The organism is Burkholderia theae, assembly GCF_048565265.1.
In the GTDB taxonomy this organism is placed as follows: Bacteria; Pseudomonadota; Gammaproteobacteria; order Burkholderiales; family Burkholderiaceae; genus Burkholderia; species Burkholderia theae.
Genome location: NZ_CP183461.1, coordinates 2,486,162 through 2,601,504 on the forward strand (window position 1 = coordinate 2,486,162; position 115,343 = coordinate 2,601,504).

The following is a 115,343-nucleotide window of genomic DNA, read 5'->3' on the forward strand; positions in this document are numbered from 1 at the left end:
TGCCGTCGCCGAGCAGGCGGTCGAACACGTCGGACGTCGATTCGGCGTGGCCGTTCTCGACGAGAAAGCGCGCGAAGTGCGTGCGCGAGATCAGATCGGGATTCGATACGTACTTGAGCGCGCCGTCGTACGCGCCGGGAATGCCGAGCGTCGCGAGCTGCGCGCCGATCGCCACCGCGCGGGCCGCACGGCCGTGACGCGTGCGGTACAGGCCGTCGACGAGCGCCGGGTTCGCGGGATCGATGTTCAGGCCGACGATGTGCACGGTACGCGACGCCCACGTGACCGAAATCTCGACGCCGCTCAGGTAGCGCATGCCGAGCGCTTCCGCCTCGCTGCGCGCCACCGCCTGACCGCCGATCTCGTCGTGGTCGGTCAGCGCCCACAGGGTCACGCCGCCGGCATGGGCGCGGCGCGCGACGTCGGCAGGCGACAGCAACCCGTCGGAAACATTCGAATGGCAGTGGAGATCAGCGTTCATTGTTGGCATGGCAGGTAAGGCTTCATTCTACTGCAACGCGGCAATTGCGCCGCTCGCCTGCCCCGCCGCTGCCGTCGCGCGCTTACGCGCAGAACGCCTCGATCAGCGCCGCGATCTGCTCGGGCTGGTCGTGATGCACCATGTGGCCGGCATCCTCGACGAGCTTCTCGCGCCAGTCGGGAAACGCGTTGAAACGCGCCTTGAATTCGTGCAGCGGGATGTCGCCGGCGATGTGCGCGAGCGTCGGCGAATTGACGGCCTCGACGTGCAGCACCTTCGCGCGCACCTGCGTCCAGGTGGCCATCACTTCGTCCAGCCGGTAAAGCAGCGGGCCCGGCATCTTGTGCGCGGGGTCGGCCAGCAGGTGATAAAGGCCATCATTGCCGCGCTTCGACCAGTGCGCGGCGAGGAACGCGGCGCGGCGCGGATCGAGCCGCGGATTGGTCTTGGTCAGGCGCGCCGCCACTTCGTCGAGGGACGCATAAGGGCGCAGCACGGGCGGCTCGCGCAGCTCGTCCAGCCAGCCGCGCAGCCGGCGCGGCGCCTGCTCGGCCCGCGCGGGCGCGAGCCCGAAACCCTCGAGGTCGACCACGCGCCGCACGCGCTCCGGCCGCGCGCCGGCATACAGGCACACGACGTTCGCGCCCATGCTGTGCCCGACCAGGTTGACTTCGCCGGTCGGCGCATAGTGGTCGACGAGCGCATCGAGGTCGCTCAGGTATTCGTGGAACCAGTAGTGGCCGCCGCCCTGCCGCGCGACCGGCCAGTCGGACAGCCCGAAGCCGCGCGCATCGGGTGCGATCACCTGCCAGTCGCCCGCCAGCGCATCGACGACGAACTGGAACGACGCCGCGACGTCCATCCAGCCGTGCAGCATGAACAGCGTCGGCGCATCGGGGCGGCCCCAGCGCCGCACATGCAGCCGGACGCCGCGCACCAGGACGAAATCGGAAACGGAACTCGAGGCACTCATTGCAGCCGCCAGAAAAAAGAATGGTCGTTCGATTATAGCGGCGGCGCCTCCGTTCCGGCGGCCGGCAATCGAGGCACCGCTCTAGCGGCGCGGTCGCTCAACGGCCCGCCGGGCGGGCCGGCTGGCCGGCCGGGAAGCGCCGCCAGCCACGCGCGCGCGTCGGCCGGCGGCAAACGAAACGCGGCCGAACGCGAGCCGGCTAACGCACCGCTTTTCCGTCAACGCCGTCTGCCCCGTCCTGCGCGGCCAGCTCGTCGAGTTCGGCCTGCTCGAATCCGGCATCGCGACGCGCATCGAAATTGAACGGACCGCGCAGCCGCGGCGCATGATATTGCTCGGCGAGCTGCCGGTAGGCCGGCACCGGATCGCGGCCGGCTTCGTCGCACAAATGCCGGAACCAGCGGTTGCCGATCGCGACATGGCCAATCTCGTCGCGCAGGATCACGTCGAGGATCGCGGCCGACGCGTCGTCGCCCGCCTGCACGAGCCGCGCGCGGATCGGCGGCGACGCATCCAGCCCGCGGGCCTCGAGCGTGCGCGGCACGAGCGCCATGCGCGCGAGCACGTCGCCCTTGGTCCGCTCGCACATCTCCCACAGCCCGTTGTGCGCGGGAAAATCGCCGTACGCATGGCCGAATGCCGCCAGCCGGTCGGACAGCAGCGTGAAGTGATAGGCCTCCTCGGCCGCCACCTTCAGCCAGTCCGCATAAAACGCATCCGGCAGGCCCGGAAAGCGCCAGACTGCGTCGAGCGCCAGGTTGATCGCGTTGAATTCGATATGGGCGAGCGCGTGCAGCAGCACGGCGCGCCCTTCGGGCGAACGCATACTGCGTCGCTCGAGCTGGCGCGGCTCGACGAGCGTCGGACGCGCCGGACGTCCGGGCAGATCGGCCGGTTCGCGCAGTTCGAGCGACGGTGCGATCGCGGCGCGCCCGGCCAGCAGCGCGTCGTACAACGCGCGCACTTGCGCGGCCTTGGCCGCAGGGTCGGCGACACGCAGCGCGGCGAGCGCGGTACCGCGCACGCAGGCTGGCGCATTGCCGAAAGAAGAAGACTCCATGCTCATAAACGGGGACACCCTGCATGCGCATCGCGGGAGCGCACGCACGCGACGGTTTACAATATGCGATTGTTCCGCGGCGCAATGCGCCGGGCAAACCAGACGCGCCATTCTACCGGCGCCCAACATCGAAGAGACAAGGAGACTCCGTGACGATCTACAAGCTGGGCGATACGGCCCCGACGATCCACGAAAGCGTATTCGTCGCCGATACGGCGGCCATCATCGGCAAGGTCGTGCTCGAGGAAAACGCGAGCGTCTGGTTCGGCGCGACGATTCGCGGCGACAACGAGCAGATTGCCGTCGGCGCCGGCAGCAACGTCCAGGAAGGCGCGGTACTGCACACGGACCCCGGCTTTCCGCTGACGATTGCCGAAAACGTGACGATCGGGCACCAGGCCATGCTGCACGGCTGCACGATCGGCGAAGGTTCGCTGATCGGTATTCAGGCGGTGGTATTGAATGGAGCGGTCATCGGCCGCAACTGTCTGGTTGGCGCCGGCGCGGTCGTGACGGAAGGCAAGACGTTCCCGGATAATTCGCTGATTCTCGGCGCACCGGCGAAAGTCGTGCGCGAGCTGTCGGCCGAAGACATCGCGCGGCTGCGCACGAACGCGAAGACGTACGTCGAGCGGCGTGCGCATTTCAAGGAGCAACTCGTGCGGATCGGGTGATTCGCACGGTTTTCAAGGAAGAAGAGTGAGCGACCAGTTACAGAAATTCATGTTCAATGCGGCGCCCGTGCGCGGCGAGATCGTTTCGCTGCGCAATACGTGGCAGGAAGTGCTCTCCCGCCGCGACTACCCTGCCCCCGTGCGCACGGTGCTCGGCGAGATGATGGCCGCGTGCGCGCTGCTGTCCGCGAACCTGAAATTTCACGGCACCCTGATCATGCAGATCTTCGGCGACGGGCCGGTCCAGATGCTGGTCGTCCAGTGCGGCTCGGATCTGTCGATGCGGGCCACCGCAAAGTTCTCCGGCGACACGGCGCAGACGATCGGCGACGACATGAGTTTCGCGTCGCTCGTCAACGCGAGCGGTCACGGTCGTTGCGTGATCACGCTCGACCCGACCGACAAGCTGCCGGGCCAGCAGCCGTACCAGGGCATCGTGCCGCTGAACGGCGTCGACGGCCCGCTCGAATCGGTGTCGCAGGTGCTCGAGCATTACATGCATCACTCCGAGCAGCTCGACACGCGCCTGTGGCTCGCGGCCGATCGAGACCGTGCGGTCGGCATGCTGTTGCAGAAGCTGCCCGGCGACGGTGGCATCGTGCCGCGCAACGCCGAAACCGATCTCGACACGTGGGAGCGTGTCTGCGCGCTCGGCGGCACGCTGTCCGCGCAGGAACTGCTCGAAGTCGAACCGGAAGTCGTGTTCCGCCGGCTGTTCTGGCAGGAGAACGTGCAGCACTTCGAACCGGCCGGCACGCGCTTCCAGTGCTCGTGCTCGCGCGAGAAGGTCGGTGCGATGCTGCGCATGCTCGGCCACGACGAAGTCGACAGCGTGATCGTCGAGCGCGGCCACGTCGAGATCCACTGCGAGTTCTGCAACCAGCGCTACGAGTTCGATCCCGTCGACGTTGCGCAGTTGTTCGCGACACCCGCGGTCGAGACCGGCATCGCGCCCGCGACCGACCAGCGTCACTGAGCGGCGCGCCCGCTGCCCGCCTCCCGGGCACGGGCGCATAATGACGCACGAGCGTCGCACGCACGGCTCCGGCGCCGGAGGCTCGACCTTCGGCGCAAACTGCTTCCCGTCGTCGGCGCGCTGCAGGAGAACCCCATGAATCGCCCGTTTCGCATCATCGTCCTGACGAGCGTTGCCGCCGGCACGCTCGCGCTCGCCGGCTGCGCGGTGCCGCCGCCGACTGCCACGATCCTGAGCCGCCTGCCCGAACCGGGCGCGTCGGGCGGCCAGCCGCCCGTGCTGTCGAGCGCCGAACGCAAGCGCTACGACGAGATCGACCGGCAGGTCCTGCGCGAACAGGACAGCGCGATAGCAGCCGAGGCGGCCGCGCGCGCGTGGGCGTATTACTCGCCGCCGCCGGTGACCGTCTACGGCGGGTATTACGGCGGATGGGGAAATCGCTGGGGCACGGGCATCGGCTACGGTTACGGCTACCCGGGCTGGTGGTGGTGAGCGTGTATCGCCCGGTCGATTGATAACTGGCAGGAAATAAAAAAGCGCGGCATTTACCGCGCTTTTTCAATGGATTCGAGTTGTCGCGCTCAGTGATGCGCAGCCTTGCCCTTGTCGCCGCCATGATGCCGCGACGGCTTCGCCATCGACTGCGGATTCGGCACGACCCGCACCGGCGCCGCGGACACGGCACCACGCGTCGACGTGCTCGAAGGCGTGTTGTTGAGCGGCCCTGCCGGCGCATTCGGCGACACGAACTGCACGAATACTTCGCCGTCCTTCACCATGCCCATCTCGTAGCGCGCGCGCTCCTCGATGGCCGCGGTGCCACTCTGCAGATCCTGCACTTCGCCGGCGGTCCGCTCGTTGCGCAGCTTCTCGTCCGCATTCTTCTGGAGCTGGTCGCCAAGCTGCTGACGCAATTCATGCACCCGCAGCCAGCCGCCGTGTCCCCACCATAGGGGGTACTGAATGAGCGCCAGCAAGGCAATCAGGACGACAGTGACAAGCCGCATGTAAGAGACGCAGATATAAGAAGCGCCGCTCTACGCATCATGCACAGAGCGGCGTCGATATGACAAACCCGATAGTAGCGCGTTAGCGCAGGTTATAGAAAGCCGATTTACCCGGGTAGCTCGCGATGTCGCCGAGATCTTCCTCGATGCGCAGCAGCTGGTTGTACTTCGAGATGCGGTCGCTGCGCGACAGCGAACCCGTCTTGATCTGACCGGCATTCAGGCCGACCGCGATGTCCGCGATCGTCGAGTCTTCCGTTTCGCCCGAGCGGTGCGAGATCACGGCCGTGTAGCCCGCGCGCTTCGCCATTTCGATCGCCGCGAACGTTTCGGTCAGCGTACCAATCTGGTTGATCTTGATGAGGATCGAGTTAGCGATGCCCTTCTCGATGCCTTCCTTCAGGATGCGCGTGTTCGTGACGAACAGGTCGTCGCCGACCAGCTGCACCTTCTTGCCGAGGCGCTCGGTCAGCAGCTTCCAGCCTTCCCAGTCGCTTTCGTGCATGCCGTCTTCGATCGACACGATCGGGAACTTGTCGGCGAGCGTCGCGAGGTAGTCGGTGAATTCAGCCGACGACAGTTGCAGGCCTTCGCCCGCGAGCTGGTACTTGCCGTCGTGGTAGAACTCGGATGCCGCGCAGTCAAGCGCGAGCAGCACGTCTTCGCCCGCACGGTAGCCAGCCTTCTCGATCGCCTGCAGGATCGTCGACAGGCACTCGTCGTTGCTGCCGAAGTTCGGCGCGAAGCCGCCTTCGTCGCCGACTGCCGTGCTCATGCCGCGGTCGCTCAGGATCTTCTTCAGCGCGTGGAACACTTCCGCGCCGCAACGCAGGGCTTCACGGAACGTCGGCTGGCTGACCGGGACGATCATGAATTCCTGGATGTCGAGGCTGTTGTTCGCATGCGCGCCGCCGTTGACGATGTTCATCATCGGCACCGGCAGTTGCATCGCGCCCGAACCGCCGAAGTAGCGGTACAGCGGCAGGCCGGCCTCTTCGGCGGCCGCCTTCGCGACGGCCATCGACACGGCCAGCATCGCGTTCGCGCCGAGGCGCGACTTGTTGTCGGTGCCGTCCAGCTCGAGCAGCGTCTTGTCGAGGAACGCCTGTTCCGACGCGTCGAGGCCCATGATGGCTTCGGAGATTTCGGTGTTGATGTGCTCGACTGCCTTCAGCACGCCCTTGCCGTTGTAGCGGCCGGCTTCGCCGTCGCGCAGTTCGATCGCTTCACGCGAGCCCGTGGACGCGCCCGACGGCACCGCCGCGCGGCCCATCGTGCCCGATTCGAGCAGCACGTCGCATTCGACGGTGGGGTTGCCGCGCGAATCCAGAATCTCGCGGCCGATGATATCTACGATTGCACTCATGGGTTTCCTCTGAGAATGACGATGGATTCTTCAAACTGCGACGGCATGCGTGCCGGAACCGCTTTCGCTACAGACGCGCGAAGCCGTCGCAAGGTTCATTCGATCTTTAGTTGAAATCGTTTTCCAGGAACGGATTGCGCTTCACCGCCTGGTCGAGCGTGACGAGGGTCTCCAGCAACGCGCTCATCCGGTTCAGCGGCACCGCGTTCGGGCCGTCCGACTTCGCCTCGGCCGGATTCGGGTGCGTTTCCATGAAGAGGCCCGCGACGCCCGTCGCGACCGCCGCACGCGCGAGCACCGGCACGAATTCGCGCTGGCCGCCCGAGCTCGTGCCCTGCCCGCCCGGCAACTGCACCGAGTGGGTCGCGTCGAACACGACCGGCGCGTTCGTCTCGCGCATGATCGCGAGCGAACGCATGTCCGACACGAGATTGTTGTAGCCGAACGAGACACCGCGTTCGCACGCCATGAAGCGGTCGTCCGACAGCCCGGCTTCACGGGCCGCGTCGCGCGCCTTGTCGATCACGTTTTTCATGTCGTGCGGCGCGAGGAACTGGCCCTTCTTGATGTTGACGGGCTTGCCCGAGCGCGCGCACGCATGGATGAAGTCGGTCTGGCGGCACAGGAACGCGGGCGTCTGCAGCACGTCGACGACCGACGCGACCTGCTCGATCTCGTCGATCGAATGCACGTCGGTCAGCACCGGCAGGCCGAGCTGGCGCTTCACCTCGGACAGGATCCGCAGGCCCTCGTCCATTCCGAGGCCGCGAAACGACTTGCCCGAGCTGCGGTTCGCCTTGTCATAGGACGACTTGTAGATGAACGGTACGTTCAGCTTCTCGCAGATTTCCTTCAGGCGGCCCGCCGTGTCGATCGTCATTTGCTCCGACTCGACGACGCAGGTACCCGCGATCAGGAAAAAAGGCTTGTCGAGACCAACCTCGAAATCGCACAGCTTCATGCTTTCACTCCGCGCGCTTGCTTGCCGGCCAGCGCGGCTTCGACGAACGACTTGAAGAGGGGATGACCGTCACGCGGCGTGGACGTGAATTCCGGGTGGAACTGGACGCCGACGAACCACGGGTGCATCGAACGCGGCAGTTCCATCATTTCCGGCAGATCCTCGCTCGGGGTACGGGCGCTGATGATAAGGCCGCCGGCTTCGAGCTGGGGCACGAAGCGGTTATTGACTTCATAACGGTGGCGATGGCGTTCGTTCACGTCCTTGCCATAGATTTCTTCCGCCATCGTGCCGGGCTTGATCGGGCAGCGCTGCGAGCCGAGGCGCATCGTGCCGCCGAGATCGGATTCCTCGGTGCGCGTCTCGACCTTGCCGTCGCGATCGAACCACTCGGTGATCAGCGCGACCACGCGTTCCGGCGTGTCCGGATCGAATTCCGTGCTGTTCGCCTGCTTCAGGCCGACGACGTCGCGCGCGAACTCGATGACCGCGAGCTGCATGCCGAGGCAGATGCCGAGATACGGCACCTTCGCCTCGCGCGCATAGCGGATCGCCGCGATCTTGCCTTCGGTGCCGCGACGGCCGAAACCGCCCGGGACCAGCACCGCGTCGAGGTGCTTCAGGCTGTCGACACCGTTCGTCTCGATCTCTTCCGAGTCGATGTACTCGATGTTGACCTTGGTCGACGTGTGCAGCTGTGCGTGGCGCAGCGCCTCGATCAGCGACTTGTACGACTCGGTCAGGTCGACGTACTTGCCGACCATGCCGATCGTCACTTCGTGCTTCGGATTCTCCAGCTTCTCGACGAGCTCCGACCACATGCTCAGGTCGGCATCGTGCGGCGACAGCTTCAGCTCCTCGCAGATGATCTTGTCGAGGCCCTGGTCGTGCAGCATCTGCGGAATCTTGTAGATGCTGTCGGCGTCCCACACCGAAATCACGGCGTCTTCCGGCACGTTCGAGAACATCGAGATCTTCTTCGATTCGTCGTCGGGGATGCGGCGGTCCGCACGGCACAGCAGCACGTGCGGCAGGATGCCGATCTCGCGGAGCTTCTGCACGCTGTGCTGGGTCGGCTTCGTCTTCAGTTCGCCGGCCGTCGCGACGTACGGCACGAGCGTCAGGTGCACGAAGCACGCGCTGTTGCGGCCGAGGCGCAGGCTCATCTGGCGAGCGGCCTCGAGGAACGGCAGCGACTCGATGTCGCCGACCGTGCCGCCGATCTCGACGATCGCGACGTCCGGCTCGCCGCAGGTGGCCGATGCGGCCCCGCGCTCGATGAACGCCTGGATTTCGTTCGTGATGTGCGGAATGACCTGCACGGTCTTGCCGAGATAATCGCCGCGGCGTTCCTTGCGGATCACCGATTCGTAGATCTGGCCGGTCGTGAAGTTGTTGGCCTTGCGCATCTTCGTGCTGATGAAGCGCTCATAGTGGCCGAGGTCGAGGTCCGTCTCCGCCCCGTCTTCCGTCACGAACACTTCCCCGTGCTGGAACGGGCTCATCGTGCCGGGGTCGACGTTGATGTACGGATCGAGTTTGAGGAGGGTGACTTTCAGACCGCGCGATTCAAGGATCGCGGCGAGGGAAGCGGCGGCAATACCCTTGCCAAGGGAAGAAACTACGCCGCCGGTGACGAAAACATATTTGGTCATCGCTGGATGCTCGCGGGAAAAACGGATTATACCGTAAAGCCCGCCCTTTTCTCAGCAATTGCCGGGACGACACGCGGTGATCGCGCCCTTTCGTGCGGACCCGCGCCGGCCTTTCGAGCCGGGGCAAACCGGTCGGACGGACGGCGCGACCTCACGTGCCGCGGCGCGTGCCCGGCGGCCGGACGACGCGTCACGCGCGCCTGGCCAGCGGGGCGCCACCCCGCGAAACCTCACCCTCCTCCGCCTTCAGCGAATTCAGCATCCGCTGCAATGCGCGGGCGGTCTCGAGCGGCCGCTCCATCGGAAACAGATGACTGCCCTCGAGCCATTCGACGCGGCCGCGCGCGGCGCGCCGCGTCGCGTCGAGCCCGACCTGCCGGACCTCGCGCGAACGCGTGCCGGCGAGGAAACCGAGCGGCACCGGCGCGCCGTGCGCGAGCCGCGGGCCGAGCGTGTGCGGCAGCGTCCGGTAGATCAGGTATTCGACCTGCCGGTCGAACGCGAGCGCACGCTCGCCGTCGGCGCCGGCCTGCGGAATGCCGTAGTCGATGTAGTCGGCCAGCATCCGTTCGTCCCAGCGCGCGAACGCGGGCTTCTCGCGGAAGTGCCGCCAGACGTCGTCGCGGCTCACCCAGCGCGTGCGCCGGTTGCGCGTCGCGGCGGCCGGCGACAGCCGCTCGTCGAGCCCCGCCCACTGGCTCGCGCGCAACGCGCCGGCGCGCCAGCCGGCGATGATCGGCGAATCGATCATCACGACCCCGCGCACCCATTGCGGCTTCTTCAGCGCGGCCATCAGCGACAGGTAGCCGCCGAGCGAATGGCCGACGAGCCAGACGGGACGCTCGTAACGGCTGCCGATATCGTCGAGCAGCTGCTCGACGAGATGCGGCCAGTCGCGCGTCACCGGATAACGGCGGTCGTGACCGATCCGTTCGATGTAGCGCAGCTCGTAGTCGTCGGCCAGTTCGGCAAAGATCGTCCGGTACGTCGATGCCGGAAAGCCGTTCGCATGCGAGAAATGGAGGATGTCCTTCAAACGCCGATGTCTCCTTTGTCGACCGGAGTTGGCGCTTTAGCGCCTATTCCGGTCCCATGCTTCGCGGTCGACGGGAGTGAGGGTTTTGGCGCTTACTCCCGTCCCATGCTTTCTTGATAGGCGGCCTTCGCCGAGGTCACCGGTCCATCCAGTATCGCCGCTGGCCGTCGCGATGACGCTCGAAAGCGAACCCGCCATCGGACGGCGCGACGTCGAACCGCACGGCGCCGTCGCGATCCGTGCGCGGCAGCGGAATTCCGCGCGCCTCGTAACGCGCGAGGACGCTCCGGTGCGGATGCCCGAAACGATTGCGATAGCCTACAGGAAATACCGCGACGCGCGGCCCAACCGAATCGAGGAAAGGCTCGACCGACGATGTGCGGCTGCCGTGGTGCGGAACGACCAGGATCTGCGCAGCCAGCGCGTCGCGCGCGGTGTCCACGAGCCGGCGTTCGGCGGGCGCTTCGATGTCGCCCGTCAGCAACGCGGACGTGCCGCCCGCGTCGATGCGCAGCACGCACGACTGCCCGTTCGGCGAACCCGTGCCCGGACCGCCGTGCGGCCAGAGCATCGTGAAGACGACGCCGTCCCAGGTCCAGCGCTGCCCGGCCGCGCACGGCAGCCGGTCGGCGACGCCGGCGGCGGCCGCATCGCGCCACAGCCCGCTCTTCGGCGAAATGCCGGCCAGCAGTTGGCGCACGTCGGCTACCGCATAGACGGCCGGCACGCCGCCCGTGTGATCGGCGTGCGCGTGACTGAGCACGAGCGAGTCAATCACCGCGATGCCGCGCGAGCGCAACGCCGGCGCGACGATCCGCGCACCGGCGTGGGTCGACTCCGCGCCCGGCCCCGCGTCGAACAGCAAGGTCCGCCGCGCGGTCTCCACCAGCACCGACGCGCCCTGCCCGACGTCGAGCACGGTCAGCCGGAAGCCGCCCGGCGGCGGCGCATCGGCCGCCGGTGCGACGAGCGGCAGCCACGTGAGCGGCGCCGCCCAGCGCAACGGCCAGCCGCGCGGCATCAGCGCCCATACGACGCCCACGCATGCCAGCGCCAGCACCGGCCAGTCGGGCATGCGCAGCCAGAACACGCCGGCCGGCCAGTCGGCGAGGTGCCCGAGCAGCACCATCATCGGTTCGAGCGCCGCATGCGCGAGCCGGAACGCGAGCGCATCGAGCGGCGCGGGCAACGCGATGCCGGCCAGCACGATCGGCGTCACGACCGTGCTCACCCACGGAATCGCGAACGCATTGCCGAACGGGCCTGACAGGGAAATCTGCGCGAACCACGCCGCCGTCAGCGGCGCGAGACCGATCGTCACCGCGTACTGCACGCGCGTGGCCTCGGCGACACGGCGCGCGGCGCGCGTGCCCCACGCGCGCAACCGGCTCGACAGGTCGGGCGTAGCGTCCTGCCCGACGTCCTCCGCATCGACCTCGCGCGCCCCGCGCCAGCCGGCAACCGTCAGCAGGATCACGGCGACCGCCCCGAACGACAGCCAGAACCCGGCCGACAGCACGGCCCACGGATCGGCGAGCAGCACGCCGCCGAGTGCCGCGCACCACACCGCGGAGGTCGGCACGCTGCGCCCGGCCAGATACGCGACGCCGCCTGCCGCGATCATCCACCACGCGCGCTGCGCCGGCACGTTGAAGCCGGCGAGCGCCGCATAACCGGCCGCGGCCGCCAGCGCGGCAAGCGACGCCGCGTACGGCGCCGGCAACACGAGCGTCACGGCCCGCGTGCGCCAGCGCAGGCGCCGCCAGACCATCGCCACGAGCCCGCCCGCGATTGCGCCGACGAGCCCGACATGCAGACCGGAAATCGCGACCAGATGGCTCGTGCCGGTGTTGCGCAGCACGCGCCAGTCGTCGTCGCCGATGCCCGACTGGTCGCCGATCGCAAGCGCGGCGACGATACCGCGATGACCGGCGTCGACCCCGAGCGTCTCGCCGATGCGTGTCCGCAGCGCGTCGCGCAGCCGATCGATCGTTGCACGCCATCCCGCTGCGCGCGCATCGAGCAATTCGGCCCGCCCGGGCGCGCTGACATAACCGATCGCGCGAATGCCTACGGCAAGCCACGCCGCCTCGCTGTCGCGCACGCCGGGATTGGCCTCGGCGTGCGGGTGCTTCAGGCGCACGACGAAGCGCCAGCGCTGCGCGGCACGCAGGTCGGGAAGCGGATCGCGTGTCGCGGATGGGCCATACGCGCGCCACGACAACCGGATCAACGGAGGAAAACGGGCCAGCCCCGCATCGTTCGACTCGACCGCGAACAGCAGTCGCGCGCCCGTCTCGTCGACGACGGGCAACCCCCGGATCACGCCGGTGACGACGATGTCGCGCCCTTCCCATTCGACGGGCAGGCTGTCGCTCAGCCGCCATTCGGCCCGCGCGGCCGCATAGCCGAACCCCGCCACGCCGGCCGCGATTGCGCACACACCCCATCCGAGCGCGACGGTCGCACGCGTGCGCGGGCGACGCATGCACCAAGCTCCCAACGCCGCACAGCCCGCGAGCGCGAACGCACCGGCCGTCCATGCGATCGCGCCCGGCAACGCCGCCTGCCGCTGCAGCACGACGACGCCGAGCGCGAATGCGATCCACCACACGCGCATCCCGCCTCCTCGTCGACCGGGCGCCGCCCTGACGAATGCGGCGCCTACCAGCAACGATTATGCGGACGAAAGGGCGAGTCGCGGCAGCGCGGCGAGTGCGTTGGCCGAAGTGGATAGACCGAGTGAACTGGCGTCCAGACCGCGCAGTTCGGCGAGCACATCGCCGATGCGCGGCACCTGATCGGGCGTGTTGCGGGATTTGTACGCCCATTCGGGCGCGATGTCGGGCGCATCCGTCTCGACGACGATCGCATCGAGCGGCAATTGCGCCGCGAGCCGCCGGATCTGCAGCGCGCGCGCGAAGGTCACGTTGCCGCCGAAGCCGAGATGAAGCCCATGCGCGAGATACGCTTCAGCCTGCTGGAAACTGCCGTTGAAGGCATGCGCGATGCCGCGCCGCACGCCAAACCGGCGCAGCCCGGCGAGCACGCGATCCTGCGACTTGCGCACGTGGCACAGCACGGGCAGGTCGAATTCGCGCGCCAGCTTGAGCTGCCCCTGGTAGAAGAACTGTTGTCGTTCTTCGTCGAGCCCCGGCACGAAATAGTCGAGGCCGATCTCGCCGATCGCGACGAAACGCGGATCGTCGAGGCTCGCCTCGATCTCCATGCGCAGCCGGTCGAGATCCTCGTCGCGCGCCTGCGGCGTATACATCGGATGGATGCCGAGCGCATAGACCGCGCCCGGCGTGCGCTGCGCGAGTTCGCGCACCGTCGTGAAGTTGTCGCGCCCGATGCTCGGGATCACGATGCGCGACACACCGGCCGCGCACGCCGCCCGCACGACCGCGTCGCGGTCGGCATCGAACTCGGCGGCATCGAGATGGCAGTGCGTATCGATCCACATGGCAGCATTCCTGCGCCCTTGCGCGGTGCCGGGATGCACCCGGCACCGCGCGAAGGGCGTGCGTTCAAACCGGCAGCGCCGGCTCCTCGTGCAGCACGCCGTCGCGCAGCCGCATGATGCGGTCACAGCGCGCGGCGAGATCGGGATCGTGCGTGACGATCACGAAGCTCGTTTCGAGCGTCTCGGACAGTTCGAGCATCAGGTTGAACACGGTGTCGGCCGTCGTACCGTCGAGGTTGCCGGTCGGCTCGTCGGCGAGCACGCATGCCGGCTTCGTGACCAGCGCGCGCGCGATCGCGACGCGCTGCCGCTCGCCGCCCGACAGCTCGCCCGGCCGGTGCTTCGCGCGCGGGCCGAGACCGACCCGCTCGAGCATCGTCTGGGCCTGCTCGCGCGCGTCCTCGGTCGTCATCCGGCGGATGCGCAGCGGCATCGCGACGTTGTCGAGCGCGGTGAATTCGGGCAGCAGGTGATGGAACTGGTAGACGAAGCCGAGCGCGCGGTTGCGCAACTCGTTGCGCTCGCGTTCCGCGAGTTGCGTAAACGGCTTGCCGAGCAGCGACACTTCGCCCGCGCTCGGCTCGTCGAGCCCGCCCAGCACGTGCAGCAGCGTGCTTTTCCCGGAACCCGACGCGCCGACGACCGCGAGCTTCTCGCCGCGACGCACCGTCAGTTCGGTATTGCTGAGCACCTGCACGTTGAAGCCGCCCTGTACGAACGCCTTCGTGATCCCGCGCGCCTGAAGCACGTATTCCTGCATACCTGCCGAATCCTGTCTGTTGTGTTGTCGTGAATCCGCGAATGCGGTCGCGCGGTCATTCATAGCGGAGCGCCTCCGCCGGCTTCACCTTCGCGCCGCGCCAGCTCGGATAGAGCGTCGCGACGGCCGACAGCATGAACGCGATCAGCCCGATCCGGATCACGTCGCTCGCGACCAGCTCGGACGGCAACTCGCTGATGAAGTACACGGACGGCGGCAGGAACTGCACGCCGAACAGGTGCTCGATCATCGGGATCAGCCACGGGATGCTCCATGCGATCAGGCAGCCGAGCGCGACGCCCGACGCCGTGCCGACGAAGCCGATCGTCACGCCCTGCACGACGAAGATCTTCATGATCGAACCCGGCTGCGCGCCGAGCGTGCGCAGGATCGCGATGTCGGCCTGCTTGTTGGTCACCGTCATCACGAGCGACGACACGAGGTTGAACGCGGCCACCGCGATGATCAGCGTCAGGATGATGAACATCATCCGCTTCTCGATCTGCACGGCCGAGAACCACGTCTTGTTCTGCTGGGTCCAGTCGCGGATGTACAGGCTGCCCGACAGCGTATGCGACAGCTCGACCGCGACCTGCGGCGCCTTCTGCATGTCCGTCAGCCGCAGCCGCACGCCGGTCGGCGCGGACATCCGGAACAGCGCCTCGGCGTCGCGGATGTTGATCATCGCGAGCGTGCTGTCGTATTCGTAGTGGCCCGACTCGAACACGCCGACGACAGTGAACTGCTTCAGGCGCGGCATCATGCCGGCCGGCGTGATCGAGCCCTCGGGCGCGACGAGCGTGACCTTGTCGCCGACCGTCACGCCGAGGTTGCCGGCGAGCGCGTCGCCGAGCACGATGCCGAACTGGCCCGGCACGAGCGCGGCGAGCTGCCCGGCCTTCATGTCCTTGCCGATGTCGGACACCTGCGGCTCGAGCGTCGGCTCGACGCCGCGCAGCATCACGCCGCTCACCGCGTCCTGGCGCGTGAGCAGCGCCTGCGCATCGACGTACGGCGCCGCGCCGACGACCGACGGATTGCGGCGCGCTTCCTGCGCGGTCAGTTGCCAGTCGGGCATCGAGCCCGTCGGCGAGAACACCTCGACGTGCGCGAGCACCGACAGCATGCGGTCGCGCACTTCCTTCTGGAAGCCGTTCATCACCGACAGCACGACGATCAGCGCCGCGACGCCGAGCGCGATCCCGAGCATCGACACGAGCGCGATGAAGGAAATGAAGCCGTTGCCGGTCGTGCGTTTGCCGGCGCGCGTGTAGCGCCAGCCGATCTGCCATTCGTACGGAAGTTTCAAGCGAATCCTTTCTGCTGGTTACGGCGGGGAGACGCCCCGCGGCCGGACCGACGCCCGGCGGCGGCCACCGGCCCGGGCACGGTCGGAAAATCGGCCGCCGGACGCGAACGTGCCGTCAGCCGGCCCGATCACGCGCGCAGTTTGCCATACAATGCGCACCATCATGCACGACCGACGCCTCCATTTTCTCGTTCCGTTCGCGCTGCCGTCGGCGGCCGATGCGGCCTCGTCCCTGCACACGCTGGACAGCCCCGCGCTCGAAAAGTTGCTCGCCCGCGCGAGTCTCGTCGAGCGCGTGGCCGGCGAGGACTTCCAGCGCACGCTGCCGCACGAGCGCTGGCTGGCCCGCCAGTTCGGCGCGACCCGGGGCAACGCCGCGGACGAAGCGCCGCTCGCGCCCTACATGCTGCTGGCCGACGGCGGCGACCCCGGCGCGCAAGCGTGGGCGTGCGTCGAGCCCGTGCACGTCGAAATCGCGCACGATCACCTCGTGCTCGTCGATCCGGCCGCCCTCGCGCTCGACGACGGCGACGCCGCCGCACTGCTCGCGGTCGCGCGGCCGCTGATCGAGGAGCTCGGCGTGCGGCTCGAAGCGCCGAATCCGGCGCGCTGGTACCTGTCGAGCGAACAGCTCGCCCGGCTCGCCGGCGCCGCGCCATTGCGCGCCAGCGGCCGCAACATCGAGATCTGGCTGCCGCACGAGGCCCACACGGGCGAGCGCTCGCGGATGTGGATGAAACTGCAGAACGAAGTGCAGATGGCGTGGTTCCAGCACCCGGTCAACGAAGCCCGCGAGGCGCGTGGCCTGCCGGCCGTCAATTCGATCTGGTTCCATGCGCAGGGCACGCTGAAGCCGGTCGGCAAGCCGTTCGCGCGCGTGCTGTCCGAATCGCCCGCGGCGCTCGGCCTCGCGCGCGCCGCGCAAGCCGAAGCCGGCCCTGCCCCGGCCGCGTTCGGCACGCTGCCCGCCGCCGACGGCGCGACGCTCGTCGAACTGCCGGCGCTCACCACCCCGTTCATCGAGCAGGACTGGGCACGCTGGCACGACGGGCTTGCCGCGCTCGAGCGCGACTGGTTCGCGCCGGCCCTCGCCGCGCTGCAGGACGGCGCGCTGGCAAGCGTCGATTTCACGCTGTGCGGCGACACGAGTTCCGTGACGCTGCACGCGACGCGCGGCGACCTGCGCAAGTTCTGGCGCCGCCGCGCGCTCGCCTCCCTGTTCGAATAACAAGCAGAGCCCGAATGACCCGGATCGTTACCCGCCCCGTCGCGCCCGCCGACGCAGAAGTGCTCGCGCGTCACGGCCTGCATCCCGTGCTCGCGCGCCTTTACGCGTCGCGCGGCGTGCAGTCCCCGACCGACATCGAGACCGCGCTCGCGCGCCTCGTTCCGCCCACCGAGCTGAAAGGCTGCGCCGACGCGGCGTCGCTGCTCGCCGACGCGATCGCCGACCAGCGGCGCCTGCTGGTCGTCGCCGACTACGACTGCGACGGCGCGACCGCGTGCGCGGTCGCGGTGCGCGGCCTGCGCATGTTCGGCGCGCAAATCGACTACCTGGTGCCGAACCGCTTCGAATACGGCTACGGCCTTACGCCCGAGATCGTCGAGCTCGCGGCCGCGCGCAAACCCGATCTGCTGATCACCGTCGACAACGGGATCGCGAGCGTTGCGGGCGTCGAAGCCGCGAACGCGCGCGGCATCGACGTGCTCGTGACCGACCACCACCTGCCCGGCGACGCGCTGCCCGCCGCCCGTGCGATCGTCAACCCGAACCAGCCCGGCTGCGCGTTCCCGAGCAAGAATATCGCCGGCGTCGGCGTGATGTTCTACGTGCTGCTCGCACTGCGCGCCGAGCTGCGCCGCCGCGGCGCATTCGCGAGCAAGGAAGCCGAGCCGCGCCTCGACGGCCTGCTCGACCTCGTCGCGCTCGGCACCGTCGCCGACGTCGTACGGCTCGACGGCAACAATCGCGTGCTCGTCGCACAGGGGTTGCAGCGCATCCGCAACGGCCGCATGCAGCCGGGCATCGCCGCGCTGTTCCGCGCCGCCGCGCGCGAAGCGCGCACCGCGTCGGGCTTCGACCTCGGCTTCGGCCTCGGCCCGCGGCTGAACGCCGCGGGGCGGCTCTCCGACATGTCGCTCGGCATCGAGTGCCTGATCACCGACGACATCGGTCGCGCGTGGGATCTCGCGCAGCAGCTCGACGTGATGAACCGCGAGCGCCGCGAGATCGAGGCCGGCATGCAGCAGCAGGCGCTCGCCGATCTCGCCGACGTCGACCCGGCCGACGCGTGCACGATCACGCTGTTCAACCCCGAATGGCACCAGGGCGTGATCGGCATCGTCGCCGGCCGGCTCAAGGAAAAATTCCACCGCCCGTCGTTCACGTTCGCGCACGCCGACGAGGACGGCAAGCGCGTCAAGGGTTCGGGCCGGTCGATCGCCGGTTTTCACCTGCGCGACGCGCTCGACCTCGTGTCGAAACGCGAACCGGACCTGATCGTCGCGTTCGGCGGCCATGCGATGGCAGCCGGCCTCACGCTCGACACCGAGAACGTGCCGCGCTTCGCGGCCGCGTTCGAGGCCGTTGCGCGCGAATGGCTGTCCGACGACGCGCTCGCCCGCGTGATCGAGACCGACGGCGAACTCGAGGATGCGTATTTCACACCGCAGTTCGTCGGGCTGCTCGACGAGGCCGTCTGGGGGCAAGGTTTTCCGGCCCCGCTTTTCTCGGGCGAATTCGACGTCGTGTCGCAGTCGCTCGTGAAGGACAAGCACCTGAAGCTGCAGCTGGCGCGCGGCCGCCAGCGCTTCAACGCGATCTGGTTCAACCACACCGAGCCGCTGCCGGCGAGCGCACTGATCGCATACCGCCTCGTCGCCGACACGTGGAACGGCGTCACGCGCGTCCAGTTGATCGTCGAGCACGCGGCCGGCTGAGCGCGGGCCGCCCGGCCCGCGGTGCCCGCCAACGTATGCCTGCCGCGCCGGACGGGGCCGCGGCGCGCATGCGGGCACCATTCGCGTCACCGGGCAACCCTGCCGATCGGCTATAATTCCGCTTTTTTACGAAGCAAGAATAGCGAGCGATCATGGAAGCGGAACGTCTCAACGCGATCGAAAGCTCCCTGCTCGACCTGCGCAACCGCGCGGGCGAGCTCCGGGGGTATCTTTGACTACGACGCCAAAGCTGCGCGTCTGATTGAAGTCAACAAGGAACTGGAAGACCCGAACGTCTGGAGCGATTCGAAGAACGCCCAGGCACTCGGCCGCGAAAAGAAGCTGCTCGAAGGCGTCGTCTCGACGCTGACGGTGCTCGATAGCGACCTGCGCGACGCGCTCGACCTGTTCGAGATGGCTCGCGAGGAAGGCGACGAGGATACCCTCGTCGCGTCGGAAGACGATGCCGCGAAGCTCGAAGCACGCGTCGGCGACATCGAGTTCCGCCGGATGTTCTCGAACCCGGCCGACCCGAACAACTGCTTCATCGATATCCAGGCCGGCGCCGGCGGCACCGAGGCGTGCGACTGGGCGTCGATGCTGCTGCGCCAGTACCTGCGCTACTGCGAACGCAAGGGCTTCAAGGCCGAGGTGCTCGAAGAGTCGGACGGCGACGTCGCCGGCATCAAGAACGCGACGGTCAAGGTCTCGGGCGAATACGCGTACGGCTACCTGCGCACCGAAACGGGCATTCACCGCCTCGTGCGCAAGTCGCCGTTCGATTCGTCGGGCGGCCGCCACACGTCGTTCTCGTCGGTGTTCGTGTATCCGGAAATCGACGACTCGATCGAAGTCGAGGTGAACCCGGCCGACCTGCGCATCGACACCTACCGCGCGTCGGGCGCGGGTGGCCAGCACATCAACAAGACCGACTCGGCCGTGCGGATCACGCACATGCCGACCGGCATCGTCGTGCAGTGCCAGAACGACCGCTCGCAGCACCGCAACCGCGCCGAAGCGATGGCGATGCTGAAGTCGCGCCTGTACGAAGCCGAAATGCGCAAGCGTCAGGCCGAGCAGGACAAGCTCGAGTCGAGCAAGACCGACGTGGGCTGGGGTCACCAGATCCGCTCGTACGTGCTCGACCAGAGCCGCGTGAAGGACCTGCGCACGAACGTCGAAATGAGCAACACCCGCGCGGTGCTCGACGGCGATCTCGACGACTTCATCAGCGCGAGCCTCAAACAGGGCGTGTAAGCGCCGCGGCGCGGCCTGGCCGCGCCGCCCTTCCCGTTTGCGTTGCCGCACCAATCCGAATTCCGACCATCATGACCGAACCGACCCAAACGCAGCCCGCCGTCGCAGCGGACGAAAACCAGATCATCGCCGAGCGCCGCGAGAAGCTGCGCGCCTTGCGCGAGCAAGGCGTCGCCTACCCGAACGATTTCCGGCCGACGCATCACGCGGCCGATCTCCAGGTGAAATTCGCCGACTCGGACAAGGCCGCGCTCGAAGCGAACCCGGTCGAGGTGTCGGTCGCCGGCCGCATGATGCTCAAGCGCGTGATGGGCAAGGCGAGCTTCGCGACGGTGCAGGACGGTTCGGGCCAGATCCAGTTCTTCGTGACGCCGAACGACGTCGGCGCGGAAACCTACGACGCATTCAAGAAGTGGGACCTCGGCGACATCGTCGCCGCGCGCGGCGTGCTGTTCCGCACCAACAAGGGCGAGCTGTCGGTCCAGTGCAAGGAGCTGCGCCTGCTGTCGAAGGCGCTGCGCCCGCTGCCGGACAAGTTCCACGGCCTCTCCGACCAGGAAATGCGCTACCGCCAGCGCTACGTCGACCTGATCGTCACGCCGGAAACGCGCGACACGTTCCGCGCGCGCACCAAGACGATCGCGTCGATCCGCAAGTTCATGGACTCGGCCGACTTCATGGAAGTCGAGACGCCGATGCTGCACCCGATCCCGGGCGGCGCAACGGCGAAGCCGTTCGTCACGCATCACAACGCGCTCGACATGCAGATGTTCCTGCGCATCGCGCCGGAGCTGTACCTGAAGCGCCTGATCGTCGGCGGCTTCGAGCGCGTGTTCGAGATCAACCGTAACTTCCGGAACGAAGGCGTGTCGCCGCGTCACAACCCGGAATTCACGATGATGGAGTTCTACGCCGCGTACACCGACTATCGCTGGCTGATGGACTTCACCGAGCAGTTGATCCGCCAGGCGGCGATCGATGCGCTCGGCACCGCGACGATCCAGTACCAGGGCCGCGAGCTCGACCTCGCGAAGCCGTTCCATCGGCTGACGATCACGCAGGCGATCCAGAAGTACGCGCCGCAGTACACCGACGGCCAGCTGTCGGACGACGCGTTCGTGCGCACCGAACTGAAGCGCTTCGGCGTCGACGTGTCGCAGCCGGCGTTCCTGAACGCAGGCATCGGCGCGCTGCAGCTCGCGCTGTTCGAGGAAACGGCCGAAGCGCAACTCTGGGAGCCGACGTTCATCATCGACTACCCGGTCGAGGTGTCGCCGCTCGCACGCGCATCGGATACGGTGCCGGGCATCACCGAGCGTTTCGAGCTGTTCATGACCGGCCGCGAGATCGCGAACGGCTTCTCCGAGCTGAACGATCCGGAAGACCAGGCCGCGCGCTTCAAGAAGCAGGTCGAGCAGAAGGATGCGGGCGACGAGGAAGCGATGTTCTTCGACGCCGACTACATCCGCGCGCTCGAATACGGGATGCCTCCGACCGGCGGCTGCGGGATCGGCATCGACCGTCTCGTGATGCTGCTGACCGACAGCCCGACGATCCGCGACGTGCTGCTGTTCCCCCATCTGCGCCGCGAAGACTGATCGCCGCGCCCGCGTGTGCGCCGCGCCCCGTGGCGCGCACGCATCAGCTTTGTAACGACGCGTAAATCCCGCCAGCCGGCGTCCGCCGGCTCTCGATCCTCCCCCGTTTTATTCCCTCGTCGCGACGGCCTCCCCCGGGTTTTCCCGGTCACGATCGCCGGCGCCCTGCTGCAATTCGTTACACCTTGATACGGTGCGCCCCGCGCCGGTATACGACACTCCGTTTGCGTCACCACGCATGACCACGGGACCAGAACAAGGCGCAGGAACGCCAAGTCTGCTCGCTCCCGAAGCGTGGGATCCGGCCCGGCGCCAACGTGCCGATCCGGATCGACATCGGAGAAAAAAATGGACAACCAGAATCAGACCACGCCGCAAAAGCAACGCCTCCACCCGCTCATCGCCACCGCAGCCGGTGCCGTCATCGTCGCCAGCCTCGCGGCGACGGCAGCAATCACGGGCGTCTTCCCGAAGGCCAGCAGCAGCAACGAACAGAACGGCCAGACCCAGGCTGCGCTGATCGCGTCGCAGCCGGCCGTCGATACGGCCGCAGCGGCAAGCGCCGCGCTGGCCGCGCAAGCCCAGCAGCAGGCAGCCGAACAGGCCGCCGCGCAAGCCGCCGCGCAGCAAAAGGCGATCGCGCAGGCCGAACCGAAGCCCGCGCCGCGCCCGGCGACGACGCACCGCCGTCACACGGCAGCCCCGCAGCCGCCGCAATACGCGCAGCAGCCGTCGGCGCCTGCCCAGACCTACTGCCAGAGCTGCGGCACGGTCGTCGCGATCACGCAGACGCGCACGCCGGGCCAGAGCTCGGGGATCGGCGCCGTGGGCGGCGCCGCGGCCGGCGGCCTGCTCGGCAACCAGTTCGGCCACGGTAACGGCCGCACCGCGATGACGATCATCGGCGCGCTGGGCGGCGGTCTCGCCGGCAACCAGGTCGAGAAGCAGGTGCGCGCGGAAACCGACTATCAGGTGCAAGTGCAGATGGAAAGCGGCGCGACGCGCACGTTCACGTACCACAACGCACCGCCGTTCGGCCAGGGCCAGCGCGTGCGGGTCGAGAACGGCACGCTGGTCGGCGCGTAAGCGTCCGCTGCCCGCGTGTCGTACGTGGGCGGCGCGACCTGAAAACAAAAACGGCTCGTGAGCAATCACGAGCCGTTTTTTTATCGCAGGCCAGGTGCGCCATTGCGGTGCACGCCGTACTCAGTCCTCTTCGTCGAAGTCCGATTCGTCGATCCAGTGCGCCTGGATCGCTTCGAGGATCTTCTCGCCGGAGTGCTTCGGATCGTCGTCGAAACCGTCGAGTTCGAGCACCCACTGGCGCAGGTCGACGAAGTTGATCCGCTGCGGGTCGATGTCCGGGTGCTTGTCCGCCAGCGCAATCGCTATTTCACGCGAATCGGTCCATTTCATCGCCTGCCTCCGGTTCCTGTCAGTGGTTTTCCTTCGCGTGGTTGATCGAGTACTTCGGAATCTCGACCACCAGGTCCGAATCTTCCTTCACGATCGCCTGGCACGACAGGCGCGACGTCGGCTCGAGGCCCCACGCCTTGTCCAGCAGATCGTCCTCGTCCTCCTCGGACGGCGTCAGATCGTTGAAGCCTTCGCGGATCACCACGTGGCACGTCGTGCACGCGCACGACTTCTCGCATGCATGCTCGATCTCGATCCCATGGTCGAGCAGGTTGTCGCAGATACTCTTGCCGGGCGTCGCGTCGATCACTGCACCGTCCGGGCACAGTTCGACGTGAGGCAGCACCACCAGTTGAGGCATGTCCGTTCCGTCAGTCAGGGTGCGGCGGCGGGCGCCGCACGGTTCATTATCGCGCGGGCCGTCGCCGGCCGATGCGCAGTTCGTAGATTCAGATTTCGTCGAGACGGCGGCCCGACAGCGCGCGCTTGATGCTCTTGTCCATCCGGCGCGCCGCGAATTCGTCGGTGCCGTCGGCAAGCGTCTTGGTCGCGGCTTCGATCGCATTCGTATCGTCGCCTTGCGCGACCGCGCTCAGCGCCGCGGCGAGCGCGTCGACCTGCGTGCGCTCGTCCGCATCGAGCAGTTCGCCGTCGGCCGCCAGCGCGGCCTGCGTCGCCTCGAGCATCCGCTGGGCCTCGACCTGCGCTTCGCGCAGCGCGCGTGCACGCATGTCGATTTCAGCGGTCTTGAAGCTGTCTTCGAGCATCTTCGCGATGTCGTCGTCGGCGAGGCCGTACGACGGCTTCACGACGACCGACGCCTCGACGCCCGACAGCTGTTCGCGCGCAAACACCGACAGCAGGCCGTCGGCGTCGACCTGATAGGTCACGCGAATCCGCGCAGCGCCGGCCGTCATCGGCGGAATGCCGCGCAGCTCGAAGCGCGCGAGCGACCGGCAGTCGGCGACGAGCTCGCGCTCGCCCTGCACGACGTGGATCGCCATCGCGGTCTGGCCGTCCTTGAAGGTCGTGAATTCCTGCGCGCGCGCGACCGGAATCGTCGAGTTGCGCGGAATGATCTTCTCGACGAGGCCGCCCATCGTCTCGACACCGAGCGACAGCGGAATCACGTCGAGCAGCAGCCAGTCGTCGCCGGTGCCGCGGTTGCCCGCGAGCAGGTCGGCCTGGATCGCCGCGCCGAGCGCGACGACCTGGTCCGGATCGAGGTTCACGAGCGGCGGTTGGCCGAAATAGTTCGCGACCGCGTCGCGGATCACCGGCATGCGCGTCGCGCCGCCGACGAGCACAACGCCCTTGATGTCGGCCGGCGTCACCTGCGCGTCGCGCAGCGCCTTGCGGGTCGGCGTGAGCGTGCGCTGCACGAGCGGCTCGACGAGCGTGGCGAACGTGTCGTGCGAGATCGTCTGCACGAGGTGCGCGCCACTCGACAGCGTCACGTCGAGCGACGCCTGCGGCGCGGACGACAGCGCTTCCTTCAGCACGCGCACGCGATCGAGCAGCAGACGCACGTCCTCGGGCGCCAGCGTCTTCGCGTCGATGCCGGCCTGCGCGAGCACCTGACCGAACAGCGCGTGATCGAAATCGTCGCCGCCGAGCGCGGAATCGCCGCCTGCAGCCAGCACTTCGAACACGCCCTTCGTCAGCTTCAGGATCGACAGGTCGAACGTGCCGCCGCCGAGGTCGTACACCGCGTAGAGGCCTTCGGCCGCGTTGTCGAGGCCGTAGGCAATCGCCGCGGCGGTCGGTTCGTTCAGCAGGCGCAGCACGTTGAGGCCCGCGAGGCGCGCGGCATCCTTGGTCGCCTGACGCTGCGCCTCGTCGAAATACGCGGGCACCGTGATCACCGCGCCGACCAGATCGTCGCCGAGCGAATCCTCGGCGCGATAGCGCAGCGTCGCGAGAATCTCGGCCGACACTTCGACCGGGCTCTTCACGCCGTCGATGGTGCGAATCTGCACCATGCCCGGCGCATCGACGAATTCGTACGGCGCGTTCGCCGCGCCTTCGACCTCGGCCTTGCCGCGGCCCATGAAGCGCTTGACCGACACGATCGTGTTGCGCGGATCGGTCGCGGCCTGCTCTTTCGCTTCGTGGCCGATGCGGCGGCCGCCCTTCTCGAGGTAACGGACCACCGACGGCAGCAGCACACGGCCCGCTTCGTCCGGCAGAACTTCGGCCACGCTGTTGCGTACGGCCGCGACGAGCGAGTTGGTCGTGCCGAGATCGATCCCGACGGCGAGTCGCCGCTGATGCGGTGCCGGCGCCATGCCCGGTTCGGAAATTTGCAGTAAAGCCATCTTGGTTCGTTCGGGCGCTCGGCCCGTTTGCTGCGCGTGCCGCAAGGCACGCGGTTAAGTTTCGAGGCGCTCGATCTGCGCGCCCACTTCCGACGCGACCCGTTCGATGAACATCAGCTGGCGCACGGCCTCTGCTGCAGCCTGATCGGCACCGCTGTCGAGCAGCGTGCCGAGGCGTTCGACGCGCACGCGCTTCTCGTCGCGCAACTCGGCAAGCAGCGCATCGAGCGCGTCGACATTGCGGGCGGCCGCGGCATCCTCGATGCTTTCGCGCCACTCCATCTGCTGCATCAGGAACGCGGGCTCCATCGCGGTATTGTTTTCCGCGCCGATGTCGACGCCGCGCAGCGACAGCAGATAGGACGCGCGCTTCAGCGGATCGCGCAACGTGCGATACCCCTCGTTCGCGCGGGTGGCCCATTGCATCGCGATGCGCTTCTGCGCGTCGCCGGCCGCCGCGAAGCGGTCGGGATGCACCTGCGTCTGCACCGTCCGGTAGGCGGCGTCGAGCACCGCCTCGTCGAGCGCGAATTGCGCCGGCAGGTGAAACAGGTCGAAGTGGCTGTCTTTCAGCGAGACCATCGTCGCGTTCAATTCCGGTTCGTCGCGCGGCAAACGCCGCACATTAAAAAGGCGGCCCGTGCCGCCTCTTGCCCGCATCGCGCGGAGATCCGCGTCACACGCGGAACGATTCGCCGCAGCCGCACTCGTCCTTCACGTTCGGGTTGTTGAACTTGAACCCTTCGTTCAGGCCTTCGCGGGCAAAGTCGAGCTCGGTGCCGTCGATATACGCGAGGCTCTTCGGATCGACGATGACCTTCACGCCATGGCTCTCGAACACCTGATCCTCGGGAGCCAGCTCGTCGACATACTCGAGCTTGTACGCGAGCCCCGAGCACCCGGTCGTGCGAACGCCAAGCCGCAGGCCCACACCCTTGCCGCGACGGACGAGGTATTTCTGGACGTGCTGTGCTGCTTTTTCGGTCAGTGTAATTGCCATGATGTCCTTGCCGCGGCGCGCCACCGGGGTTCGCCGCGTTTCCTTCTGAAGCCGCTCGATGCCGCTCAGGCCGCTGCCTGATCGCCTTCCTTCGTGTCGTGGCGCTTCTTGTAGTCGGCCACGGCTGCCTTGATCGCGTCTTCCGCGAGGATCGAGCAGTGAATCTTCACCGGCGGCAGTGCAAGCTCTTCGGCGATCTGCGTGTTCTTGATCGAGAGCGCTTCGTCGAGCGTCTTGCCCTTCACCCATTCGGTCACGAGCGAGCTCGACGCGATCGCCGAACCGCAACCGTAGGTCTTGAACTTCGCGTCTTCGATCACGCCGTCCGCGCCGACGCGGATTTGCAGCTTCATCACGTCGCCGCAAGCCGGCGCGCCGACCATGCCCGTGCCGACCGTGTCGTCGTCCTTCGCGAACGAACCGACGTTGCGCGGGTTTTCGTAGTGATCCAGAACCTTGTTGCTGTAAGACATGACTCAGACTCCTTGACTCGTTACGTCTGCGTGCGCCAATCCGCCCGCGGGTGCATTCAATGCGGTATTAGTGTGCGGCCCATTCGATCGTCGACAGATCGATGCCTTCCTGGTGCATTTCCCAGAGCGGCGACAGTTCACGCAGCTTCGCGATCTTGCTGTTCAGCAGGTTGATCACGAAGTCGACTTCCTGCTCCGTCGTGAAGCGGCCGACCGTGAAGCGGATCGAGCTGTGTGCGAGCTCGTCGTTGCGGCCGAGCGCACGCAGCACGTACGACGGCTCCAGCGACGCCGACGTGCACGCGGAGCCCGACGACACCGCGACGTCCTTGATCGCCATGATCAGCGACTCGCCTTCGACGAAGTTGAAACTGATGTTGAGGTTGTGCGGGACACGCTGTTCCATGTCGCCGTTCACGTACGTTTCCTCGATCTGCGACAGGCCGCGCAGCAGCTTGTCGCGCAGCATGCGGATGCGCTCGTTCTCGGTCGCCATTTCCTCGCGCGCGATACGGAACGCTTCGCCCATGCCGACGATCTGGTGCGTCGGCAGCGTGCCCGAACGCATGCCGCGCTCGTGGCCGCCACCGTGCATCTGCGCTTCGATGCGCACACGCGGCTTGCGGCGCACATACAGCGCACCGATGCCCTTCGGGCCGTAGGTCTTGTGTGCCGAGAACGACATCAGGTCGACCTTCAGCTTCGCGAGATCGATCATGACCTTGCCGGTCGATTGCGCGGCGTCGACGTGGAAAATGATGCCCTTCTCGCGGCAGATCTCACCGATCGTCTCGATGTCCTGGATCACGCCGATCTCGTTGTTCACGTGCATCACGGACACGAGAATCGTGTCGGGGCGCAGCGCGGCCTTGAGCACGTCGAGGTCGATCAGGCCGTCATCCTTCACGTCGAGGTAGGTGACGTCGAAACCGTCGCGCTCGAGCTCGCGGCACGTGTCGAGCACGGCCTTGTGCTCGGTCTTCACCGTGATGATGTGCTTGCCCTTGCCCTTGTAGAAGTTCGCGGCACCCTTGATGGCGAGGTTGTCCGACTCCGTCGCGCCGGACGTCCAGATGATCTCGCGCGGATCCGCGTTCACGAGCGCGGCCACCTGCTCGCGCGCTTCCTCGACCGCGCGCTCCGCGTCCCAGCCGTATGCGTGGCTGCGCGACGCCGGGTTGCCGAACTGCTCGCGCAGGTACGGCACCATCTTGTCGACCACGCGCGGATCGACGGGCGTCGTCGCGCTGTAATCCATATAGATGGGCAGGTGGAGAGTCTCTTGGGTCATCTGTCGCTCCGGGTATTCTGTGCAGGGACTATGTGCGTTATGGGGTATGGCGGGCGCGTTGGCGCTCACGAACTCGCGATGTTGAACACCGAATTGGGGCCGAGCGGCATCGTGCGCACCGGCTCGGCCGGTGCGGCGACGGGCTCCGCCGTGCGCCGATCGCGCAGCACCGCGGGGGCACCCTCGCGTGCACGCTGCTGATCGACGAGATCCTGCAGCGACACCGAATCGAGGTATTCGACCATCTTCTGGTTGAGCGTCGACCACAGCTCGTGCGTCATGCAATGGCCGTCGGGCTGCTTCGAGCCGTCGCACGTGCCTTTGCCGCCGCACTGCGTGGCGTCGAGCGGCTCATCGACCGCAATGATGATGTCGGCAACGGTGACGTCCTGCGCGCGACGCGCGAGGTTGTAGCCGCCGCCCGGGCCGCGCACGGATTCGACGATTTCATGCCTGCGCAGCTTCCCGAACAGCTGTTCGAGATACGAGAGCGAAATCCGCTGGCGCTGGCTGATGCCTGCAAGCGTCACCGGGCCCTGCTCCTGGCGCAGTGCCAAGTCAATCATCGCCGTGACGGCGAAACGGCCTTTGGTGGTGAGTCTCATGGTGTCTAGGGGACTGCAATCTTGACGATTTTGGTCAAGTATAAATATTTGACAGATTTAGTCAAGTATCCATGCCTTTGATAGGGTATTCGCAGATCGCTGAATACCGCGCGATCAACGCTCCGTGCGGGCTCGAAGCATCTCCAGCAGGCCCGCGCACGCGCGTTCGACCTGATCGAGCACCTGTTCGAAGCCCTGCGCGCCGCCGAAATACGGATCGGCCACTTCGGTTTCGGTCGTGTCCGGCGCGAATTCCATCAGCAGGCGCACCTTGTCGCGATGCTGCGGCGGGCAGCGCCGGTGCAATTCCGCGAGATTGGCTTCGTCCATCGCGAGCAACAGGTCGAAACGCTCGAAATCGGCCGCACTCACCTGCCGCGCGCGCAGCGCCGACAGATCGTAGCCGCGGCTATGCGCGGCGGCCTGTGCACGCGTGTCGGGCGGCTCGCCCACGTGCCAGTCGCCGGTGCCGGCCGAATCGATCGCGATCCGGTCGGCCAGCGCGGCCGCGTCGACCTGATGGCGCATCACGCCTTCCGCGGTGGGCGAACGGCAGATGTTGCCGAGACAGACGAAACAGATCGCAACGCGGGTCATCGCACTATCGAAAAGCCGCGGCGGACCGCGTGGGAGAAGAGCACGCCATTATACAAAGGCGCCCGAAATCGCGCCGCCGCGCAAAGCGACGGCGCCGTGCATTACAGCGCCTTCGGCGCCGCGAGCACGGCGTCGCCGGATGCGGCCGGCAGCGGCTTCGCCGCGTCGTCGACCAGCCCGAACGACACCGCGCGCGCCAGCTCGGCGGACGCCTGGTGAACCGCGAGCGGACCGCGCGACGGCGCATCGGCCATTGCGTGCAGATAGGCAGCCGCGGCCAGCGGAACCACGATAACCAGCGGCCAGTACATCGATATTGTCTTTCTCATGATGCGGACCTCCTTGACCTCGTTCCCCGAAACCCAATTCCGGGGACTACAGACAGGATTCTATAGACCGCATCTATCGAGATAAATATGCAAATAGCGAACGCACTGTTGCCGCCCGATGAACAGTCGTCAGCCGCGGTGGCTTTGCGATGCCGCGTAGAGTTCGCGGAACGTGCGCCCCGTCGGTGTCGGCATGTCGCGCGTGTCCATCCAGCCGCCCATCATCGGCAGGCGCCGCAGCGTGCCGCCGTTGCCGCCCAGCCGCTCGAGGACGCGCACCGCGAGCTTCGTCGTCAGCGCGTACAGCATCGGCCGCCGCGCGAAGAAACCCCATGCGGCGAGCGCCGCCCGCTCGCGCCACGGCCGCAGGTGCCGTTCGACCTGCTTCTCGCGCAGCGTGCGCAGCAGGCCGGACAGCGGAATCCCGACCGGGCACACGCTGTCGCATTCGCCGCATAGCGTGGCGGCCTGCGGCAGGTCGAGCGCGCGGTCGAGGCCGACGTAGCTCGGCGTCAGCACCGAGCCCATCGGGCCCGGATAGACCCAGCCGTACGCATGGCCGCCGACCTTCTGGTAAACCGGGCAATGGTTCATGCACGCGCCGCAGCGGATGCAGCGCAGCATCTCCTGGAACTCGCCGCCGATCAGCCCCGTGCGGCCGCCGTCGACGAGCACCACGTAGTTGTGTTCGGGGCCATCCTCGTCGCCCGGGCCGCGCGGCCCGGTCAGCAGCGAGAAATAGTTCGACGTCTTCTGCCCTGTCGCGGAGCGCGGCAACAGGCGCATCGCGGTCGCGAGATCCTCGAGCGTCGGCAACACCTTCTCGATGCCCGTCACCGCGACATGCACGCGCGGCATCACCGTGCACATCCCCTCGTTCCCTTCGTTCGTCACGATCGCGACCGAACCCGTCTCGGCGATCACGAAGTTGCCGCCCGTCACGCCCATGTCGGCCGACATGAAATGCGGGCGCAGCACCTCGCGCGCCTCGCGCGTCATGTCCGGAATCTCGGTGAGGCGCTCGCGATGGTGGGTGCGCGCGAACAGGTCGGCGATCTCGTCCTTGTCCTTGTGCACGACCGGCGCAATGATGTGGCTCGGCGGCTCGTTGTCGTTGATCTGCAGGATGTATTCGCCGAGGTCCGTCTCGATCGACTGCACGCCCATCTCCGCGAGCACCGCGTTCAGGCGCATTTCCTCGGACACCATCGACTTGGTCTTGATGACCTTCTTCACGTCGTGACGGCGCGCGATGTCGGCCACGAGCCGCGCGGCATCCGCGGTCGTTTCCGCGAACAGTACGGTCGTGCCGCGCCGCGTCGCCTCGCGCTCGAATGCCTCGAGCCACACGTCGAGGTTCTCCAGCGCGCGGTTGCGGCGCGCCTTGAGCGCGGCGCGCGTGGCGGGGAAGTCGATCGCGGTCATCGCGTCGGCGCGCGCGGACACGAACTTCGTCGACAGCTTCTTCAGGTTCTGCTGCAGGCGCTGGTCGGCCAGCTTCTGGCCGGCGCGCGCCTTGAAATGCATCGATTGGACTTGCATCGCGGTATCGGGGGAGGAAAGTGAGCGGAACCGGGCGTCAGACGTCGCCCGCCAGCACCTGCGCGACGTGCAGCACGCGCGTGTCGCGGTCGCCGGTGCGGCGCAACCGCCCTTCGATGTTCAGCATGCAGCCGAGATCGCCGAGCACGACGGCGCCCGCGCCCGACGCTCGCACGTTCGCGCATTTCTCGTCCGCGATGGCCGCCGAAATGTCGCCGTACTTGACCGCGAACGTGCCGCCGAAGCCGCAGCAGTGCTCGCAGTCCTTCATCTCGGTGAGCGCGACGCCGCGCTGCGCGAGCAGCGCGCGCGGCTGCGCCTTCACGCCGAGCTCGCGCAGGCCCGAGCACGAGTCGTGATAGGTGACGGGCCCGGTGAATTCGCCCGGCTCGAGCGAAACCCTGGCGACGTTCGCGAGGAAATCGGTCAGTTCGTAGACCTTCTGCTGGAACCGTCCATAGCGCCCCATCAGTTCGGGGTCGTCGCGGAACAGATCGCCATAGTGCGCGCGAATCATTCCGCCGCACGAACCGGACGGCGCGACGACGTAATCGAACTGCTCGAACTCGCGCAGCGTCTTCTCAGCGAGATCGCGCGCGAGCGCGCGGTCGCCCGAGTTGTACGCCGGCTGGCCGCAGCAGGTCTGCGCGGGCGGCACGATCACCTCGTAGCCGGCATCGCGAATCAGCTTGAGCGCCGAGAAACCGATTTCGGGGCGCATCAGATCGACCAGGCAGGTCACGAACAAACCGACTCGCATACGTGCTCCTTCGAGAAAACGGCTCTCATTATCCGCCGTTTGGCCAGCAAGACCAACGCCGGTTCGTGCGCAAGCCCGCTGTGCGCGAAACGAGGACTTCCTCGAACGGCGTTCGCTTTTTTCACAATACGAGATACAATCGTTGCAACACCGCCTGCCGCGTCAACCGATTTCTCCCCCGACATGAGCCAACCCACCCCGGATTCAAAAACGTCGATCCAGGTGATCGAACGCATGATGCGGTTGCTGGACGCGCTCGCCGCGCACAGCGACCCTGTCAGCCTGAAGGAGCTTGCGCAGCGCACGGAGCTGCATCCGTCGACCGCGCACCGCATCCTCAACGACATGGTGACCTGCCGTCTCGTCGACCGCTCCGATCCCGGCACGTACCGCCTCGGCATGCGGCTGCTCGAACTCGGCAACCTCGTGAAGGCGCGCCTGTCGGTACGCGACGCGGCGCTGACGCCGATGCGCGAGCTGCACCGCCTCACCGGGCAGACCGTGAACCTGTCGGTGCGCCAGGGCGACGAGATCGTCTATATCGAGCGTGCGTATTCGGAGCGCTCGGGGATGCAGGTCGTCCGCGCGATCGGCGGCCGCGCGCCGCTGCACCTCACGTCGGTCGGCAAGCTGTTCCTCGCGGCGGACGAAACGTCGCGCGTGCGTGCTTATGCAACGCGCACGGGGTTGTCCGGCCATACGCAGAACAGCATCACCGACATCGCGAAGCTCGAGCGCGAGCTGACGATCGTCCGCCAGCAATCGTGCGCCCGCGACAACGAGGAGCTGGAGCTCGGCGTGCGCTGTATCGCGGCCGGCATCTACGACGATTCGGGCAAGCTCGTCGCGGGCCTGTCGCTGTCGGCACCGGCCGATCGCCTGCAGGACGCGTGGCTCGGCCAGCTGAGCCGGACGGCCCTCACCATCTCGGAATCGCTCGGCTACCGGCCGGCGCCCACGAAGGATACGGACGGACTGCAGCGGCAGGCGTAAGCCGCGCCACCGGCCCCGGTTCTCCGAAACGAAAAAGCCCCGCGATTGCGGGGCTTTTTTTCATCCGTCGGCGCGGCGGCGAACCGCCGCGGCACGATCAGGTCCCGCCGTTCGGCGTGTTGGCCGCCGTCAGGCGCTCGCCGCCACCGGCATCGAGCCAGTTGCGCAGGCGCGCCGCGTCGGCGAAGCGCGAATACTTGCCGAACGAATCGAGCAGCACCATCACCATCGGCCGGCCGTGGATCGTCGCCTGCATCACGAGGCATTCGCCTGCTTCGTTGATGAAGCCCGTCTTCTGCAGGCCGATGTCCCACGAGCCGTTGCCGCGGATCAGTGCGTTCGTGCTGTTGTAGGCGAGATTGCGCTTGCCCGTGTACACCTCGTAGCTGCGATCGGTCGAGAACTGGCGGATCATCGGGTACTGGTACGCCGCATTGACCATCTTCACCAGATCGCGCGCGCTCGACACGTTCGAGCTCGACAGGCCGGTCGAATTCTCGAAGTGCGTATCGGCCATGCCGAGCGACTTCGCCTTCGCGTTCATCGCCGCGATGAACGCCGGACGGCCGCCCGGGTAGTAACGCGACAACGCGGCGGCCGCGCGGTTTTCCGACGCCATCAGCGCGATGTGCAGCATGTCTTCGCGCGACAGCACCGAACCGACCGACAGGCGCGAGCCCGTGCCCTTTTCATAGTCACGGTCTTCGTCCGTGACTTCGATCTGGTCGGTCATCGGCGACTTCGAATCGAGCACGACCATCGCCGTCATCAGCTTCGAGATCGACGCGATCGGCACGACGGCGTGCGAATTCTTGTCGAACAGCGGCTCGCCGGAATTCTGGTCGACGACGTACGCGACGCTCGAACGCAGCGCGAGCGCGTCCGGCGTGTCGTGCAGGCCAAACGCCTGGCCGACGGTCGGACGACGCGGCTGGAACGCGACCTTGCGGACCGCGCCGCGGTGGACGCCATGCACGTTCGCCGCGAGCGTCACGCGCTTGCGCGACGCCTTCGCGCGCGGCGCATCGGCCGCGGCGACCTTGGCGGATTTCTCGGAGCTTGCCTTGGCCGACTTCTTCTTCGCGGACGAAGCAGGAGCGGCGGCCTTTTTCTTGGCGGCTTGTTGGGTACTCGCAGTGGCGGCAAAGGCGTCAGCAGGCGCGACGGACGCGGTGGTCGCCAGCAAGGCGACTGCGACCGACACAGCCGTGCCGAGCGTCATGCTCTGCAACAATCTGCGCGGTGAAAACGATTCGGCTTTCATTGGGGTCTGGACAAAGCGGGCGGGAGGTTTCCGCAAGTGTAGTTAAAGCTGAAAAAAAGAGCAATATTAGGCACTTACCGATCGTCGTTAAACCGGAATGTAAGAGTCGGCCAACCTCTGGCAAATCGACCCTCCCGCTCCCATCGAGAAAATCCATGGGATGCGCTGCCCGACAGTACCCGTCTCCCGATTACCACACGGTTAATTGAGATAACGTCACTTCGGAGGCGATTTAAAGCGGGGAAACTACGTATCCGGCGCTCGGCGTGCCAGGGGCGCCGGTCTCGACCGTGGCGGCGGCACGTCGCCACGGCACGCGCATCGAAACGGCGCGCTTTTCGACAGGAACAGAAGGATAACGTTCCATGGGCCTGTCAGGTTTACCTGTGCATGCTCATGGTGCGCCGCGCTTGCCCCGCAGCCGTGCGCACCATTTGGGATCGCGCGTGAAACCGATTCCGAACGACCACGATAACTCGTTGTTTTATCGATAATTTGTCGCGATTGTGCAACGCACAAAAAATACTTGACATCCGTTTTCTCTGCCCTAAAATACGCTTCATTGCTGCGTTGCACAAAGCACGCGCATCCGAGGTTCCCCGTCGTAGTGCCCTTTACCCAGCGATCGACGCGATCGCTTTTCAGGAGCTGGACATGTCCTTGCTGACCCCCGAGCAAATCGCCGCTGCACAGAAAGCCAACCTCGAAAGCCTGTTCGGTCTGACGACCAAGGCGTTCGAAGGCGTCGAAAAGCTGATCGAACTCAACCTGCAGGTTGTGAAGTCGACGCTGGCCGAAGGCCAGGAAAACGCACAGCGCCTGCTGTCGGTGAAGGACGCGCAGGAACTGATCGCGCTGCAAGCGAGCCTGTCGCAGCCGGTCGCGGAAAAGGTGCTGTCGTACGGCCGTCACCTGTACGAAATCGCGTCGTCGACGCAAGCCGAATTCGCGAAGGTTGCTGAAGCGCAATTCGAAGAGCAGAACAAGAAGGTCCAGGCACTCGTCGACAACGTCGCGAAGAACGCCCCGGCCGGTTCGGAAACGGCTGTCGCCGCGCTGAAGTCGGCGCTGAACGCTGCGAACACCACGTACGAAACGGTTCAGAAGGCTGCGAAGCAAGCCGTCGAAATCGCCGAGACGAACTTCAACGCCGCTGCTGCCGTCGCAACGAAGGCCGCGACCGCCGCTGCTGCACGTCGTACGAGCAAGCCGGCCGCGTAAGCGTCCCCTGCTCCTGAAAGAGCCGCGCACAGCGCGGCTTTTTCGTTTCCGGCGCCGGAACACGCACGAATCGGCCGCCGCCCGCCGGCCTCGAACGGTCGTTTGAATGCCGGCCGCGGACCAAAGAAAACGCCGCCGCCCGGATTGCCCGGGCGGCGGCGTTTTTTCGTGACCGGCGCATGGCCGGCCGTGCCGGTCGCGTTACTTCTTGCGTTGCGGCGGCAGGTCCGTACAGACGCCTTCGTACAGCTCGGCGGCCATGCCGACCGATTCGCCGAGCGTCGGGTGCGGATGGATCGTCTTGCCGATGTCTTCCGCGTCCGCGCCCATCTCGACGGCGAGGCACACTTCGCTGATCAGGTCGCCCGCGTTCAGGCCGACGATCGCACCGCCGATCACGCGATGGGTTTCCTCGTCGAAGATCAGCTTCGTGAAGCCTTCGTCGCGGCCGTTCGCGATCGCGCGGCCCGAAGCGGCCCACGGGAACACGGCCTTGCCGTACTTGATGCCTTCGGCCTTGCACTGGTCTTCCGTCTTGCCGGCCCACGCCACTTCCGGATCGGTGTAAGCCACCGACGGGATCTGCAGTGCGTCGAAGTAGGCCTTCTCGCCGTGCGCGGCTTCCGCTGCGACGTGGCCTTCATGCACGGCCTTGTGCGCGAGCATCGGCTGGCCGACGATGTCGCCGATCGCGAAGATGTGCGGGACGTTCGTGCGCATCTGCTTGTCGACGTCGATGAAGCCGCGATCCGTGACGGCGACGCCAGCCTTGTCGGCGCCGATCTTCTTGCCGTTCGGGCTGCGGCCCACCGCGACGAGCACGAGGTCGTAGCGCTGCGCTTCCGCCGGCGCCTTTTCGCCCTCGAACTTCACGTAGATACCGTCTTCCTTCGCTTCCGCGCCGACCGTCTTGGTCTTCAGCATCACGTTGCCGAAGCGCTTCGCGTTGTACTTTTCCCAGACCTTCACGAGATCGCGGTCCGCGCCCATCATCAGGCCGTCCATCATTTCGACGACGTCGATCTCGGTGCCGAGCGTCGAGTACACCGTCGCCATTTCGAGGCCGATGATGCCGCCGCCGATCACGAGCATGCGCTTCGGCATCTGGCGCAGTTCGAGCGCGCCGGTCGAATCGACGACACGCGGGTCTTCCGGCATGAACGGCAGCTTCACGGCCTGCGAGCCCGCGGCGATGATTGCCTGCTTGAACCTGACGACCTTCTTGCCGTTTTCGCCCTGCACTTCCATGTGATACGGATCGACGAATGCGCCGAGACCCGTGACGACTTCGACCTTGCGCGCCTTCGCCATGCCGGCGAGGCCCGTCGTCAGCTTCTTGACGACGCCGCCTTTGAAGTCGCGCAGCTTGTCGAGATCGACTTGCGGCTTGCCGAACGTGATGCCGTGCGACGCGAGCGCCGCGGCTTCTTCGACGACGAGCGCCGTGTGCAGCAGTGCCTTCGACGGGATGCAGCCCACGTTCAGGCACACGCCGCCGAGCGTCGAGTAGCGTTCGACGAGCACCGTCTTCATGCCGAGATCGGCTGCGCGGAACGCGGCCGAATAGCCGCCGGGGCCGGCGCCGAGCACGAGCATGTCGCACTCGATGTCGACTGCGCCGGCGTAGCTGCCGGCTTGCGGCGCGGGAGCCGGAGCGGCTGCGGCCGGTGCCGGTGCAGCCGCAGCGGGCTTGGCCGGCTCCGGTGCTTTCACGGGTGCGGCCGCGCCTGCCGATGCTTCGACGATGGCGATGACGGTGCCTTGCGAGACTTTCTCGCCGGCTTTGACCTTGATTTCCTTGACGGTGCCGGCGACGTCGCTGGGCACTTCCATGGAGGCTTTGTCCGATTCGAGCGTGATGAGCGTCTGCTCTTTTTCGATCACGTCGCCCGGCTTCACATTGACTTCGATGACATCGACGCCGCTGAAATCGCCGATATCCGGAACCTTGACTTCGATGAGACTCATTACTGTCCCCTTCTTGATTAGCTGCAGACAGAGAGGGAGCAACCCGCGATGAACCGAAGACGGCCGCGAAAGAACGGAACGCGAACCTGGGCAGCACCACCTTTGCCGTCCGCCCAAGGACGCGCCTTTCTTTTGGTTACTTTTCTTTGGAAGACAAAGAAAAGTGACCGCCGCCCCGCGCAGGGGCGACGCTGACAGACCGTTAGCAATACAGGTTCAACGACGAAGCGTGGATAACCGACATAAAAAACCCACGCCCCCGCGAGCCAACTCCCCGCTCATCAAAGAATGATGCGACGGAAATCGCCGAGCAACGCACCGAGATACGCGTTGAACCGCGCGGCTTCCGCGCCATCGATCACGCGATGGTCATACGACAGCGACAGCGGCAGCATGAGACGCGGCACGAACTGCTTGCCATCCCACACCGGCTTCGTCTGGCCGCGCGACAACCCGAGGATCGCCACTTCCGGCGCGTTGATGATCGGCGTGAAGTTCGTCCCGCCGATCCCGCCGAGCGACGAGATCGAGAAGCAGCCGCCCTGCATCTGGTCCGGCTTCAGCTTGCCGTCGCGCGCGGCCTTCGACAGGTCGCTCATTTCCTTCGCGATGTCGACGAGACCCTTCTTGTCCGCATCGCGGATCACCGGCACGACGAGGCCGTTCGGCGTATCGGCTGCGAAACCGACGTGGAAGTACTGCTTGAACACGAGGTTGTCGCCGTCGAGGCTCGCGTTGAAGGTCGGGAATTTCTTCAGCGCGGCAACGACCGCCTTGATCACGAACGCGAGCATCGTGAACTTCACGCCCGCCTTCTCGTGCTCCTTGTTCAGCTGGACGCGCAGCGCCTCGAGCTCGGTGATGTCCGCTTCGTCGTTGTTCGTGACGTGCGGGATCATCACCCAGTTGCGATGCAGGTTCGCGCCCGAGATCTTCTTGATGCGCGACAGCGGCTTCGCCTCGAACGGGCCGAACTTCGAGAAGTCGACCTTCGGCCACGGCAGCAGGTTCAGCTCGCCGCCGCCTGCCGGCGCGGCTGCCGCGACCGGCGCTGCGCGCTGGCCCGTCATCACGCCCTTCACGAAGCCCGTGACGTCTTCCTTCGTAATGCGGCCCTTCGGACCCGAACCCTGCACGCGTGCGACTTCGACGCCGAGTTCGCGCGCGAACTTGCGCACCGACGGCGATGCGTGGCTTGCGCGGTATTCGCCCGACGGCGCGGCAGCCGGTGCGGCTGCAGCCGGCGCCGGTGCCGCCGGCGCGGGTGCGGCGGGTGCCGGAGCCGGCGCGGCAGCGGCCGGAACCGGTGCGCTCGCCTGCGGTGCGGCAGCCGGTGCGCCTGCGGCGTCGAGCAGCACGATCAGCGTGCCTTCGGACACCGAGTCGCCCACCTTCACCTTGATTTCCTTCACGACGCCGGCGGCCGGGCTCGGCACGTCCATCGTCGCCTTGTCCGACTCGAGCGTGACCAGCGACTGTTCCTTCTCGACCGTGTCGCCGACCTTCACGCCGATCTCGATCACCGGCACGTCCTTGTAGTCGCCGATGTCGGGCACCTTCACTTCGAGCGTGCCGCCGGTTGCTGCCGGCGCGGCTGCCGGTGCTGCTGCGACCGGTGCCGCTGCTGCGGCCGGTGCTGCGGCCGGCGCGGCCGCACCATTGGCCTGCGCCGCGGCGCCGCCTTCGAGCAGGATGATCAGCGAGCCTTCCGACACGGAATCGCCCACCTTGACCTTGATTTCCTTCACGACGCCCGCTACCGGGCTCGGCACGTCCATCGTCGCCTTGTCCGACTCGAGCGTGACGAGCGACTGCTCGGGCTCGACCGTGTCGCCGACCTTCACGCCGATCTCGATCACCGGCACGTCCTTGTAATCGCCGATATCCGGCACCTTCACTTCGATCGCTTGACTCATCTGTTTCTGTCTCCATGGCCGCGCGCGCCTCTCGCGGAAGCGGCGCGCGGCATCACACGGCGTGTGCGTTAAACGGTCATCGGGTTGGGCTTGGACGGATCGAGGTTGTACTTGGCGATCGCTTCGGCGACCACCTTGCGCTCGATCGTGCCTTCGTCTGCCAGCGCGTTGAGCGCCGCGACGGTGACCCAGTGACGGTCGACCTCGAAGAAGTGACGCAGCTTCTCGCGGGTATCCGAGCGGCCGAAGCCGTCGGTGCCCAGCACGACGAAGCGGCGATCGACCTGGCCGCGGATCTGGTCGACCAGCGCACGGACGTAGTCGGTCGATGCGATGACCGGGCCCTGCGTGTCCTTCAGGCACTTCTGCACGTGCGACAGACGGCGCTCTTCGGTCGGATGGAGCAGGTTCCAGCGCTCGACCTGATGGCCTTCGCGCGCGAGTTCGGTGAAGCTCGGCACGCTCCACAGATCGGCGGCGACGCCCCAGTCGTTCTTCAGCAGGTCGGCGGCAGCGATCACTTCATTGAAGATCGTGCCCGCGCCGAGCAGCTGGACGCGCGGCGCCTTCTTGTCGGCGTCGGCCTTCCTGAACGCGTACATGCCCTTGATGATGTCGGCCGCCACGTGCTCGCCCTGCGGAATCGCCGGGTGCTCGTAGTTCTCGTTCATCACCGTGACGTAGTAGTACACGTCTTCCTGATCCTGCACCATGCGGCGCAGACCGTCCTGGATGATCACCGCGAGTTCATAGCCGAACGTCGGGTCGTAGCTCACGCAGTTCGGCACCGATGCCGCCCACAGGAGCGAGTGGCCGTCTTCGTGCTGCAGGCCTTCGCCATTCAGCGTCGTACGGCCCGCCGTGCCGCCGAGCAGGAAGCCGCGCGAGCGCATGTCGCCCGCGGCCCATGCGAGGTCGCCGATCCGCTGGAAGCCGAACATCGAATAGAAGATGTAGAACGGCACCATGATCTCGCCGTGCGTCGAGTACGACGTCGCCGCCGCGATCCAGTCGCACATGCCGCCCGCTTCGTTGATGCCTTCCTGCAGGATCTGGCCGGTTTCCGATTCCTTGTAGAACATCAGCTGGTCGGAATCTTCCGGCACGTACTTCTGGCCCTGCTGGTTCCAGATACCGATCTGGCGGAACAGGCCTTCCATGCCGAACGTACGCGATTCGTCCGGGACGATCGGCACGACGCGCTTGCCCAGCGCCTTGTCCTTCAGCAGGATGTTCAGGATCCGTACGAACGCCATCGTCGTCGAGATCTCGCGGCCTTCGCCCGTGCCCTTCAGCAGCGGCTCGAACGCGTCGAGCGCCGGCACCGGCAGCGACGTCGCCTTCTCGCGGCGGTGCGGCAGGTAGCCGCCGAGGTCCATGCGCTGCTTGCGCATGTATTCGAGTTCCTTCGAGCCTTCCTCGAACTTCAGGTACGGCACGTCGGCGATCTGTTCGTCGGTGATCGGCAGGCGGAACTGGTCGCGGAACTTCTTCAGTTGCTCGACCGGCAGTTTCTTCTGCTGGTGCGTGATGTTCATCGCTTGACCCGACTCGCCCATCCCGTAGCCCTTGATGGTCTTCGCGAGGATGACGGTCGGCGCGCCCTTCGTGTTGCTGGCTTCGTGGAACGCCGCGTAGATCTTGTGCGGATCGTGGCCGCCGCGGTTCAGCGCCCAGATGTCGTCGTCCGACCAGTCGGCGACGAGCGCCTTCAGTTCAGGCGTGTTGAAGAAGTGCTCGCGGACGAACGCGCCCGATTCCGACTTGTACGTCTGGTATTCGCCGTCGACGACATCCATCATGCGGCGCATCAGCGCGCCCGACTTGTCGCGTGCGAACAGCGCATCCCAGCGGCTGCCCCAGATGACCTTGATCACGTTCCAGCCGGCGCCGCGGAATTCCGATTCCAGTTCCTGGATGATCTTGCCGTTGCCGCGCACCGGGCCGTCGAGACGCTGCAGGTTGCAGTTGATCACGAACACGAGGTTGTCGAGCTTCTCGCGGCTCGCCATCCCGATCGCGCCGAGCGATTCCGGCTCGTCCGTCTCGCCGTCGCCGAGGAATGCCCACACCTTGCGGCCTTCCGTCGTTGCGATGCCGCGCGCCTGCAGGTACTTCATGAAGCGCGCCTGGTAGATCGCCATGATCGGGCCGAGGCCCATCGACACGGTCGGGAACTGCCAGAAGTCCGGCATCAGCCACGGGTGCGGGTACGACGAAATGCCGTTGCCGTCGACTTCCTGGCGGAAGTTGTCGAGCTGCTCTTCCTTCAGGCGGCCGAGCAGGAACGCGCGCGAATACACGCCCGGCGACGAGTGGCCCTGCACGAACACGAGATCGCCGCCGTGCTGGTCGGACGCTGCGTGCCAGAAGTGGTTGTAGCCGACGTCATAGAGCGTCGCGGCCGACGCGAACGACGCGATGTGGCCGCCGACGTTCGTGTCCTTGCCTGCGCGCAGCACCATCGCCAGCGCGTTCCAGCGCGTGTACGAACGGATGCGGTGCTCGATGTCCTGGTCGCCCGGGATCTTCGCCTGGGCCGAAACCGGGATCGTGTTGATGTACGGGGTATTCGCGGAGAACGGCAGGTGTTCGCCGTGCATGCGGGCGAACTCGATCTGCTTTTCGATCAGGTAATGCGCGCGGCCAGTGCCCACAGAGGAGATTACGCCATCGAGCGACTCCAGCCACTCAACGGTTTCTTGCGGGTCGTCGTCACGTTCGGCGGCGACATATTTCATCACTTCGTTCGGTACAGCGGACATTCTCGTCTCCTGGGTCCTGGAATGTGAGGATCGCTCTCGTGCAGACGACGCGACGCGACCGGCTGCGGGCAAGCTCCGGCGGATTGTAATGAGCGTGCGGGGGCCTGCGCAACAAAATTTTCGAATCGTGAGATCTTTTCTCGCAATGCGGAATATTGCTGCGCTGCACCCACATTTCGGGGCGCTCCGGCGCGTCCCGGCTGAACAAATCCGTTTCCGTTCAACATATCCGGTATAGGTTTTCCATGTATTGCGCTGCGCTACAATCCTGCCATGTTGACCGATCGGCTTTTCGCACGCTCGGCGCGACCGTCGGGCCCGCCGGCGGAGTCGCAGCCGTCCCGTTGGCACCACGGACCGTGGTGGTCCAATTCCTATTTGCTGACGCCGCTGCTGTCGATCCTCGTGTTCCTCGTGGTGATGAGCCTCATCCTATGGAGTCTCAACCGCCGCGAGCAGCAGCAGCAGGAAGACACCCTGTTCCGTAACGTCGCATGGGCGCAGCAGCAGATCCGCCTGTCGATGACGGGCGCGCAGGAACAGCTGCAGGCGCTGTCGCGCGATCTCGCGTCCGGCCGCCTCGACCAGAACGCGTTCCAGATGGCCGTCGCCGACGTGATGCAGACGCATCCGGAAATCCTCTACCTGAACTGGTATACGGCGCCCGGCGTGCAGCGCTGGCCGACCGTGCATCCGCCGCTGCTCGGCCAGCGGCTCGCGAAGCCCGGCGACGCGCAGATGCAGGACGCCGTGCGTGGCGCCTACGACGAAGCGCGCAGCACGCGCCGCCAGGCCTATTCGCCGCTGATCTACGACGACTTCGGCAACGGCTTCATCACGCTGCAAACGCCCGTGATGCGCGGCGACCGCGAATATCTCGGTTCGATCGCCGCGGTGTTCTCGGTCGAGGGCATCCTCAAGCACGACATCCCGCAGGAACTGTCGTCGAAGTACAAGATCTCGATCACCGACGCGAACAACCGCGAGCTGTCGTCCACCTCGACGCGCCCGCGCCTGCCGCGCGACTCCCACTACGACCTGCCGCTCGATCCGCCCGGCCAGGGGCTGACCGTGCGCGTGTACGCGTTCCCGCAGCTCACCAACCTGACCAACAACACGCTCGTGTGGCTCGTCGCGGGGCTGTCGTGCTTCGTGCTGTGGAGCCTCTGGAGCCTGTGGAAGCACACGCGCCAGCGCTTCGAGGCGCAGCAGGCGCTGTACGCGGAAGCGTTCTTCCGCCGCGCGATGGAAAACTCGGTGCTGATCGGCATGCGCGTGCTCGACATGCACGGCCGCATCACGCACGTGAACCCCGCGTTCTGCCGGATGACGGGCTGGGACGAAACCGATCTCGTCGGCAAGGTCGCGCCGTTCCCGTACTGGCCGCGCGACGCTTACCCGGAAATGCAGCGCCAGCTCGACATGACGCTGCGCGGCAAGGCGCCGAGCTCGGGCTTCGAGCTGCGCGTGCGGCGCAAGAACGGCACGCTGTTCCACGCGCGCCTGTACGTGTCGCCGCTGATCGACAGCTCCGGCCGCCAGACCGGCTGGATGTCGTCGATGACCGACATCACCGAGCCGAAGCGCGCGCGCGAGGAACTCGCGGCCGCGCACGAGCGCTTCACGACGGTGCTCGAAAGCCTCGACGCCGCGGTGTCGGTGCTGGCCGCCGACGAGGCCGAGCTGCTGTTCGCGAACCGCTACTACCGCCACCTGTTCGGCATCCGCCCGGACGGCCATCTCGAACTGTCCGGCGGCGGCTTCGACCGCGCGCAGGCCTCGTCCGACTCGATCGACATGGTCGACGCGTTCGCGGGCCTGCCGGCCGCCGCGCTGACGAGCAGCACCGCCGATGCGCAAGAGGTGTATGTCGAGAGCATCCAGAAGTGGTTCGAGGTGCGCCGCCAGTACATCCAGTGGGTGGACGGCCACCTCGCGCAGATGCAGATCGCGACCGACATCACGACCCGCAAGAAGGCGCAGGAACTCGCGCACCAGCAGGAAGAGAAGCTGCAGTTCACGAGCCGATTGATGACGATGGGTGAAATGGCGTCGTCGATTGCTCACGAATTGAATCAGCCGCTCGCCGCGATCAACAACTACTGCTCGGGCACGCTCGCGCTGGTCAAGAGCGGCCGCGGTACGCCCGAGACGCTGCAGCCCGCGCTCGAAAAGACCGCGCAGCAGGCGCTGCGCGCGGGGATGATCGTCAAGCGGATCCGCGAATTCGTGAAGCGCAGCGAGCCGAAGCGCCAGCCGGCGCGCGTCGCGGACATCGTCGCCGACGCGGTCGGGCTCGCCGAAATCGAGGCCAGGAAGCGCAGGATCCGGATCGTCACGGAAATCCTCGCAAGAATGCCTATTATTTATGTCGACCCCGTGCTGATCGAGCAGGTCCTGATGAACCTGATGAAGAACGCGGCCGAAGCGATGGCCGACGTGAAGCCGGCGTCGGCGGACGGCGTGATCCGCGTCGTTGCCGACATCGATGCGGGATTCGTCGACATCCGCGTGATCGACCAGGGCCCGGGCGTCGACGAAGCGACCGCCGAGCGCCTGTTCGAACCGTTTTACAGCACCAAGTCCGATGGCATGGGCATGGGGCTGAACATCTGCCGTTCGATCATCGAATCGCATCGGGGGCGTCTGTGGGTGGTCAACAACGTCGAGCCGGATGGCCGCATTTCCGGCGCGACGTTCCACTGCAGCCTGCCCATTGGGGAACCCGCTGATCTCGGCCGAGGGGGGCGCGAGGCATCGGCATCACATACCGTTACGGGAGAACTATGAATAGCCCTGTCACCACCACTCAGGAAACCGTCTTTGTCGTCGACGACGACGAGGCCGTACGGGACTCGCTGCGCTGGCTGCTGGAGGCGAACGGCTATCGCGTGCAATGCTTCTCGAGCGCCGAGCAATTCCTCGATGCGTATCAGCCGGCGCAGCAGGCCGGCCAGATCGCCTGCCTGATCCTCGACGTCCGGATGTCGGGCATGAGCGGCCTCGAACTGCAGGAGCGCCTGATCGCCGACAACGCCGCGCTGCCGATCATCTTCGTCACGGGTCACGGCGATGTGCCGATGGCCGTGTCGACGATGAAAAAGGGTGCGATGGACTTTATCGAGAAACCGTTCGACGAAGCCGAGTTGCGCAAGCTCGTCGAGCGGATGCTCGACAAGGCCCGAAGCGAAAGCAAGAGCGTCCAGGAACAGCGTGCCGCGAGCGAGCGCCTGTCGAAGCTGACCGCGCGCGAGCAGCAGGTGCTCGAACGGATCATCGCGGGCCGCCTGAACAAGCAGATCGCCGACGATCTCGGCATCAGCATCAAGACGGTCGAAGCGCACCGCGCGAACATCATGGAAAAGCTCAACGTCAACACGGTGGCCGACCTGCTGCGCCTCGCGCTGTCGAAGAAACAGGCCTGAGCGTTCGCCGGCCGCGGCGGCACTGCCCGCCCGGCCCAGGGGCCTGTCCACGCCGATGGCGTGCTTGCCCCTGCCGCCCCGCGCGATGCGGCCCACTCGCGCGGCGGCGGCGTTTCTTCCCGGCGCGCGAGCGCCGCGGCCATGACGCTTTGCGCTGATTCGCTGTCGGACGGCAGCAGGCGACCGGTATAATTGCCTGCTTTGCTGCAGCGCTTCGAGCGCCGCACGCCCGCATTCCAACTTCCCGGCAGGACCCACCACCATGACAGCCCTCCTCATTGACGGCAACGGCCTTTCGAAGACCCTGCGCGCGCAGGCCGCCGAACGCGCCGCCGCCCTGACCGCACGCGGCCACCAGCCCGGTCTCGCGGTGATCCTCGTCGGCGCGAACCCGGCGAGCGAAGTCTACGTGCGCAACAAGATCAAGGCGTGCGAGGACAACGGTTTCTTCTCGCTGAAGGATGCGTACCCGGCGACGCTGTCGGAAGCCGACCTGCTCGCGCGCATCGACGAGCTGAACCGCGATCCGAAGATCCACGGCATCCTCGTCCAGCTGCCGCTGCCCGCGCACATCGACAGCCACAAGGTGATCGAGGCGATCGCGCCGGAGAAGGACGTCGACGGCTTTCACGTCGCGAACGCCGGCGCGCTGATGACCGGCAAGCCGCTGTTCCGCCCGTGCACGCCGTACGGCGTGATGAAGATGTTCGAAGCCCACGACATCGCGCTGCAGGGTGCGAACGCGGTCGTGATCGGCCGCTCGAACATCGTCGGCAAGCCGATGGCGATGATGCTGCTGGAAGCCGGCGCGACCGTGACGATCTGCCACAGCAAGACGCGCGACCTCGCCGCGCACACGCGTGACGCCGACATCGTGGTCGCCGCGGTCGGCAAGCGCAACATCCTGACCGCCGACATGGTGAAGCCCGGCGCGACGGTGATCGACGTCGGCATGAACCGCGACGACGCGGGCAAGCTGTGCGGCGACGTCGACTTCGCGGGCGTGAAGGAAGTAGCCGGCCACATCACGCCGGTGCCGGGCGGCGTCGGCCCGATGACCATCACGATGCTGCTGATCAACACGATCGAAGCCGCCGAGCGCGCCGCCGCAGCGGCCGCCTGACCGCGCGCCTGTTCAGCCGGCGCGCGGTTCGCGTGCGCCGGCGTCTCACCGGCCGATCCGCGCCGACCTCGCCTCGTCCCCTCGCCAGACCGCCTTCCGCCCCGCATCCGACCCTGCGTCAATCACACCGTTAGAAACTAACGATTGGAAAGCGCACGATGCGCCCCAATAATGTCGGTATCGGGCGCCGTCGCGCCTTACCGCCGTTACCCTTTTTATCCCGGTTCATCCGGCAACAGACAGGGAGTCTTATGTCCGCCAGCGCCAACACCAATCCGCTCCTCGACTTCTCCGGCCTGCCCCGCTTCGGCGAGATTCGCCCGGAACACGTGACGCCCGCGCTCGATACGCTGCTCGACGCAGCCACCCGCGCGGTCGAAGCCGCGAGCGCACCCGCGACGCCGTCGATCTGGGCCGATGTGGTCGAGACGGTCGAACACGCGTCGGAGCCGCTCGGTCGCGCATGGGGCATCGTCGGTCACCTGAACGCGGTCGCCGATACGCCCGAGCTGCGGGCCGCCTACGGCGAGAACCTGCCGCGCGTGACCGAATTCTGGTCGAGCGTCGGCCAGAATCTCGCGCTGTACGAGAAGTACAAGGCGATCGCCGCGAGCGCCGAATACGCGACGCTGTCCGCCGAACGCAAGAAGATCCTCGACAACGCGCTGCGCGATTTCCGCCTGTCGGGCGCCGAGCTGCCCGAAGACCAGAAACCGCGCTTCGCGGAATTGCAGGAACAGCAGGCCGCGCTGTCGAAGGCATTCTCCGACCACGTGCTCGACGCGACCAACGCATACGCGTACATCGTGCAGGACGAGGCCGAGCTGGCCGGCCTGCCGGGCGACGCGATCGAGGCTGCCCGCGAAGCCGCGCAAAAGGACAGCAAGGACGGCTGGAAATTCACGCTGCACTTCCCGTCGTACTTCCCGGTGCTGCAGTACGCGAACAACCGCGCGCTGCGCGAGACGCTCTATCGCGCCTATGCGACGCGCGCGTCGGAACTCGGTCCGCAGTACGGCGACGGCAAGGCCGAATGGGACAACACGGCGATCGTCGCCGACGAGCTGAAGCTGCGCCGCGAAGAGGCGCAGATGCTCGGCTACCGCAACTTCGCCGAAGTGTCGCTCGCGCCGAAGATGGCCGAATCGCCGCAGCAGGTGATCGCGTTCCTCGAGGATCTCGCGACCCGTGCGCGCCCGCACGCGGACAAGGACTGGGACGAACTCCGCGCATTCGCCGCGAACGAACTCGACCTGGCCGAACTCGCGCCGTGGGACATCGCGTATGCGGCCGAAAAACTGCGCCAGCAGCGCTACGCGTTCTCGGAAAACGAGGTCAAGCAGTACTTCCCGGAACCGGCCGCGCTGAAGGGCCTGTTCACCGTCACCGAGACGCTGTTCGGCGTGCGGATCAAGCCGGACGACGCGCCGGTGTGGCACCAGGACGTGCGCTTCTTCCGCGTCGAGAACCGCGACGGCTCGCTCGTCGCGCAGTTCTATCTCGACCTGTACGCACGCGAAGGCAAGCGCGGCGGCGCATGGATGGACGACGCGCGTTCGCGCGCGAAGCGCGGCAGCGACGTGCAGACCCCGGTCGCCTACCTCACCTGCAACTTCTCGGCGCCGGTCGGCGGCAAGCCCGCGTGTTTCACGCACGACGAAGTCATCACGCTGTTCCATGAATTCGGCCACGGGCTGCACCACATGCTCACGCGCGTCGACGAGCTCGGCGTGTCGGGCATCAACGGCGTCGAATGGGATGCGGTCGAGCTGCCGTCGCAGTTCATGGAAAACTTCTGCTGGGAATGGGACGTGCTGTCGTCGATGTCGTCGCACGTCGACACGGGCGCCGCGCTGCCGCGCGAGTTGTTCGACAAGATGATTGCCGCGAAGAATTTCCAGAGCGGGCTCGGCACGCTGCGCCAGATCGTGTACTCGATGTTCGACATGCTGCTGCACGTCGACTTCGACCCGGCGGGCGCCACCGGCGTGAACGCGTTCGCGCGCGAGATCAACGAGCGCTACCACGTGATCCCGCAGGCGGCGTTCTCGCGCTGGCCGAACACGTTCAGCCATATCTTCGCGGGCGGCTATGCAGCCGGCTACTACAGCTACAAGTGGGCCGAGGTGCTGTCGGCCGACGCGTACGCGGCATTCGAGGAAGCGGCCGCCGCAAGCGGCAGCGTGCTCGACGCGGCAACCGGCACGCGCTATCGCCGCGAAATCCTCGAGGTCGGCGGCAGCCGCCCGGCGATGGATTCGTTCAAGGCGTTCCGCGGCCGCGAGCCGAAGATCGATGCATTGCTGCGCCACAACGGGATGGCCGCGCCCACGCATTGAGCGCGCTGCCCGGCTCGGCCGGCAGGAACGACAGGCACCGCTTCGGCGGTGCCTTTTTTCATGGTGCGGACGATTCGTCGTCGAACAGCGAAAACTGCCCGTGACGCTCGGCCGTGTCCTCGTCGATACGCACGCCGACGCCGAGCAGCCGCACGGCCTGCGCGCGCCGCTGCAGCCCCTTCGCGAGCAGCGTGACGGCCGTGTCCGCATTCGTCGCGTCGGCCACGCACTCGACCGTCGTGCGCTGGAAATCGGCGAAGCGGATCTTCACGTACAGCTTGCGGATCGACCGCGCGGCACCCGCACGCGCGATGCGCGCATCGAGCTCCACGACAAGGCGGCGGATCTCGTCCGCGCATTGCTCGAGCGTCGTCAGGTCGGTCACGTAGGTCGTCTCGACGCTGACCGACTTGCGCTCCTGGTCGGCCTGCACGGGCCGCTCGTCGATCCCGCGCGACAGTTCGTACAGCCGCCGCCCGAACGTGCCGAACTCGCGATGCAGGTCGATCAGCGGCCAGTCGCGCAACTGCGCGCAGGTCTGGATGCCGAGCCGGTCGAGCCGCGTGGCCGTCACCTTGCCGACGCCGTGCAGCTTGCGCACCGGCAGCGCCGCGACGAATGCGTCGATCTCGTGCGGCCGCACGACGAACAGGCCGTCGGGCTTGTTCCAGTCGGACGCGATCTTCGCGATGAACTTGTTCGGCGCGACACCGGCCGACACCGTCACGCCGACGGTGTCGTGCACGCGCTGGCGGATCTCGCGCGCAATCAGCGTCGCACTGCCCTGGCACCGCTCGGAGCCGCTGACGTCGAGGTACGCCTCGTCGAGCGACAGCGGCTCGACGTCGGGCGTGTAATCGCGATAGATCGCCATGATCTGCCGCGACGCCGCGCGGTACTTGTCCATCGCGGACGGCAGGATCAGCAGGTCCGGGCACTTGCGCATCGCGAGCGCCGACGACATCGCCGAATGCACGCCGTAGCGCCGCGCCTCGTAGTTGCAGGTCGCGATCACGCCGCGCTGGTCGGGCCGGCCGCCGACCGCAAGCGGCCGGTTGCGCAGCGACGGGTCGTCGCGCATCTCGACCGATGCGTAAAAGCAGTCGCAATCGCAGTGGATGATCTTGCGCATGCGCGGCAGCGCGTCGCCCGGCGGCGGCACGTGCGGATCGGCAGGCGGAATGGTGGTCGGGTTCACGGTGCCGATACTGTACAAAAACACAGTGCCGGTTTCAACTGTCGCGTGCGCCCGCCATCGGCCGCCCGGCCCGGCGGTGCCGTACCGGTCCGCTGCGCGCGGATCGTACCGCCCGTGCGCCGGTTGCGGCCCCTATACTCGTCTGCCACGACACACGACATGCAGAGGCGACGGATGAAGACGATCGGACTGATCGGCGGAATGAGCTGGGAATCGTCGGCCGAGTACTACCGGCTGATCAACCGCCACTCGAAAGTGCTGCACGGCGGGCACCACAACGCGAAAAGCGTGCTGGTGACGGTCGATTTCGCGGAGATCGAAGCGCTGCAGCGCGCGCACGACTGGGACGCGCTCGGCGAACGGATGGCCGACGCCGCGCGGCAGCTCGAAGCGGCCGGCGCCGATCTCGTCGTGCTGACGACCAATACGATGCACCGCGTGCACGAAGCGATCGAAGCCGCGGTGACGCTGCCGTTCCTGCATATCGCCGACCCGACCGGCGCCGCGCTGCGCGACGCGGGCATCGAGCGCGTCGCGCTGCTCGGCACGCGCTACACGATGGAGCTGCCGTTCTATGCGCAGCGGCTGCGCGAAAAGTTCGGGATGGACGTGCTGGTGCCGGACGAACGCGGCCGCGACGACGTGCACCGGATCATCTACGGCGAGCTGTGCCACGGCATCGTCGACGCGGCGTCGCGCGCGACATACGTGACGATCATCGAAGGTCTGGCGGCGCGCGGCGCGCAGGCCGTGATCCTCGGCTGTACGGAAATCACGCTGCTGATCGGCGCGGACGACTCGCCGCTGCCGGTGTTCGACACGACCGCGCTGCATGCGAAGGCGGCCGTGGAGTGGGCGGCACGCTGATACGCGCGCGGAAAACAAAAAACCCGGCACGGGGCCGGGTTCCTGTCGACGAAGCGCGCAGTGGTCACTTGCGCTGCACATCGTCTGGTGTGCTTGGTTGCGGGGGTAGGATTTGAACCTACGACCTTCGGGTTATGAGCCCGACGAGCTGCCAGACTGCTCCACCCCGCGTCAGAGAAATAAATTATAGGGTGAGGAAGTACTTACGTCAACACTTTTGTCACAATCCTTTCTACCCGCCCCGCTGCAGTGCCCCTGATGCGTGATGCCTTCATCGCGACGCGCACGTTCGCACCGCGTGCTCGCGGTAAGATGGCGCCCTCCGCATTTATCCCGCACGCACACTTCCGTTCATGAAAATCGCCACCTGGAACGTCAACTCGCTCAACGTCCGCAAGCAGCACGTGCTCGACTGGCTCGCGCAAAGCGGGACCGACGTGCTGTGCCTGCAGGAACTGAAGCTGCCGGACGAGAAATTCCCGCGCGCCGATCTCGAAGCGGCCGGCTACCGCAGCTGGTTCACGGGCCAGAAGACCTACAACGGTGTCGCGATCCTCGCGCGCGACACGCTGTCCGTCGACGAAGCGGATGTCGTGCGCAACATCCCCGGTTTCGACGATCCGCAGCAGCGCGTGGTCGCCGCGACGGTCGACGGCGTGCGCATCGTGTCCGCGTATTTCCCGAACGGCCAGGCGCCCGACTCCGACAAGTTCGCCTACAAGATGCAGTGGCTCGACGCGCTGCAAGCGTGGCTGCGCACCGAACTGCAGCGCTACCCGAAGCTCGCGCTGCTCGGCGACTACAACATCGCGCCGGAAGACCGCGACGTGCACGACCCCGCGAAATGGGAAGGCCAGAACCTCGTGTCGCCGCAGGAGCGCGCGCACTTCGCGCAGCTGATCGAGCTTGGCTTCGTCGATGCGTTCCGCCGCTTCGAACAGCCCGAGAAGACCTTCACGTGGTGGGACTACCGGATGATGGCGTTCCGCCGCAACGCGGGGCTGCGCATCGATCACATCCTGCTGTCGCCGGCGCTCGCGGAAACCTGCACGTCGTGCGAGGTCGACCGCACGCCGCGCACGTGGGAACAGCCGTCCGACCACACGCCCGTCGTCGCGGTCGTCGGCTGATCGCGCCGCCCGCGCGCGTTCAGCGACGCGCGGGCGCCGGCCCGAGATGGGCCCACAGGAACCCGAATTCGGCCGCGTCGGATTCGGCGCGTTCCAGATCGTCGGCGCTGCCGTGGCCGCCGTCGGTGTTCTCCCAGTACCACACCTGTTCGTGACCGAGCGCCTGCATGCGCGCGGCCATCTTGCGCGCATGCGCGGGATGCACGCGGTCGTCGCGGGTCGACGTCGTCAGCAGTAACGGCGGATACGCGACGCCTTCGCGCACGCGGTGATACGGCGAATACGCAGCCAGCGCCGCGCCCTCGCGCGGATCGTCCGGGTCGCCGTATTCGTCGAGCCATGCGGCGCCCGCGTGCAGCTTCGGATAACGCCGCATGTCGAGCAGCGGCACGCGGCAGAGCACCGCGCCGAACAGTTCCGGCCGTTGCACCATGCACGCGGCGACCAGCAGCCCGCCGTTGCTGCCGCCCTCGATGCCGAGCTGCGCGGCGGTCGTCACGCCCGTCGCTGCCAGATCCTCGGCCACCGCGATGAAATCGTCGAACGAGCGCTGCCGGTGTTCGCGCTGCGCGTCGACGTGCCAGCGCGGCCCGAACTCGCCGCCGCCGCGGATATGCGCGAACGCCATCACGCCGCCGCGTTCGAGCCACGCGATGCCGAACGCGTCGCTGTAGCCCGGCAGGTTCGGGATCGCAAAGCCGCCATAACCCGACAGCAGGCACGGTCGTGCGACGCGCGCGGCGCCGTCGGGCGCATCGAGTGCATCGCTCGGCCCGATCAGCGTGTACGGCACCACCGTGCCGTCGCGCGAGCGCGCGCTCGCGCGGCGCACGACGAGCCCGGCCGCGTCGAACTGCACCGGCGGCCGGTCGAGCAGCACGCGACGCGACGCCGCATCGGCCGCGCGATCGGCAAGATCGGCCAGCCAGCATTCGGGCGGGTCGAGATAGGTGTCGACGTCCACGTAAATCTCGTCGTTCAGCGTCGACTCGACCGGCTCGACGTCGATCTGCGCGTCGCACGGCCAGTCGAACGGCCGCGCGTCCCACACCCACGTACCGTCGTCGGCCTGGCGCGGCTGCCACAGCATCGTGCGGTTGTGCACGTCGTCGAGCCAGCTCGCGATCAGCGTCGTGCGCGTGTGCGTCCACGTACACGCAGACGTCGACGGTTGCGGCGCGAACAGCGTCGTGAAGTCGCGCGCCCCGTCCATGAACGCCTGCTCGCGGATCGCCAGCAGCGAGCCGCCCGCATGGCGCACGCCGTCGCAATCCCAGTCGAGACGCGGCTCCAGCACGAGCCAGCCTTCCCAGAACCCGACTTCGACATGCGTCGGCACGTCGTAGCGCGCCCAGTCGCCCGCCTCCGTCAGCCGGTACGCATGCGCGTCGAAGAAATCGACGCTGCGCCACGCGACGTGACGGTTGTCGATCGGATCGAACCCCGCGCCCGCGCTGATGTCGTCGGGTTCGCCGCGAAATACGACGGGCGCGTCGGCGAGCGGCGTGCCGCGCACCCAGCGCCGTGCTTCATACGGATAACCGGCCGCGGTCGCATGCGCTTCGCCGCGATCCCAGCTCACGTAGACGGTGTCGCGGTCGATCCAGCCGATCGTGTGATGCCCGGGCTCGTCGATCGTGAAACCGCCATCGACGAAACGGCGCTCGACGAGATCGAATTCGCGCACGACGACGGCGTCGGCGCCGCCCGGCGACAGCGACAAGAGCGCGCGGTCGCCGTCCGGATACAGGATCGCGTCCTGCTCGAACACCCACGACTCGCCCTCTTCGGCACCGAGCGCGTCGACGTCGAGCAGCGTTTCCCACACCGGCCGGCCGGCGCGCCAGTCATCCCAGCGCGCGCGGCGCCACAGCCCCTTCGGATGGAGATCGTCCTGCCACAGGTCGTAGGCCCAGTCGCGCCAGCGGGTCGGAATCACCGGGCGTTCGCGCGGCAGATACGCTTTCGCGAGACGCGCCGTGAGCGCGCGATACGCATCGTCGTCGCGCAGCGCGGCGCGCGTGCGTGCATTCTGCTCGTCGACCCACGTGCGGGCGCGCTTGCTGTCGAGCGCTTCGAGGAAACGGAACGGGTCGGCCCCGGCGGGCCAGCGGAAGGAATCGGACATTGCGGATAAGCGTAACGGCAAACCGCGATTATGTCCGATCGCGGCACGCGCGATGCCCGCGCGTGCCGCGAATCATGCTCAGGGCTCCAGATGCAGTTCCTGGATCTTGCGCGTGATCGTGTTGCGGCCGATGCCGAGCCGCTCCGCGGCCTCGACCTTGCGGCCGCGGGTGAAGTCGAGTGCTTCGCGAATCACGGCCGCCTCGAAGCGGCGTGCGAGCTCGTCCATCACGTCGGCCGAGTTCTCGCGCAACAGCCGCGCGACTTCGGTGCGCAGCCCATGCTCCCACACCGGATAACCGGCCGGCGCGCCGTTCGGCGCGGCCGCGACGGGCGCGGACGCCACCGGCGCCGCACCGATGGCCGGCTGCCCGGCCAGCGCGCCGCCGCCGTTGCCGTGCGCATCCATGCCGTCGCCCGTCGCGACGACCGGCGCACCGGCCGGCACGAGGTCGGGCGGCAGATCCTTGATCTCGACGGTCTGCGCGGGCGCCATCACGGTCAGCCAGTTCGCGAGGTTCTCGAGCTGCCGCACGTTGCCGGGAAACGCCAGCGACGTCAGGTACGCCAGCGCGTCGTCGGACACCCGTTTCGGCTCGACGCCGAGATCGCGCGCGCTCTTCTGCAGGAAGTGGCGCGTGAGCAGCGCGATGTCTTCGCTGCGTTCGCGCAGCGGCGGCAGGCGCAGCCGGATCACGTTGAGCCGGTGGTAAAGGTCCTCGCGGAACAACCCTTGCCGCACGCGCGCCTCGAGATTCTGGTGCGTCGCGGCGATCACGCGCACGTTCGCGCGCAGCGGGTTGTGCCCGCCGACACGATAGAACTGCCCGTCCGACAGCACGCGCAACAGGCGCGTCTGCAGGTCGAACGGCATGTCGCCGATTTCGTCGAGGAACAGCGTGCCGTTCTCGGCCTGCTCGAAGCGGCCCTGGCGGGTCGTCTGCGCGCCGGTGAACGCACCGCGCTCATGACCGAACAGCTCGGATTCGAGCAGGTCTTTCGGAATCGCCGCGGTGTTCAGCGCGATGAACGGCCCGTTCGCACGCGGGCTGTGACGATGCAGCGCACGCGCGACGAGCTCCTTGCCGGTGCCCGACTCGCCCGTGATCAGCACGGTCGCAGCCGAGTGCGACAGGCGGCCGATCGCGCGGAACATGTCCTGCATCGCGGGCGCCTGGCCAAGCATCTCCGGCGCCTCGGCGACACGCTCGTCCTGCGGCGTGCCGCCGCGCAGGCTTTCCTCGACCGCGCGGCGGATCAGCTCGACCGCCTTGTCGACGTCGAACGGCTTCGCGAGGTATTCGAACGCGCCGCCCTGGAACGCCGCCACGGCGCTGTCGAGATCGGAGAACGCCGTCATGATGATGACGGGCAGGCCCGGCAGGCGTTCGTGCATCGCCTGCAGCAACTCGAGGCCCGAGCCGCCCGGCATCCGGATGTCGGACACGAGCACCTGCGGTGTCTCGTGGTCGAGCGCGGCCAGCGCATCGCGCACGTTCGCGAAACTCTTCGTCGCGAAGCTGTCCCGGGCGAGCGCCTTTTCAAGCACCCAGCGGATCGATTGGTCGTCGTCTACTATCCAGATCGGCTTCATAGGTCGGTCAGAATGGGGAAATCCGGTGAATCGCACTGCCGCCGCTCAATGGTCGAGCGGCAGCAGGATCTGAAATTCGGTACGTCCGGGCCGGCTTTCGACCTCGATCATCCCGTCGTGCTGCTGCACGAACGTCTGTGCGAGCGTGAGGCCGAGACCGCTGCCGTCTTCGCGCCCGGACACGAGCGGATAGAAGATCCGGTCGCGGATCTCTTCCGGAATGCCGGGCCCGTTGTCGATCACATGCAAGTCCAGTGCCAGCCTGTACAGGCGCTTCGCGATCGTGATCTTGCGCGCGATGCGCGTGCGCAGCTCGATCTTCGCGTCGCCCTGTGCGATCCGTTCGCGCAGCGCCTGCGCGGCGTTGCGCACGATGTTGAGCAGCGCCTGGATCAGCTGCTCCTTGTCGCCGCGCAGATCCGGCACGCTCACGTCGTAGTCGCGCTCGATCGTGAGCCCGCGCGGGAATTCCGCGAGCATCACCGCGCGCACGCGTTCGCACACTTCATGTATGTTCACGTCGCCGACGATATGCGGATGCCGATGCGGCTCCAGCAAGCGATCGACGAGCGTCTGCAGGCGATCGGACTCCTTGATGATCACCTGCGTGTATTCGCGCAACTCGCCGCGCTCGCGCTCGCCGAGTTCGAATTCGAGCAGCTGGGCTGCGCCGCGAATTCCGCCGAGCGGGTTCTTGATCTCGTGCGCGAGGTTGCGAATCAGCTGCTTGTTGACCGCGGTCAGGTCGTGGATGCGCTCCTCGCGATCGGTACGCGACTGCCGCTCGTTCTCGAACAGCTCGACGAGCACGAAATCGGGCGCGGTCTCGAGGAAACCGACGATCGCATGCACGTGCAGCGGTTCGCGGCCGGGCCGGTCGAGCACGGTATCGAGGTGCGTCGCATGAAAGCGCTCCTCGCCGATCGCGGTGATCGTCGATGCGAGTTCGTTCGCATTCGGAAAAATCTCGCCCCACGGCCGCTGCGCGAGTTGCCGGCGCGAGATGTCGAGCATCGCTTCCGCGGACGGATTCGCGAACGCGATCCGCAGCGTCTTGCGGTCGAGCACGATCACGACCGTCGGCAGCGCTTCCAGCCCCGCAAGCAGGCCTGAGCGCGCGAGCCGCTCGTCGTCCGTCAGTCGCTCGGGTTGCCCCGTCTTCGCCTTGATCAGATTCTTCAGAACCATCTGCGTGCTTGTCGCGCCTCAACGGGCCAGAAAATGAAAATCCTCGGAACAAAAAAGGGACGGCTGGACGCCGTCCCCTTTCAGACTCCGCCGTTCCCGCCGCAAGCCGCGCGACGGGAACGAACCGGCAAAACGGCGCTGAATCGAAGCGCCATCGCCGATTACAGCGAGTAGTACATCTCGAACTCGATCGGGTGCGTCGTCATGCGGAACTTCGCCAGCTCCTGCTCCTTCAGCGCGAGGTACGCATCCAGCATGCCGTCCGTGAACACGCCACCGCGCGTCAGGAACTCGCGATCCTTGTCGAGTGCTTCGAGTGCCTGGTCGAGGCCCGCGCAAACGGTCGGGATCTTTGCATCTTCTTCCGGCGGCAGGTCGTACAGGTTCTTGTCCGCGGCTTCGCCCGGATGGATCTTGTTCTGGATCCCGTCGAGGCCGGCCATCATCAGCGCCGTGAAGCACAGGTACGGGTTCGCCATCGGATCCGGGAAGCGCGTTTCGATACGGCGGCCCTTCGGGTTCGACACGTGCGGAATGCGGATCGATGCCGAACGGTTGCGCGCCGAGTAAGCGAGCTTGACCGGTGCTTCGAAGTGCGGGACCAGACGCTTGTACGAGTTCGTCGTCGGGTTCGTGATCGCGTTCAGCGCACGGGCGTGCTTGATGATGCCGCCGATGTAGAACAGCGCCAGTTCCGACAGGCCGGCATAACCGTTGCCCGCGAACAGGTTCTGGCCGTCCTTCCAGATCGACTGGTGAACGTGCATGCCCGAACCGTTGTCGCCGACGACCGGCTTCGGCATGAACGTCGCCGTCTTGCCGTACGAGTGCGCGACGTTATGGATGATGTACTTCGACCATTGCGTCCAGTCCGCACGCTCGACCAGCGTCGAGAACTTCGTGCCGATTTCGTTCTGGCCCTGGCCCGCCACTTCGTGGTGGTGCACTTCGACCGGGATGCCGAGCTGTTCGAGCAGCAGGCACATTTCCGAACGCATGTCCTGGAACGTGTCGACCGGTGCGACCGGGAAGTAGCCGCCCTTCGTGCCCGGACGGTGGCCCGTGTTGCCGCCTTCGAATTCCTTGCCGGCCGACCACGGTGCTTCTTCCGAGTTGATCTTCACGAAGCAGCCCGACATGTCCGTGTTCCACTGGACCGAGTCGAAAATGAAGAATTCCGGCTCCGGACCGAAGTAGGCCGTGTCGCCGATGCCCGTGCTCTTCAGGTACGCTTCGCCGCGCTTCGCGAGCGAACGCGGATCGCGCTCGTAGCCCTTGCCGTCTGCCGGCTCGACCACGTCGCAGGTCAGCACGAGGGTCGACTCTTCATAGAACGGGTCGATGAAGGCAGCGTTCGGGTCCGGCATGAGCAGCATGTCCGACGCCTCGATACCCTTCCAGCCCGCGATCGACGAACCGTCGAATGCATGACCGCTTTCGAACTTGTCTTCGTCAAACGCCGAAACCGGCACCGACACGTGCTGTTCCTTGCCGCGCGTATCCGTGAAGCGGAAATCGACAAACTTGCAGTCCTCGTCCTTCACGAGTTGCATGACGTCGGCGACGGTTTTACTCATAACCTCTTCTCCTGATTGAACAATTCCGGCGGACTGGGAACCGCCTCGTTTATCGAGCTGATCGGGATCAAGCTTTTGCGCAGCGCGCCCCGATTTGACCGAATTCTATAAAGCAGCTTCCGTGCCACCCATGCGCAAGATTGGCGCGAATCGCGCCGGCGCTCGCCGCGACGGGGCTGTGCTGCGCGATTCCGGGGCCCGGGGCCGCATCGGCCGCCAACCGAAAGCACCTGCATGGTGCAATCGTCGAAACACGCCGAACCCGTTGAATCATTCTGGTGCACGCACGCCATTCTGCACTCTTTTGGTGAACGCGTGTACGGTGCGCGCACCGTGCCGCATACGGACATCCGGGAAGCGACGCCGCGCTAGAATGTTTGTTTGACCGACAGGAGACTCTCCGCCATGAGTACGCTCGACCAGCTTTACGCGAAGGCCGACGAACGCCGCGCACAAGGCGCGCTCAACTACGCCGGCGCACTGCTGCCGGTCGAAGCATTCGAACTGCTGCAGCTCGACCCGTCGGCGCGCCTCGTCGACGTGCGCACCCGCGCCGAACTCGACTGGATCGGCCGTCCGCTCGTCGGCGACGGCCAGTACCTGCACCTCGAATGGACGCGCTACCCGGGCGGCGTGCCGAACGCCGAATTCGTCAATGAACTGAAGGCCGCCCTCCCGCCCGATACGCCCGTGCTGTTCCTGTGCCGCAGCGCCGCGCGCTCGAAGCTCGCCGCGGTCGCGTCGTCGCAGGCCGGCTTCACCAAGGCGTTCGACCTGCTCGAAGGCTTCGAGGGCGCGAAGGACGCCGAAGGCCATCGCAAGACGGTCGACGGCTGGTGCTTCCGCAAGCTGCCCTGGATCGGCGCCTGACGGCACGCCGCTCCCGGCGGTGACAACTGCACCATCGTCGAGCCGGGCGATGACATGCCGATGACGGGCCGCGTTGCGCGGCCCGTGGCTTTTGTGCGGCTGATTTGCGCGCCGCTCAGGCGCGCGGCAGCTCGGGCTCGACGACGTCGCCGCCGAGCAGGTGCACACCTTCGCGCAGCTTCACGAACGCGACCGCGACCGCTTCCGGCTCGCCCTTCACGCCAAGGTCGATGTGACGGCGCGCGTAGATCCCGCCGCGTTCCGCGTCGCCGACGCTCGGCAGGCTGAACACGCGCACGCCGGGGAAGTCGCGCTCGATGCGCTCCATCAGCGGCGTGAGCGTCGATTCCGGCAGCTCGAACACGTACAGCGAGCGCTCCGCGTGCGGCGTCGCGTGATGCAGGTGCACGTACTTCGTATCGAGCACCCATTCGATCATCGGCCAGGCCATCACCGGAAAGCCCGGCACGAAGTGGAGATCGCCGACCGAGAAGCCGGGAATCCGGTTATAGCCGTTCGGGATGATCGTCGCGCCCACCGGGAACACGCCCATGTTGAAGCGGTGCTGGTTCTCCGGCGAGTCGAAGTCGACCGGCGTGGCCGGATCGGCGTGCGTTTCGCGGATCCGCTCCGAGATCAGCACCTTCGCTTCCGGATGCAGTTCGAGCGGCACGCCGAGCGCGGCGGCCGCGCACTGGCGCGTGTGGTCGTCCGGCGTCGCGCCGATGCCGCCCGTCGAGAACACGATGTCGCCCGACGCGATCGCACGCGCGAGCGTCGCCGTGATGCGCGCCGGATCGTCGCCGACGTATTCGGCCCAGTCGAGCGCGAGACCGCGCGCGCCGAGCAGCTCGATGACCTTCGCCAGATGCTTGTCCTGCCGGCGGCCCGAAAGGATTTCGTCGCCGATGATGATGATGCCGATGCTCATGCCTGCCCCATGTCGATTGCGGTGGCGCGCGCGCTGGCGCGCAAGTCCTCCAGCGCGCGCAGGCAATAGTGCCCGAACCACAGCGCCGAGAAGACGAGGATGAAAGCGTAAACCCAGATCATGGCCGCCGCGACGAACGGGAACAGCACCATCATCCAGACCGACGACACCCACACGAAGGTCGGCACGGTGCCGAGCAGCCCGGTCGCGACGCCGATGCCGATCAGCGGCCAGCGGTGCTGCTTCACGAGTGTACGGCGCTCGTCGCGGCTCGCGTGCAGCGCGAGCGCGTCGTAGGTCATCACGCGATACGTAAGCCAGCCCCAGATCACCGGCGGCAGCAGCGCGAAGAACGGCGGGATCAGCCACAACGGAATCGTGACGACGAGCACGACGATGCCGGCCAGCGCCGCCCACAGCGAATTGAACACGCTGCCGAAGAAGGTGCCGCCCCGCTTCGACTCGAGCGCCGCGAACTGCCGGTTCGACAGGTGCTTGATCACGACCGGCATCGAAATCGTCGCGATCAGCAGCAGCACGGTCAGCACGATCAGCGGAATCGCCAGCGACACGACGACGAACGGCGCGACGACCGCATGCAGTTGCGACATGCCGATCGCGTCGAATGCGCGATACAGCGCGGCCGTCAGCACGAAGCCGTCGAGCGCGCCGCGCGCGGCGTCGATCAGCGTCTGCCACGAGAACCACAGCAAGACGCCCCACAGGACGGCCGAGACGAGGAACGGCATCAGGGTGAGCCAGAGCATGCGCGGATGCAATGCGCTCGCCAATGCGCGGACGAAGGAACGCAGCAGGTCGTTCATGCGGGCCTGTATCGACGGAGAAAAACGGGGAAAGGATAAACCACGCGGCCCGCATGCGCCAAAGCGCATGCGGGCCGCGTGGGAGAGGCGTTCAACGGCGGAGTAACCGGATCAGGCCGACGCCGCGCCGCGCTTCGCGGGGAACAGGCGCCGGAAGATCCGCACGAACGCGAGGCCGTGCTGCGCCCAGAAGCCTTCGCCGTAGGACACGCCCTCGACCTGGTCGCGGATGCCGGTCGGCTCGACCGTGCGGTTCCACGACGCGGTGCCGAACATCATGTCCCACCACGGGAACAGCACGCCGAAGTTGCAGCCGTACTTGGTGCCTTCGTGGCCATAGCCGACCGCGTGGTGGCGCCGGTGGAAGATCGGGCTCACGAGCAGGCGCTCGCCGAGCCAGCCGAACGACAGCCGCGCATTCGTATGCTGGATGCTCTGCATGAAGTTCGTGAACGCGGTCAGCACGACGAACTGCGACGGCGTCACGCCGATCACGAGCGCGATCGACGCGAAGAAGCACGACTGGATCACGTCGTCGAGCAGGTGGTTGCGGTCATCGCACCACAGCGACATCTGCCGCTGGCTGTGATGGACAGCGTGCAGCTCCCACCAGATGCCGAACTTGTGCTGCCAGCGGTGATACCAGTAGCCGGCGAAGTCGAGCACGACGAGGTAGATCGCGAACGCGACGATCGGCTGCGAGGTCACGCCCGGCCACAGATAGTCGAGGTTGAAGTTCGAGACGCCGTGCAGCCGCAGCCATGCCTGGAAGTTGTCGAACACCGGCTGCAGCGCGAAGAAGAAGAACAGCGTGTAGATGCCGAGCTTCGAGATCGCCGTGTAGATCACGTCGACCCGCACGGCCCGGCGGCTCTTCCAGCGTTCGACCGGCAGCAGCGCCTCGAGCGGGCGCAGCAGCGCGAACATCAGCACCATCTGCAGCGCGCCGACGATCACCCAGTACAGCGCGTCGTAGGTGTCCTCGTCATAGTCCATCAGGTTGAACTTGAAGAGGAGCGGCTGCACGACGTCGACGTACAGCCAGGTCTGGATGTCCGACACGAACGCATCGATCAGGTGCAGCATCGTTCGCCTCCGTCCGTCACGCGCCGTTCGCCGCCTTCCACGGCGCGCGGTCGTAGAAGTAGATGCCGTGAGGCGAGCGGCCGACGGAGATCGTCTGCACCAGCTTGCGCGACGGCAGATCGATGATCCCGACCTTCTTCGCGAAGCGGAACGTCACCCACAGCGTCTTCTTGTCGGCCGACAGTTCCATGTCGTCCGGGCCCGGCAGCAGGCCGGTGATGTCGCCGACGTTGGTGAGCGTGTTCTCGTCGATGATGCTGATCGTGTTCGCGACCCGGTTCGTCACCGCGACGTGCGTGCCGTCGGCGAGCGAGCGGAAGTTGTGCGCGCCCTTGCCGGTGTAGATCTGCTTGACGACCTTCTGGTTGCGCCAGTCGACCACCGCGACGTAATCCGCGCCCGTCATCCCGACCAGCACGTATTTGTCGTCCGGCGTGAGCCACAGGCCGGCCGGCACCTTGCCGACCTTCATCTTCCACTTGACCGTCTGCGTCGGCAGGTCGATCGCCGCGATCTCGCCGGACACCTGCAGCGACACGAGCACCGTCTTGCTGTCCTTCGTGAACGCCAGGTGGCTCGGCATCACTTCGAGCGGCACGCGCTTCGCGAGATGCAGGTTCTGGCCGTCGTAGCTGTAGATGTCGACGCGGTCGAGCCGCAGGCCTGCCGCCGCGAACCACTTGCGGTCGGGCGAGAAGCCGAGCTGGTAAGGATCGTCGATCCCTTCGACGGTGCGCTGCAGCTTGCCCGTCTTCGGATCGAGGAACATCAGGCTGTTCGAGACCGAATTCGCGACGATCAGCGAACCGTTGTCGGGCGTGGCCATCAGGTGGTGCGGTTCCTTGCCGGTCGGCATCGTGCCGACGACCTGGCGGGTCTGCTGGTCGATCAGGGAAAGCGTCGCTTCGGCCGAATTGAGGACGATCACGTTATTCGCGTGTGCGGCGGGCGCCAGCACGGCGGCGGCCAGCACGAGCGTGCGGCCGAGGGAAAGGAAAGTGCGCATGAAGACTCACGTCGAGGAACAACCGTCATTGTAAAACGTTCAACCGGCCCCGCCGGTTGACGGAAGCCGGCATTGCGCCACTTCGACGCACGCGGCGGCGGCCGGATCGGCCGGTGCGGCAAGCGCCGCGCGGCCGACCGTCGCCGGCCGCCGGTGCGGGCCGGGAAACCGCTGTTGCGCTAGCGCTGCATCGACTCCCAGACCTTGTGCAGCCGCTTGACAGAGACCGGCATCGGCGTGCGCAGTTCCTGGGCGAACAGCGAAATCCGCAATTCCTCGAGCAGCCAGCGGAATTCCGCGAGCCGAGGGTCGGCGACGCCGCCGCGCTGCGACACCGCGCGCTGGTACTGCTGGGCGAGCGGCAGCAGGTCGCCGGACTGCTTCGCGTCGCGCGCCGGATCGGCCTTCAGCTTGTCGATCCGCAACGCGATGCCCTTCAGGTAGCGCGGGAAGTGCGCAAGCTGCACGTAAGGCGTATCGATCACGAAGCGCTTGCCGACCAGCGCCGCCAGCTGCTGCTGCAGATCCGCGTGCACCTGCGCGAACGGTTTCGCCTGCGCGAGTTTCTTCACGAGCCCCGCGTATTCGGCCAGGACCTGCCCGACGAGCCGCGCGATTTCCTGCGCGAGCAGGTTCAGGCGGCTGCGGCCCTCGTCGCGGCGCGCATGGAAGCTCGCGTCGTCGTCGGGCAGCGGATCCTGCAGGCACGCGCGATCGAGCGCCGTGTCGATCAGCTGGTCGCGCAGCTCGTCCTGCGAGCCGAGCGACATGTACTGCATCGCCATCTCGCGCAGGCCCGGCAGGTTCTTCTCGAGGAACTTGATCGGTTCCTTCAGTTGCAGCGCGAACAGCCGCCGCAAGCCGGCCCGGTGGATGCGCGCGGCCTCCTCCGGCGAATCGAACACCTCGACGTCGCAATGCGTGCCGCGGTCGACCAGCGCCGGGTAGCCGTACAGCGTCTGGCCGCGCCGGCGGATTTCCAGCAGCTCGGGAAGCTTGCCGAAATTCCACGTCGTCAGGTTCTCGTACAGCGCCGTCGCGCCGCCTTCCGCCGGGACACCCGTCTGCGGCGCCGTGCCCTTGCCGGGCTTCGCGCCACGGCCGACGACGGCACCGGCCGGGGCGGCAGTCGCCGGCGCCTGGCCGGCTGCCGGCCCCGCATCGGTCTCGCCGCCGGTCGCGATCGTCGACGCCGCCGCGATCTTCTGGAACTGCTGCTGCGCCTGCGCGCCCAGCTCCTGGCGAAGCTGCGCGAGATTGCGCCCCATCGCGAGCTGGCGGCCGTGCTCGTCGATCACCTTGAAGTTCATGAACAGGTGCGCGGGCAGCGTCTCGAGCTTGAAGTCAGCCGTCTTCATCGCGATCTGCGTCTCGCCGCGCACGTCGGCGATCAGCGCCTCGACGAGCCCGCCCGCGCCGAAGCGCTCGCGGCCCATCCGCTCGACGAAGCCGGCCGCGTACTCGGGCAGCGGCACGCAGTGCCGGCGCAGCTTCTGCGGCAGCGACTTCAGCAGCAGCTGCACCTTTTCCTTCAGCATCCCCGGCACGAGCCACTCGCAGCGGCGCGCGTCGACCTGGTTCAGCGCGTAGAGCGGCACCGCGAGCGTCACGCCGTCGCGCGGCGTGCCGGGCTCGAAGTGGTACGTGAGCGCCATCTCGACGCCGGCCATCGTCGCGCGCTTCGGGAACAGCTCGGTCGTCACGCCGGCCGCCTCGTGGCGCATCAGGTCGTCGCGCGACAGGTACAGCAGCCGCGGCTTGTCCTCGGGCTGGCCGCCCTGCTTCACCTCGTCGCGATACCAGCGCTCGAACGCGGTGCCCGTGTGGATCCCTTCGGGAAGCGCCTGGTCGTAGAACGCGTAGATCAGTTCGTCGTCGACCAGCACGTCCTGGCGGCGCGACTTGTGCTCGAGCTGCTCGATATCGGCAAGCAGCTTGCGGTTGTGCGCGAAGAACGCGAGCTTGGTGTCGAACTCGCCTTCGACGAGCGCGCCGCGGATGAACAGCTCCCGCGCGCGCGCCGGATCCTGCTTGCCGAACGCGACACGTCGGCGGTGATAGATCGGCAGCCCGTACAGCGTCGCGCGCTCGAACGCGCTGACCTGCGCCGGGCGCTTTTCCCAGTGCGGCTCCGACAGCGATTTCTTCAGCAGGTGCGCGCCGACCTTCTCGATCCATTCGGGCTCGATCTTCGCAAGGCAGCGCGCGTAGAGCCGGCTCGTCTCGACGAGTTCGGCCGCCATCACCCAGCGGCCGGCCTTCTTCGCGAGCACCGAGCCCGGCCACAGGTAGAACTTGATCCCGCGTGCGCCGAGGTAGTGCGGATCGTCGTCGGCCTTCAGGCCGAGGTTGCCGAGCAGGCCCGTCAACAGGGCCAGATGGATCTGCTCGTAAGTCGCCTCGACTTCGTTGAGCCGCCAGCCGTGCTCGCGCACGACGGTCAGCAACTGCGAATGGACGTCGCGCCACTCGCGCAGCCGCAGGTGCGACAGGAAGTTCTGCCGGCACGCGTCGATCAACTGACGATTCGACTTCTTGTGCGCGACGGCGTCCTCGAACCACGCCCAGATCTTCAGCCACTGCAGGAATTCGGAGCGCTCGTCGGCGAACCGGCGGTGCGCCTGGTCGGCCTGTTCCTGCGCTTCGATCGGGCGGTCGCGCGGGTCCTGCACGGACAGCGCGCTCGCGATGATCAGCACCTCGCGCAGCGACTGCTGGTCGCGCGCGGCGAGAATCATGCGGCCGACGCGCGGATCGAGCGGCAGCCGCGCGAGTTCGCGGCCGAGCGGCGTCAGCGCGTTGTCGTCGTCGACCGCGCCGAGTTCGTTGAGCAACTGGTAGCCGTCCGCGATCGCGCGGCCGGGCGGCGGTTCGAGGAACGGAAACGATTCGATCGCCGTCAGGTGCAGCGACTTCATCCGCAGGATCACCGACGCGAGCGACGAGCGCAGGATTTCCGGATCGGTGAAGCGCACGCGCGCCTGGTAGTCGCTTTCCTCGTACAAGCGGATGCAGACGCCGTCGGCCACGCGGCCGCAGCGGCCCGCGCGCTGGTTCGCGGCAGCCTGCGAGATCGACTCGACCTGCAGCTGCTCGACCTTGTTCCGGTACGAATAGCGCTTCACGCGCGCGAGACCGGTATCGACGACGTAGCGGATACCGGGCACCGTCAGCGACGTCTCGGCCACGTTGGTCGCGAGCACGATCCGGCGCGCGTTCGACGCCTTGAACACCTTGTCCTGGTCGGCCGCGGAGAGCCGCGCGAACAGCGGCAGGATCTCGGTGTGCGGCGGATGGTGCTTGCGCAGCGCCTCGGCCGCTTCGCGGATCTCGCGCTCGCCGGGCAGGAACACCAGCACGTCGCCGGGGCCTTCGCGGCACAGCTCGTCGACCGCGTCGACGATCGCGTCCATCAGGTCGCGCTCGGCTTCGCGCGCGGTCTTCACGCGATCGCGGCCCGCGGTGCCTTCTGCATTCTTCACGGCCGGGCGGTCCTCGGCCACCGGGCGGTAGCGCATCTCGACCGGATACAGCCGCCCACTGACCTCGATCACGGGCGCCGGGCGCTCGTCGGTGCCGAAATGGCGCGCGAAGCGGTCGGCGTCGATCGTCGCGGACGTGACGATCAGCTTCAGGTCCGGCCGCCTCGGCAGGATTTCCTTCAGGTAGCCGAGCAGGAAGTCGATGTTCAGGCTGCGCTCGTGCGCCTCGTCGATGATCAGCGTGTCGTACGCCTTCAGCAGCGGGTCGGTCTGCGTCTCGGCGAGCAGGATGCCGTCCGTCATCAGCTTCACGGACGCACCGGGCGCGAGATTGTCGGTGAAGCGCACCTTGTAGCCGACCACCTCGCCGAACGGCGTGCCGAGTTCCTCGGCGATCCGGCGGCCGGTCGACGACGCGGCGAGACGCCGCGGCTGCGTATGGCCGATCAGGCCCGTGCCGCCGGCGCCGAGGCCGCGGCCGAGATCGAGGCAGATCTTCGGCAACTGCGTGGTCTTGCCCGAGCCCGTTTCACCGCAGACGATGACAACCTGGTGACCGGCGATCGCGCGCGCGATTTCGTCGCGCTTGCCCGACACGGGCAGGCTTTCGGGGTAGGTGATCGGCGGGACGGGATTCGGCGCGACGACGGCGCGCGGCGGACGCTCGCGGCGCGGTGCGCGCGCATCGGCTGCCTGGGGCGCGTCCGCCGTGGCCGGCTGGCGCGCATCGCCGCGGCGCTCGTCGCCGCGCGGCGCCTTGCCTGCCTGCTTTTCGTGCTGCTGGCGCGGCGGCTGGCCCTGCTGCTGGCGTGCATCGGCCGCACCATCCGGGTGCCGGGCCGACGGCGCTTTGGCCCGCGTCGGCGCGGGACTTTTAGGTACATTCGACATGGGGGCGCATTATAATCCCGCCCATGAATTCCCAAACCGACCTCCCTCCCGCCCAGACCGGCGCCGCGACGCCGCCGGCCGCCGACGATTCGGCCGCCAGCCACGCGCAGTTCGTCGACTGGATGCGCTCCGTCGCGCCCTATATCCACAAGTTCCGCAACAGCACGTTCGTCGTGGGGTTCGGCGGCGAGGTGGTGCAGCAGGGGCTGCTGAACGCGCTCGTGTCCGACATCGCGCTGCTGCAGGCGATGGGCATCCAGATCGTGCTCGTGCACGGCTCGCGCCCGCAGGTCGAGGAGCAGCTGAGCCTGCACGGTGTCGAATCCGAGTTTTCGCACGGCCTGCGCATCACCGATGCGCGCGCGCTCGAATCCGCGAAGGAAGCGGCCGGCGAAGTGCGCCTCGACATCGAGGCCGCGATCAGCCAGGGTCTGCCGAACTCGCCGATGGCGCACGCGCACATCAGCGTCGTGTCGGGCAACTTCGTGACCGCGCGGCCGGTGGGGATTCTCGACGGGGTCGATTTCGCGCATACGGGCATCGTGCGCAAGATCGACGCCGAATCGATCCGTCATTCGCTCGCGAGCCGCAAGCTCGTGCTGCTGTCGCCGCTCGGTTTCTCGCCGACCGGCGAAGCGTTCAACCTGTCGATGGAAGACGTCGCCTCGGCCGCCGCGATCGCGCTGCGTGCCGACAAGATCGTGTTCCTGACCGACGGCCCCGGCATCGTCGACGATGAAGGCGAGCTGATCCGCGAAATGTCGCTCGACGCGGCGGCCGAGCTGCTCGATTCCGGCAACGTGCAGGGCGACGACGCATTCTTCCTGAAGCACTCGATCCGCGCGTGCCGCGGCGGCGTGACCCGTGCGCACCTGATCCCGCAATCGCTCGACGGCAGCATGCTGCTCGAACTGTTCCTGCACGACGGCGTCGGCACGATGATCTCGTACGAGAATCTCGAAAGCCTGCGCGAGGCGACGCCGGACGACGTCGGCGGCATCCTGTCGCTGATCGAGCCGCTCGAGTCGGACGGCACGCTGGTGCGGCGCGGCCGCCACCAGATCGAACGCGACATCGACCACTTCTCGGTGATCGAGCACGATGGCGTGCTGTTCGGCTGCGCGGCGCTGTATCCGTACCAGCAGGAGAAGATCGGCGAGATGGCGTGCCTGACGGTCGCGCCGGAAGCGCAGGGCTCGGGCGACGGCGAACGCCTGCTCAAGCGCATCGAGCAACGCGCACGGGCGCGCGGCCTCACGCATATCTTCGTGCTCACGACGCGCACCGAGCACTGGTTCCTCAAGCGCGGCTTCGTCAAGGTCAGCGTCGACGACCTGCCGGAAGACCGCCGCAAACTCTATAACTGGCAGCGCAAGTCGCTCGTGCTGATGAAGCAGCTCTGAGCGCAGGCACGACTGCCCTCCCCCAGTCCGATTACAGGAGAAGTAAACGATGGCTCGAATGATTCAATGCGCGAAGCTCGGCAAGGAAGCCGAAGGCCTCGATTTCCCGCCGCTGCCGGGCGAACTCGGCAAGCGCATTTACGAGAGCGTCTCGAAGGAAGCATGGCAAGGCTGGCTCAAGCAGCAGACGATGCTGATCAACGAGAACCGCCTGAACATGGCCGACCCGCGCGCGCGCCAGTACCTGATGAAGCAGACCGAGAAATACTTCTTCGGCGACGGCGCGGACCAGGCGTCCGGCTACGTGCCGCCGACGGAAGGCTGATGATGTAGTGCGCACGGCCGGCAGCCAGCCTGCCGCGCGCTCCAACAGAAAGCGGCACCGTGTATCGCACGGTGCCGTTTTCCTTTTGGGGAGGTGCGATCGATGCGACCGCACCTCTCCGGCTGCGGCGCTCGCGTAGTTCAGCCGGCCGGTTTCAGCGCGCCGCCGTCGCCCGGCGCTTCCGCCCCGCCGCTCGCGTTGTCGGCACTTTCGGCTTCGACACCCCACTCCGCCGCGTCGCTGCGCTCGGCCGTCGACAGTTCGTCCGCGCGGTACCCGGTGCGGTTCAGCAGCGCCAGCATGCAGACGAGCGACACGAGCGCGTAAAGCCCCGACGCGACCGCGACGCCGACGATGCTGCCCGTCGAATTGAGGATCGCCTGTGCCAGCACGGGCGTGCCGCCGCCGACGACCAGCGCGCTCAGTTGATACGCGAGCGACAGGCCCGTGTAACGAATATTCGCCGGAAACACGCGCGCGAGCACGCCGCCGACCGCGCCGTAGAACATCGCCGACGGAATCGTCGAGATGCACATGCCCGCGACGGCCACCCAGTACGAACGCGTCGCGAGCGCATGGAACATCACCGGCATCAGCACGATCTCGGGAATCAGGATCCAGCACATCGCGCGACGCATGTCGACCTTCGACACGAACCACGCACCGACCGGCTGCAGCAGGAACTGCACGACGAGCGAGATCGACAGGATGCCGAGGAACGTGCCCTGCGCGTAGCCGAGCTCCTTCGTCGCCCACGACAGCGCGAACGTGCTGCGGAAGTACGTGACGTTGATCACCGGCAGCGTGCCGGCCGCGAGCAGCACGACCACCCAGTGATCGCGCACGACGTCGCGCAGCGGCAGCTTCACCGTGCGCTTGCGGGCGAGCACGCGCTGCATGTCGGCCGACTCCTCGAGCCTCAGCCGGATCACCATGCCGATGATCACGAGCACGGCCGACAGCAGGAACGGAATGCGCCAGCCCCACGTCAGGAAGGACGGCGTCGGCAGCGCGCTCAGCGCGAAGAACGCGGCCGTCGCGAGCAGGTTGCCGGTGGGCGAGCCCTGCTGCGCGAACGCCGCATACAGGATGCTGCGATGCTTCGGCGCGTTCTCGCTCGCGATCAGCACCGCGCCGCCCCACTCGCCGCCGACCGCGATGCCCTGCAGCACGCGCAGCACGACGAGGCCGGCCGGCGCCCATACGCCGATCTGCGCATAACCGGGCAGCAGGCCGATGCCGGTCGTCGCGAGGCCCATCATCACCAGCGTGATCACGAGCGCGGTCTTGCGGCCGACGCGATCGCCGAGATGCCCGAACACGATCCCGCCGAGCGGCCGCGCGGCGAAGCCGGCCCAGAACGTGACGAACGCGAGCAGCGTCGCGACGCCGGGATCCATCGTGCTCGAAAAGAACACCTTGCCGAACACGAGCGCCGCGGCCGTGCCGTAGATGTAGAAGTCGTACCACTCGATCGTGGTGCCGACGAACGCCGCGAAGGCGGCGCGGCCGGGCCGCAGTGGCGCGGCGGGCGGGGATAACGGACGGCTCATCGATGTCTCCAGGTTTGTGGTCGGGGGCGCGACTGTCGCGCGCCTTTCCCGGGTGGCCGGCATGACGCCGCCGGCCGGCGGCGTCGTGTCAGTCGGGGGGTACCTGGTCGGGCGCCGTTTTCAGCACGCCGGCATCGAGCAGTTGCTGCTGGAGCGCGCGATCGACGCCGAGCCGATCGAGCACCGCGCGCGTATCGCGGCCGAGCGCGGGCGGCGGCGAACGATAGGTGGCCGGCGTGCGCGACAGCTTCACCGGCGACGCGGTGCCGCGATACGCGCCGATCTCGACGAACAGGTTCCGGTGCAGCGCATGCGGATCGTGCGCGACGTCGGCCACCGTGCGCACCGGCCCGCACGGCACGCCGGCCGCCATCAGGTCGCGCGCGAGCGGCTCGCAGGCGTGCGCGGCGAGCCGCGCTTCCAGTTCGGCCTTCAGCTCGGGCCGGTGCGCGCAGCGGCTGCGGTTGTCGACGAAGCGCGGATCGCCCGCGAGCGCCGGCGCGCCGAGATGCGCGACGAGCCGCGCGAACTGCCGGTCGTTGCCGACCGCGAGGAAGATCGGCACGGTCGCCGTGCGGTAACTGTCGTACGGCGCGATGTTCGGATGCGCGTTGCCGCTGCGCGCCGGCACGCGCCCCGAGCCGAAGAAGTTCGGCAGGTGCGGATGCAGCAGCGACACGCCGCAGTCGTACAGCGCGATGTCGACCGACTGCCCGCGCCCGCTCTTCTCGCGCTCCGCGAGCGCCAGCAGGATGCCGGCGAGCGCGTTGAGCCCCGTGACCATGTCGACGATCGGCAGGCCGATCCGCGTCGCGTCGCCGTCGCGCTCGCCGTTCACGCTCATCAGCCCCGCCATCGCCTGGATCACCGCGTCGTAGCCGGGCAGCCCGCCGAGCGGACCGTCCGCGCCGAAGCCCGTCACCGCGCAGTGGATCAGCCACGGGAAGCGCGGCTGCAGGTCGCGCGCATAGTCCATCCCCCAGCGCGCGAGCGTGCCTGGCTTGAAGTTCTCGACCAGCACGTCGGCCTCATCGAGCAGGCGCCACAGGATCGCGCGCCCTTCGTCGCGCGACAGGTCGAGCGCGAGCCCTTCCTTGTTGCGGTTGACGCCCGCGAAGTACCACGCGGTATCGCCGAGGAACGGCGGCCCCCAGCCGCGCGTCTCGTCGCCGTCCGGCGGCTCGATCTTGATCACCGTCGCGCCATGGTCGGCGAGCGCCTGCGTGCAGTACGGGCCGCCGAGCACGCGGCTCAGGTCGACGACCTTCAGGCCGTCCAGTGCGCCACGCGTCGCGTTCATCGTTCTACCTCCGGCAGCAGGTCGAGCGCCATGTCGAGCGAGATCGGCGTGCCGCGCAGCAGCGCGTCGAACGCGGCCGATTCGTCGTCGCGCGACGCCGGCGCGAGCGGATCGACCGGCAGCAGCTTGTGGCGCACGACCAGGTGTGCGAGCGCGAGACGCCGGAAATCCGGCGCGAGCCGCACGCCCTCGCAGGCCATCAGCACGGCCGCGCTCGCGTAGTACAGCGCGGACGCGGCCTGCCGCACGCGTGAGTCGTCGCCTGCGTCCGCGACCTGCGCGAGCGCATCGTATGCGCGCGCGAGAATGCGTCGCAACGCCGCGCGGCTCGCATCGGGCAGCGGCGCCGCGCCGAGCCGGTCGCCGAGGAACGCGCGCAGCGCGTCGAGCGCATGCTCGCGCTGCGCGGCCCGCGCGACGTCGAGCGCGACGATGTTGCTCGTGCCTTCCCAGATCGACCCGAGATGCGCATCGCGCACGACCCGCGCGTCGCTCCACTCCTCGATGTAGCCGGTGCCGCCGCGCACCTCCATCGCATCGCCCGTCACGCGGCGCGCATCGCGGCACGCGCGGAACTTGATCAGCGGCGTCAGGATCCGCACGCAGCGCGCAGCCTGTTCGTCGCCCGCATCGGCCTGCGGCAGCAGCAGCGCGATCTGCATGAACATCGCGCGTGCGGCCTCGGCCGGCAGCAGCATCTTCATCAACTGGCGCTGCATCAGCGGCATCTCGATCAGCTTGCGGCCGAACGCGTCGCGGTGCGCGGCGACGTGCAGCGCTTCGTTCAGCGCGCGCCGCATCAGCCCCGCCGCACGCACGCCGTTCGACAAACGCGACATGTTGATCATGTCGGCCATCTGGTGAAAGCCGCGGCCGATCTCGCCGATCAGGTAGGCCTGCGCGCCTTCCAGCGCGATCTCGCCGCTCGCCATCGAACGGCTGCCGAGCTTGTCCTTCAACCGCACGATCCGGTAGCGGTTGCGCGTGCCGTCCGGCAGCGTCTTCGGCAGCAGGAACAGCGCGAGCCCCTTGATGCCGTCAGGCGCGCCGTCGGGCCGCGCGAGCACCATCGCGAGATCGGCATCCGCGTTCGAGCAGAACCACTTGTCGCCGGTCAGGCGCCATACGGTCTCGCCGTGCGCGTCGGTCTCGCGCGCCGCGCGGGTCGCGATGCGGCCGACGTCGGAGCCGGCCGCCTGCTCGGTCATGAACATCGCGCCCTGGTACAGCGTGTCGAAGTCGCGTGACGCGAGCATCGGCAGGTAACGCGCGACGAGCGCCGGATCGCCGAAGCGGCGCAGCGTGCGCGTCAGCGAATCGGTCATGCTGACCGGGCAGCACAGCCCGAATTCCGCCTGCACGAACAGGAACGTCAGCGCGTACTTGACGAGCGGCGGTCCCGATTCCGACCCGTGGCTCAGCGACGCGAGCCCGAGCTCCGAATACGCGACGCGTTCGAGCGCAACATACGCGGGATCCTTGTCGATCCGCTGCACGGCTTCGCCGCGCCGGTTGCGGTGCTCGAGCACGGGCGGGTGCTTGTCCGCGCGCGACGCCCATTCGTCGAGCTCGCCCGACACGCGCGCGCCGAGCGCACGCAGCCGCGGCTCGAGTTCGGCATAGTGCGCATCGCCGAGATGCAGCCTCAGCAACGCGCCGAGGTCGGGATCGGCGGTGAAGAAATTGGTGCCCCGGCTGTCGGGGATATTGGATGCGCCGGCGTCCGGCGTGCGAGCGGTGTCGTTCATGCGTGCGTCTCCTGGGTTGCCTGCACGTCGGCCGGACCTGGCGCCGCGGCCGGCCCTGTGCAAAGCCTTTCGCAGAGCGTAGGCGCGCGATCGATAAGCGTCCAATACAGGATTTATCCGGTACGATAGATATCGCTTATCGATGCCGACACCGGGAAGAGACACCATGGAACTGAGGCAGTTGCGCTACTTCGTGGCGGTCGCCGAGGAGCTGCATTTCGGGCGCGCGGCGAAGCGCCTGTTCATTTCGCAGCCGGCGCTGAGTTTCGACATCCGCAAGTTCGAGGACGCGCTCGGCGTGCAGCTCTTCTCGCGCACCAACAAGACCGTCGCGCTGACCAACGCGGGCGAGGTGCTGCTCGGCGAGGCGCGCCGGCTGCTGCTGCAGGCGGCCGAGGCCGAGCGCCTGACGGTGCGTTCCGCGTCGGGTCTCGCGGGCCGGCTGCGGATCGGCTTCGTCCATTCGATGCTGTATCGCGGGCTGCCCGATGCGGTGCGGCGCTTCGAGGCCGATTACCCGGGCGTCGAGGTTGTGCTGAGCGAGATGAATACGCAAGCGCAGGTGCAGGCGATCCAGCGCGGCCAGATCGATCTCGGTTATGCACACTGGGGCCATTTCCCGCCCGAGGTCGAATCGGCGCCCGTCTACGTGGAACCGTTCGTCTGCTGCCTGCCGGCCGCGCATCCGCTCGCGCGTCGCAAGCAGGTCGCGCTCGCCGCGCTCGCGGCGGAACCGTTCATCCTGTTTCCGCGCGAAGCGGCGCCGCACTATCACGACCTGATCATCGCGCAGTGCGTGAACGCGGGTTTCAGCCCGCTGATCCGCCACGAAGCGCGGCTGTGGCAGACGATCCTGTCGATGATCGAGTTCGGGATGGGCGTCGCGCTGGTGCCGCGCGTGCTGCAGCAGGTGAAGAGCGACCGGCTCGCGTTCCGGCCGCTGAAGGATGCGTCGCTCGAATCGCGCACGCTCGCACTGAAGCGCAGCGGCACCGCCGAACCGGTTGCGCTGCGCTTCGCCGACTACGTGCGTGCGTCGATCGACGCGCTGCCCGCGCTCGCGGGCTGACGCGGCACGCCGGCTACTTCGCTTCCGGCTGGAGCGCCGGCTGCGCGCGCCGATACCAGATCGCGTACACGATCGACAGCGCAACCAGGAACGGAATGCCGAAGATCAGCGTCATGTGGAACTCGGCCGTGAAGTAAGTCGTGACCATCACCGCGAGCATCAGGCCCGCACCGAGCAGCGTCAGCAGCGGGAAGCCGCGCATCCGGAACGCGGGCGCCGGCAGGCCGAGCGCCGCGCGACGTCGCCGGAAGCAGTAATGCGTGACGAAGATCATCATCCACGTGAACAGCGCGCCGAACATCGAAACCGCCATCATGATCGTGAACGAGGTGTCCGGATACAGCACGCTCAGCACCGTCGCGAGCGCGATGCCGAGCGTCGACAGCATCAGCGCGCCGAACGGCACGCCGCGCGCGTTCACTTCTCCGAGCGCCTTCGGCGCATGCCCCGCGCGCGACAGGCTGAACATCATCCGCGTCGTGATGTAGATCTGGCTGTTCATCGCGGACAGCGCGGCAACCAGCACGACGAAGTTGATCAGCCCGGCCGCGCCCGGCAGGTGGATCGCCTCCATCACCTTCACGAACGGGCTCTCGTCGCGCCCCGCCGCCGTCCACGGGACGATCGCGAGCATCAGCGCGAGCGTGACGAGGTAGAACAGCACGAGCCGCACGATCGTCGAGCGGAACGCACGCGTGACCGCGCGCTCGGGATCCTCCGCTTCGCCGGCCGCGACCGCGATCATCTCGATGCTCAGGTAGCTGAAGATCGACACGATCACCGCGACCCACGTCCCCCACATGCCCTTCGGAAAGAAGCCGCCGTGATCCGTGTAATGGTGGAAGCCCGCGCGCGCCGCGCCGTCGCCGACCAGCGCCGGATTGCCGAACACGACATACGCGCCGAGCACGATGAAGCCGACGATCGCCGCGATCTTCACGACCGAGAAGCCATACTCGACCGCGCCGAACACATCGACGCTGCGTGCGTTGATGAACACCAGCAGTGCCGAGAAACCGACGATCCACAGCCAGCCCGGCACACCGGGCAACCAATACTTCATGTACAGCGCGATCGCGGTGACCTCGGTGCCGACCGCGAGCACGATGCACGCCCAGTATGCGTAACGCACGAGGAACCCGGCCCACGGACTCACGTAATGTTCGGCGTATGCGCCGAACGAACCGGAGGTCGGATGCGCGACCGTCATCTCGGCGAGACAGCCCATCAGCAGCAGCGAGATGAACGCGCCGATCGCGTAGCTGACGAGCACGCTCGGGCCCGCGAAGCCGATCGCGAAGCCGCTGCCGAGAAAGAGACCGGTGCCGATGGCACCGCCGATCGCGATCATCGCCATCTGCCGCGCGGAAAGCGTGCGGCGCAGGCCTTGCTCGCGCGCCGCGATATGCTGGAATTGCCCTTCAGGTTGCATTGAATGACCTCGTACGAAAGCGATTGTCTGGTCGAAGCGTCGATGGCGCGCGGCACGGCGCCGGTCCGGCCGGCCACCGCGCGCCGCGCGCTCAGAACATGTGGCGCAGGCCGGCCGCGACGCCCGTCTGGTTGCCGCGTCCGGGCATTTCGGTGAACGCGCCGCCGGTTACGCGGTTGTAGTCGACCGTCGCGTAGACCTGCGTCGCCTTCGACAACGCGTACTCGGCCTCGAGCACGCCCGTATAGCGCTTGCCGCCGTTGCCGGCGACCCCGTTGACGTTGCGGATGTCGTCGTAATACGCGACGCCCGTCACCGACACGGCCGGCGTGACCTTGACGCTCGCGCCCGTGTAGAAGATCGCGTCGCGGCGCGGGTTGTCCGCGAACGAACCATAGGTCACCTGGCGGCCGGGCGCGTTCAGCAGCGCCTCGTCGAGCACGCCCGAGCGGTCGATGCCGCCGAGATAACCCGCGTACAGCGCCGCCGCGCCGAACGCGTAGCGCGCGCCCGCGCCCCATGCCTGCTGCGCGCGGCTGTTCAGGTCGCGCACCTGCTGGTACGTCGCGCCGACCATCAGCCCGCCCTGCGTATACGACACGTGCGTGCCCCAGTATGCATTCGTGCCGAGGCTGCCCGCGACGCCGCCGAAGCCGTAGCTCGCGCCGACGTTCAGACCGCCGAACGTGCCGTCGTAGCTGACGGCGTTGCTCGCGCGGCCTTGCGTGAGGAAGTACGGCCACATGTTGGCCGTGTAGTTGCCGACCGTCAGCGGATCGAGATCGCCGAACAGGTTGAACGCCTCGGTCGCCTGGCGGCCGAGCTTCACGGTGCCCCAGTCGCTCGCGAGACCGACATACGCGTAGCGGCCGAACAACGCGCCGTCGAGCTGCCCGTTTTGCGGCTCGAAGCCGCTCTCGAGCCGGAAGATCGCCTTCAGCCCGCCGCCGAGCGCTTCACTGCCCATCAGCCCCCAGCGGCTGTTCGTGATCGCGCCATTGGTCATCTGCACGCTGGCGTCGTTCGACGCGTCGGCATGCGTCGTATAGCGGATGCTCTGGTCGACGATCCCGTACAGCGTCACGCTGCTCTGCGCCATCGCACCGCTCGCGGCAAGCGTGCCCGCCATCATTGGCAGTGCGAATCGATGGATTCTCTTCATGTTCTCCTCCAGTCCTTTTATCGGTTCTTGGTGATGGTGATTACTGCACGCCGCGCCACGCGGCGTTCCTGCTAGGTGCGCGCCGCCGGCAGCGCGACGTACGCGACGAGCTCGACACGCATCGCCGGATGCGCGAAACCGTGTACGCCGACACACGTTCGGTTCGGATAGGGTTCGCGAAAATGGCGCCGGTATTCGGCGTCGAATTCGGGCATCGCCTTCACGTCGGACAGGTAGACGAGCACCTGCGCGACATCGTCCATCGTCGCGCCGGCCGCCGCGACGGCTTTCGCGAGATTCGCGAGCGTGATGCGCGCCTGCTCGGCCATCGTGTCGCCGGCAATCGCGCCGGCTGCGTCGACCGGCCCGTGACCGGTAAACATCAGCCCGCCCGCGCGGGTCGCCCACGAGAACGGTTGCGCGAGCTGCGGCAAGTCGACCGGGATCGTTTCTGCCATCGTGTCCTCCTTCGGATCGGGAACGGGACGCTCAGGCTGCCTGCCGCGATGCGCCGCCGAGCACATCGGCAAGCGCATTCGCCACGGTGTCGAGGTTTGCGTCGTTCAGGCCCGCGACGCACATGCGGCCCGAGCGCAGCAGATAGACGCTGTGCAACGCACGCAGCCGATCGACGTCGGCCGCGGCGATGCCCGTGTAGCTGAACATCCCGCGCTGCGCGACGAATGCATCGAACGCACGGCCCGGCAGGCGCGCATCGAGCCGCGCCTTCAGCTCGCTGCGCATCCGCTTGATGCGCGTGCGAATCTGCGCGACCTCGCCTTCCCACTGCGCACGCAGCGCGTCGTCGTTCAGCACCGTCGACACGAGTTGCGCACCGAACAGCGGCGGACTCGAATAGGTGCGGCGCACGCCGGCCTGCAACTGGCTCAGCACCGTCGCGGCCTCGCCCGCGTTCGCGCAGACGATCGACAATCCGCCGACGCGCTCGCCGTACAGCGAGAAGTTCTTCGAGAACGAGTTGCCGACGATCGCGGGCAGGCCCGCATCGACGATCGCGCGCACGGCCCATGCGTCGTCAGCGAGACCGTCGCCGAAACCCTGGTACGCCATGTCGAGGAACGGGATCAGCCCGCGCCGCACGAGCACGTCGATCACCTCGCGCCATGCGTCGCGGCCCAGGTCGAGCCCCGTCGGGTTGTGACAGCACGGCTGCAGCAGCACGACGCTGCGTGCCGGCAACGCGTCGAGCGTCGCAAGCATCGCGTCGACGCGAATGTCGTTGCGCGCTTCGTCGTAGTACGGATAGGTATGCACGTCGAGGCCGGCCGCCGAGAAGATCACGCGATGGTTGTCCCACGTCGGGTCGCTGATCCAGATCGCGCTGTCGGGGAAATAGCGCTTCACGAATTCCGCGCCGAGCCGGATCGCGCCCGAGCCGCCGAGTGTCTGCAGCGTCGCGATGCGCCCTTCCGCGAGCGCGGCGCAATCGGCGCCGAACACGAGCCGCTGCACGCCCTGCCGATATGCGGCGAGCCCTTCCATCGGCAGATACGTGTGCGGCGCACCGGCTTCGCGCAAACGCTCGGCCGCGATGCGCGTGCTGTCGAGCACCGGAATCCGGCCCGCTTCGTCGTAGCAGAGGCCGATGCTCAGGTTGACCTTGCGCGGATGCGCATCCTGCTGGAACGCCTGGAACAGCGACAGGATCGGATCGCCCGGATAGGCGGGAATGTGTTCGTACATGGCGGTGTGACGGTAGGAGTTGAAGGCGGCGGCGCGACCGGCGGCATGGCGTCGCGTCAGGCCGTGCGGTCGAGGCATGGAGCGCATGTTATCGAGGTCGAAATAGAATGAGCTTCACTTTTCGATGACGAACCGGCCGGATTGAAGTAGAGTCTGCGCTTGTTATCTCCAAATTCACCGGATTCTGCGAAATGGCTCTGGATCGAACCGACATGAGGATCCTCCGGCACCTCGAGGGTGACGGACGCATCAGCAATCAGGACCTCGCGAACGCGGTCGCGCTGTCGCCGTCGGCATGCCTGCGGCGAGTGAAGCTGCTGGAGGAGCGCGGCGCCATTTCGGGGTATCGCTGCACGATCGATCCGAAGAAGGTCGGCGTCGCGTTCGAGGCGCTCGTCCATGTGTCGATGCGCCCGGACGTCCCCGAGTGGCACGACAGGTTCGTGGAGGCGATCCAGCAGTGGCCGGAAGTCATCGCGGCGCAGATCGTGACCGGCGGATCGAACTACGTGCTGACGGTTCGTGCGCGCGATCTCGATCACTACTCGGACTTCGTGATCAACCGGCTGCACCGCGCAGCGGGCGTGATGTCGATCAATTCGAGCATCGTGCTCGCGACGCTCAAGCGTGACGGATCGATCCTCGATCTCGTCGAGCCGTCGGCGGCCGGCTGACCGATCGTTGCGCGGACCTGAAAAAAATTTGCAGAAAGGGCTTTACGAACCCCAAAAGCTCTGACATAATTTCAGCTTCTTTGGGCGGTTAGCTCAGCGGTAGAGCACTGCCTTCACACGGCAGGGGTCACTGGTTCGATCCCAGTACCGCCCACCAAAGAATTCAAGGGCCTGCGTCTCACGACGCAGGCCCTTTTCGTTTTGGCGCGCCGAACTTCACGTCGGCCTGCTTCGCCCCTACTCCGATAGCGGCTTCGTTGACTTCTGATCTGCATGACGTTGGCGTCGGCACTGGCGCGGCAACCCCGACTGGAGTGGCACGGCTGTCCAACAATAATTCAATACTGCAAGTCAAAACCCCTCGCAGGAACAACCGCTCCCATACGATTAACCACTGACGCCGCCCGATTCGCTAAATACCGTTAGCTTGTTACCGACGATAAAAGGCAGACAAATCGGCCGTCAATCGTAAAACAGTCTATTCCTTCGCCAATAAGGCACCCTCGACGCGGAATTATTGACCGATTTAGCACCAATACTGGCAAAAATTTCAGGTGTTCCGTGCAAGTTATCACCGGGTTTCATCGTGAGAGAAAGGAAACTCTCAGCGTAATTTTTGGTAACTGTTATGTAACCCTCGCAGGAATTTGGATGAATAAAATCGCTGCACCACATAACAACCAGCCGAATCGGCATCGCGTTCTCAGCGTGGACATCGTGACTTGCGATGGTGATCTGGCGATAGAATGAATGTACTCATGTCATCAGAAGAGAGAAATTTCACCCTGTGGCTTACCGGTCTGAGCGGCGCCGGCAAGTCAACGCTCTCGCACGAAATTGCCAGGCAATTGCGTGCCCGCAATGTTCCGACATGCATTCTCGACGGAGACGAATTGCGCGCAGGCGTCTCGCCAGATCTCGGCTTCACGCGCGAAGACCGTACCGAGAACTGTCGTCGCACCGCCGAAATGGCGAAACTGCTCAATAATCAGGGTTTTACCGTAATCGTCGCGCTGATCTCGCCTTACGAGGCCGATCGACAGCGGGCACGAGAAATCATCGGTGCCGATCGATTCGTCGAGATCTACCTGAAAACCGATATTGCAACTTGTTCCGCACGTGATCCGAAGCGACTCTATGCAAAAGCGATCACGGGCCAGACGACGCAATTTACCGGCATCTCGGATCCATACGAAGTACCGATTGCCCCCGATCTCATCGTAGAAACGGGAACGCTGGATATTGCCTCTTCGGTAGCGCTCGTCATGAACTTCGAGCGGCAGCGATTCGCGCACGCGTAATCTCGCCCCGCCGCCGTTTCACAGCGGAGCGAAACGCGTCAAACCCCGGTCGAGCACGATGCAACGTGCTGTCCCAAGATCGGGACCGCACGAGCGCCCGGTCAAGCATTGCGCGACTGCCCCACCCGCTCCGCCGTCGCATCGAACGCGCGCCGCGCCTTGTCGACGATCTCGTCGACCTCCGTCTCGCGGATCACGAGCGGCGGCGACAGCAGCATCCGGTCGCCGGTCGCACGCATGATCAGGTTGCCGTTGAAGCAGAAGTCGCGGCAAATCGTGCCGATATCGACGGCCGCGCCGAACCGCTCGCGCCGATCCCGGTCGCGCGCAAGCTGAACGCCCGCGACCAGCCCCGTCCCCGCAATCTCCCCGACGATCGGATGACTGCCCAGCGCGTCGCGCAGACGGCGCTGGAAATACGGCCCGATGTCGTGCTTCACGCGCTCGACGATCCCTTCGTCGCGCAGCAGCTTCAGGTTTGCAACGGCAACGGCCGCCGCGACCGGGTGACCCGAGTACGTGAGGCCGTGGTTGAATTCGCCGTTGTCGATGATCGGGCGCGCAACGCGCTCGTGAATGCCGACCGCTCCCATCGGCACATAACCCGACGTGAGGCCCTTCGCCATCGTGATCAGATCCGGCTCGAAGCCGAAGTGCTGGTGCGCGAACCATTCGCCGGTGCGGCCGAAGCCGCCGATCACTTCGTCGGCGACGAGCAGGATGTCGTACTTGCGGCAGATCCGCTGGATTTCCGGCCAGTACGTCGACGGCGGGAAGATCACGCCGCCCGCGCCCTGGAACGGCTCGCCGATGAATGCGGCAACGTTCTCCGCGCCGAGCTCGAGAATCTTCGCTTCGAGCTGCTGCGCCCGTGCGAGACCGAACGCTTCCGGTGTTTCGCCCAGCTGCGCTTCGCCGAAGAAATACGGTTGATCGATATGCACGATGTGCTCGACCTTCGACGGCATCTGCTCGTGCATGTAGCCCATCCCGCCGAGCGCACCGCCCGCGATCGTCGAGCCGTGATAGCCGTTCTTGCGCGAGATCACGAACTTCTTCTGCGGCTTGCCCTGCACGCGCCAGTACTGGTGCACGAGGCGCAGCACGGTGTCGTTGCCTTCCGAGCCGCTGTTGCAATAGAAGAAGTGGTTGAAGCCGGCGGGCGTCACTTCCGCGAGCATCGCGGAAAGCTCGATCACCGGCGGGTGCGTCGTCTTGAAGAACGTGTTGTAGAACGGCAGTTCCTGCAGCTGGCGATACGCGGCATCGGCGAGTTCCTTGCGGCCGTAGCCGACGTTCACGCACCAGAGGCCGGCCATCCCGTCGATGACCTTGTTGCCGTCCGAGTCCCACAGGTAGACGCCGTCGGCCTTCACGATCACGCGGCTGCCCGCGCGGTTCAGCGCGCCCATGTCCGAGAACGGATGGATGTGGTGCGCGGCGTCGAGCGCGCGGTATTCGGCGGTCGAGCGTGCCTGCGTCGCGCGCGGCGCGGCAGCCGGCGCGGCCGGCTGGATCCAGGCAGATTCGTTGCGGTAAGTCATGTTTCCTCCGTGATTCCGTATGCGGTTGTGCGCGCTTAGACGTGCAGCAGCAGATGCCTGCGCTCCCACGAGCTGATCACGCGGAAGAACGCTTCGTATTCGGTTTCCTTCAGTGCCAGATAGGCCTTCACGAACTTGTCGCCGAGGATGCCGGCGAGCGGCTCGCACGCGGCCATCAGCGAAATGCCCTCCTCGAGGTTGCGCGGCAGCTGGTACGGCAGGTCGTAGCCGTCCGATGCGATCGGTTCGGTCGGCGCGAGCTGCTGCGTCATGCCGAGGTAGCCGGCCGCGAGCGTCGCCGCGAACGCGAGGTACGGGTTGCAGTCGACGCCGGGAATCCGGTTCTCGATGCGTCGCGCCACCGGGCTCGACTGCGGGATGCGGAAGCCGACCGTGCGGTTGTCGTAACCCCACTGCACGTTGATCGGCGCGGCCATGAAGCGCGACAGCCGGCGGTACGAGTTGATGTACGGCGCGAAGATCGGCATCAGCGCCGGCGTGTATTTCTGCAAGCCCGCGAGATAGCTGCGGAACAGCGGCGACACGACGCCGTCTTCTTCGGCGAACAGGTTGCGCCCCGTGTGCAGATCCGCGAGGCTCTGGTGGATGTGCATCGCGGACCCCGGCTCGCCTTCCATCGGCTTGGCCATGAACGTCGCGTACATGTTGTGACGCAGCGCGGCCTCGCGCACCGTGCGCTTGAACAGGAATACCTGGTCGGCCAGCGGCAGCGCGTCGCCGTGCACGAAGTTGATCTCCATTTGCGCGGCGCCGACTTCGTGGATCAGCGTCTCGATATCGAGGCCCTGCATGTCGCAGTACTCGTAGATATCCTCGAACAGCGGATCGAACTCGTTGACGGCCTCGATCGAATACGACTGGCGGCCGGTTTCCGCACGCCCCGTGCGGCCGACCGGCGGACGCAGCGGCAAGTCGGGGTCCTTGTTCATGTCGACCAGATAGAACTCGAGCTCGGGCGCGACCACGGGCTTCCAGCCCTTCGCCTTGTACAGGTCGAGCACGTGGCGCAGCACGTAGCGCGGCGAGATCTCGACCGGCGAGCCGTCGAAATGCACGCAGTCGTGGATCACCTGCGCGGTCGGATCGACGGCCCACGGAATCAGGCAGATCGTCGCGGGATCGGGCACGCACACCATGTCGGGGTCGGTCACGCCGGTCAGCGTGCCGTCTTCCGGATAGTCGCCGGTGACGGTCTGCACCATCACGGCCTGCGGCAGGCGCATCGATTCGCCGGATTCGAACTTGTTGCGCGGAATGATCTTGCCGCGCGCGATGCCGGCCATGTCGGGAATGATCGCCTCGACCTCGGTGATGCGGTGCTGTCGCAGGAATTCGCTCAGTTCGGGTTGCATGATCGGCCTCTTTCAGTCGACGTCGGATGCGGCGGGCGACGGCATGTCGCCGTCCGCCGCATGAATGCGGTGCGTCATGCGCGCGCGGCACGCCGCGCCGAATGCCGCGAAGATGTCGCGCGACAGCGGCTGTTCCGCGAAGCGCCATTCGGGATGCCACTGCACGCCTAGCGCGAACGCGCGCGCGCCACGCACGCTGATGGCCTCGACCAGTCCGTCGGGCGCGCTGGCTTCGACGGTGAGCCCCGCGCCGACGCGTGCGATGCCCTGGTCGTGCAGCGAATTGACCGTCGCTTCGTGCGCGCCGCGCGCGACCCGCTGCAGCAGGCCGCCCGGCGCGAGCTGCACGACGTGCGCGGGGCCGTACTGCCGTTCGAGCGGATCGGCCGGCCGTTCGCGATGGTCGTCGAAACCATTGGTCGCATGCAGCCGCTGATGCAGCGTGCCGCCGTAGGCGACGTTCAGCTCCTGCATGCCGCGGCAGATCGCGAGCACCGGCACGCCGGCTTCGATCGCCGCGCGGATCAGCGGCAGCGCGGTCGCATCGCGCGCGGGATCGTGCAGCGTGTCGGGCGCGCTCGCGTCACCGCCGTAATGATGCGGCTCGACGTTCGAGTAGCTGCCGGTAAACAGCAGCCCGTCGACCGCCGCGACAATCGCATCGGCCGGCTGGCGCGCGCCGAGCGCGGGCAGCACGAACGCGAGCGCGCCGGCACCGTCGACGAGCGCGGCCAGGTACTTCTCGCCCGCCGTGTGGTTCGGATGCGCACCGCGCAGGATGCGGTCGGCGGTGACGGCTACGATCGGGCGCGCACGCATGGGCGTCTCTCCGATAATGGCGCGCGGCACGCCCGCGCGCGGGACGATGAAGATCCGCGATTGCGCCCCACGCCTGCACACCCACGCAGCGCGTGTGCAGACGCGATCCCGCCGCGCGGACGATGCGGCAACAGGCGGTGCGAACCGGGACGAACGCGGAAAAGGACGCTAGGGCAACAACGATGCGCTGCCGTCGCACTGCACCGCGCTGAACACGCGCGCGGTCACGAGATTGAAGCGGCGCAGGCCGCGATGGGACATGGCGAAGAAACGAGGCTCGCTCAAAGGGGCGGCACGCGTGCCGCGTTCAGCATGCCGGATCGACCCGGCCTGAGGCGGCGCGCCCGCCGACGGACTTCGCGTCCGGCGTATCGAAGGGCTGGCGGCTTTCACGATCGTACTCGACTGACTGATGGATGCAGGACACGTGTCGCGATCAAGCGCATGCGGCAATGCCGCGCGGCGACACGTCGGCAAGGTATCTCGCGACGGATTCCGGTGCGGCGTGGCCGTGGCCTCGCCGCCGGTACGCGCGTGACGACTCCCTGACATTCAGCTTATATCACCTAAAAATTGCGTCAAATTTTCAGGTATCGATGACGACATCGATCAGACGAAAAAAAACGGCATCGATCGCCGGGATCGATGCCGTGTTGTGCATTGCGTCGGCTCGCGCGCTGCGCGCCGACGGGCTGCCGCCCGCGTTTCGCCGCGCCGCCGCACGCGGGCGGCTCGCGCTCAGCGATGCGCGAGCGCGGTTTCGACGAGCGTCTGCAGCAGCGGCACAATCCGCGCTGCACGCGCTTCGTCGTAGGCGTACGGGCGCGTCTCTTCCATGTAGGTGATCTGCGACAACTCGAGCTGCACGGCTTCGACGCCGGTATCGGGCACACCGTAGTGACGCGTGATGTAGCCGCCCTTGAAGCGCCCGTTCGCGACGGCCGTATAACCGCCGTGCTCGAGCACGCGCGCGGCCAGCGCCTCCGCGAGACCGGGCGCGGCACTCGCGCCGCTCGACGTGCCGAAGTTGAAGTCCGGCAGGCGGCCGTCGAAGAAGCGCGGCACGTGCGAGCGGATCGAATGCGCTTCCCACACGAGCACGCGGCCATGCTCGCGCTTCAGGCGCGCGACCTCGCGTTGCAGCGCGTCGTGATACGGAAGCCAGTAGCGGTCGCGGCGACGCATGATCTCGTCGTTGCCGGGCAGCGCGTTCGCCGGATAGAGCGGCGCCTTGTCGAACGTGTCGACCGGCACGAGCCCCGTCGTGTCCTGCCCCGGATACAGGTTCTCGTTGTCGGGCGGGCGGTTCAGGTCGACGACGTAACGCGCGTGCGACGGGACGAGAATCGATGCGCCGAGGTCCGCCGCGAATCCGTACAGCCGCTCGAGATGCCAGTCGCAATCGTCGACGAAGCGCGCGTCTTCCGTCATCGTCGCGGCGATATCGTCGGGGATGTGCGTGCCTGCGTGCGGAATCGAGATCAGCAGCGGCAGCGTGCCCTGCTTCAGCGTGAATACAGCCGGTTGTTCAGTCATGTGGCATCACCGTAAGGGTCTGCCGGCGCACGCGCGTGGCGTGCGCCGGTTGCCGCGCGTCAGCGCAGCAGTTGCGCCAGCGCGGCGCGGTAGTCGGCATACGCGACGGCTTCGTCGCGATGGCGGCGGCCGCTCACGACGCGTTCGCCGCCGGTGTAGACGTCGAGCACGGGCGTCTCGCCATGCTCGGCGAACACGATACCCGACAGCCAGGACGCGCTGTCGTGTTCGGCGATCGCCGGATGATCGGGATCGAGCACGAGCCAGTCGGCGCGGCAGCCTTCGCGCAGCGCACCGACGCGCCGCCCGCTGGCCTGCGCGCCGCCCGCGAGCGATGCGTCGAACAGGCGATCGGCGACATGCGCCTGCGTGTCGCTCGCCAGCACGTTGCGCGCGCGGTGCACGAGCCGTTGCCCGTATTCGAGCAGGCGCAGCTCGGCACGCCAGTCGACCGATGCGTGGCTGTCCGAGCCGACGCCGATCACGCCGCCTTGCGCGAGATAGTCGACGGCCGGGAACACGCCGTCGCCGAGGTTCGCTTCGGTCGTCAGGCACAGGCCGGCGACCGCGCGACGCTTCGCGAGCGCTGCCGTTTCGGCCGCGTCGACGTGCGTCGCGTGCACGAGGCACCAGCGCGCATCGACGTCGAAGCGATCCAGCAGCCATTGGACGGGGCGCGCGCCGTAGGCACGCACGCAGTCGTCGACTTCGGCCGTCTGCTCGGCGATATGGATATGCACGGGCGCGTCGCCGGGCAGGCCGTCGAGCAGCACACGCAGCCCGTTCTCGGACACCGCGCGCAACGAGTGCGGCGCGACGCCGTAGCGCAGCCCGCCGTGCTCGGGCGCCGTGCGACGCATCGCGTCGAGCAGTTCGAGCAGGCCGTCGGGCGTGTTGATGAAGCGGCGCTGGTCGTCGCGCGGCGGTTTGTTGCCGAAGCCGGCGAACTGGTACGACACGGGCAGCATCGTGATGCCGATGCCGGCCGAGCGCGCGGCGTCGACCACGCGCGTGCCGAGCTCCGCGATCTGCGGATAGCGCGAGCCGTCCTGCGTGTGATGCACGTAGTGGAATTCGCACACCGACGTGTAACCGCACTTGAGCATCTCGACATACAGCCAGCGCGCGATCGCGGCGAGCGCGTCGGGCGTGATCTTCAGCGCGAAGCGGTACATCAGGTCGCGCCAGCTCCAGAAGCTGTCGGCGGGATTCGCGCGGTATTCGGTGAGCCCCGCCATCGCGCGCTGGAATGCGTGCGAATGCAGGTTCGGCATGCCGGGCAGCACCGGCCCGGCCGCGCGCGCGACGCCTGCCGGCGCGTCGGTGTCGGGCGTCACTTCGGTCAGCATGCCGGCCGCGTCCCAGCGCAGCAGCACATTGCGGCGCCAACCATCGGGCAGGTAGGCATGGTCCGCGAACAACAGGGTGTCGGTCATTGCGATTCCTTATTGACCAGAATCGACGCGCCAGCGTTGAGTCTGGTCCCATTCCACGGTCGGCAGGGCTCGCGCATCAGCGCTTCCCCTGCCCCGTTGCAATCGACCGGACCGCGACACGCTTCGGCGCCGGGTCCGGTCTCATGCAAAACTCATCCGTTCATCCGGCGAAACACGGTGGTCCCGCCGCGTACGACCTGCTCGCACAGCGGCCGGCCGATCCAGTATGCAAGCTCCGACAGCGAGCCCACCGACCATGCGGCGAAGTCTGCCTGGCGACCGACCTCGAGCGCGCCGTGGCGATCCGCGCGGCCGAGCGCCGCGGCCGCATGGCGCGTCACGCCCTGCAGCACCTCGGGCACCGTCATGCGGAACAGCGTGCAGCCGAGGTTCAACGTCAGCAGCAGCGATTCGAGCGGCGACGTGCCGGGGTTGTGATCGGTCGCGAGCGCAATCGGCACGCCGTGCTTGCGCAGCAGCTCGATCGGCGGCAGTTGGGTTTCGCGGATGAAGTAGTACGCGCCGGGCAGCAGCACGGCGACCGTACCGGCCGCCTTCATGGCCTCGATGCCGGCTTCGTCGAGAAATTCGAGGTGATCGGCGGACAGCGCACGATAGCGTGCGGCGAGCGCCGTGCCGCCCGCATTCGACAATTGCTCCGCATGCAGCTTCACGGGCAGCCCGCGCCGCGTCGCGGCGTCGAACACACGCTCGGTCTGCGCGAGCGAAAAACCGATGCGCTCGCAGAACACGTCGACCGCGTCGACGAGCCCCTCGTCGGCCAGCGCCGGCAGCATCCGGTCGCACACTTCGTCGATATACGCGTCCGCGCGGCCCGCATATTCGGGCGGCAGCGCGTGCGCGCCGAGGAAGGTCGTGTAAACGGTGACCGGAAAACGTTCGCCGAGCTGGCGCGCGACGCGCAGCATCTTGCGCTCGCTCGCGAGGTCGAGCCCGTAGCCCGACTTGATCTCGATCGCGGTCACGCCTTCGGCGAGCAGCGGCTGCAGGCGCGCGGCGGCCTGCACGAACAGTGCCGTCTCGTCGGCCGCGCGCGTCGCGCGCACCGTCGAGACGATCCCGCCGCCCTGCCGCGCGATTTCCTCGTAGCTGACGCCCGCGAGACGCTGCGCGAATTCGTCGGCACGCGTGCCGCCGTACACGAGGTGCGTGTGGCAGTCGACGAGGCCCGGCGTCACCCACGCGCCATGCAGATCCTCGCGCTGCCAGTGCGCATAACCGTGCGGCAGCGCGGACAGCGCGCCGAGCCAGACGATCGTGCCGGTTTCGTCGACGGCGATCGCCGCGTCGTCGATCGTCTCGTCGGGATGGCCGTGCGGACACAGCCTCAGGTGATGCCAGACAGTCGGTTTCATGCGTTCAGTCTCGTTCGCCGACGGCGAGCGATACGGCCAGCAGCGCGCCGCTCCCGCTCACGACGACGTCAAACGCACGCTGCGGCCCGTCGAGCCGCAGCGTGTCCATTTCTTCCAGTGCGTAGTGCGTGCCGTCGATTTCAACGCCGGCCGCACCGGCCGCGCAAAACAGCAGCACGGTATCGGCGCGCTCGATGTGGTGCGCGCCTGCGCGCCATACGTCGAGTGCCCCGCGCGCGGCCGAACGGCGCGACATCAGGTTGAAGTCGCGCGTCGCGCCGTCGTGCAGCGTCGCATCGATCGCCGTCTCGCCCGCGAAATCCGCGCGGGCGAGCGGCACGTCGAGCACGTGGCGCGTACCGCCTTCCTCGGCGAGCGTCATGCCCGCACCGGACAGCAGCACGAGCGTGCGGTCGACGCCGTCGAAACGCGAGAACGGCCCTGCCGTGCCGACGTCCGCGACGCTCACGCGCCATGCAAACGCATCGAGCGCGGCGCCCGGTGGGAACGCGCCGATCTCGCGCGTCACACCGCCGCCGTTCTTCCACGGCGACGCGACGAGATCCGCCGCGCGAATCATCGTCGCGTTCACCGGCGCCTGGTCAAGCGCCGTCATGCTCAGCGGCCGAGCATCGGCAGCTTCAGGCCGGCTTCGCGGGCCGTCTGCTGCGCGAGTTCGTAACCGGCATCCGCATGGCGCATCACGCCCGTCGCCGGATCGTTCAGCAGCACGCGGCCGAGACGCTCGTGCGCTTCGGCGGTACCGTCGGCGACGATCACGACGCCCGAGTGCTGCGAGAAGCCCATGCCGACACCGCCGCCGTGATGCAGCGACACCCACGATGCGCCGCCTGCCGTGTTCAGCAGTGCGTTCAGCAGCGGCCAGTCGCTGACTGCGTCCGAACCGTCCTTCATCGATTCCGTCTCGCGGTTCGGGCTCGCGACCGAACCCGTGTCGAGGTGGTCGCGGCCGATCACGATCGGGGCCTTCAGCTCGCCGTTCTTGACCATCTCGTTGAACGCCTGGCCGAGGCGATAGCGATCCTTCACGCCAACCCAGCAGATCCGTGCCGGCAGGCCCTGGAACGCGATGCGCTCACGTGCCATGTCGAGCCAGTTGTGCAGGTGCGGATCGTCGGGGATCAGCTCCTTCACCTTCTGGTCGGTCTTGTAGATGTCTTCCGGATCGCCCGACAGCGCAACCCAGCGGAACGGGCCCTTGCCTTCGCAGAACAGCGGACGGATGTACGCCGGCACGAAGCCCGGGAAGTCGAACGCGTTCTCGACGCCCATTTCCAGCGCCATCTGGCGGATGTTGTTGCCGTAGTCGAGCGTCGCCGCGCCGCGTTCCTGCAGATCCAGCATCGCCTGCACCTGGACGGCCATCGACTGCTTCGCGACCTTCACGATGCTCTGCGGATCGACCTTCTGCGCTTCGCGCCATTGCGCGACGGTCCAGCCTTGCGGCAGGTAGCCGTTGATCGGATCGTGCGCGCTCGTCTGGTCGGTCACGCAGTCCGGCGTGATGCCGCGCTTGACGAGTTCCGGGAACACGTCGGCTGCGTTGCCGAGCAGGCCGATCGACACGGGCTTGCCGTCGCGCTTCGCTTCCTCGATCATGCCGAGCGCTTCGTCGAGCGTCGTCGCCTTCTTGTCGACGTAACGCGTCTTCAGGCGGAAGTCGATGCGCGTCTCGTCGCATTCGACCGCGATCATCGAGAACCCGGCCATCGTCGCGGCCAGCGGCTGCGCGCCGCCCATGCCGCCCAGGCCGCCCGTCAGGATCCAGCGGCCCGACGGATCGCCGTTGAAGTGCTGGTTCGCGACCGAGAAGAACGTTTCATAGGTACCCTGAACGATGCCCTGGCTGCCGATGTAGATCCAGCTGCCGGCCGTCATCTGGCCGTACATCATCAGGCCCTTGCGGTCGAGCTCGTGGAAGTGATCCCAGTTCGCCCAGTGCGGCACGAGGTTCGAGTTCGCGAGCAGCACGCGCGGTGCATCCTTGTGCGTACGGAACACACCGACCGGCTTGCCCGACTGGATCAGCAGCGTCTCGTTCTCTTCGAGATCCTTCAGCGACGCGAGGATCTGGTCGTAGCATTCCCAGTTGCGCGCCGCGCGGCCGATGCCGCCGTACACGACGAGCGCATGCGGATGCTCGGCGACTTCCGGGTCGAGGTTGTTCTGGATCATCCGGTAGGCCGCTTCGGCCAGCCAGGTCTTGCAGGTCTTCTCGCTGCCGCGCGGCGCGCGGATCGTGCGCGTCGGATCGAGACGGGGATCGATGTGTTTCGGATGGTTCATGACGACTGCTCCCGAAGGAAAATGAATATCAAATAGGAATCAGAAATGCCCGGTGAAGCGATAACGGCTGCCGGGATGCCACAGATTCGCCACCGAGGCGACGACGCCCTGCGACCAGGTGCGCCGATGTAAAACCAGACACGGTTCGACGTCGTCCATCCGCAGCTGCTCGCGCCGCTCCGGCGCCGGGGCCGCCGCTTCGATCCGGTACTCGACGCGCTGCAGCGGAGCCGCGCGCATCAGGTACAGGTTCGGCGTCGTGTTCGTGAAATCCTGCTCGGCGTAATCCGGCGCGACCGCCGGATTCACCCATCGTTCTTCGAGCTGCATCGGCTCGTCGTTCTCGAAGTGCAGCACCTGCGAATGGAACAGCTTCGCGCGCACGGCCACCTGCATCTCGTCGGCGAGCGTCTCGTCGGCGCGGATCGTCTCGAGACCGAGCACGCTGGCGTGATACGCATGCCCACGCGCGCCGACTTCCTCGGAGATGCTGCGGATCGCAACCAGGGTCGACTCGTACTTCGGCCGCGCGACGTAGGTGCCCGCGCCCTTCATGCGCGTGAGCACCTGCTCGGCCGTCAACTCGCGCAGCGCGCGGTTGACGGTCATGCGCGCGACCTTGAACTCGCGTGCCAGCTCGTTCTCGGACGGCACCTGGTCGCCCTCCTCCCACTCGCCGGCGTGGATGCGGCCCAGGATGAAATCCTTGATCTCCTGGTAGACCGGCGCGCTCATGGGCTTACTGTTCCGATGCGAACGAGAACGGTGCGACCTTCGCGAACGCACGCTCGCCGACCAGCTTCGCGATCGCCGCGATGTCCGGTGCGAAGTAGTGGTCGAGCTCGTAGTGCGCGACCTTGCCGCGGATCGTTTCCATCACGGGCGCCAGCTTCGGGCTCGTGTGATACGGCGCGCGCAGGTCGACGCCTTGCGCAGCGGCCAGCAGTTCGATCGCGAGGATGTGCTTCGTGTTGTCCGCGATGTCGGCGAGCTTGCGCGCGGCGAACGTCGCCATCGACACGTGGTCTTCCTGGTTCGCCGAAGTCGGCAGCGAATCGACCGACGCCGGATGCGCGAGCGTCTTGTTTTCCGACGCGAGGGCAGCCGCCGTCACGTGGGCGATCATGAAGCCCGAGTTCACGCCGCCGTCCCGCACGAGGAACGGGGGCAGGCCCGACAGCGTCGCGTCGATCAGCAGCGCGATGCGGCGCTCGGCCAGCGCGCCGATTTCCGCCGCGGCCAGCGCGAGGTTGTCGGCCGCGAACGCGACGGGTTCCGCGTGGAAGTTGCCGCCCGACAGCACTTCGCCGGTATCCGGGAAGATCAGCGGGTTGTCCGACACCGCGTTCGCCTCGATCAGCAGCACGTTGGCCGCATGGCGCATCTGGTCCAGGCACGCGCCCATCACCTGCGGCTGGCAGCGCAGGCTGTACGGATCCTGCACCTTGTCGCAGTCGCGGTGCGACTGGTTGATCGGCGAGCCTTCGAGCAGGTCGCGGTAGGCCGCGGCCGCATCGATCTGGCCTTGATGGCCGCGCAGTTCGTGGATACGCGCATCGAACGGCTTCACCGAGCCGGCCGCCGCGTCGACCGACAGCGCGCCGGCGACGAGCCCGGTGCGGTACAGGTCTTCGATCGAGAACATGTTGTCGAGCGCCAGCGCGGTCGATGCCTGCGTGCCGTTCAGGAGCGCGAGGCCTTCCTTCGCCTGCAGCGTCAGCGGCGCGAGGCCCGCGACGCGCAGACCGTCGAGCGCGCTCGCACGCTCGCCGCGGATGAACACTTCGCCGACGCCGAGCAGCACGGCCGACATGTGCGCGAGCGGCGCGAGGTCGCCCGATGCGCCGACCGAACCCTTCACCGGGATCAGCGGCAGCACGTCCGCGTTGAACAGCGTGATCAGCGCGTCCATCACTTCGCGGCGGATGCCCGAGTGGCCGCGGCCGAGGCTCGACAGCTTCAGCGCCATCAGCAGGCGCACCGACGAACGCTCCATCGGCGCACCGACGCCGACCGCATGCGACAGCACGAGGTTCTTCTGCAGCAGTTCGAGCTGGTCGTGCGGGATGTGCGTGCTGGCCAGGCGACCGAAGCCCGTGTTGATGCCGTAGGCCGGCTCGCCCTTCGCGGCGATGTCGGCGACAGCCTTGGCGCCCGCGTCGATCTTCGCGAAGCTGGCCGGGTCGAGCGTCAGTTGCACGGATTCGCGTGCGATCTGGCGCAGTTGCGGGAGGGTCAGGTGGCCGGGGGTCAACGTAATCATGTGAGCAATCCTGTCTAGACAAGTTCGGAATGGATTGAAGTGTAGCCATCGGAACTTGTCTAGACAACCCGTTTTTCACTGATTTCGACTTGGGAGTTTCCCTGATGTCCGGCCCTGCCCGCCGGACCGGGCCGTGGGGCCCGCCCGTTAACATATGTTGCAATTATTTTGTCTTTGGCAACATACGGTTCATCACTCGCCAAGGAGATCCCGCCATGCACTTCCCGTCACGATTCGCCGCCCTGCTCGGCCGCCGCCTGCTCGTCGCCGCGTGCGCGCTCGCGTGCGGCGCCGCGCTCGCCGCGGAACCGCTCTCCGGCACGCTCGAGAAGATCCGGCAGACCAACCTGATCTCGATCGGCCATCGCGAAACGTCGGTGCCGTTCTCCTATGTCGACACGAGCGGCAAGGTGATCGGCTTCTCGCAGGATCTGTGCGACCGCGTGATCGCCGCGGTGAAGGCGCGCACCGGCAAGCCCGACCTGCAGGTTCGCTTCATCCCGGTCACGTCGCAGAACCGCATCCCGCTCGTGCAGAACGGCACCGTCGATCTCGAATGCGGCGTGACCACGAACCTCGCCGCGCGACACGCGCAGGTCGCGTTCTCGACCACCTTCTTCGTCGCGACGACGCGCCTGCTCACGCGCACGACGTCGGGCATCCGCGACTTCCCCGACCTCGCGGGCAAGACGGTCGTGACGAACCAGGGCACGACGTCCGAACGCCTGCTGCGCAAGATGAACGAGGAAAAGAAGATGAACATGCAGATCATCAGCGCGAAGGACTACGGCGAAGGACGCCTCACGCTCGAGTCGGGGCGCGCGGCCGCGTACATGATGGACGACGTACTGCTCGCGGGCGTGCGCCAGCTCGCCGCGAAACCGGCCGACTGGACGATCGCCGGCACGCCGCAATCGTCGGAAGCCTACGGGTTCATGCTGCGCAAGGACGATCCGCAGTTCAAGGCGCTCGTCGACGGCGTGCTCGCGCAATTGATGAAGAGCGGCGAGATCAACGCGCTGTACGACAAGTGGTTCATGAAGCCGGTGCCGCCGAAGGGGCTGTCGTTCGATTTCCCGATGAGCGACGTGATCAGGACGCGCTATGCGGCGCCGAACGACGCGCCGCTCGAATGAGCGACGCGCGTTGACACGGGTTCACGCACGCGTCCATGCGATGCACGCCGCGTAGCCGGGCGCCGCGTCGAGCCACGCCGCGTCGAACGCCGCCACGCCGGCGGCGGGCGCGGACGGCTCGACGATCGTCGTCGCCGGTGTCGCCGCATCGCGCGGCGGCACGACCGAGAATGCGCGCAGCCCGCCGACGATGCCCGTGCCGAGCGCCTTGAGCAACGCTTCCTTCGCGCTCCAGACGCGCATGAATTCGGCTGCGCGCGCGTCGGACGGCAGGCCGTCGAGATACGCGGCTTCGGCGGGCGCGCAGACTTCGCGCGTCAGCGCGCGCCAGTCGGCCGCGCGGTTGCAGCACTCGATATCGACGCCGACGCGGCCCGCGGGCGCCCACGCAAGCAGCGCATGATCACCCGCATGCGACACGTTGAAGTCGAGCGACGCGCGATGGGCGTGATCCAGCGACGGCCGCCCCGATTCGTCGACGACGATCGCAACCGCATTCGGTGCGATCCCGAGCGCCGACCCAAGCACGTCGCGCAGCGCGGCGCGCGTCGCGGCGCTGCGCACCGCATCCTCATGCCGCATGAAGCGCGCGGCCCGCGCACGCTCGCCATCGCTCAGCGCCGCATAGGCGGGCGCCGCAAGCGGTACGCGCCAGTCGAAATCGACGCGCGCGAGCCGCACGCCGGCGCGGGACGCGGCGGCCGGCACGTCGAGCGCCTGCATGCGCCACGCGCGGGGCGTTTCAACCGGGGAAGCGGAATCGGACGGAATGGACATCGGCACGCGGCAGCCTGTGCTGGGGGATGAAACGTCCGATGTTAATCGATCGCGCCGGCGCGCGAACCGGCGTGTGCGTGCATTGCAGTGCCTGCGTCGAATCACGGAGGCTTCACTAATGGGGTGCGAAGGCCACGCATCGCAACGTGCCGCGCCTGCACCGCGTTGCGAGGCCGCCCCGCTTCACCCGTTCGCGGCCACGCCCGGCACGCCGCTGCCCGGCACCCGCGCGCGCGACGCCGGATGCAGCGCATGCACGCTGCCCGGCGCATCGGCCGGCAGCACGCCGTGTTGCAGCCAGTACAGCGCGACGGGCCACAGCGCGTCGGTGAAGCGGCTGTGGAAAAATGCGAAATGACCGATCGCGTCGACGCCAATGTCGCCGGGCGCGATCCGCAGGTGCGTGACGTCGCTGCCCGTGTAGTAGCCGACCAACCGCTCGATCGCGTCGACGGTGCCGAACGCGTCGTCGTCGACGCCGATCGCGAGCATCGGCGCCGACAGCCCCGCGAAGCGCGCAGGCAGCGCCGCGCGGCTCACGGTGCTTTCGTCGCGCAGGCCACCCAGGTAACCGTCTTCGAAACGCGGCTGCGAGCGCGCCCACGACAGCGCGATGCCGCGCGGCGTGTCCTCCATCCAGCCGAGCCGCTTCGCGGGCACATATCCGAATACGGCCGCCAGCACGGGCATCGCGACATGCCACTTCCACCACATGCGGCGTCGCTCGGCCGGCAGGTAATCGCGCCAGTACGCATATTGCGCACCGACGGTCACAGCGTGCCGCACGTGCACGTTCGATGCCGCGAGCCCGAGCACGCAGCCGCCGATGCTGTGCGCGACGACGTCGAGCGGCTGGCCCGGAAACGCGTCGCGCGCATAGTGCAGCGCGGCCTCGCAATCGAGCCGCCCCCAGTCGAGCCAGTTCGCGCGCAGCTTCGCGAGCCGCGCGGGGCGCGACCCGCCGATGCCGCGATAGTCGTAGACGAGCACGTCGCGCCCCTGCGCGAACAGCCAGGCCGCAAAACGGAAGTAGTAGTCGCAGCGCACCGACGTCGCGCAATTGATGACCGTCACCGGCCGCACCGCACCGCCGCCGCGATGGCGCCACACGTGGCCGCGCAACATGTAACCGTCGGCTGCGCGCAGCGTCACGGGTTCGGGTGGCAACGCGCCCGCCGTACGCTCACGCCGTGTGGCCCCGACTTCTTCGTTCGAATTCGTCATCCTGTCTCCTGTTGACCAGAGTTAGCGCTTTAGCGCTTACTCTGGTCCCATGCATCGCGGTCGATCGCAGTTAGGTGCTTTGGCGCATTGAACTTGACGCGTGCCGCGTTCTCAACCAATCTTGCTGCTCCGTTCGCATGAGTCACGCGCATGTCAACGCCACTCGTCCGTCTCCCGTCACTCGACCTCGTCCGCGGTTTCGTCGCCGTCGGCCGCCGCATGAGCATCACGCTCGCCGCGCAGGACCTGTGCGTCACGCAGTCGGCGGTCAGCCGCCAGGTGCACGCGCTCGAGGCGCATCTCGGCGTCACGCTGCTGCAGCGCGGCTACCGGAAGATCGCATTCACGCCGGAAGGCGAGCGGTTGTTCCGCGCCGCGGATGCGGCGCTGCACAGCCTGCAGGACACCGTCGCGTCGCTCGCCGCCGCGCGCGAACGCCAGCCCGTCACGATCACCGCAAGCATCGGCGTCACCGCGCTGTGGCTGCTGCCGCGACTCGGGCGGCTGCAGGCGCGCCTGCCGGAGATCGACCTGCGCGTCGCCGCGAACGACAAGGTACTCGATTTGCGCGCCGAAGGCATCGACCTCGGCATCCGCTATTGTCCACGCGAGCGAGCGCCGGCCGGCGCGCTGCACCTGTTCGACGAGATCGTCGTGCCGGTCGCGCATCCCGCGCTCGCCGCGCGGCCGGTCACGAACGTGGCGGCGATCGCCGACCACGTGCTGCTCGAATTCGACGGGCCGCCGCAACCGCAACTGCAGTGGCTCACGCACCTGCACGCGGCCGGGCTCGGCGATGCGCGCCCGAAAGGCGTGCTGCGCTTCAACCAGTACGACCAGGTGATCCAGGCCGCGATCGCGGGCCAGGGCGTCGCGCTCGGGCGGCTTGCACTCGTCGCGCCGATGCTCGCGGACGGGCGGCTCGCGGTGCTCGGGCCGCACACGCAGGCGCTGACGGAAACGTACGGCTACTGGCTGTTCCAGCACGATCCGGCACCGCGCCGCGAAGTCGCCGACGTGCGTGACTGGATGCTCGCCGAAGCGGCCGAATGCGATCTCGCGATGCACGCGCACGACAAGACGTCGGCGTAAACCGGGGCCGTATTCCCGGATGCACGTGACCACGGCCGGGCACTGCCGCCCCATCCCGCCTGCAATTCGTCACATTCCCCGCACGCATGCCAACCTGACCGAATGATCGCTTGAGCGGCGACGGGCGCGATCGTCTAATCGGATCGAGCGCGGCCGTTTCGCTGCGCGCCTTCATCCGGAGACAGGCATGACCCCGATCGAGCAGGAAGTCCGACGCCGCTGGCTGCCCGTGCTGGCCGGCGGCCTGATCATGGGCGCCGCGCTCGGCATCCGCCACGTGCAGGGCCTGTTTCTCGCGCCCGTGTCGCTCGACCACGGCTGGTCGCGCGAAGCGTTCGGGCTCGCACTGGCGCTGCAGAACCTGATCTGGGGCGTCGCGCAGCCGTTCACGGGGATGGTCGCGGACCGCTTCGGCTCGGTGCGCGTGATCGTCGCCGGGATGCTGCTGTATGCGGCCGGGCTCGTCATCATGGCGCACGCGGCATCGACCGGCATGTTCACGGTCGGCGCCGGGCTCGTGATCGGCATTGCGCTGTCGGGCTCGGCGTTCGCGTCGATCTACGGCGCGCTGAGCCGGCTGTTTCCGCCCGACCGGCGCGGCTGGGCGCTCGGTGTCGCCGGCGCGATCGGCGGGCTCGGCCAGTTCTGCATGGTGCCCGTCGCGCAGGAACTGATCGGCGGTGTCGGCTGGCGGCATGCGTTCATCGCACTGGCGCTCGTCGCGGCGCTGCTCGCGCCGCTTGCCGTGCTGCTGCGTGACCGGCCCGCGCAGGCGGCCGGCGCCGCCGCCGGCCCCGACCAGTCGATCGGCGAAGCCGTGCGCGAAGCGTTCGCGCATCGCGGCTTCTGGCTGCTCAACGCCGGCTTCTTCGCGTGCGGCTTCCAGCTCGCGTTCATCGCGACGCACCTGCCCGCGTACCTGCTCGACCACGGGCTGCCGGCGCGCCACGCGAGCGTCGCGCTCGCGCTGATCGCACTGACCAACGTGGCCGGCACCTATGCGTGCGGCCATCTCGGCGGGCTGCTGCGGCGCAAGTACGTGCTGTCGGTGCTGTACCTCGTGCGCGCGCTCGCGATGGCCGCGTTCGTCGCCGCGCCGCTGTCGCCCGCGAGCGTCTATGCGTTCGCGGCCGTGATGGGCTTCACGTGGCTCGGCACGGTGCCGCTGACGAACGGCGTGATCTCGCAGGTGTTCGGCGTGCGCTACATCGCGACGCTGTTCGGTTTCGTGTTCTTCGGGCACCAGCTCGGCAGCTTCTTCGGCGTCTGGCTCGGCGCGCTCGTGTACGACGCGACACATTCGTACCTGCCGCTGTGGATCGGCTCGATCGTGCTAGGCGTGCTCGCGGCGCTCCTGCACCTGCCGATCGACGACGCGCGCGTCGCGCGTCCCGCGTCGGGCAACGCGGCATGGGCATGATCCGCGCGGCGCTGGCCGTCGGCGCGCTCGCGTTCGTGGCGTGGTGCGGCGCGGCCTACTTCGATTCGGGCGTCGCGTACGCGCTGCTCGAACACGTCGCGTTCTGCAACTGACGCCGCAGTGAACCGTGCCGCGCGGACCGACCGTCAGCGACGCTTCGGCAATGCGGTCAATGCATCGAGCGCGCGGGCGCGCGCGGCGGCGTGATCGACGAGCGGCGCCGGATAGTCGACGCCGAGCCGCACGCCGGCCGCGTCGAGCTCCAGCGGCGCCGCTTCCCACGGCGCATGGATCGACGCGGCGTCGAGACCGGCCAGCTCGGGCACCCAGCGCCGCACGTATGCGCCGTCCGGGTCGAACTTCCGGCCCTGCGCGACCGGATTGAAGATGCGGAAGTACGGCGCCGCGTCGGCGCCGCAGCCGGCCACCCACTGCCAGCTCGCCGCGTTGTTCGCGGGATCGGCGTCGACCAGCGTGTCCCAGAACCACGCTTCGCCCGCGCGCCAGTCGATCAGCAGATGCTTGATGAGAAACGACGCGACGACCATCCGCACGCGGTTGTGCATCCAGCCGGTCGTCCACAGCTCGCGCAAGCCCGCATCGACGAGCGGATAACCGGTCAGCCCGCGCTGCCACGCGCGTAGCGCGGCGGGATCGTCGCGCCACGGCATCGCGTCGAACTGCGCGCGGAAGTTGTCGGTCGCGAGCGCCGGGAAGTGATACAGCAGCGCGTAGCTGAATTCTCGCCAGCCGAGTTCGCTCAGGAACTTGTCGGCGCCCGCGGCGCACGCCGCACCGCCCGCCTGCGCGGCACCCTGCACCGCATGCCACACCTGTCGCGGCGACACGTTGCCGAAGCGCAGGAACGGCGACAGCCGGCTCGTCGCGGGCCGGTCGGGACAGTCGCGCGCCTCCGCATAACCGGCGAGCGACGTCGTCAGGAACGCGTCGAGCCGTTCGTGCGCGCCGGTTTCGTCGGGCGCGGGCCATGCGTCGCGCAGGCCACCGGCCCAGTCCGGCACCGGCGGGCGCAATGCCAGCATGTCGAGTGCCAGCGCGCGCTCGCGCACGGCTTCCGGCCACGGAAGAAATTCGATCCGCTCGGGTTCCGGCAGCGGCACAGCGACCATGCGATCGCGGCGCGCCGCGCGCCAGTACGCGGTGAATACCTGGTACGGCGCACCGCTGCCCGTCAGCACCTCCCACGGCTCGTTCAGCAGGCTGCCGTTGCTGCTCTCGACCGTGACGCCACGCGCCTTGAGCGATGCCTTCAGCGCCGCGTCGGCGTCGCGCTGCGGCTGCGCATAACGACGGTTCCAGTAAACCGCCGCCGCGCCCGTGTCGTGCACGACGCGTTCGATCTCGCGCTGCGCGTCGCCGCGCAACAGCAGCAACCGCCCGCCATGACGCGCGAGCGCGGCGTCGAGCCCGGCCAGCGACCCATGCAGCCACCAGCGCGCCGCACCGCCCGGCGGGCGCCCGGCGCCGTCGCCCGTGTCGTCGACGAACACGCACACGAGCGGCCGGCCCGATTCAACCGCGCGCGTCAGCGCGGGCTGATCGGTCACGCGCAGATCGTCGCGGAACCAGACGATCGCGGGAGCAACGGACGACTTGGCGGACACGGGCACCTCGATGCGGAAAACGGAACGGGACACGTATTGTCGCGGCTGCGCCGCGCGGTGTCGACGCCCGACGCTTGACGTGCTCACGCCGATGACGGTCGCGGCACGCGCGCCGCGTCGTCCGCCCGGTGAAACGCCTTAGTCCATTCCGACGATTCTTCGCCGCGTCCGCCGGCCTACGCTCGATGTCGGGTGTGCCGCGATGCGCGGCACGTGCCGGCCGCTACCGGCGCCGCGCGTCCCGACCCGCACCCGCCACGCGCGCCGGCCGCTGCCGGCGCGGATCCTTCCGACCGCCGCGGCGCGCGGCCACCCGGGCACGCGTGCCGCCTCACCCGATAGACCTCCATGACCAAACCCTCGAATCTCGTCACCTCGATCACCGTCGACATCGACGCACCGGCCTCCGTCGTGTGGGAAGTGCTGACCGACTTCCCGCGCTACGGCGAATGGAACACGTTCTGCATCGGCTTCGAAACGACCGGCACGCTCGGCGATTTCGTGCACATGCAAATTCGCATTCCGGGCACGGAGACCGTGATTCCGGTCAGCGAGATCCTCGTCGCCTGTGAACCCGAACGCCTGCTGTCGTGGGAGCAGCGCCCGACCGACGACAACAAGGATGCCGCGCGCCGCGACCAGTACATCGACGCCGACGGCGCGGAGCGTTGCCGCTACTTCACGACCGACCAGTTCCTCGGCGTCAACGCGGACACGATCATGCAGAACCACGGCGCGTGGGTGAAACAGGGTTTCGATCAGTGCGCGCGTGACGTGAAGCAGCGCGCCGAAGCGCTGCATGCGGCGCGCCGGCGCAACAACGCGTGACCGGGAGCGGCCGATGCCCGATCTGCAAACCCTGTCCGACCATCACGACATCCGCGAGCTGATCGTCGCGTATTCGAGCGCGATCGACACGCGCGACTTCGACGCGCTCGACGCGGTGTTCACGCCCGACGCGGCGATCGACTATCGCGCGATGGGCGGTATCGCCGGCCGCTACCCGGACGTGAAGGCGTGGCTGCGCACCGTGCTGCCGCAGTTTTCGCAGTACCAGCACATGGTCGGCAACGTGTCGATCCGGCTCGACGGCGATACCGCGCGCGGCCGCACGATCTGCTTCAATCCGATGGAAGTCGCGCTGCCGGACGGCGGCACGCACGTGATGTTTCTCGGGCTGTGGTACGTCGACCGGTTCGTGCGCACCGCGCAGGGCTGGCGCATCGCCGAGCGCGTCGAGGAGCGCTGCTACGGCCACAACGTGCCGGCCGTGCTCGCGGGCGCGACCGGCTGATCCGGTACGCGCGCCGTGCGATGGCCGCACGGCGCGCGTGTCGCCGGTCGCTGCATCAATCGAGCCGAAATGCCGCCTCGAAACGCGCGGCGAATGCGTCGAACTCGGTTTCCGGCAGATGGTTGATGCCGCCCGCGCGCTTGCGCCCGCCGCCGGTCGCGAAGCCGCGACAGAACTCGTCGGCACCGAGCGGCCGGTCGTCGGGCACGCGCACGCTGACGACGAGCCCGCCGTCCGCTCGCGGCGACAGCACCGCGAGCGCCGCATGCGGCGCGTTGCGCATCCGCTCGTTCGCGAGCATCCCCGTTGCGCGCCGCGCCCACGGATGATCAGGCATCCGCACCAGTGTCGCGCCCGGCACCTCGCGCAGCGGCGCAAGCGCGCATGCACGTGCCATGTCGTCGCGATAACCGTCGCGCAGCACGGCGAACACGGCGGTCGCGCGCACGAAATCGAGCGGATCGACGCACGGCAGCATCGCGTCGGCGAGCGCCGCCGGATCGAAGTGCAGATCGCCGACGCATTCGCCGTACGCGTTGTAGTTCAGGTAGAGCCCGAGTTCCGCGAGCGTGCAACGCTCGGCCTCGCCGATCCCGTGCTCGCGCGCAAGCGCGTCGCCGAGCGCCGGCAATTCGTCGCCGAACGCCGCGACGATCGCCCAGCGCACGTGCCGGCCGCCGAGATAGCGGTTCACGAGCGCGCTCGTGCAGACATCGGCGGCCGTGTCGATATGCGCGTCGAAGCGCGGATCGTCGGGCAGCTCGCCCGCGAAATGATGGTCGAAATAGCGGACCGTCGCCCCGTCGCGCAGCAGCCGTGCGCACGCGTCGCGATTCTGGTCGTGCGACACGTCGAGCACGGTGACGAGATCGCCCGCGCGCGCGTCGATCCGCTCGAGCAGCTTGATGTCGCGCTTCACGCCCGTCACGAGCGTGCCGTGCACGCCCTCCGCGAGCCGCAGTTGCTGAAGCGCGCAGAGGCCGTCCGCGTCGCCGTTGAACGCGAAAAAATGCCGCGCGTCGTGGTTGTCCTGCATGATCCGTTGCTCCATCCTCGTCAAGGCATGAAATCGCCGCCGTTCGCGTCGAGCGTCGCGCCCGTCACCGCGTTCGCATAATCAGACGCGAGAAACAGCGCCGCGCGCGCGCAATCGTCGTCGGTCGGCAGCTTCGCAAGCGCGATGTTCGATGCGATCGGCGCGATGATCTGTTCTTCCGTCATCCCGTATTCCGCGGCCGCCTGCCGGAAATACGTCTGCGTCGGCACGCCCCACATCCAGCCCATGTGGATGCTGTTCGCGCGGATGCCGTGCACGCCGAGTTCGCGCGCCAGGTATTTTGCCGCAACGGCGAGCGCCCCCTTCGATACAGCGTAGCCGCCTTCCCCTGCAAAAGGCTTGCGGGTCGCCTGCGTGTTGATCATCACGATCGCGCCGCGCTGCGCGCGCTTCATGTGCGGCACGACTTCCTGCGTGAGCGCCATCGTGCCGAACACGTTGGTGTCGAACACCGCGCGCCAGCCGTCGAGATCGGCTTCCTCGACCGGCTCCGGAAACGTGCCGTGCACGAACGCGCTGTTCACGAGCGCGTCGATCCGGCCGAAGCGCTCGACGGCCTGCATCGCGAGCTGCCGGCATTGCGCGCGGTCGGTGATGTCGGTCTTGATCTTCAGCACGTCGCAGTCGACGCCGAGTGCGCGAATCCGCGCTTCGGCGTCATCGAGCTTCTCCATCGTGCGCGCCGCGACGACCACGCCGCGCGCCCCCTCGCGCGCGGCCTCGACGGCGAGCTTCACACCGAGCCCCGGCCCGATTCCGGAAATCACGACGATCTTGTCCTTCAGCAACATGGGTTGTCTCCTGGTTATCGTTCGTCTCGCGCGTGCGGCCGTCAGCCGGCTGCCCGCAGGTGCCGCGCGCGATACGCGGCGAAGTCGCGCGCGAGCTGCGCATCGGTGAAGCCGAAACGCGCGATCGAATAGTCGTGCGCGGCGCGCTTGTCGCGGCCGTTGCGCGCCATCCAGTCCGCCATCGCCGCGCGCTGCCGCGCATCGAGCGGCATGCCGGCAAACGCGTACACGGCTTCCGCGACGCCGAGCGGATTCGATACGGTGTCCTCGAAACGCACGTCGAGGAACCGGTCGGCCGGCAGCGCGTCGCGCGCCGTCATCGCCGCGCCGATCGCGCGCGCCATCCCCGCGTTCCACTGCGCGCCGACGGCGAGCGGATCCGGATCGTCCGCATACATCTGCCACAGCGTGTGCGCCATGCTCGCCATCGACGGAATCGTCTGCGCCGGATCGCGATGCGTGAGCACCACCTGCGCGCGCGGAAACACGCGGCACAGCACGTCGAGCGCATGCAGGTGTTGCGGCGTCTTCAGCAGCCAGCGCTCGGCCGGCGCGACGCCGCGCCGCGCCTTCTGCCACTGCAGGAACTGCAGCATCCGCTTCAGGTACGTGTAGACCGGCGTGAGATCCTGCTGCGCCAGCCACGCCGTATAACGCGGCACGTTCGCATACGAATCCATCGCGCACACGAATGCGTGCTCCATCAGCATGAACTCCTCGTCGGCGAGCATCGCGTCGAGCGGATGGATCGTCAGGATCTGTGGAATGCAGTCGATCATCGTCGCGACTTCGGCCTGCGCACGCGCGATGCGCACGGTCGGCGCGTCGAGCGTCTCGCCCGCGAGCGGCGCCGGGTAGCGCGTTTCCCACCATGCGGCCGAATGAAAGCGTGGATCGACGGCCAGCAACCGCTGCAGCAGCGTCGTGCCCGTGCGCGGCAGGCCGACGATCACGAGCGGATCGTCGATCGCGATGTCCGCGATCTCCGGAAAACGCCGGAAGTAATCCTCGATGACGAGCCGGTTCACGAGCTGGCCGACGAGCTTCTCGCGCATCATCTCCGCGCCGCGCGCGGACAGCTTCGCTTCGTCGATCAGCGACGCGCACATCACGTCGAGCGCTTCGCGATACGGCCCGTCGCCGAACGCGGTGAGCCCGCCCGTGCGCGACACGGCCTCGGCGATCAGCCCGTCGGCGGCGAGCAACGTGCGAATCCGGTCGAGCGGCGCATTCATGCGGCCTCCTTCAGCGTGGCGAGCTTCACGACGCGCGTGCGCGGATGCACGGGTTGTGCGGCGCCGACCCAGCGCCAGCAGATCGTGCCCGTGCGGTGCCCGGCCGTATCGAGCCAGTTCGCATCGCCCGGCCGCGATGCCGCGACTACCACCGTCACGCCGCCGTCAGCATTGAGCCGCGCGCTGTGCCTGTTCACGCACACGTCGAAATGCCGGTAGTCGAGCGACTCCATCCAGTAGTTGTTGAGCTGCACGTTCCAGAAGTCGCAGTCGGGCACCGTGTCGACGTCGATCACGAGCGCCTCGTCGTCGGCCAGCGACCAGCACGAGTGGTAGTAGTAGATGTTCGGGTCGCCGCCGACCGACTGGCACAGCGCCTGGTCGGCGGGCGGCAGCGCGTTCACGTGCGACCGGTAGCTCGCGGCCCAGTCGGCAAACAGCTTCGAGGTCTGCTCGACGAACTGCGCGGCGCGCGTGAGGCCGCCTTGCAGCACGAGCGGATCGAGCGGCGCCGGGTGCTCCTGCGCGTCGATGCGCTCGATCTTCAGTTGCGCGGGCGTCTCCGCGCGCCGGTCGAGGAAGGTCTGGCGCACGAGCAGCGCGTTCGTGCCGGGCTCCATGCGCACCCAGTTGCCCGCGCGCGGCGTCTCGCTCAGCACGATCTCGAAGCTGCCGTCCGGCGCGATCTCCAGCTGCTTCGCGTCGAGAAAACCCGTCTGCAGCATCTTGCCGTCGGTCTCGTAGCCGCCCTTCTGCGTGCCGAAGCTCAGGTACGCGACCGTGCCGCGCCGCCCCGTCACGCGGTATTCGCAGCGACCGTCGAGACGCGCGTACTGGTACAGGTTGTCGGGGTTGTCGGCGCCGATCTTCGCGGTCTCGTGCGACGGCGAGAAAAAGCCGGGCCACGCGCCGTCCGCGAACTCGACGTGCATTTCGAGCGCGATGCGCATCAGCCGGCTCAGATAGCGGAACCCTTCCGCGCGCGTCAGCGGGTCATCCGGCGCCTCGGCGCGCAGGATCTGCTGTCCGCTGCGTTTCAGGGTGTCGCAGAAATCGGCCCAGGTCTGGCCCGAAAGCAATTGCGTGGCACGTGTGTCGTCCGTCATGTGTCGTCTCCGCCGATGGTCGAGCGCTCACCTTAAGCGCCAGCGCCGCGCGCCACTTCGTCCGGGTGGACTAAGGAAAGATCCGCTGCGCCGCCGCACGGCGGTTTAGTCCACCCGGACGAAGAGCGATACGCCCCGCGCTCGATACCGTTGGTGTCATGCACGAAACGCCGCACATGTCGCGCGGCGCCGTCATGAAACAAGGAGACGAACGATGTTGACCCACTTGGAGCGACTGGAGGCCGAAAGCATCCACATCATGCGCGAGGTGGTCGCGGAGAGCGAGAACCCGGTGATGCTGTATTCGATCGGCAAGGACAGCTCGGTCATGCTGCATCTCGCGATGAAGGCGTTCTACCCGGCGAAGCCGCCTTTTCCGCTGCTGCATGTTGATACGACGTGGAAGTTCCGCGAGATGATCGCGTTTCGCGACGAGACGGCCGAGCGCCTCGGCCTCGACCTGCGCGTGCACATCAACCCTGACGGCCTCGCGAACGACATCAATCCGTTCACGCATGGCTCGGCCGTGCACACCGACGTGTGGAAGACGCAGGGGCTCAAGCAGGCGCTCGATCACTACGGCTTCGACGCAGCGTTCGGCGGCGCGCGCCGCGACGAGGAGAAATCGCGCGCGAAGGAACGCATCGTGTCGCTGCGCTCGGAACAGCATCGCTGGGACCCGAAGCGCCAGCGGCCCGAACTCTGGTCGCTGTACAACGCACGCAAGCGCAAGGGCGAAACCCTGCGCGTATTCCCGATCTCGAACTGGACCGAGCTCGACATCTGGCAATACATCCAGCTTCACGACATCCCGATCGTGCCGCTCTACTTCGCGAAGGAACGGCCCGTCGTCGAACGCGACGGCGCGCTGATCATGGTCGACGACGAACGCCTGCCATTGCGCGAAGGCGAAGTGCCGCAGATGCGCAAGGTGCGCTTTCGCACGCTCGGCTGTTATCCGCTGACGGGCGCGATCGACAGCGATGCGACGACGCTCGACGACATCCTGCAGGAGATGCGCGAGACGCGCACGTCCGAGCGCCAGGGGCGCCTGATCGACAGCGATTCGGCCGGTTCGATGGAAAAGAAGAAACAGGAGGGATATTTCTGATGGCACACGTTCTCACCGCGCCCGATACGCTCGCGCGCTCCGCCGCTACCGCGTCCGCCAGCGACGATGCACAAACCCAGGACCTGCTGCGCTTCATCACGTGCGGCAGCGTCGACGACGGCAAGAGCACGCTGATCGGCCGCCTGCTCTACGAGTCGAACATGCTGTTCGACGACCAGCTCACGCAGCTCGAGGCCGATTCGAAGAAGGTCGGTACGCAAGGCGGCGAACTCGATTTCGCGCTGCTCGTCGACGGTCTGTCGGCCGAGCGCGAGCAAGGGATCACGATCGACGTCGCGTACCGTTTCTTCGCGACCGCGCGGCGCAAGTTCATCGTCGCCGACACGCCCGGCCACGAGCAGTACACGCGCAACATGATCACCGGCGCGTCGACCGCCGATCTGGCCGTCATCCTGATCGACGCGCGCAAGGGTGTGCTCACGCAGACGCGCCGCCACAGCCATCTCGTCGCGCTGATCGGCATCAAGCGCGTCGTGCTCGCGATCAACAAGATGGATCTCGTCGACTACAACCCGGCCGTGTTCGAGCGCATCGACGCCGACTATCGCGCGTTCGCGGCCGAGCTCGGGCTGTCGGAGATCGTCAGCATTCCGATGTCCGCGCTGCGCGGCGACAACGTGATCGTGCCGAGTACGCGCATGCCGTGGTACGCGGGGCCGACGCTGATGCAGCACCTCGACACCCTGCCGCTCGTCGCACGCGTGACGCGCGACGAGCCGTTCCGGCTGCCGGTGCAGTGGGTCAACCGCCCGCACCTGAACTTCCGCGGCTACGCGGGCAGCATCGCGTCGGGCGAGATCCGCGTCGGCGAACGCGTGCGCGTGCTGCCGTCCGGCAAGGAGAGCCGCGTCGCGTCGGTAATCACGCAAAGCGGCGAAAGCGACATCGCGCGTGCCGGCGACGCGGTGACGCTCACGCTCGCCGACGAGATCGACATCAGCCGCGGCGACCTGATCGCGCGCGCGGACGCGCCGCCGGAAGTGGCCGACCAGTTCGAGGCGACGCTCGTGTGGATGCACGACGAGCCGCTGCTGCCCGGCCGCCCGTATCTCGTGAAGCTCGGCACGCAGACGGTCGGCGCGACCAGCGCGACGCCGAAATACAAGATCGACGTGAACACGCGCGAACATCTCGCCGCGCGTACGCTCGCGCTCAACGAGATCGGCGTGTGCAACCTGAGCTTCGACCGGCCCGTCGCATTCGATCCGTATGACCGGAACCGCCATACGGGCGGCTTCATCGTGATCGACCGCTTCACCAACGACACGGTCGGTGCCGGGATGCTGCACTTCGCGCTGCGCCGCGCGCACAACGTGCACTGGCAGGCCGTCGACGTCGATCGCGCCGCGCGCGCCGAGCAGAAGGCGCAGACGCCGCGCATCGTGTGGCTGACGGGGCTGTCGGGCGCCGGCAAGTCGACGATCGCGAACCTCGTCGAGAAGCGGCTCCATGCGCTCGGCAGGCACACGTACCTGCTCGACGGCGACAACGTGCGGCACGGGCTCAATCGCGATCTCGGCTTCACCGAAGCCGATCGCGTGGAGAACATCCGACGCGTCGCCGAAGTCGCGCGGCTGATGCTCGACGCGGGGCTCATCACGCTCGTGTCGTTCATCTCGCCGTTCCGCGCGGAGCGCGACATGGCGCGTGCGCTCGTCGGCCCCGACGAGTTCGTCGAGGTGTTCGTCGACACGCCGCTCGCGATCGCCGAGGAACGCGATCCGAAGGGCCTGTACAAGAAGGCGCGGCGCGGCGAGCTGAAGCACTTCACGGGCATCGACTCGCCGTACGAGCCGCCCGCGCAGCCCGAGCTGCGCGTCGACACGGTGGCCGAGTCGCCGGACGCGGCGGCGGACCGCATCGTCGCGTACCTGCTGCGCGAGCGCACCGCGTAAGCGCCGCGGGCAGGTTGCCCGCCTGCCCGCGTCGTCTACTCCGTTCGGATGACGCGGGCCGCCGGCCGGCCGGTATGCTGGTCCGGGAACACTTCATCCGGACCAAGGAGAACACGAGCATGCGGATCGCGCTGGCACCCGACGATACGGCCGCGCACGACGGTTTCGACGACGCCGCGTGGACGGCGCGCGAACTCAGCGCGTGGCTCGGGCTCGTCTATCAGGGGCCGTCGGAAGCCACGCCGTGGGCCGGCTTTCTCGAAGCGATCCGCGTACAGCTCGACGCGAGCTTCACGACGCTCGTGCTGCGCAATCCGGGCGGCTCGCGGCACGGGCTCATCATCAACGCATCGACGCACGGGCCGCTGCTGCCCGGCGAGCCGTCGTACAGCGAGCAGTTCTACGCGCTGTGTCCGTTTCTCGACCACCCGCCCGGCCAGGTGTTCACCGCCGACCGGCTGTTCGGCGAAACCGCGTGGCGCACGCACGATTTCTACCGGCAGTACCTGCAACCGCTCGACCTGCGCTACATCCTCGGCGCGAACCTGCGCGGCGAACGCGGCGTCGAGTGCGCGTTCTTCGTGAGCCGTGCGCACGGCGGGCGCGATTTCGACGCGGCCGAGCGCGCGCAGGTCGCGACGCTGCTGCCGCACCTGCAGCGGGCGGTCGAGCTGCACGCGGCGTTCGACGTGCTCGATGCCGAACGCGCGCTGTACGCGGGCACCGTCGACCGCCTCGATGTCGGCACCGCGATCGTCGACGAGGACGGCCGCGTGATCAAGCGCAACCGCATCGCGGAGCGGCTGATCGAGCAACAGGACGGGCTTTGCGTGCGCCAGGAGCGGCTTCATGCATCGTGCCCGCTCGACGAGCGCCGGTTGCAGAAGGCGCTGCAGGCCGCGCTCGAGCATTTCCGCGCGGGCGCGCTCGCGCGCATCGAAGCCACCACGCTGTCGCGCCCCGGCGGCGCGATGCCGTTGAGCGTGCTGCTGCGCCCGCTCGCGCCGTACCGCGGCGCCGAGGACCGCCAGCACCGGCCGGCCGTCGCGGTGTTCGTCCGCGATCCGGCATCGTCGCCGCAGACGTCGCGCGACATGCTGCACCGGCTGTTCCGGCTCACGCCGATGGAGACCGAAATCGCGCTGCTGCTCGTCGACGGGCTGACGCTCGACGAAGCGGCCGCCGCGACGGGCATCACGAAGAACACCGCCCGCGCGCACCTGCGCGGCATCTTCGCGAAAACGGGCGCGACGCGGCAGGCCGTGCTCGTGAAGACGCTGCTCAACAGCGTCGTGTCGATGGCCTAGCGGGCGGCGACCGGGCGTCCGGCGATCGGTGTTTTCTCAATTCATGTCATACGTCATCAGACATTCATGAATCGAAAATCAGCCTCGTGATATTCCCCAACATTTGCATTATTTCCGGGTAAACCCGCGACGTCTTTACCGGTAGTCAGGCGTACCATGTCATACGACGACATACTACATCGATCGCCACCCAGATGCCGACGCGGACTGCAGCCCCGTCCGCCGCCGCCCGACCGGAGACACCCTTGAACCCGCCCTCGCCCGCCCTGCCCGGACGCGACCCGCTCGCGTCCGCCGTCTCGAAAGTGAAATGGCATGTGCTGCCGCTCGTGCTGATCATGTTCATCGCGAACTACATCGACCGCGTGAACGTCGGCTTCGTCGATCGCCACCTCGAAGCGTCGATCGGGATCGGCGCGGCCGCGTACGGGCTCGGCGCCGGGCTGTTCTTCGTCGGCTACGCGCTGTTCGAAGTGCCGTCCAACCTGCTGATGCAGCGCTACGGCGCACGCGTGTGGCTCGCGCGGATCATGGCGACGTGGGGCATCGTCGCGGCCGCGATGGCCTTTGTGTGGAACGACACGTCGTTCTACGCATTGCGCTTCCTGCTCGGCGCGGCCGAGGCCGGCTTCTTCCCCGGCGTCGTGCTGTACCTGTCGCAATGGCTGCCGCCGCAGGAGCGCGGCAAGGCGATGGCGATCTTCCTCGGCGGCTCCGCGTTCGCGTCGGTGCTGTCCGGGCCCGTCACGGGCGCGCTGCTGTCGATCCGCGGGTTCGGCCTCGAAGGCTGGCAGTGGATGTTCCTGATCGAGGGGTTGTTCTCCGTCGCGCTGTGCGGCGCAAGCTGGCTGCTGCTGAAATCGCATATCCGCGACGCGACGTGGCTCACGGCCGAAGAACGCGCGGCGCTCGAACATGCGCTCGACGAGGAGCGCGCAACGCGCGACGTGCGCTCGAACGTGCCCGTGCGCGGCACCGCGCTGCTGCGCGATCCGCAGATCATGCTGTTCTGCTTCCTGTACTTCTCGATCCAGCTGACGATCTACGCGGCCACGTTCTGGCTGCCGACGATCATCCGCAAGATGGGCGGCCTCACCGATTTCCAGGTCGGCCTCTACAACACGATTCCGTGGATGATCGCGATCGGCGCGATGTACGGCTTCGCGGTGCTGTCGTCGAAGTGGAAGCATCCGCAGCGCTGGCTCGCGTTCGCGCTCGTGCTCGCCGCGTGCGGGCTGTTCGCGTCGACGTCGCACGATCCCGTGTGGTCGTTCGCGTCGATCTGCTTCGCCGCGCTCGGCTTCAAGGCCGCGTCGTCGCTGTTCTGGCCGATCCCGCAGGGTTATCTCGACACACGCGTGGCCGCGGCCGTGATCGCGCTGATCAACTCGGTCGGCAACCTCGGCGGTTTCGTCGCGCCAACGGCCTTCGGCTATCTGAAGCAACATACGGGTTCGATCACGGGCGGGCTGTATGCGCTCGCGATCGCGTCCCTCGTCGCCGCGGTCGCCGCGCTGTTCGCGCGCACGCACCGGCGCAACGATCCGCCGCGCGGCCTGCCGGCCGACGCGTCCTTCACGAACGCTTCGATGCTCCGCCATGCCGAACACTGACCGCCTGACCGTCGTCGTCTCGAACGCCGCCGACGCCGACCTCGCCACGTTCTCCCTCGCGGCCGACGGCACGCTCGCGCCGCTCGCCCGCTACCCGGCCGCCGACGTCGCGATGCCGATCGCCGTGCAGGCCGATCGCGCGCGGCTTTACGTCGCGACGCGCGGCGAACAGCCGACGATCGTCGCGTTCCGGGTCGTCCCGGCCACGGGCGCGCTCGCGCGCATCGGCACGACCGCGATCGACGCGAGCCACGCGTACCTGTCGCTCGACCGCAGCGGCCGCTGGCTGTTCGGCGCGTCGTATGGCGGCAATTCGCTGAGCGTCTATGACGCCGCGCGCGTGCGAGACGGCGACGGCACACCGCTGCAGGTAGCCGGCGGCATCGCGAACGCGCACGCGGTGATCGTGTCGCCGGATAACCGTTTCGCGTACGTCAGCTCGCTCGGCTCGGACCGCGTGTTCAGCTTCGCGCTCGTCGAGGACGCGGCCGGCCTGCGCGCGCTCGAACACGGCGAAACGCGCGTGCCGGCCGGCTTTGGCCCGCGTCACCTGCGCTTCACGCGCGACGGCCGCGCGCTGGTCGTCGTCAGCGAATTCCAGGGCACGCTCGCGACGTTCGCACGCGATCCCGACAGCGGCCGGCTCAGCGACGCGCATGTGAGCGCACCCCACCCGGCCGTCGCCGAACTCGCGCAAGGTCACGCGCGACCGCCCGCGCCCGCCGCCCCGTCCGTGTGGGCCGCCGATCTCCACCTGACGCCCGACGAGCGTTTCGCGTATGTCAGCGAACGCACGTCAAGCCGGCTGCTCTGCTATCGCCGCACCGCCGACAACACGTTCGAACCCGCGCACGCGACCGCCACCGAGACGCAGCCGCGCGGGTTCGCGATCGATCCGTCGGGGCGCTGGCTCGTCGCATGCGGTGAACAGTCGGAACACGTGTCGGTGTATGCGATCGCGCCGGACGACGGCGCACTGTCGCTGCACGCGCGCGTGCCGGGCGGCCGCGGCGCGAACTGGGTCGCGATCGTCTGACGATGCTGCGCCTGCGCGGGATCCGACAAGCGCTTCGCGAAAGCCGGTGCCTTCCCGCGTTCAGCGCCGCTCGCTCGGCGCAACGCCCGTCCAGCGCTTGAACGCGCGCGTGAAATTGGCGCGGTCCGTATAACCGACGCGCGCCGCGATCTCGTCGACCGGCAGGCGCGTGCCCTCGAGCAGCCGCAGCGCGTCGCGCAGCCGGATCTCATCGAGCAGCGTCGAATAGGTCGCGCCGTACTCCGCGAGCTTGCGCTTGAGCGTGCGTGCCGACACATGCAGCTCGCGCGCGATGTCGTCGACCGACGGATAACCGCCGTCGCCGCAGATCAGCAGATTGCGCACGCGCTCGACGATGCTCTCCGCATAACCGAGCCGCGCGAGTTCGGCCTCGCACTGCTGGACGATCATCTGCGCGGTCTGCGCGTTCGCGGTGCCGATCGGCTCGTCGAGCAGCGCGGCGTCGCAACGGATGCGGTTCGCGCTCGCGTCGAAATGGCAGCGCGGCAACCGCGCGCGATAACGCTCGAACCACGGCGGCTCGGGCCATTCGAAGTGGAGTTCGGCGCGCGACTGCAGCGTGCTCCCCTGCGCCGGATACAGCAGCGAATTGAACAGGATCGCGGTCTCGACCAGGAAGTTCTCGACCGCGAACTGGCGCAGCCGGCCAAGCGGAAATGCTTCGAGCACGTCTATGTCGACGATCCCGTCGAGCTGCGCGAGCCGCACCGAGAAGAACGGCACGCGCGTCGGCAGATAGCGGATGCCGAGCGCGATCGCCTCGCCGAGCGTCGCGCAGCTCATCAGCCCGAAGCCGATCAGTCCCGCTTTCGTCAGGCTGCTGCGCAAGCCGATCTCGATCGCGATCGACGGGTCGTCCGTCGCGTCGAGCAGGTTGAACACGATCGCCGCCTGTTGCAGCGGCGTGATGCGCGCGTCGGGCTGCGCGAGCCGCTCGCGCTCGACGCCCGAGCCCGCGAGAATGCGGCTGCCGTCGATGCCGCGCTCCTCGGCCAGCATCAGCATGAACAGCGCATACGCGGACGACACCGTCGCCTTGTTCAACTGGCGCGCGGCATCCGGGACGGACAGGACCATGCGGCGGACTCCGGAGCGGTTTCGGCGGATTGTAGCGTCGCTGGCCCGCAATGACACCGCGGCGGCACTCTAGCCGCGCGGCGCGGCAACGAGCGCCCGTGCGTCGGCCAGCATGGCCCGAAATGACACCACCATTGGCACCCGCGGCCCTCGCGTGCGGTCCGGCGCGCGCCTATGCTTGTCACATCGGCATAACGCCCCACTCTTTCCGCACGGATTCCGGTCGATGAGCCAACCCGCACGAACCGCATTTCGCCACGACGCGGACAAGGTCGCGTACGTCCGCCGCGAGGTCAACGCCGCGAGCGACGCGATCCGCGCGCGCTTTCCGCTGCTCGACAACCAGAACCTCGTCGGCGCGACGGTGATGGCCGCGTCGGTTGCCGCGATGCTCGCGATCGCGTGGCTGTATGCGCGCGGCGCGATCGCGTGGTACGTCGCGCTGCCGCTGGCCGCGTTCGTCACGTCGCTGATCCACGAGCTCGAGCACGACCTGATCCACCTGATGTACTTCAAGAAGACGCCGTGGGCCTATCACCTGATGA

At 67.4% G+C, this 115,343-nt stretch carries 97 protein-coding genes and 2 tRNA genes (2 of these 99 running past the window's edge); 35 read left to right on the forward strand and 64 right to left on the reverse strand.

The features are described from left to right. From ACN22W_RS11780 to ACN22W_RS11790, 3 genes are all read right to left on the reverse strand, one after another. A protein-coding gene (locus tag ACN22W_RS11780) for a 3',5'-nucleoside bisphosphate phosphatase (RefSeq protein WP_343494639.1) crosses the window boundary here: on the reverse strand, positions 1-481 show its 5' portion. 350 nt of this gene lie to the left of the window's left edge; only the first 481 of its 831 coding nucleotides appear in the window; it begins with the start codon at positions 479-481; its stop codon lies off the left edge, out of view. Positions 482-563: 82 nt separating this feature from the next. Then, positions 564-1,454, reverse strand: a complete 891-nt coding sequence (locus ACN22W_RS11785; RefSeq protein WP_419684386.1) for an alpha/beta fold hydrolase — start codon at positions 1,452-1,454, stop codon at positions 564-566. Positions 1,455-1,653: 199 nt separating this feature from the next. Next, positions 1,654-2,520 (reverse strand): ferritin-like domain-containing protein, encoded by an 867-nt coding sequence (locus ACN22W_RS11790; RefSeq protein WP_419684388.1) that lies wholly within the window; start codon positions 2,518-2,520, stop codon positions 1,654-1,656. Positions 2,521-2,663: 143 nt separating this feature from the next. Here ACN22W_RS11790 and ACN22W_RS11795 point away from each other — a divergent pair, with 143 nt between their 5' ends. From ACN22W_RS11795 to ACN22W_RS11805, 3 genes are all read left to right on the forward strand, one after another. Beyond that, positions 2,664-3,188, forward strand: coding sequence for a gamma carbonic anhydrase family protein (locus ACN22W_RS11795; RefSeq protein WP_193098678.1), 525 nt, complete (start codon positions 2,664-2,666; stop codon positions 3,186-3,188). 25 nt (positions 3,189-3,213) lie between these two features. After that, on the forward strand, positions 3,214-4,164 hold the full coding sequence (gene hslO / locus ACN22W_RS11800; protein ID WP_419684391.1) for an Hsp33 family molecular chaperone HslO: 951 nt from the start codon (positions 3,214-3,216) through the stop codon (positions 4,162-4,164). A gap of 135 nt (positions 4,165-4,299) precedes the next feature. Next, positions 4,300-4,656: a hypothetical protein gene (locus ACN22W_RS11805; protein ID WP_129512486.1), complete on the forward strand. Its 357-nt coding sequence runs from the start codon at positions 4,300-4,302 to the stop codon at positions 4,654-4,656. A gap of 89 nt (positions 4,657-4,745) precedes the next feature. On the opposite strand, the gene ftsB is transcribed toward ACN22W_RS11805, so the two are convergent. The 9 genes from ftsB to ACN22W_RS11850 form a co-directional block, all read right to left on the reverse strand. Further along, on the reverse strand, positions 4,746-5,171 hold the full coding sequence (gene ftsB, locus ACN22W_RS11810; RefSeq protein WP_048248742.1) for a cell division protein FtsB: 426 nt from the start codon (positions 5,169-5,171) through the stop codon (positions 4,746-4,748). Positions 5,172-5,253: 82 nt separating this feature from the next. After that, positions 5,254-6,537, reverse strand: coding sequence for a phosphopyruvate hydratase (eno, locus tag ACN22W_RS11815; RefSeq protein ID WP_006751590.1), 1,284 nt, complete (start codon positions 6,535-6,537; stop codon positions 5,254-5,256). Between the two features lie 106 nt (positions 6,538-6,643). After that, a complete protein-coding gene (gene kdsA / locus ACN22W_RS11820) occupies positions 6,644-7,498 on the reverse strand; it encodes a 3-deoxy-8-phosphooctulonate synthase (RefSeq protein WP_048248744.1) in 855 nt (284 codons plus the stop codon). Then, positions 7,495-9,153, reverse strand: coding sequence for a CTP synthase (locus tag ACN22W_RS11825; protein WP_129512487.1), 1,659 nt, complete (start codon positions 9,151-9,153; stop codon positions 7,495-7,497). Before ACN22W_RS11825 ends, kdsA begins: the two co-directional genes overlap by 4 nt. 190 nt (positions 9,154-9,343) lie before the next feature. Beyond that, a complete protein-coding gene (locus ACN22W_RS11830; RefSeq protein WP_419684395.1) occupies positions 9,344-10,189 on the reverse strand; it encodes an alpha/beta fold hydrolase in 846 nt (281 codons plus the stop codon). 136 nt (positions 10,190-10,325) lie between these two features. Then, the gene (locus ACN22W_RS11835; protein WP_419684397.1) at positions 10,326-12,809 is read right to left on the reverse strand and encodes a DNA internalization-related competence protein ComEC/Rec2; all 2,484 of its coding nucleotides are present in this window, start codon (positions 12,807-12,809) and stop codon (positions 10,326-10,328) included. A 57-nt stretch (positions 12,810-12,866) separates the two neighbouring features. Beyond that, positions 12,867-13,655, reverse strand: coding sequence for a TatD family hydrolase (locus ACN22W_RS11840; RefSeq protein ID WP_419684399.1), 789 nt, complete (start codon positions 13,653-13,655; stop codon positions 12,867-12,869). Positions 13,656-13,719: 64 nt separating this feature from the next. Further along, positions 13,720-14,478 (reverse strand): lipoprotein-releasing ABC transporter ATP-binding protein LolD, encoded by a 759-nt coding sequence (lolD, locus tag ACN22W_RS11845; protein WP_080970919.1) that lies wholly within the window; start codon positions 14,476-14,478, stop codon positions 13,720-13,722. Continuing rightward, positions 14,471-15,724 carry a lipoprotein-releasing ABC transporter permease subunit gene (locus ACN22W_RS11850; RefSeq protein ID WP_419684401.1) on the reverse strand — a complete coding sequence of 418 codons (1,254 nt, stop codon included), beginning with the start codon at positions 15,722-15,724 and terminating at the stop codon, positions 14,471-14,473. Before ACN22W_RS11850 ends, lolD begins: the two co-directional genes overlap by 8 nt. A 163-nt stretch (positions 15,725-15,887) precedes the next feature. On the opposite strand from ACN22W_RS11850, the gene ACN22W_RS11855 reads away from it, so the two are divergent. The 5 genes from ACN22W_RS11855 (at position 15,888) to ACN22W_RS11875 (ending at position 22,605) form a co-directional block, all read left to right on the forward strand. Next, complete coding sequence (locus ACN22W_RS11855) at positions 15,888-16,952, forward strand: regulator (protein WP_412021563.1); 1,065 nt, start codon at positions 15,888-15,890, stop codon at positions 16,950-16,952. 14 nt (positions 16,953-16,966) lie between these two features. Beyond that, positions 16,967-18,664 carry a single-stranded-DNA-specific exonuclease RecJ gene (gene recJ / locus ACN22W_RS11860; RefSeq protein WP_419684404.1) on the forward strand — a complete coding sequence of 566 codons (1,698 nt, stop codon included), beginning with the start codon at positions 16,967-16,969 and terminating at the stop codon, positions 18,662-18,664. Between the two features lie 152 nt (positions 18,665-18,816). Continuing rightward, positions 18,817-19,921 (forward strand): peptide chain release factor 2 gene (gene prfB, locus ACN22W_RS11865; RefSeq protein ID WP_129512493.1). Its coding sequence is split into 2 segments (ribosomal slippage): positions 18,817-18,897 and positions 18,899-19,921, totalling 1,104 coding nucleotides; the frame shifts between segments, so codons are not numbered across the junction. Positions 19,922-19,992: 71 nt separating this feature from the next. After that, entirely contained in the window at positions 19,993-21,519 is a 1,527-nt protein-coding gene (gene lysS / locus ACN22W_RS11870) for a lysine--tRNA ligase (protein ID WP_129512494.1), read from the forward strand. A gap of 348 nt (positions 21,520-21,867) precedes the next feature. Further along, on the forward strand, positions 21,868-22,605 hold the full coding sequence (locus tag ACN22W_RS11875; RefSeq protein ID WP_129512495.1) for a glycine zipper 2TM domain-containing protein: 738 nt from the start codon (positions 21,868-21,870) through the stop codon (positions 22,603-22,605). Between the two features lie 120 nt (positions 22,606-22,725). Here the strand turns inward: ACN22W_RS11875 and iscX are convergent, their stop codons facing one another. The 12 genes from iscX to ACN22W_RS11935 all read right to left on the reverse strand — a co-directional run bounded on the left by iscX (position 22,726) and on the right by ACN22W_RS11935 (position 31,850). Next, positions 22,726-22,935 carry a Fe-S cluster assembly protein IscX gene (gene iscX / locus ACN22W_RS11880; RefSeq protein ID WP_010091957.1) on the reverse strand — a complete coding sequence of 70 codons (210 nt, stop codon included), beginning with the start codon at positions 22,933-22,935 and terminating at the stop codon, positions 22,726-22,728. A 19-nt stretch (positions 22,936-22,954) separates the two neighbouring features. Next, on the reverse strand, positions 22,955-23,296 hold the full coding sequence (gene fdx, locus ACN22W_RS11885; protein WP_006478392.1) for an ISC system 2Fe-2S type ferredoxin: 342 nt from the start codon (positions 23,294-23,296) through the stop codon (positions 22,955-22,957). A gap of 88 nt (positions 23,297-23,384) precedes the next feature. Continuing rightward, a complete protein-coding gene (gene hscA / locus ACN22W_RS11890) occupies positions 23,385-25,253 on the reverse strand; it encodes a Fe-S protein assembly chaperone HscA (protein ID WP_419684420.1) in 1,869 nt (622 codons plus the stop codon). Positions 25,254-25,307: 54 nt separating this feature from the next. Further along, complete coding sequence (hscB, locus tag ACN22W_RS11895; protein WP_048248918.1) at positions 25,308-25,835, reverse strand: Fe-S protein assembly co-chaperone HscB; 528 nt, start codon at positions 25,833-25,835, stop codon at positions 25,308-25,310. Between the two features lie 94 nt (positions 25,836-25,929). After that, positions 25,930-26,253 carry an iron-sulfur cluster assembly protein IscA gene (gene iscA, locus ACN22W_RS11900; RefSeq protein ID WP_014896627.1) on the reverse strand — a complete coding sequence of 108 codons (324 nt, stop codon included), beginning with the start codon at positions 26,251-26,253 and terminating at the stop codon, positions 25,930-25,932. Between the two features lie 65 nt (positions 26,254-26,318). After that, positions 26,319-26,726: a Fe-S cluster assembly scaffold IscU gene (gene iscU, locus ACN22W_RS11905; RefSeq protein WP_006481982.1), complete on the reverse strand. Its 408-nt coding sequence runs from the start codon at positions 26,724-26,726 to the stop codon at positions 26,319-26,321. 67 nt (positions 26,727-26,793) lie between these two features. Continuing rightward, positions 26,794-28,017, reverse strand: coding sequence for an IscS subfamily cysteine desulfurase (locus ACN22W_RS11910; protein WP_419684427.1), 1,224 nt, complete (start codon positions 28,015-28,017; stop codon positions 26,794-26,796). A gap of 65 nt (positions 28,018-28,082) precedes the next feature. Continuing rightward, a complete protein-coding gene (gene iscR, locus ACN22W_RS11915) occupies positions 28,083-28,622 on the reverse strand; it encodes a Fe-S cluster assembly transcriptional regulator IscR (protein ID WP_048248765.1) in 540 nt (179 codons plus the stop codon). 114 nt (positions 28,623-28,736) lie between these two features. Next, a complete protein-coding gene (locus tag ACN22W_RS11920; protein ID WP_419684429.1) occupies positions 28,737-29,219 on the reverse strand; it encodes a low molecular weight protein-tyrosine-phosphatase in 483 nt (160 codons plus the stop codon). Between the two features lie 101 nt (positions 29,220-29,320). Beyond that, the gene (locus ACN22W_RS11925; protein WP_419684431.1) at positions 29,321-29,548 is read right to left on the reverse strand and encodes a hypothetical protein; all 228 of its coding nucleotides are present in this window, start codon (positions 29,546-29,548) and stop codon (positions 29,321-29,323) included. Positions 29,549-29,677: 129 nt separating this feature from the next. Next, on the reverse strand, positions 29,678-31,090 hold the full coding sequence (locus tag ACN22W_RS11930; RefSeq protein WP_419684433.1) for a lactate utilization protein B: 1,413 nt from the start codon (positions 31,088-31,090) through the stop codon (positions 29,678-29,680). 37 nt (positions 31,091-31,127) lie between these two features. Next, positions 31,128-31,850: a (Fe-S)-binding protein gene (locus tag ACN22W_RS11935; RefSeq protein ID WP_412021559.1), complete on the reverse strand. Its 723-nt coding sequence runs from the start codon at positions 31,848-31,850 to the stop codon at positions 31,128-31,130. 183 nt (positions 31,851-32,033) lie between these two features. Here ACN22W_RS11935 and ACN22W_RS11940 point away from each other — a divergent pair, with 183 nt between their 5' ends. Continuing rightward, complete coding sequence (locus tag ACN22W_RS11940; RefSeq protein ID WP_129512502.1) at positions 32,034-32,843, forward strand: IclR family transcriptional regulator; 810 nt, start codon at positions 32,034-32,036, stop codon at positions 32,841-32,843. 97 nt (positions 32,844-32,940) lie between these two features. Here the strand turns inward: ACN22W_RS11940 and pbpG are convergent, their stop codons facing one another. Further along, complete coding sequence (gene pbpG / locus ACN22W_RS11945; RefSeq protein ID WP_129512503.1) at positions 32,941-34,107, reverse strand: D-alanyl-D-alanine endopeptidase; 1,167 nt, start codon at positions 34,105-34,107, stop codon at positions 32,941-32,943. 654 nt (positions 34,108-34,761) lie between these two features. Here pbpG and ACN22W_RS11950 point away from each other — a divergent pair. After that, complete coding sequence (locus ACN22W_RS11950; protein ID WP_048248776.1) at positions 34,762-35,328, forward strand: phasin family protein; 567 nt, start codon at positions 34,762-34,764, stop codon at positions 35,326-35,328. 201 nt (positions 35,329-35,529) lie between these two features. On the opposite strand, the gene lpdA is transcribed toward ACN22W_RS11950, so the two are convergent. The 3 genes from lpdA to aceE all read right to left on the reverse strand — a co-directional run bounded on the left by lpdA (position 35,530) and on the right by aceE (position 41,977). Then, positions 35,530-37,296 carry a dihydrolipoyl dehydrogenase gene (lpdA, locus tag ACN22W_RS11955; RefSeq protein ID WP_419684437.1) on the reverse strand — a complete coding sequence of 589 codons (1,767 nt, stop codon included), beginning with the start codon at positions 37,294-37,296 and terminating at the stop codon, positions 35,530-35,532. A gap of 281 nt (positions 37,297-37,577) precedes the next feature. Next, on the reverse strand, positions 37,578-39,212 hold the full coding sequence (aceF, locus tag ACN22W_RS11960; protein WP_419684439.1) for a dihydrolipoyllysine-residue acetyltransferase: 1,635 nt from the start codon (positions 39,210-39,212) through the stop codon (positions 37,578-37,580). A 68-nt stretch (positions 39,213-39,280) separates the two neighbouring features. Beyond that, positions 39,281-41,977 (reverse strand): pyruvate dehydrogenase (acetyl-transferring), homodimeric type, encoded by a 2,697-nt coding sequence (gene aceE, locus ACN22W_RS11965; RefSeq protein ID WP_343494624.1) that lies wholly within the window; start codon positions 41,975-41,977, stop codon positions 39,281-39,283. Positions 41,978-42,250: 273 nt separating this feature from the next. Here aceE and fixL point away from each other — a divergent pair, with 273 nt between their 5' ends. From fixL to ACN22W_RS11985, 4 genes are all read left to right on the forward strand, one after another. Beyond that, the gene (gene fixL / locus ACN22W_RS11970) at positions 42,251-44,767 is read left to right on the forward strand and encodes an oxygen sensor histidine kinase FixL (protein ID WP_419684442.1); all 2,517 of its coding nucleotides are present in this window, start codon (positions 42,251-42,253) and stop codon (positions 44,765-44,767) included. Continuing rightward, complete coding sequence (gene fixJ / locus ACN22W_RS11975; protein WP_006493245.1) at positions 44,764-45,402, forward strand: oxygen response regulator transcription factor FixJ; 639 nt, start codon at positions 44,764-44,766, stop codon at positions 45,400-45,402. The genes fixL and fixJ overlap by 4 nt, the downstream gene beginning before the upstream one ends. A gap of 262 nt (positions 45,403-45,664) precedes the next feature. Beyond that, entirely contained in the window at positions 45,665-46,525 is an 861-nt protein-coding gene (gene folD, locus ACN22W_RS11980; RefSeq protein ID WP_193098693.1) for a bifunctional methylenetetrahydrofolate dehydrogenase/methenyltetrahydrofolate cyclohydrolase FolD, read from the forward strand. Between the two features lie 251 nt (positions 46,526-46,776). Next, on the forward strand, positions 46,777-48,864 hold the full coding sequence (locus ACN22W_RS11985; protein ID WP_419684453.1) for a M3 family metallopeptidase: 2,088 nt from the start codon (positions 46,777-46,779) through the stop codon (positions 48,862-48,864). A 58-nt stretch (positions 48,865-48,922) separates the two neighbouring features. Here ACN22W_RS11985 and dinB read toward each other — a convergent pair whose 3' ends face one another. Continuing rightward, positions 48,923-50,086 carry a DNA polymerase IV gene (gene dinB, locus ACN22W_RS11990; RefSeq protein WP_412021555.1) on the reverse strand — a complete coding sequence of 388 codons (1,164 nt, stop codon included), beginning with the start codon at positions 50,084-50,086 and terminating at the stop codon, positions 48,923-48,925. 150 nt (positions 50,087-50,236) lie between these two features. On the opposite strand from dinB, the gene ACN22W_RS11995 reads away from it, so the two are divergent. Next, entirely contained in the window at positions 50,237-50,929 is a 693-nt protein-coding gene (locus tag ACN22W_RS11995) for an aspartate/glutamate racemase family protein (protein WP_419684456.1), read from the forward strand. Between the two features lie 94 nt (positions 50,930-51,023). On the opposite strand, the gene ACN22W_RS12000 is transcribed toward ACN22W_RS11995, so the two are convergent. Beyond that, a tRNA-Met gene (locus ACN22W_RS12000) sits at positions 51,024-51,100 on the reverse strand. A 182-nt stretch (positions 51,101-51,282) separates the two neighbouring features. Between ACN22W_RS12000 and xth the strand changes: the two genes are divergently transcribed. After that, on the forward strand, positions 51,283-52,059 hold the full coding sequence (gene xth, locus ACN22W_RS12005) for an exodeoxyribonuclease III (RefSeq protein WP_048248794.1): 777 nt from the start codon (positions 51,283-51,285) through the stop codon (positions 52,057-52,059). A 19-nt stretch (positions 52,060-52,078) separates the two neighbouring features. Here xth and ACN22W_RS12010 read toward each other — a convergent pair whose 3' ends face one another. The 4 genes from ACN22W_RS12010 to glnA form a co-directional block, all read right to left on the reverse strand. Continuing rightward, on the reverse strand, positions 52,079-54,187 hold the full coding sequence (locus tag ACN22W_RS12010; RefSeq protein WP_419684458.1) for a prolyl oligopeptidase family serine peptidase: 2,109 nt from the start codon (positions 54,185-54,187) through the stop codon (positions 52,079-52,081). Between the two features lie 78 nt (positions 54,188-54,265). After that, a complete protein-coding gene (ntrC, locus tag ACN22W_RS12015) occupies positions 54,266-55,780 on the reverse strand; it encodes a nitrogen regulation protein NR(I) (RefSeq protein WP_048248797.1) in 1,515 nt (504 codons plus the stop codon). Between the two features lie 45 nt (positions 55,781-55,825). Next, on the reverse strand, positions 55,826-56,968 hold the full coding sequence (gene glnL / locus ACN22W_RS12020; protein ID WP_048248798.1) for a nitrogen regulation protein NR(II): 1,143 nt from the start codon (positions 56,966-56,968) through the stop codon (positions 55,826-55,828). A 161-nt stretch (positions 56,969-57,129) separates the two neighbouring features. Continuing rightward, positions 57,130-58,545 (reverse strand): type I glutamate--ammonia ligase, encoded by a 1,416-nt coding sequence (glnA, locus tag ACN22W_RS12025; RefSeq protein ID WP_129512515.1) that lies wholly within the window; start codon positions 58,543-58,545, stop codon positions 57,130-57,132. A gap of 405 nt (positions 58,546-58,950) precedes the next feature. Between glnA and ACN22W_RS12030 the strand changes: the two genes are divergently transcribed. Then, on the forward strand, positions 58,951-59,415 hold the full coding sequence (locus tag ACN22W_RS12030) for a rhodanese-like domain-containing protein (RefSeq protein ID WP_048248801.1): 465 nt from the start codon (positions 58,951-58,953) through the stop codon (positions 59,413-59,415). 115 nt (positions 59,416-59,530) lie between these two features. On the opposite strand, the gene ACN22W_RS12035 is transcribed toward ACN22W_RS12030, so the two are convergent. From ACN22W_RS12035 to hrpA, 5 genes are all read right to left on the reverse strand, one after another. Then, on the reverse strand, positions 59,531-60,346 hold the full coding sequence (locus ACN22W_RS12035; protein ID WP_419684462.1) for a competence/damage-inducible protein A: 816 nt from the start codon (positions 60,344-60,346) through the stop codon (positions 59,531-59,533). After that, the gene (locus tag ACN22W_RS12040) at positions 60,343-61,170 is read right to left on the reverse strand and encodes an EI24 domain-containing protein (protein WP_129512516.1); all 828 of its coding nucleotides are present in this window, start codon (positions 61,168-61,170) and stop codon (positions 60,343-60,345) included. Before ACN22W_RS12040 ends, ACN22W_RS12035 begins: the two co-directional genes overlap by 4 nt. A 111-nt stretch (positions 61,171-61,281) precedes the next feature. Then, complete coding sequence (locus tag ACN22W_RS12045) at positions 61,282-62,256, reverse strand: sterol desaturase family protein (RefSeq protein WP_412021490.1); 975 nt, start codon at positions 62,254-62,256, stop codon at positions 61,282-61,284. Positions 62,257-62,272: 16 nt separating this feature from the next. Beyond that, complete coding sequence (locus ACN22W_RS12050) at positions 62,273-63,262, reverse strand: beta-propeller fold lactonase family protein (protein ID WP_343494615.1); 990 nt, start codon at positions 63,260-63,262, stop codon at positions 62,273-62,275. 179 nt (positions 63,263-63,441) lie between these two features. After that, positions 63,442-67,635: an ATP-dependent RNA helicase HrpA gene (gene hrpA / locus ACN22W_RS12055; protein ID WP_419684465.1), complete on the reverse strand. Its 4,194-nt coding sequence runs from the start codon at positions 67,633-67,635 to the stop codon at positions 63,442-63,444. 23 nt (positions 67,636-67,658) lie between these two features. Here hrpA and argA point away from each other — a divergent pair, with 23 nt between their 5' ends. Beyond that, entirely contained in the window at positions 67,659-69,038 is a 1,380-nt protein-coding gene (gene argA / locus ACN22W_RS12060; protein ID WP_129512519.1) for an amino-acid N-acetyltransferase, read from the forward strand. Between the two features lie 49 nt (positions 69,039-69,087). Further along, on the forward strand, positions 69,088-69,363 hold the full coding sequence (locus ACN22W_RS12065) for an oxidative damage protection protein (RefSeq protein WP_006478357.1): 276 nt from the start codon (positions 69,088-69,090) through the stop codon (positions 69,361-69,363). A 140-nt stretch (positions 69,364-69,503) separates the two neighbouring features. On the opposite strand, the gene ACN22W_RS12070 is transcribed toward ACN22W_RS12065, so the two are convergent. The 3 genes from ACN22W_RS12070 to ACN22W_RS12080 all read right to left on the reverse strand — a co-directional run bounded on the left by ACN22W_RS12070 (position 69,504) and on the right by ACN22W_RS12080 (position 73,964). Further along, positions 69,504-70,916, reverse strand: a complete 1,413-nt coding sequence (locus tag ACN22W_RS12070; RefSeq protein ID WP_419684472.1) for an MFS transporter — start codon at positions 70,914-70,916, stop codon at positions 69,504-69,506. An 88-nt stretch (positions 70,917-71,004) separates the two neighbouring features. Beyond that, positions 71,005-72,216: a CaiB/BaiF CoA transferase family protein gene (locus tag ACN22W_RS12075; RefSeq protein WP_419684474.1), complete on the reverse strand. Its 1,212-nt coding sequence runs from the start codon at positions 72,214-72,216 to the stop codon at positions 71,005-71,007. Beyond that, complete coding sequence (locus ACN22W_RS12080; RefSeq protein WP_419684476.1) at positions 72,213-73,964, reverse strand: acyl-CoA dehydrogenase family protein; 1,752 nt, start codon at positions 73,962-73,964, stop codon at positions 72,213-72,215. The genes ACN22W_RS12075 and ACN22W_RS12080 overlap by 4 nt, the downstream gene beginning before the upstream one ends. Positions 73,965-74,130: 166 nt before the next feature. On the opposite strand from ACN22W_RS12080, the gene ACN22W_RS12085 reads away from it, so the two are divergent. Continuing rightward, a complete protein-coding gene (locus ACN22W_RS12085; protein ID WP_412021484.1) occupies positions 74,131-75,033 on the forward strand; it encodes a LysR family transcriptional regulator in 903 nt (300 codons plus the stop codon). A 13-nt stretch (positions 75,034-75,046) separates the two neighbouring features. Here ACN22W_RS12085 and ACN22W_RS12090 read toward each other — a convergent pair whose 3' ends face one another. The 4 genes from ACN22W_RS12090 to ACN22W_RS12105 all read right to left on the reverse strand — a co-directional run bounded on the left by ACN22W_RS12090 (position 75,047) and on the right by ACN22W_RS12105 (position 79,331). Beyond that, entirely contained in the window at positions 75,047-76,465 is a 1,419-nt protein-coding gene (locus ACN22W_RS12090; RefSeq protein WP_419684478.1) for an amino acid permease, read from the reverse strand. Positions 76,466-76,556: 91 nt separating this feature from the next. Further along, positions 76,557-77,627 carry a porin gene (locus ACN22W_RS12095; protein WP_419684480.1) on the reverse strand — a complete coding sequence of 357 codons (1,071 nt, stop codon included), beginning with the start codon at positions 77,625-77,627 and terminating at the stop codon, positions 76,557-76,559. Between the two features lie 71 nt (positions 77,628-77,698). After that, positions 77,699-78,085: a RidA family protein gene (locus ACN22W_RS12100; protein ID WP_419684482.1), complete on the reverse strand. Its 387-nt coding sequence runs from the start codon at positions 78,083-78,085 to the stop codon at positions 77,699-77,701. Positions 78,086-78,116: 31 nt separating this feature from the next. Further along, the gene (locus ACN22W_RS12105; RefSeq protein WP_419684484.1) at positions 78,117-79,331 is read right to left on the reverse strand and encodes an amino acid aminotransferase; all 1,215 of its coding nucleotides are present in this window, start codon (positions 79,329-79,331) and stop codon (positions 78,117-78,119) included. A gap of 191 nt (positions 79,332-79,522) precedes the next feature. Here ACN22W_RS12105 and ACN22W_RS12110 point away from each other — a divergent pair, with 191 nt between their 5' ends. The 3 genes from ACN22W_RS12110 to cysC all read left to right on the forward strand — a co-directional run bounded on the left by ACN22W_RS12110 (position 79,523) and on the right by cysC (position 81,306). Then, positions 79,523-80,005: an Lrp/AsnC family transcriptional regulator gene (locus ACN22W_RS12110; protein ID WP_419684486.1), complete on the forward strand. Its 483-nt coding sequence runs from the start codon at positions 79,523-79,525 to the stop codon at positions 80,003-80,005. A gap of 82 nt (positions 80,006-80,087) precedes the next feature. Beyond that, positions 80,088-80,162: transfer RNA gene (locus tag ACN22W_RS12115), tRNA-Val, on the forward strand. A 589-nt stretch (positions 80,163-80,751) separates the two neighbouring features. Then, positions 80,752-81,306 (forward strand): adenylyl-sulfate kinase, encoded by a 555-nt coding sequence (gene cysC / locus ACN22W_RS12120; RefSeq protein WP_419684488.1) that lies wholly within the window; start codon positions 80,752-80,754, stop codon positions 81,304-81,306. Between the two features lie 101 nt (positions 81,307-81,407). On the opposite strand, the gene ACN22W_RS12125 is transcribed toward cysC, so the two are convergent. From ACN22W_RS12125 to hutH, 10 genes are all read right to left on the reverse strand, one after another. After that, the gene (locus ACN22W_RS12125) at positions 81,408-82,850 is read right to left on the reverse strand and encodes an aspartate aminotransferase family protein (protein ID WP_419684490.1); all 1,443 of its coding nucleotides are present in this window, start codon (positions 82,848-82,850) and stop codon (positions 81,408-81,410) included. A 35-nt stretch (positions 82,851-82,885) separates the two neighbouring features. Then, positions 82,886-84,223, reverse strand: coding sequence for a glutamine synthetase family protein (locus ACN22W_RS12130; protein ID WP_419684492.1), 1,338 nt, complete (start codon positions 84,221-84,223; stop codon positions 82,886-82,888). A 12-nt stretch (positions 84,224-84,235) separates the two neighbouring features. Beyond that, a complete protein-coding gene (locus ACN22W_RS12135; protein WP_419684494.1) occupies positions 84,236-85,042 on the reverse strand; it encodes a gamma-glutamyl-gamma-aminobutyrate hydrolase family protein in 807 nt (268 codons plus the stop codon). Positions 85,043-85,780: 738 nt separating this feature from the next. Continuing rightward, positions 85,781-86,578: an N-formylglutamate deformylase gene (gene hutG, locus ACN22W_RS12140; protein ID WP_048248834.1), complete on the reverse strand. Its 798-nt coding sequence runs from the start codon at positions 86,576-86,578 to the stop codon at positions 85,781-85,783. 59 nt (positions 86,579-86,637) lie between these two features. Further along, complete coding sequence (locus ACN22W_RS12145; RefSeq protein WP_419684497.1) at positions 86,638-88,014, reverse strand: formimidoylglutamate deiminase; 1,377 nt, start codon at positions 88,012-88,014, stop codon at positions 86,638-86,640. 152 nt (positions 88,015-88,166) lie between these two features. Further along, the gene (hutI, locus tag ACN22W_RS12150) at positions 88,167-89,390 is read right to left on the reverse strand and encodes an imidazolonepropionase (protein ID WP_419684499.1); all 1,224 of its coding nucleotides are present in this window, start codon (positions 89,388-89,390) and stop codon (positions 88,167-88,169) included. Between the two features lie 4 nt (positions 89,391-89,394). Further along, positions 89,395-90,006, reverse strand: a complete 612-nt coding sequence (locus ACN22W_RS12155) for a HutD family protein (protein ID WP_419684501.1) — start codon at positions 90,004-90,006, stop codon at positions 89,395-89,397. 2 nt (positions 90,007-90,008) lie between these two features. After that, the gene (hutU, locus tag ACN22W_RS12160) at positions 90,009-91,697 is read right to left on the reverse strand and encodes a urocanate hydratase (protein WP_129512536.1); all 1,689 of its coding nucleotides are present in this window, start codon (positions 91,695-91,697) and stop codon (positions 90,009-90,011) included. Between the two features lie 39 nt (positions 91,698-91,736). After that, positions 91,737-92,432, reverse strand: a complete 696-nt coding sequence (gene hutC / locus ACN22W_RS12165; RefSeq protein WP_419684503.1) for a histidine utilization repressor — start codon at positions 92,430-92,432, stop codon at positions 91,737-91,739. A 4-nt stretch (positions 92,433-92,436) separates the two neighbouring features. After that, positions 92,437-93,960 carry a histidine ammonia-lyase gene (gene hutH, locus ACN22W_RS12170; RefSeq protein ID WP_129512537.1) on the reverse strand — a complete coding sequence of 508 codons (1,524 nt, stop codon included), beginning with the start codon at positions 93,958-93,960 and terminating at the stop codon, positions 92,437-92,439. Positions 93,961-94,175: 215 nt separating this feature from the next. Here hutH and ACN22W_RS12175 point away from each other — a divergent pair, with 215 nt between their 5' ends. Then, a complete protein-coding gene (locus ACN22W_RS12175; RefSeq protein ID WP_419684506.1) occupies positions 94,176-95,096 on the forward strand; it encodes a glutamate/aspartate ABC transporter substrate-binding protein in 921 nt (306 codons plus the stop codon). Positions 95,097-95,117: 21 nt separating this feature from the next. Here the strand turns inward: ACN22W_RS12175 and ACN22W_RS12180 are convergent, their stop codons facing one another. Next, on the reverse strand, positions 95,118-95,873 hold the full coding sequence (locus ACN22W_RS12180; protein ID WP_419684508.1) for a 4'-phosphopantetheinyl transferase family protein: 756 nt from the start codon (positions 95,871-95,873) through the stop codon (positions 95,118-95,120). A 183-nt stretch (positions 95,874-96,056) separates the two neighbouring features. After that, positions 96,057-97,097 (reverse strand): alpha/beta fold hydrolase, encoded by a 1,041-nt coding sequence (locus ACN22W_RS12185; RefSeq protein ID WP_419684510.1) that lies wholly within the window; start codon positions 97,095-97,097, stop codon positions 96,057-96,059. A 150-nt stretch (positions 97,098-97,247) separates the two neighbouring features. On the opposite strand from ACN22W_RS12185, the gene ACN22W_RS12190 reads away from it, so the two are divergent. The 3 genes from ACN22W_RS12190 (at position 97,248) to ACN22W_RS12200 (ending at position 99,722) form a co-directional block, all read left to right on the forward strand. After that, entirely contained in the window at positions 97,248-98,189 is a 942-nt protein-coding gene (locus tag ACN22W_RS12190; RefSeq protein WP_419684512.1) for a LysR substrate-binding domain-containing protein, read from the forward strand. A gap of 187 nt (positions 98,190-98,376) precedes the next feature. Next, positions 98,377-99,609, forward strand: a complete 1,233-nt coding sequence (locus ACN22W_RS12195) for an MFS transporter (RefSeq protein WP_343494593.1) — start codon at positions 98,377-98,379, stop codon at positions 99,607-99,609. Beyond that, positions 99,600-99,722 carry a hypothetical protein gene (locus tag ACN22W_RS12200; protein WP_419684514.1) on the forward strand — a complete coding sequence of 41 codons (123 nt, stop codon included), beginning with the start codon at positions 99,600-99,602 and terminating at the stop codon, positions 99,720-99,722. Before ACN22W_RS12195 ends, ACN22W_RS12200 begins: the two co-directional genes overlap by 10 nt. 33 nt (positions 99,723-99,755) lie before the next feature. Here ACN22W_RS12200 and ACN22W_RS12205 read toward each other — a convergent pair whose 3' ends face one another. After that, the gene (locus ACN22W_RS12205; RefSeq protein ID WP_419687416.1) at positions 99,756-101,234 is read right to left on the reverse strand and encodes a cryptochrome/photolyase family protein; all 1,479 of its coding nucleotides are present in this window, start codon (positions 101,232-101,234) and stop codon (positions 99,756-99,758) included. Between the two features lie 348 nt (positions 101,235-101,582). On the opposite strand from ACN22W_RS12205, the gene ACN22W_RS12210 reads away from it, so the two are divergent. Further along, positions 101,583-102,062, forward strand: coding sequence for an SRPBCC domain-containing protein (locus tag ACN22W_RS12210; protein WP_419684516.1), 480 nt, complete (start codon positions 101,583-101,585; stop codon positions 102,060-102,062). A 13-nt stretch (positions 102,063-102,075) separates the two neighbouring features. Further along, entirely contained in the window at positions 102,076-102,528 is a 453-nt protein-coding gene (locus ACN22W_RS12215; protein ID WP_419684518.1) for a nuclear transport factor 2 family protein, read from the forward strand. 55 nt (positions 102,529-102,583) lie between these two features. Here the strand turns inward: ACN22W_RS12215 and ACN22W_RS12220 are convergent, their stop codons facing one another. From ACN22W_RS12220 to ACN22W_RS12235, 4 genes are read right to left on the reverse strand one after another with little or no spacing between them, the layout of a single operon-like run. Then, positions 102,584-103,564 (reverse strand): acetyltransferase, encoded by a 981-nt coding sequence (locus tag ACN22W_RS12220; RefSeq protein WP_419684520.1) that lies wholly within the window; start codon positions 103,562-103,564, stop codon positions 102,584-102,586. Positions 103,565-103,584: 20 nt separating this feature from the next. Continuing rightward, a complete protein-coding gene (locus ACN22W_RS12225; protein ID WP_419684522.1) occupies positions 103,585-104,376 on the reverse strand; it encodes an SDR family oxidoreductase in 792 nt (263 codons plus the stop codon). Between the two features lie 41 nt (positions 104,377-104,417). Further along, complete coding sequence (locus ACN22W_RS12230) at positions 104,418-105,611, reverse strand: sulfotransferase family protein (protein ID WP_419684524.1); 1,194 nt, start codon at positions 105,609-105,611, stop codon at positions 104,418-104,420. Further along, entirely contained in the window at positions 105,608-106,717 is a 1,110-nt protein-coding gene (locus ACN22W_RS12235; RefSeq protein ID WP_419684526.1) for a DUF1214 domain-containing protein, read from the reverse strand. The genes ACN22W_RS12230 and ACN22W_RS12235 overlap by 4 nt, the downstream gene beginning before the upstream one ends. Positions 106,718-106,931: 214 nt before the next feature. Here ACN22W_RS12235 and cysD point away from each other — a divergent pair, with 214 nt between their 5' ends. The 5 genes from cysD to ACN22W_RS12260 all read left to right on the forward strand — a co-directional run bounded on the left by cysD (position 106,932) and on the right by ACN22W_RS12260 (position 113,700). Then, positions 106,932-107,828 (forward strand): sulfate adenylyltransferase subunit CysD, encoded by an 897-nt coding sequence (gene cysD, locus ACN22W_RS12240; protein ID WP_419684528.1) that lies wholly within the window; start codon positions 106,932-106,934, stop codon positions 107,826-107,828. Further along, the gene (cysN, locus tag ACN22W_RS12245) at positions 107,828-109,744 is read left to right on the forward strand and encodes a sulfate adenylyltransferase subunit CysN (protein ID WP_419684531.1); all 1,917 of its coding nucleotides are present in this window, start codon (positions 107,828-107,830) and stop codon (positions 109,742-109,744) included. The genes cysD and cysN overlap by 1 nt, the downstream gene beginning before the upstream one ends. Before the next feature lie 119 nt (positions 109,745-109,863). Next, positions 109,864-111,051 (forward strand): helix-turn-helix transcriptional regulator, encoded by a 1,188-nt coding sequence (locus ACN22W_RS12250; protein ID WP_419684533.1) that lies wholly within the window; start codon positions 109,864-109,866, stop codon positions 111,049-111,051. A gap of 245 nt (positions 111,052-111,296) precedes the next feature. Next, complete coding sequence (locus ACN22W_RS12255; RefSeq protein ID WP_419684536.1) at positions 111,297-112,664, forward strand: MFS transporter; 1,368 nt, start codon at positions 111,297-111,299, stop codon at positions 112,662-112,664. Beyond that, the gene (locus ACN22W_RS12260; protein WP_419684538.1) at positions 112,651-113,700 is read left to right on the forward strand and encodes a lactonase family protein; all 1,050 of its coding nucleotides are present in this window, start codon (positions 112,651-112,653) and stop codon (positions 113,698-113,700) included. Before ACN22W_RS12255 ends, ACN22W_RS12260 begins: the two co-directional genes overlap by 14 nt. A 60-nt stretch (positions 113,701-113,760) precedes the next feature. On the opposite strand, the gene ACN22W_RS12265 is transcribed toward ACN22W_RS12260, so the two are convergent. Beyond that, a complete protein-coding gene (locus ACN22W_RS12265) occupies positions 113,761-114,798 on the reverse strand; it encodes an AraC family transcriptional regulator (RefSeq protein ID WP_419684540.1) in 1,038 nt (345 codons plus the stop codon). A gap of 226 nt (positions 114,799-115,024) precedes the next feature. Between ACN22W_RS12265 and ACN22W_RS12270 the strand changes: the two genes are divergently transcribed. Beyond that, positions 115,025-115,343: the start of a fatty acid desaturase gene (locus ACN22W_RS12270; RefSeq protein WP_193098728.1), read on the forward strand. The gene runs 791 nt beyond the window's last position; only the first 319 of its 1,110 coding nucleotides appear in the window; it begins with the start codon at positions 115,025-115,027; its stop codon lies off the right edge, out of view.

Excerpts from the sequence above, each read along its gene's own strand:
- ACN22W_RS12100 (WP_419684482.1), bottom strand. The coding sequence starts at position 78,085 with ATGGCAGAAACGATCCCGGTCGACTTGCCGCAGCTCGCGCAACCGTTC.
- ACN22W_RS12260 (WP_419684538.1), top strand. The coding sequence starts at position 112,651 with ATGCCGAACACTGACCGCCTGACCGTCGTCGTCTCGAACGCCGCCGAC.
- ACN22W_RS12175 (WP_419684506.1), top strand. The coding sequence starts at position 94,176 with ATGCACTTCCCGTCACGATTCGCCGCCCTGCTCGGCCGCCGCCTGCTC.
- ACN22W_RS11805 (WP_129512486.1), top strand. The coding sequence starts at position 4,300 with ATGAATCGCCCGTTTCGCATCATCGTCCTGACGAGCGTTGCCGCCGGC.
- ACN22W_RS12030 (WP_048248801.1), top strand. The coding sequence starts at position 58,951 with ATGAGTACGCTCGACCAGCTTTACGCGAAGGCCGACGAACGCCGCGCA.
- ACN22W_RS11825 (WP_129512487.1), bottom strand. The coding sequence starts at position 9,153 with ATGACCAAATATGTTTTCGTCACCGGCGGCGTAGTTTCTTCCCTTGGC.
- ACN22W_RS12070 (WP_419684472.1), bottom strand. The coding sequence starts at position 70,916 with ATGAGCCGTCCGTTATCCCCGCCCGCCGCGCCACTGCGGCCCGGCCGC.
- hutC (WP_419684503.1), bottom strand. The coding sequence starts at position 92,432 with ATGAGCGCGCCGGTCTACCAGGAGATCAAGGATTTCATCCTGGGCCGC.
- ACN22W_RS11910 (WP_419684427.1), bottom strand. The coding sequence starts at position 28,017 with ATGACCCAAGAGACTCTCCACCTGCCCATCTATATGGATTACAGCGCG.
- ACN22W_RS12090 (WP_419684478.1), bottom strand. The coding sequence starts at position 76,465 with ATGCAACCTGAAGGGCAATTCCAGCATATCGCGGCGCGCGAGCAAGGC.
- ACN22W_RS12200 (WP_419684514.1), top strand. The coding sequence starts at position 99,600 with ATGGGCATGATCCGCGCGGCGCTGGCCGTCGGCGCGCTCGCGTTCGTG.
- argA (WP_129512519.1), top strand. The coding sequence starts at position 67,659 with ATGAATTCCCAAACCGACCTCCCTCCCGCCCAGACCGGCGCCGCGACG.
- ACN22W_RS12135 (WP_419684494.1), bottom strand. The coding sequence starts at position 85,042 with ATGCGTGCGCGCCCGATCGTAGCCGTCACCGCCGACCGCATCCTGCGC.
- ACN22W_RS12210 (WP_419684516.1), top strand. The coding sequence starts at position 101,583 with ATGACCAAACCCTCGAATCTCGTCACCTCGATCACCGTCGACATCGAC.
- hscB (WP_048248918.1), bottom strand. The coding sequence starts at position 25,835 with ATGGTCTCGCTGAAAGACAGCCACTTCGACCTGTTTCACCTGCCGGCG.
- xth (WP_048248794.1), top strand. The coding sequence starts at position 51,283 with ATGAAAATCGCCACCTGGAACGTCAACTCGCTCAACGTCCGCAAGCAG.
- ACN22W_RS11985 (WP_419684453.1), top strand. The coding sequence starts at position 46,777 with ATGTCCGCCAGCGCCAACACCAATCCGCTCCTCGACTTCTCCGGCCTG.
- ACN22W_RS12155 (WP_419684501.1), bottom strand. The coding sequence starts at position 90,006 with ATGACGGCGCTTGACCAGGCGCCGGTGAACGCGACGATGATTCGCGCG.
- fdx (WP_006478392.1), bottom strand. The coding sequence starts at position 23,296 with ATGCCTCAACTGGTGGTGCTGCCTCACGTCGAACTGTGCCCGGACGGT.
- recJ (WP_419684404.1), top strand. The coding sequence starts at position 16,967 with ATGACCCGGATCGTTACCCGCCCCGTCGCGCCCGCCGACGCAGAAGTG.
- ACN22W_RS12035 (WP_419684462.1), bottom strand. The coding sequence starts at position 60,346 with ATGAGCATCGGCATCATCATCATCGGCGACGAAATCCTTTCGGGCCGC.
- ACN22W_RS12065 (WP_006478357.1), top strand. The coding sequence starts at position 69,088 with ATGGCTCGAATGATTCAATGCGCGAAGCTCGGCAAGGAAGCCGAAGGC.
- ACN22W_RS12230 (WP_419684524.1), bottom strand. The coding sequence starts at position 105,611 with ATGAATGCGCCGCTCGACCGGATTCGCACGTTGCTCGCCGCCGACGGG.
- ACN22W_RS12130 (WP_419684492.1), bottom strand. The coding sequence starts at position 84,223 with ATGCAACCCGAACTGAGCGAATTCCTGCGACAGCACCGCATCACCGAG.
- hrpA (WP_419684465.1), bottom strand. The coding sequence starts at position 67,635 with ATGTCGAATGTACCTAAAAGTCCCGCGCCGACGCGGGCCAAAGCGCCG.
- ftsB (WP_048248742.1), bottom strand. The coding sequence starts at position 5,171 with ATGCGGCTTGTCACTGTCGTCCTGATTGCCTTGCTGGCGCTCATTCAG.
- hutG (WP_048248834.1), bottom strand. The coding sequence starts at position 86,578 with ATGACTGAACAACCGGCTGTATTCACGCTGAAGCAGGGCACGCTGCCG.
- glnA (WP_129512515.1), bottom strand. The coding sequence starts at position 58,545 with ATGAGTAAAACCGTCGCCGACGTCATGCAACTCGTGAAGGACGAGGAC.
- ACN22W_RS12075 (WP_419684474.1), bottom strand. The coding sequence starts at position 72,216 with ATGAACGCGACGCGTGGCGCACTGGACGGCCTGAAGGTCGTCGACCTG.
- lpdA (WP_419684437.1), bottom strand. The coding sequence starts at position 37,296 with ATGAGTCTCATCGAAGTCAAGGTTCCGGATATCGGCGATTTCAGCGGC.
- ACN22W_RS12040 (WP_129512516.1), bottom strand. The coding sequence starts at position 61,170 with ATGAACGACCTGCTGCGTTCCTTCGTCCGCGCATTGGCGAGCGCATTG.
- ACN22W_RS12195 (WP_343494593.1), top strand. The coding sequence starts at position 98,377 with ATGACCCCGATCGAGCAGGAAGTCCGACGCCGCTGGCTGCCCGTGCTG.
- ACN22W_RS12105 (WP_419684484.1), bottom strand. The coding sequence starts at position 79,331 with ATGTACGAACACATTCCCGCCTATCCGGGCGATCCGATCCTGTCGCTG.
- ACN22W_RS12125 (WP_419684490.1), bottom strand. The coding sequence starts at position 82,850 with ATGACTTACCGCAACGAATCTGCCTGGATCCAGCCGGCCGCGCCGGCT.
- ACN22W_RS11920 (WP_419684429.1), bottom strand. The coding sequence starts at position 29,219 with ATGACCCGCGTTGCGATCTGTTTCGTCTGTCTCGGCAACATCTGCCGT.
- ACN22W_RS12220 (WP_419684520.1), bottom strand. The coding sequence starts at position 103,564 with ATGCAGGACAACCACGACGCGCGGCATTTTTTCGCGTTCAACGGCGAC.
- cysD (WP_419684528.1), top strand. The coding sequence starts at position 106,932 with ATGTTGACCCACTTGGAGCGACTGGAGGCCGAAAGCATCCACATCATG.
- ACN22W_RS11995 (WP_419684456.1), top strand. The coding sequence starts at position 50,237 with ATGAAGACGATCGGACTGATCGGCGGAATGAGCTGGGAATCGTCGGCC.
- iscU (WP_006481982.1), bottom strand. The coding sequence starts at position 26,726 with ATGTCTTACAGCAACAAGGTTCTGGATCACTACGAAAACCCGCGCAAC.
- iscX (WP_010091957.1), bottom strand. The coding sequence starts at position 22,935 with ATGAAATGGACCGATTCGCGTGAAATAGCGATTGCGCTGGCGGACAAG.
- ACN22W_RS11855 (WP_412021563.1), top strand. The coding sequence starts at position 15,888 with ATGCACGACCGACGCCTCCATTTTCTCGTTCCGTTCGCGCTGCCGTCG.
- ACN22W_RS12235 (WP_419684526.1), bottom strand. The coding sequence starts at position 106,717 with ATGACGGACGACACACGTGCCACGCAATTGCTTTCGGGCCAGACCTGG.
- hutI (WP_419684499.1), bottom strand. The coding sequence starts at position 89,390 with ATGAAACCGACTGTCTGGCATCACCTGAGGCTGTGTCCGCACGGCCAT.
- ACN22W_RS12180 (WP_419684508.1), bottom strand. The coding sequence starts at position 95,873 with ATGTCCATTCCGTCCGATTCCGCTTCCCCGGTTGAAACGCCCCGCGCG.
- eno (WP_006751590.1), bottom strand. The coding sequence starts at position 6,537 with ATGAGTGCAATCGTAGATATCATCGGCCGCGAGATTCTGGATTCGCGC.
- ACN22W_RS12215 (WP_419684518.1), top strand. The coding sequence starts at position 102,076 with ATGCCCGATCTGCAAACCCTGTCCGACCATCACGACATCCGCGAGCTG.
- ACN22W_RS11935 (WP_412021559.1), bottom strand. The coding sequence starts at position 31,850 with ATGCGAGTCGGTTTGTTCGTGACCTGCCTGGTCGATCTGATGCGCCCC.
- ACN22W_RS12185 (WP_419684510.1), bottom strand. The coding sequence starts at position 97,097 with ATGACGAATTCGAACGAAGAAGTCGGGGCCACACGGCGTGAGCGTACG.
- hscA (WP_419684420.1), bottom strand. The coding sequence starts at position 25,253 with ATGGCTTTACTGCAAATTTCCGAACCGGGCATGGCGCCGGCACCGCAT.
- ACN22W_RS11940 (WP_129512502.1), top strand. The coding sequence starts at position 32,034 with ATGAGCCAACCCACCCCGGATTCAAAAACGTCGATCCAGGTGATCGAA.
- hutH (WP_129512537.1), bottom strand. The coding sequence starts at position 93,960 with ATGATTACGTTGACCCCCGGCCACCTGACCCTCCCGCAACTGCGCCAG.
- ACN22W_RS11790 (WP_419684388.1), bottom strand. The coding sequence starts at position 2,520 with ATGAGCATGGAGTCTTCTTCTTTCGGCAATGCGCCAGCCTGCGTGCGC.
- ACN22W_RS12225 (WP_419684522.1), bottom strand. The coding sequence starts at position 104,376 with ATGTTGCTGAAGGACAAGATCGTCGTGATTTCCGGAATCGGGCCGGGG.
- iscR (WP_048248765.1), bottom strand. The coding sequence starts at position 28,622 with ATGAGACTCACCACCAAAGGCCGTTTCGCCGTCACGGCGATGATTGAC.
- ACN22W_RS11950 (WP_048248776.1), top strand. The coding sequence starts at position 34,762 with ATGTCCTTGCTGACCCCCGAGCAAATCGCCGCTGCACAGAAAGCCAAC.
- ACN22W_RS12110 (WP_419684486.1), top strand. The coding sequence starts at position 79,523 with ATGGCTCTGGATCGAACCGACATGAGGATCCTCCGGCACCTCGAGGGT.
- ntrC (WP_048248797.1), bottom strand. The coding sequence starts at position 55,780 with ATGAAGCCGATCTGGATAGTAGACGACGACCAATCGATCCGCTGGGTG.
- cysC (WP_419684488.1), top strand. The coding sequence starts at position 80,752 with ATGAATGTACTCATGTCATCAGAAGAGAGAAATTTCACCCTGTGGCTT.
- ACN22W_RS12045 (WP_412021490.1), bottom strand. The coding sequence starts at position 62,256 with ATGCTGCACCTGATCGATGCGTTCGTGTCGGACATCCAGACCTGGCTG.
- ACN22W_RS11930 (WP_419684433.1), bottom strand. The coding sequence starts at position 31,090 with ATGCAAGTCCAATCGATGCATTTCAAGGCGCGCGCCGGCCAGAAGCTG.
- lysS (WP_129512494.1), top strand. The coding sequence starts at position 19,993 with ATGACCGAACCGACCCAAACGCAGCCCGCCGTCGCAGCGGACGAAAAC.
- glnL (WP_048248798.1), bottom strand. The coding sequence starts at position 56,968 with ATGGTTCTGAAGAATCTGATCAAGGCGAAGACGGGGCAACCCGAGCGA.
- iscA (WP_014896627.1), bottom strand. The coding sequence starts at position 26,253 with ATGGCAATTACACTGACCGAAAAAGCAGCACAGCACGTCCAGAAATAC.
- ACN22W_RS12010 (WP_419684458.1), bottom strand. The coding sequence starts at position 54,187 with ATGTCCGATTCCTTCCGCTGGCCCGCCGGGGCCGACCCGTTCCGTTTC.
- ACN22W_RS12265 (WP_419684540.1), bottom strand. The coding sequence starts at position 114,798 with ATGGTCCTGTCCGTCCCGGATGCCGCGCGCCAGTTGAACAAGGCGACG.
- kdsA (WP_048248744.1), bottom strand. The coding sequence starts at position 7,498 with ATGAAGCTGTGCGATTTCGAGGTTGGTCTCGACAAGCCTTTTTTCCTG.
- ACN22W_RS12050 (WP_343494615.1), bottom strand. The coding sequence starts at position 63,262 with ATGCGCACTTTCCTTTCCCTCGGCCGCACGCTCGTGCTGGCCGCCGCC.
- cysN (WP_419684531.1), top strand. The coding sequence starts at position 107,828 with ATGGCACACGTTCTCACCGCGCCCGATACGCTCGCGCGCTCCGCCGCT.
- ACN22W_RS12085 (WP_412021484.1), top strand. The coding sequence starts at position 74,131 with ATGGAACTGAGGCAGTTGCGCTACTTCGTGGCGGTCGCCGAGGAGCTG.
- ACN22W_RS11785 (WP_419684386.1), bottom strand. The coding sequence starts at position 1,454 with ATGAGTGCCTCGAGTTCCGTTTCCGATTTCGTCCTGGTGCGCGGCGTC.
- ACN22W_RS12095 (WP_419684480.1), bottom strand. The coding sequence starts at position 77,627 with ATGAAGAGAATCCATCGATTCGCACTGCCAATGATGGCGGGCACGCTT.
- ACN22W_RS12080 (WP_419684476.1), bottom strand. The coding sequence starts at position 73,964 with ATGAACGACACCGCTCGCACGCCGGACGCCGGCGCATCCAATATCCCC.
- lolD (WP_080970919.1), bottom strand. The coding sequence starts at position 14,478 with ATGAATGACCGCGCGACCGCATTCGCGGATTCACGACAACACAACAGA.
- ACN22W_RS11840 (WP_419684399.1), bottom strand. The coding sequence starts at position 13,655 with ATGTGGATCGATACGCACTGCCATCTCGATGCCGCCGAGTTCGATGCC.
- aceF (WP_419684439.1), bottom strand. The coding sequence starts at position 39,212 with ATGAGTCAAGCGATCGAAGTGAAGGTGCCGGATATCGGCGATTACAAG.
- fixJ (WP_006493245.1), top strand. The coding sequence starts at position 44,764 with ATGAATAGCCCTGTCACCACCACTCAGGAAACCGTCTTTGTCGTCGAC.
- ACN22W_RS11835 (WP_419684397.1), bottom strand. The coding sequence starts at position 12,809 with ATGCGCGTGTGGTGGATCGCATTCGCGCTCGGCGTCGTCGTGCTGCAG.
- folD (WP_193098693.1), top strand. The coding sequence starts at position 45,665 with ATGACAGCCCTCCTCATTGACGGCAACGGCCTTTCGAAGACCCTGCGC.
- aceE (WP_343494624.1), bottom strand. The coding sequence starts at position 41,977 with ATGTCCGCTGTACCGAACGAAGTGATGAAATATGTCGCCGCCGAACGT.
- ACN22W_RS12190 (WP_419684512.1), top strand. The coding sequence starts at position 97,248 with ATGTCAACGCCACTCGTCCGTCTCCCGTCACTCGACCTCGTCCGCGGT.
- pbpG (WP_129512503.1), bottom strand. The coding sequence starts at position 34,107 with ATGAAAGCCGAATCGTTTTCACCGCGCAGATTGTTGCAGAGCATGACG.
- hutU (WP_129512536.1), bottom strand. The coding sequence starts at position 91,697 with ATGAACCATCCGAAACACATCGATCCCCGTCTCGATCCGACGCGCACG.
- ACN22W_RS11875 (WP_129512495.1), top strand. The coding sequence starts at position 21,868 with ATGGACAACCAGAATCAGACCACGCCGCAAAAGCAACGCCTCCACCCG.
- ACN22W_RS12250 (WP_419684533.1), top strand. The coding sequence starts at position 109,864 with ATGCGGATCGCGCTGGCACCCGACGATACGGCCGCGCACGACGGTTTC.
- ACN22W_RS11925 (WP_419684431.1), bottom strand. The coding sequence starts at position 29,548 with ATGAGAAAGACAATATCGATGTACTGGCCGCTGGTTATCGTGGTTCCG.
- ACN22W_RS12145 (WP_419684497.1), bottom strand. The coding sequence starts at position 88,014 with ATGACCGACACCCTGTTGTTCGCGGACCATGCCTACCTGCCCGATGGT.
- fixL (WP_419684442.1), top strand. The coding sequence starts at position 42,251 with ATGTTGACCGATCGGCTTTTCGCACGCTCGGCGCGACCGTCGGGCCCG.